This window comes from Botrimarina sp. (assembly GCF_040219535.1).
Lineage (GTDB): Bacteria > Planctomycetota > Planctomycetia > Pirellulales > Lacipirellulaceae > Botrimarina.
This window is the reverse complement of sequence record NZ_JAVJSH010000003.1, coordinates 57,263-172,605: the sequence shown is the minus strand read 5'-3', so window position 1 is coordinate 172,605 and position 115,343 is coordinate 57,263. Positions and strand designations below refer to the sequence as shown.

Here is a 115,343-nt window from a genome sequence, read left to right as displayed (position 1 = left end):
TCCGCCTGGTCGAGACCGACGACGTCGTCGCCACGCTCGGCGCGGCCAAGGGCGAACGCTGGGTCGTCGGCTTCGCCCTCGAGGCCGAGGACCACCGGCTGCGAGCGCTCGCGAAGCTCGAACGCAAGCACTGCGACCTGATGGTCTCCAACGGCATAGCCGCGATGAACGCGACCGACAACGAGGTCGAGGTGCTCACCCCCGACGGGCAGATCGTCGGCCGTTTTGTCGGCCCGAAGGAAGAAGTCGCCCGCGGCATCCTCGGCGTGATCGGCGAGCGGTTGATTGGTTAGGGACCGGCGACTCGGGATGGCGGCGATGGCTCCGCCCGGCGACCCGTCCGGCGCGGAGCCGCTCGAGCGGGGCTGTAGCTGAGCAAGGCCCGACCGATTAAGATTCGGTGAACCACAAAGGCCGCCTGGGCCTCATGGTTGGGACACCGAAGCAGGCACAAGGCAGGCCGAACGAAATCACATGGTCAGGGTCGCGGTCTACGGCGCCAGCGGGTACACGGGCCTAGAGCTGCTGCGCCTGCTCGCGCGGCACCCCGACACGCGGGTCACCGCGCTGGTCACCCGTCAGGACGAGGCGCCGCACGTCGACGAGGTCCACCCGGCGCTGCGGGGGCGGTTCGACCTGCGGCTCGAGAACCTCTCGCCGGAGCAGGTCGCCGAGCGCGCCGACGCGGTCTTCGCGTGCCTGCCACACGCGGCCAGCGCCGAGGTTTGCCGGCCGCTTCTCGACGCCGGCCTGAAGGTCGTCGACCTCAGCGCCGACTACCGCCTGACCGACCGCGCCGTGTACGAGCGGTGGTACAACATCACCCACCCGGACCCGGACCGCCTCGGCCGCACGCCCTACGGCTTGCCCGAGCTGTTCCGCGACCAGCTCCGCGGCGCGGACCTGGTCGCCAACCCGGGCTGCTACCCGACCGCCACGATCCTCGGGCTCGCGCCGCTGCTCGAAGCGGGCCTGATCTCTACCGAGGGGATCACGATCGACGCCAAGAGCGGCGTCACCGGCGCGGGCCGCAACCCCAAGCCGCACCTGCACTTCCCCGAGGCGAACGAGAATTGCTCCGCGTACGGCGTCGGCGCCCACCGCCACATGCCCGAGATCGACCAGGTCCTGACGGGCGTCGCGGGCGGGCCGGTCGAGGTGGTGTTCACGCCGCACCTGGTGCCGATGGACCGCGGCGAGCTGTGCACGTGCTACGCCGCGCCGGTCGGCGACGCGACCACCGAGCAACTCCAGGACTGCCTCCGCGCGCGATACGAGGGGGAGCCGTTCGTGCACGTCGTGCCGAACCCGCCGGGCACAAAGGATGTCGCCTACACGAACAACTGCTGCGTTTACGCGGCCCGCGTGCGGGGCAGGGTGGTGGTGATCAGCGTGATCGACAACCTGATCAAGGGCGCCAGCGGCGCCGCGGTGCAAAACTTCAACCTGATGCACGGCCTGGAAGAGACCACCGCGCTGGCCTGACGGCCGTCGACGACGGACCCAGGTCGCCACAACGAGGGAACGAACCAGCCGCCTACTCACCCCCCCCACACCAATCGCCGGAGCCTCGGGCGTCAGCCCGGGGAGCGAACCACGGATCAATTCGGGTTGAGCAACGACTCCTGAACGACTCCGCGGGGTGACGCCCGCGGCTCAGGAAGCATGTAGAAATCGCTAGTCTTCGACGCTTTTCGTTCCCTCCTTGATTCTCGCGCTGACCACAAGAATCCGCCGCCAGCAAGACGGTCGCCACCATGCCGGAGAACCAATTCACGCTCCCGAAGGGCTTCTCCGCCGGCGGCGTTTACTGCGGCGTTAAGTCCGACGCGACCAAGCTCGACCTGTCGCTCGTTGTGAGCGACCGGCCGGCGGTCGGCGTCGGCGTGTACACCAAGAATCTTGTGAAGGCCGCGCCGGTCCTGCTCGACCGCGAGCGCACCCCCGGCGAGCGGTTCCGCGCGATCGTGACCAACTCGGGGGTGGCCAACGCTTGCACCGGCGAGCGCGGCATGCAGGACGCGCTCCGCATGACGGCCCTCGTCGCGGAGAGCCTGTCGCAAGCCGCGCCGCACGAGCCGGTCGCCCCCGAGCAGGTGCTCGTGATGTCGACCGGCGTGATCGGCGAGCACCTGCCGATGGACAAGATCGCCGCGGGGATCCCGGCCGTGGTCGCCGACCTGGGCTCCGACGCGGCGGCCGTCGAGCGATCGGCCCGGGCCATCATGACGACCGACACCGTCCCCAAGGTGCGGTCGCGCACGGTCGAGATCGGCGGCCGCCGGGTGACGGTCTCCGGCGTGGCGAAGGGCGCGGCGATGATCGGCCCCAACATGGCCACGATGCTCGCCGCCGTGTTGACCGACGCGCCGGTCGCCGCGGCCGACGCCCAGCCCGCTTTGGCCGAGGCCGTCGACGAGTCGTTCCACTCGATCAGCGTCGACGGCCACACCAGCACCAACGACACCGTGCTGCTGCTGGCCAGCGGCGCCGCCGGCGGCGCGCCGCTCGCCGGGCGCGACCTGCGCGCGTGGGTCGCCACGCTGGTCGAGGTCTGCGAGGACCTGGCGGTCGCGATCCCCACCGACGGCGAGGGCGCCGACCACCTGATCACCGTCGAAGTCCACGGCTGCGCGACCGAGGCCGACGCCCGCCGCATCGGCAAAACCATCGCCGACAGCCCCCTCGTGAAGACCGCCGTGGCCGGCGCCGACCCCAACTGGGGGCGGATCGTCTCGGCCGCGGGCTACGCGGGCGTGCCGTTCGACCCGATGGAGGTCTCGCTGCTGATCAACGGCGCGCTGGTCTACGAGAAAGGCACGCCCGTCCCGTTCGACGAGGCCACGGTCTCCGACAGCATCCGCTCCTCCCGCGACACCCAGCTCTTGCTCCTGCTAGGCGAAGGCCACGCCACGGCCCGCTTCTGGACCACCGACCTCACCGCCGAGTACGTGCGGCTGAACGCCGACTACAGGACGTGAGGCCGGAGGCGGGAGGCCGGAGGAAGAGCCCATGCGCGACCACACCAAACTGCGGGCCTTCGAGTTGGCCGACGAACTCGCGCTGGCGACTTACAGGGCGACCGCGGTCTTTCCAGGGGAAGAGCGATTCGGTTTAGTGTCTCTAATGCGGCGGGCGGCCGTTTCGACCGCCTCGAACATCGTCGAAGGGTGCGCCCGCAACGGCGAGGCCGATTACATCCGATTCTTGGACATGGCCCACGGGTCGGTCCACGAGCTGGAATACCAGATCACCCTCGCACATCGGCTTGGCTTTCTGTCCGCCGATGCCTTCGAACCGCTGAAGGCGCAAGCGGCGGAGACGGCTAAGGTGCTGAACGGCTTGCTCCGAGCGCTCCGACGCGGGCGGAGCGGCGGCCCTCCCGCCTCCGGCCTCCAGCCTCCAGCCTGACTTGCTCCTCTCCCGACTCCGCCGCGGCGCGATCTTCTTCGGGGCGTTCTTCGTCCTCGTGGTGGTCGGCTACATGCTGCTGACCGAGGCCTCGCTGGTCGAGGCGGTCTACTTCTTCGTGATCACCGTTTCGACGGTTGGCTACGCCGAGAAGAGCAGCCTCGAGCCGACGATGCAGCTGTTCACGATCGCCGTCATCCTCGTCGGCGTGGCCAGCGCCGGCTACCTCGTGGGCCTCTTTGTCCAGAGCATGGTCGAGGGGAGAATCGAAGAAGCCCTAGGAGTGCTCCGCATGGAACAGAAGATCCAGAACCTCAAACGCCACGCGATCGTGTGCGGCTACGGCCGCCTCGGCCGCACGATCGCCATGGAGCTGCGGCGTCGCCAGAAGCCGTTCGTGGTGATCGACAACGACCCCGACCTCGTCGAAGCCGCACGCGACGAGGGCATCCTGGCCGTCGTCGGCGACGCGACCGTCGAGGACGCCCTCCTTGAGGCCGGCATCCTCAACGCCGAGACGATCGTCATCGCGCTGCGGTCCGACGCGGACAACGTGTTCCTCACACTCACCGCCCGCAACCTCAACGCGGGGCTCCGCATCATCGCCCGCGGAGAGCAGGTCGCCACCGAGAAGAAGCTCCGCCAGGCCGGAGCGAACCAGGTCGTGCTGCCAGCGGTCATCGGCGGCAGACGGATGGCGGCCCTGGTGACCCGCCCGAACGCCGCGGAGATGCTCGAGCACTTCACCAACCACGAGAAGATCGACGTGGAGCTCGAAGAGCTCCGCATCCCCGCCGAGAGCCCGCTGGTCGGCAAGACCGTGCGCGAGACCGCCGCGCGGCAACGCCACAACCTGCTGATCGTCGGCATCCGCCGGGCCGACGGCACGATGGTCTTCAACCCCGAGCCCGACGACCAGTTCGAGGCCGACGACACGCTCGTCGTCCTCGGCCGCGAGGAAGACGTCAAAGCCTTCGAACGCCACCAGCACCTGGACTGCCAGACCGAGTGGTCGCAGTCGTAGCCCAGCGGCCGTGAGCGTATCAGGGAGCCCCGGGCCGTAAGGCCGGGGAGTGACGCGGCATCGCCGTTCCCGCCGGCCCGTGCGGCGGCGCGGGTCTGGTAGCGACCCGTTTCGCGCTGAGGACCGTAGCAGTCCGTAATGGTCGAACCTCGCCGCGCCGCGAGGTAAGGTTGCAGGTCTCCGCAGTCGCCGTTCCACCGCCTCCCCCCGACACGCATGCCGCTCCGATACCTCGCGCTGGGCGCTCTGTTGCTCTGCGGGTCCACCGTGACCCACGCCGAGCACGTGTGCCGCTACTGCCGGTCGCCGCCGACCGCCGAGGCGCTCGCTGCGCCCAACCGCCGTTACGCGCCGCCGCGCGACGTCGACGTGCTCAACCTGCGGATCGACGTCACGCCGGACTTCGATACGAAGACCATCGCCGGCGAGACCCGCATCACCTTCACGCCGCTCGCCCGCCCCACGCGCGAGGTGCGCCTCGACGCGGTCGACCTGCGGGTCGAGTCGCTCGAATCCACGCGCCCGCTGCAGTCGCACCACGCGACCGACGAGCACCTCACGCTGCTGTTCGCCGACGAGGTCCCCCTCGGCGAGGAGGTCACCGTGACCGTGCGCTACACGGCCGAGCCCAAGAAGGGCCTCTACTTCCGCACCGCCGACATGGGCTACCCCGAAGGGGAGGACCACCTCTGGACCCAGGGCGAGACCCACGAGGCGCCCCACTGGTTCCCCTGCTTCGACTCCCCAAACGAACGCTCCAGCACCGAGGTCATCTGCCGCGTCCCCGAGGGGATGACGGTCCTGTCCAACGGCAAGAAGCTCTCCGAGAAGACCGACCCCGACACCGGGCTGAAGGCCGTGCACTGGCGGCAACAGCGGCCGCACGTGAACTACCTGGTCTGCCTCGTGGCGGGCTACTTCCACGAGCTGCGGGACGAGTCGCGCGGCGTTTCGCTCGGCTTCTACACGCAGCCCGGCTACCGCGACATCGCCGCCAACTCGTTCCAAGACACGGCCTCGATCCTCGCCTACTTCGAAGACGAAACCGGCGTGCCGTACCCGTGGGACAAGTACGACCAGGCCACGATCCGCGACTTCAACTGGGGCGGCATGGAGAACACCACCCTCACCACGCTCACCCACCAGACCCTCTACGACGACACGACCGAGAACCTCAAGTCGTCGCGCGACCTCGACGCTCACGAGCTCGCCCACCAATGGTTCGGCGACTACGTCACCTGCAAGGACTGGAGCCACCTCTGGCTCAACGAGGGCTTCGCGACCTACTACACCCACCTGTACCGCGGCCACAAGCTCGGCCCCGACCACCTGCTCTACGGCCTCTACCGCGACGCCCAGAACAGCGTGCTGCCCAACACCAACAAGAACACCCGCCCGATCGTGTTCCGCGCGTACGACGACCCCTGGGAGCAGTTCGACTGGCGCGCTTACCCCAAGGGGGGCTGGGTGCTGCACATGCTCCGCTCGCGCCTGGGCGAGGAACTCTACCGCAAGGCGATCCGCCGCTACCTCGAAGAGCACGCGCTGTCCGACGTGGTCACCGACGACCTCCGCCAAGCCTTCGAAGAGGTCAGCGGCCGCCCGCTCGACGCGTTCTTCGACCAGTGGGTCTACCACGGCGGCGCGCCGCAGCTGACGGTCTCGCACGACTGGTCCGCGAAGGACAAGCTGCTGAAGGTCACCGTCAAGCAGGGCGACCCCAAGCCGGGGGAGACGCTCTTGTTCACCTTCCCGGTGACGATCCGCGCGCACGTCGGCGACCGCTCGATCGACCGCCGCTTCGAGGTCACCCAGCAGCAGCACGACTTCTACCTGCAGCTCCCCGACGCGCCCGACGTCGTCCGCTTCGACCCCGAGTACACGCTGCTAGCCGAGGTCGAGTACTCCAAGCCGCAAGCGATGCTCGAGCGCCAGCTCCGGCTAGAGGCCGACGTCGTCGGCCGGCTCCGCGCGGCCAAGGCGCTCGGCGAGGAGGACAACAAGAAGGCCGCCGCCGCGCTCGGCGAGTCGCTCCGCTCCGACGCGTTCTACGGCGTGCGGATCGCCGCCGCCGACGCGCTCTCCAAGCTGGCCACGCCCGACGCGCTCGACGAACTGCTCCAGAGCCGCGAGCAGTCCGACGCCCGCGTCCGCGAGGCGGTCGTCAACCGCTTGGGCGATTACTTCGACGATGCGGCGCGCGACGCGCTGCTCGACACGGCCCGCGACGCCCAGAACCCCGGCGTGCGTGCGGCCGCGCTCCGCGGCCTCGCCAAGTACCCGGCCGAAGAGGCCGCCGACGCGATCACCGCCGCGATGCGTAGCGAGACGCTCAACAACGACCTGGCGATCGCCGCCGTGCAGGCCGCCGGCCGCCGCCGCGACCCGGCCCTCCGCGGGCCGCTGCTCGACGTGCTCGCCGACCGCCGCTTCGAGCTGCCGGGCCGCGCGTACGGCGAGGCCCTGCCGGCCCTCGCGCGCCTGTGGCGTGGCGCCGACGACACGGCCCCAGCGCGCGAGCTGCTCTGCGATGCGCTGGCCGACCCCGCGTTGTCGGTCCGATTGGGCGCGATCGAAGCGCTCGGCCTCCTCGGCGACCGCCAAGCCGCCGCGTTGCTAGAGGACCTCGCTGGCCAAGGGGGCCCGACCGCCGAAGCCGCCGACAAGGCCTTAAAGGCCCTCGATAAAGAACCGGCCTCGGCCCCGGCCGCCGTCCGCGACCTCCGCGACCAACTCCGAAAGCTCCGCGAGTCGCACGAGAAGCTCGAAGAGAACCTCGAAGAGCTAGCCGGCAAGCAGGACGCAGCCGACCCGGCCGAACGACCGGCAGCCGAATAACCGGCAGCCGCCCGACGCCGCACAGTCGCAGCGGGGATATCCAGCGCCGAAAAACCAGCCCCGGAGCGGCGGAACATCCCCGGCAGCAGCGAAAGCGCGTCGCCAGGGGCGCGAGCCCCTGGGTCCCGGGCCGCGGCGCTGGAAAAAGCCCCGGAGGGGCGAAAGCGCGTAGCCAGGGGCGCGAGCCCCTGGACACGCGGGTCCAACCCGCCAAAGCCCCGGCAGGGGCGACAGCAACGACGCCCGCCGTAACGGCTGGCCATGCTGCTGTCGCCCCTGCCGGGGCTTCGTCGAGCGCCGCGGCCCGGGACCAGGGGCTGGCGCCCCTGGCTACGCGCTGCCGCCCCTACGGAGCTACTACGCGCTGCCGCCCCGATCGGCGGCCCCGCCAAAACCACACGGCGCCCCCGTCAACTAGCGCCTAGCGCCGAGCGCCTCAAACGTGATTCAGCTTGTTCAGCCCGTTGTACGCGGCCACCTTGTAGCACTCGGCGAGCGTCGGGAAGTTGAACACGTTGTCGATGAAGAACTCGGCCGTGCCCCCCAGGGCCATCACGGCTTGGCCGATGTGGATCAGCTCGGTGGCCTCGGCGCCGATCACGTGCACGCCGAGGATGTGGTGCGTTTCTTGGTGGATGAGCATCTTCATCATGCCGAGCTCGTCGCCCAGGAGCTTCGCGCGGGCGATCTCTCGGTAGTGGGCGATGCCCGACTCGTAGGGGATGCCCTCGTCGGTGAGCTGCTCTTCGGTCTTGCCGACCATCGAGATCTCCGGCACCGCGTAGATGCCGTAGGGGAACAGCTCGGTGTTGTAGTTCCGCACGTCGCACACGCCCAGCGCGTGGCAGATCGCGCGGCGGCCCTGCTCCATGCTGGTGGAGGCCAGCGCGGGGAAGCCGATGACGTCGCCCGCCGCGTACACGTGCGGCACGTTGGTCTGGTAGTGGTCGTTGACCTTCAGGCGCTCGCGGTCGTCGTACTCGATGCCCACGTTCTCCAGGCCGAGCTGGCCGCACACGCCCTGCCGGCCGACGGAGTACAGCAGCACGTCCGCGCGGAGCTTCTTGCCCGACTCCAGGCGGGCCTCGACGGCTTTGTTGGAGCGGCTGCCGCGTCCCATGCCCCCTTCGGGCTCGTCGGTCTCGATCTCGGCGATCGACTCGACCTTCTCGCCCAGCCGCAGCGTGATGCCCTTCTGGCGCATGAAGAACTGGAACGCGCCGGCGATCTCTTGGTCGAGGAAGCCGAGCACCTGGTGCCGGCCTTCGACGAGCGTGACCCGCACGCCGAGCGTGGCCATGATGCAAGCGTACTCGCTGCCGATCACGCCGCCGCCGACGACGATCATCGTGCGGGGGATCTTGTCGAGCTGCACCAGCTCGTCGCTGGTGATGATCGTGTGCTCGTTGAACGGGATGTGATCGGGCCGAGCGGGGCGGGTGCCGACCGAGATCAGGAAGCTGTCGGCCGTGTACCGCTCGGGCCCCTCCTTGCCGTCGACCTCGATCTCGTGCGGGCCCACGAAGCGCGCGTGGCCCCAGATGAGGTCGATGTGGTTCCGCTCGAACTGGCTGCCGATCAGCTCCCACTCGTGGCGGATGATTTGCTGGCTGAAGCCGACCAGGTCCGCGACGGTGACGTCCTTCTTCGCCCGGTAGCTGGCGCCCAGCAGGTTGCGCTTGTCGGCGCCGGTGAGCGTGATCACCGCCTCGCGGAGCGCCTTGCTGGGGATCGTGCCGGTGTTGACCTGGGCGCCGCCGACGACCGGGTTCTTCTCGATGACCGCCACGGTCCGGCCGAGTTTCGCGGCCTGGATCGCCCCCTTCTGGCCCGCCGGGCCGGTGCCGATGCAGATGACGTCGTAGTGCTTCATGGCGGGCGGGGGAGGGCGGGCGGCGGGGCGGGAGCGGTACGTGGGGGCGGCGCGTAGCGTGTAAGCCTAGCACCCCCTGGCCTGCGCGCCAGCGCGGGGCCGGTGGGCGCAGAACGACAGGGGGAAACGGGGCGATCGGCCGGGGCGGGGCAGCAACCCGCTGCGCGACCAGTCGAGGTGCTAGCCCCGGCCGCCGCGCTGCGACTACGCTGGGAGGGCGCCGACGCCCGCCCGCCAACCTCGACAACCGGCCCGCCCGTGGGAAGCCACCCAATCAGCCGCCGCCGCTTCACGCGGCTCCTGACGCTGCTGCCCGGCGCGTCGTTCATCGGCCGGATCACGGGCGCGGCCGAGCCGCTTCAGCCGGCTTCGCCAGGCGAGCCAACAGGGCCAGGCGGCTTCGCGTTCTTGCACCTGTCGGACACGCACCTCGACCCGCGCCCCGCCGGGCAGGGGTACACGGGCGAGGGCCGCAGCGTGGGGGTGCTCGAGTGGTTCGCCCGCCGCGCCGCCGAGGCCGCCGAGCCTGGCGGCGCCGGTCCGGAGTTCGCAATCCACACCGGCGACGTCTTCGAGTACAGCATCGTCGACGACTGCTGGCGCGACTGGGACCGCGCGGTCGAGGGCGCCGGCTTGCCGATCCACCTTGTGCCTGGCAACCACGACAACACGTGGGGCTCGATCAACGCGCGGCTCCGCGAGCGGCACGGCGGCGACTCGCACGCGCTGGAGCACCGCGGCTGGCGGTTCATCTGCCTCAACTCGGCCGGCTCGCTCGACCCGCTGCCGTGCTGGGACCAGCGCACGCTCACGTGGCTCCGCGACCAGCTCCGCGAAGTCGACGCGGCCACGCCGATCGTTCTGGCGATGCACCACCCGCTCGCCGGCGGCGACGCCGGCTACGCGAGCGAGTACGACCCGCTCCGCTTCTGGGACGTCGTCCGCGGGCACAACGTGCTGCTCGTGCTCGACGGGCACTGGCACCAGGTCCACTGCGGCCTGTGGCAGAACACCCCCCGGATCAACGGCGGCGAAACGTTCCGCCTCAACCCGGGCTACGCGACCGTCGCCGTGCGGGACGGCGTGCTCACGCACCGCTACCACTTCCACGAGTCGGCCGAGGGCGGCGCGCGCGACACGCTCGTTCTACGGCGGCCGACCGACACGCCCGACCCGCGCCTGTGGGCGGACCTCCGGGCCCGCCACGAGCCCGGCGCGGGGTCGATCGAGCTGACGGGTGAGATCTCGTCGAACCGTCCCAAGCTGCTCGGCGGCGAGCTCGCCGCCACGGCGTGGCTCAACGGCGACCGCGACGCGCGGCGCCAGGCGACGATCGCCGCCGACCCCAGCGAGCCGGCCCAACGGCGCCTGCGAGTGAGCCTGCCCGCCGGCGGACTCCCGCCCGGCCGCCACTTCGCCACGGTGCGGATCGAGCGGCCGGGCGAGAGCGTTGCGGTCGAGTCGGAGGTGGGACGCGGCCCGCAGCCGCTCGCCAACGAGCAAGCCATCGAATTCGAGACCGCCGCCGACGGCCAGCCGGCCGCCACGCGCTTCGCCTGCGGGGCGGGCGTGAAGACCGCGCTGCTGGCCGTCGAGCCCCGCGATGGTTCGCGGCTTGTTGTGTTCGGCGATACGGCCGGGCGCGTGACCGCGCTCGACGCGGGCACGCTCGCCCAGCGCTGGCGGCACGAGTCCCTCGGCGAGATCCTCCACGCCCTCGCCCCCTGCGGTGAGCGCCTGGCCGTGGGCGACTCCGACGGCAATCTCCGCCTGCTCGACGCGGCCACCGGCTCGCCGCTCTGGACCGTCAACGTCGGCGCCGCGCTGTACGGCGCGCCGCTGGCGGTCGAGGGGGCGCTTTACGTGGGCGATTGCAACGGCCGCCTGCTCGCGGTCGACGCGGCCACCGGCGACACGCTTTGGGCGCACGACGCGGCCGAGTACGCGATCGAGTCGTCCGTCGCGCACGACGCGGCGCGCGACCGGCTGGTCGTCGGCGCGTGGGACGGCAAGCTCTACGCCGTCGACCGCCAGACCGGCGCCCCCGCTTGGCAGGCCTGGAGCCCTAGCTGCGAAGTGGCCACCCGCAGCCGCTACTACGGGCCGGCCGACTGCCCGCCGCTGGTCATCGGCGACGAGGTCTGGGCCACCGACCGCGGCTACCGGCTCGGCCGTTACGAAGCGGCCAGCGGCGCCTTCCTCGGCGTGGTGCGCGAGGCGGTCTCCGGCGTGTCGCTGCTGGAGCACGAGGGCGTGCCCGCCGGCGTGCTCGCGCGTGGCCTCGGCGGCGGCGTCGCGCGGCTCGACTTGTCGGGCCGGCCGGTGTGGGAAGCCGACGCCCGAGCCGGCCGCAGCCCCCGCCCGCCGGTCGACGCGCCGGGGGCCGGCGCGGTCGGCGTCGTGTCGGACGTCGGCCTGCTGACGGTCGTCGACCGAGAGACCGGCGCGGTGCTGCTGCGGCACAGCCTCACGCCGCGGCTGTTCGTCCACTCGGGGCTGACCTACTGCCCCGCCGAAGCGAGCTGGTACGCGGCCGGCATGGACGGCGTCGTGTCGCGCGTCCCTATGCCCCCCCGCCCCGACGCCTAAGACCACAACACGAAGCATGCCGCTAGCTCTCCGATCGCTTGCGATCCTCTTAGGTGCGGCCGCCGTAGTCGCCGGCGCCGCTTCCATGGGGGCCGAGCCCGCCACGCTGCTCGTCGTCGGCGGGCGGGTCTGGACCGGCGACCCGGCCCGGCCCTGGGCGGAGGCCGTCGCCGCGCGGGGCGAACAGGTCGTCGCCGTCGGGCCGCGCGCGGAGGTCGAGAAGCTCGCCGACGAGGCGACCGACGTCGTCGACGCCGCCGGCGGCCTCGTCACCCCCGGCTGGATCGACTCGCACGTGCACCTGTTCCAGGGCGGCGCGAACCTCCGCAGCGTGCAGCTCCGCGACGCCGACTCCCGCGCGGTGTTCGTCGAGCGCCTGCGCGAGCACGCGGCCACGCGCGAGCCGGGCGAGTGGATCCTCGGCGGCGACTGGGACCACACCCTGTGGGGCGGCGAGCTGCCCGACCGCGCGTGGATCGACGAGGCCACGCCCCGCAACCCGGTCTGGATCAACCGCCTCGACGGCCACATGGCCCTGGCCAACACCCTCGCGCTGGAGCGGGCCGGCGTCGAAGAGGACGTCGCCGCGCCGGCGGGCGGCGCGATCGAGCGCGACGACTCTGGCCGGCTGACCGGCCTGCTGCGCGACAACGCGATGGCGCTCGTCGAGCGGGTCGTGCCCGACGAGTCGGCCAGCGAGCGCCTGGCGGCGCTCGACGCGGCGGTCGAGTACCTGCTCGCCAACGGCGTCACCACGGTCTGCCACATGGGCACGCTCGACCAGGCCCGGCTGCTCCGCTCCGCGCGCCAGTCGGGCCGGCTCCGCGTGCGCGTGCACGCCAGCACGCCGCTGTCCGGCTGGGAACTGCTGCTGGCCGAGATCGAGCGCGCCGGGCCGGGCGACGGTTGGGTCCGGCTGGGCGGCCTGAAGGGCTTCGTCGATGGCTCGCTCGGATCGCACACCGCGGCGATGCTCGAGCCGTTCACCGACCAGCCGACCGACCGCGGCCTGCTCGTTAACAGCGAGGACGACCTCTACGCGTGGATCAAGGGCGCCGACGCGGCCGGCCTCGTGATCCGCGTGCACGCTATCGGCGATCGCGCGAACCGCCTGCTGCTAGACATCTACGAGCGCGTCGCGACCGAGAACGGCCCCCGCGACCGCCGCTTCCGCATCGAGCACGCCCAGCACCTGCACCCCGACGACCTGCCCCGCTTCGCCGGCCTCGGCGTGATCCCGAGCGTGCAGCCGTACCACGCTATCGACGACGGCCGCTGGGCCGAGGGGGTCATCGGCGCAGAGCGTTGCCGCACCACTTACGCGTTCCGATCGCTGCTCGACTCCGGCGCGCGGCTCGCTTTCGGCAGCGACTGGTTTGTGGCCCCCGCGTCGGTCCTCGAAGGGGTCCGAGCGGCCGTGTACCGCCGCACGCTCGACGGGGTGAACCCCGACGGGTGGGTCCCCGAGGAGAAGATCACGCCCGAAGAGGCCCTCCACGCTTACACGACCGGCGCCGCCCACGCGCTCTTCGAAGAGAGCCGCCTCGGCGTGTTGCGGCCCGGCGCGGCGGCCGACCTGGTGGTGAGCAACGTCGACTGGCTCGCCGACGACGCCCAGCGCTTGCCGGAGGCGGCCGTCCGCACGACGATCGTCGGAGGCCGCGTCGCGTACGACGCCGCCGCCGCCGAATAACGACCCGCAACCGAACCGCTATTCGATTTACGCGATCCCCATCGCACCGCCGCCCGAGGCTAGCGCCCTGCGGCTCAGGAATCTGACGAGCTTCTCATGGCCGAAGACCTCTCTCATCGCCACGGACCGATCACCGAACTGTTCTCGGGGGACCGGGCCACCGACGTGCTCACCGGCGACCAGACCGCCCAGTACGAGCGCGAGGGCTACGTGGGTGGCGTGCGTCTGCTCGACGATGAGCAAGTCGACGCGTTGCGCCGCGAGGTCGACGGGCTGCTCGACCCGGACCACGACGGCCGCGACCTCTGGTACGAGCACCACAGCAACGAGGCCGACAACCCGGACCAGGTCCTCTTCCACGCGCTGGGCGCGTGGCGGCTGCGGCCGGCGCTACACGACATCCTCTGGAGCCCGCGCTTCGTGGCCGCGGCCGAGCGGCTGCTCGGCGGGCCGGTCCGCTTCTGGCACGACCAGCTCTTCTGCAAGCCGGCAGGCCACGGCGGCGTGGTCGCTTGGCACCAAGACTACTCGTACTGGACCCGCACCGTGCCGATGCAGCACCTCACCTGCTGGATCGGCTTGGACGACTCGACGATCCACAACGGCTGCGTGCACTACGTGCCCGCGTCGCACCGGTGGCCCCTCTTGCCGCGGACCGACCTGGCCAACGACATGGACGCCATCCTCCAGGTCCTCACGCCCGAGCAACGCGAAGCGTTCGACCCGGTCCCCTGCGAGGTCCGCGCGGGCGAGGCCAGCTTCCACCACCCGCTGACGGTCCACGGCAGCTACCAGAACCGCAGCCCCCACCCGCGCCGCGCGATCGTGCTGAACGTGGTCCGCGACGGCGTGCGTAGCGACCAAGACGAGCCGCTGCTAGAAGGGGTCGACCCGGTCCCGAAGGGCGAGCCCCTCGGCGGGCGGTTCTTCCCGCTGCTGAGCCGCGCGGAGTAGCTTCCGAAGGCCGTTGCAGACAGAACGGCCCGCGCCGCCCCCCGGCGTTTAGCAGGTGGGCGCCCCGGTAGTTGTTCCACCGAAGTTTCGCTTCGCTGCCCCCGTCGCCGGCCCGACTCAGGGGGTCGGGCGAAGAACCGCTGATCATCGACGGTCTCTTTTGTGAGGGCATCGGAACCTTGCCCGTGTAGGATGCGGGTGGGACTGGGGCAACAAGAGGAGTGATGTCGTGAAGACGTGGCTAGTACGCGGAAGCGTCCTCTCTTTGGCGGGCGTGCTGCTCTCGCCCCTCGCGCACGCCGAATTCTTCGGGCGCGGAGAGAATCGATTCGAGATCCCGTTTGTCGAGATCGGCAGCCCCGGCAACGCCGCCGACACAACGGGCGATCCGAACCCGGCAGGCCGGGTCGATTACTCGTACCAGATCGGGAAGTTTGAGGTTCCCCAGGAAGCTATCCGAAAGGCGAACGCGCAGAGCGCGCTGGACGGCGAGCCGCTCAACCTGCCGATGCGCGTCGACCTTGGCCCGCAGAAGCCGATGGTCGGGCTGAGCTGGTTCCAGATCGCGCGGTTCGTCAACTGGCTAAACGCCGAGGCGGGCTCGCCGCCGGCTTACAAGTTCAACGAGGCCGGCGACTTTCTCAACTGGGAGCCGGGAGACCCCGGATACAACCCAGCGAATCCGTACCGGAACGCCCGAACGCTGTACGCCTTGCCGACCGCCGATGAGTGGTACAAGGCGGCCTACTACGACCCGGCGATCGACGCCTACTGGGACTACCCGACCGGCAGCGACACGCCGCCCGTTCCAGTCGCCTCGGGCGTCGATCCCGGCACAGCGGTGTGGGATCAGCCAACAGGCCCCGCCGACGTGACGCTCGCGGGCGGGCCGAGTCCGTTCGGGACGGTCGGTCAGGGGGGGAACGTTTTTGAGTGGAACGAAACCGCGGTAGGTTTGTTGAATGACGATGCAGGAGCACGTCGAATCGTTCGTGGAGGAAGCTCTAGCGTATCGATCACTCCCGAGAACATGGCGTCATTCATTCGTGTAGCCGGCACTGCCGCCGCCTTTCCGGTAAACGCTGGGTTCCGAGTGGTGAGAGTGCCCGAGCCGAGCACAGGCGTCTTGTCGGCATCTGTTCTCTGTTGCCTGTGGCGACGTGTTCGGCGCAGACACGGGGCGGCGCGTAGCTGAGGGCAGAACCGAAGGCCGTGCCCCCGGCGTTTAGCAGGTGCACGCCCCGGCAGTCGGCTGTGGTTCGCCGCGAAACGCGCCGTGCCCGCGGCTCGGCGAGTGAGGTAGTTCAGTCAGCCCCGGCAGGGGCGACAGCGCGTAGCCAGGGGCGCCAGCCCCTGGTCGTGGTGCGGTCCCCACGATCCAAGCCCCGGCAGGGGCGGCAGCGTGCTGGCCTAGGCCGTGTGCCGATCGCCGCTGTCGCCCCTGCCGGGGCTTTTGGCGGGTTGGACCCGCGTGTCCAGGGGCTGGCGCTCCTGGCTACGCGCTTTCGCCCCTGGCGGGGCTTTGGCGGGTTGGTCTTTGGCAGGTTGGGCCCTTTTTTGTTGCCGATTGGGTCGCGACACGAGTCGCCGGTTCTTCGCACTGCGGCTGGCCAATAGGGGCGAACGCCTGCCGCGGTCTGGGAGAATGGCCGGATTTGCCCGCCGCGACTCATCGCGGCAAACGGCCGATCCAGCCCCGCCCCGCGCCAACGGTAACGAAACCCGAAATGGTGACAGCCAAACGACTTCGCACGTGTTTCGTTACAGGTCGTCGCCGCGTGTAACGGATCGCTAAAGCGTCTGAGGGCAACGGCTTAAGTGCCGTTTCGGGCCCTCCAAGCGTGACACAGCGAAAAAGCGCGTGTCGCGTTTGTCCGTAACGAAAAAAGCGAACGGCACACGCACACGCAGAGAGCAATCCGGCGCCGCTTCAGGCCCGCGGCGCCGTCGGGGCGGTGAGCGACTCGACCGGCACGAGCGTGTTGAGGTTGCCCGATTCGAAGCCGGCCAGGTCGAGCGTGACGCGTTTGAAGCCGAGCTCGCGCAGGTCGCGCAGCAGCGGCTCGCGCACGTCGGCCGAGGCCAACAGGGGGATCGCGTCGGCGGGGACCTCGATCCGCGCGAGCGGCCCGTCGTGCAGGCGGACGCGGAGCTCGCGCAGGCCGAGCTCGCGGAGGCGCTGCTCGGCCCGGTCGACCATCACGAGCCGCTCCGGCGTGACCTGGACGCCGTACGCGATGCGGCTGGCCAGGCACGGCGCGGCCGGCTTGTCCCAGACCTCGAGCCGCCAGTGGCGGGCCAGCTCGCGCACCTGCTGCTTGCCCAAGCCGCACTCCAGCAGGGGGCTCCGCACGCCGTGCTCGTTGGCCGCCTGCATGCCGGGGCGGTGGTCGCCGCGGTCGTCGGCGTTGGCGCCGTTGAGCAGGGCCTCTACTCCGCGGCGGTCGGCCACGCGGCGGACGTGGGTGTACAGCTCGGTCTTGCAGTGGTAGCAGCGGTTGGGGGCGTTGGCTTGGTACTGGGGGTCGAGGATCTCTTCGGTCGGCTCTTCGATCAGCTCGATGCCGATCGCGGCGGCCACCCGGCGGGCTGCTTCGAGCTCCCCGTCGGGCAACGCGGCTCCCACGCCGATCACGGCCACGGCCCGGTCTCCCAGCGCGATGCGTGCGGCCCGGGCCACCACCGAGCTGTCGACGCCGGCCGAGAACGCGACCGCGCAAGAGCCCAGCGGCCGGATCGCGGCGGTCAGGCGGTCGGCCAGTTCGGCCGGGTTGGCGAGGGGCTCGGGCATGGGGCAATCCTACGCCGACGGGGGTGGCGGGTTCTCGAGGCGGCGGAGCTCGTCGCGCAGGTCGGCGGCTTCTTCGTACCGCTCTTCGGCGACGGCGTCGTCGAGCCGCTGGCGGATCGCCCCGACGGGGTCTTCCGGCTCCGGCTCGGGCTCCGGATCCGCGCCGGCCGGCCGGGGCAAGCGTCGCTCGGCCTTGGCGGCCGCCTCGCGGCGCCAGCGCTTGAGGAAGCTGAGCTCGTTGACCTGGTCGGCTTGGTCCTGGCGGTCGTAGTCGTCGAGGAACCGCTCGATCCGTCGGATGCCGATGTCGATGGCCTTGATCGCGGCCTCGTGCAGCCCGGCCTCGAGCATCGGGGTGGCCACCGCCCTGGCGTGCATCATCGCGACGTAGGGCCGCCATTGGTCGAACTGCAGCCGGTCTCGCTCGAGCCGCGCGTGATCGCGAACGAACAGGATCAGCCGCAGGTTCCGCTCGGTGTCGCGGGCGCAGGCCTCGTACCGCTGGAGGGCCCAGAAGCTCACGTAGCGGTGGTAGTACTGCACGCCTTCGCGGAGCAGCTCGGCGCAGTCTTCGGTTTCGAGCTGGTAGGGGAGGGCGTCGGGGTTGGCGGCGTCGTGCTCGCGTTGCCGCTGGCGGTGCAGGTCGAGCCACGAGGCGTGGCCCTGGACGGTTCGCCCGTCGGGGCGGCCGTCGAGCTCCATCTGCATCAGCCCCAGGTCGAGCCGCAGCTGGACCTTCTCCCGGCCGTCGTCGCCGCGGATGACCCGAACGGTCACGTCGTCGGGGCGGAACTGCCAATCGCGGAGGGCTGCGGTGATATCGAGCGACACGAGCTTCCGGGCGGGGGCCTGCGGCGGAACGGCGGCGCGGGCCCCGCGTCGAGGCCCTCTGGACAATCGATCCTACCCCATCGGACGGGCGAGGCGAGCCTCGCACGCCGGCGCCGACCGCGCAGAAGCCCGTTCGCGCGGCGCCCAGCCGGCCAATGCTCAGCCGACCGGCGCTCAGCCGACCGACGACTCGCGGCGGCGGGGCTCCAGCGACTTGGTATTGCGATCGACGCCGACGATGATCGTCTTTTGGTGGAGCCCGTCGGCGCTGCTGGCGACGACCGGGATCACTTGTCGGCGGTCGGGGAAGGGCAGCTTGACCGCGAAGCAGCCGTCGGGCCCCACCGAGACCGGCTCGCCCTGCACGGTCAGGTGCGTGTGCGGCGTGGCGTGGCCTTGGAGCAGCAGCTCCGCGTCGAGCTCGACCTGCAGCGAATCGGCCCCGCCCAGCCCCGCACCGTTGATCATGCGGGTCTCGCTCGGTCGGCCCAGCGGCCGGCGCAGGCGTTCTTCGAGGGCTTCGCGGAGCTCGGCGCTGGGCCCCTCGTGGGAGTACCCGCCGGACAGCGCGAAGACGCGGTCGGCGTTGCGGGCCACGTCGGACCAGCCGTCGGCGGATTGCTCGCTGAGGCCGGGCTCGGGAGTTTTGACCTCGTTGCTGCGGGCGAGCGAGTAGAAGCGGCCCTGCGAGTCGACATAGCCGATCTCGGCCCGGTAGCACGACGGGGGATCGCTCACGTCGACGTACCAATGGTCGACCCCGCCGTGGATCTTCACCTGCCGCGCCGCGAGGGTCCCGCCATCGGCCGCGGTCTTGGCGATTCGGAGCACCGGCTCGGCTCCGTGCCAGTGCTGGCCGAGGGCCGTGCGAGCACGGGCCACGCCGGAGGTGGTGATTTCCCAATTGAGCTGCAGCCAGTAAGGGTCGCGGACGAGCAGCACCAGGCGGTCTTGCTTGGCGTTGGGGTCGGCGATGTCTTGCAAACGGCGCCGCTGGGTCTGCAGCTCGGCCAGGCGGCGCTGGGCGGCCGTGGGCCGCTGCTGCCGGGGCCGGGGGATCTCGGCATCCGGCGAGCGGGATTCGCTGGCGGCGCCCCGCTGGTGCGCCGCGGCAATCGCTGCGATCAACTCGCTTTTGCGCATCGAGTGCCAGCCGGCGATGCCCTGTTGGCGGGCCATTTGGGCGAGGTCTTTCGCCGTGTGGGTGCGGAGTTTGGCGGGCGTCATCGTGACGAGACTGTCGGGCCAGAGGTCCGCAGAGGGGGCGACGCACCTTGCGTCGCGCCGAGGCGGATAAAGAGGAATCTGTCAACGGTTTAGGATAAACGCTCTGTGGGTTTTGGGCAAATTGCGGACTCGGGGATGCCGGGGGCGTCGTGTCTGGCTTCCCTGTCGTTGGCGGGGTGCCGCCAGTGGTGGGGTATCGGGGCCGGCATGGCCGCGTCCGCCACGTCGGGCGCCGGTGACGTAAGCCAAGTTCGGCTAGCAGTTTGCGCCGAACGAACGAACGGCCGAAAAGTTTGTGAAAAAATGCACGAATTGGTCACCGGGCCCGTTGACGCTCCTGCTGGCGGGGACCACGATATGCGGCTCAAGCGAGCTGCTGCCCGTCGCCGTGGCGCCCTCCGGGGGCCGCTGACATGCCAGGCTCGTCGAGCAGGTCGGCTTTCGAACCTCTCTTGTTCGACCGGCTCGCTTGTTCGACCGGCTCGCTTGGCGCCCGCTCTCCCGATCGATTCCTCGTTCCGACCACCCGCCAGCCGGCGGGTCCTATGATCCCTTCGCAGCGTATCCGCTCGGCGACCTTGACCGGCCTCGTTCCGCTCGGGTTGCTCGCCGCGCCGATGATCGTCGGCGGCTGGGCGTGGGGCGGTGAGGTTTTGGCGATCGGCGTTTCGCTAGCGGTTGTCGCCGCTGCGGCGATCGCCCTCGCCTGCGACGCGCTGGTGGGCCTGACCGGGCTGAGGGCGCCGGTCGAGCGACTGCTCGTCGCGATGGGGGTCCGCGGGACGGCCGCTGTTGCGGCCTTGCTCTTTGTCGTGCACGGCCTCGGCGTGGCGCCGAAAGTCGCGGTTGCGATCGCGATGCCGCTCTACCTGAGTTTGATCGCCGGCGAGGTGCTGACTGCTTTGGGTCTGGCGAAGCAGCCGTGCGAGTTGGGCGCCGGGCCGCTGGCCGCCTGCCGTCGCGAAGGAGTGTGTTGAGCCATGGCCGCAGGCAAGAACCCGCTGAGCCCCGACGTGCTGTTCGAGCACGTGCAGGACGCGCCGTACTTCCACCTGCCGCGGTGGTTCGCTCCGGAGGGCGCCGACGGCCACGTGTACCTGCCGCAACCGTTCGCCACGCCCAAGGCGGTCGAGCACGCGGCCGGTGAGCACACGGCCGGTGAGCACACGGCCGACACGCACGCGGCATCCGACCACGCCGCCGACGATCACAGCGACGAGGGCCACAGCGACGAGGGCCACCTGCTCGGCGGCCACGACGCGGCGCCCCACCACGGCCACGCCGAGTACGAGCCTGTCGTCGAGCTGAAGACGGGCAACGCGATCATCGACAAGTCGCTGCTGCCGATGGACTTCGTGCTGACGAAGTTCATGGTCATCGAGGCGCTGGTCGCGATCATCTGTATCCTGCTGTTCGGCTGGCTGGCGTCGAAGACCAAGCTCGGCTTCGCCGCCAAGGGGGGCCTGGCCAACCTGCTCGAGGCGTTCCTCGTGTTCATCCGCGACGAGATCGCCCGGCCGACCATCGGCGAGAAAGACGCCGACGACTACCTGCCGTTCCTGTGGACGCTGTTCTTCTTCGTGCTGGGCTGCAACCTGTTCGGCATGATCCCGTGGATGGGATCGCCGACCGGCTCGCTGGCAGTGACCGGCACGATGGCTTTCTTGACGTTTATAACCGTCTGCGCGATCGGCATCGTGAAGTACGGCCTGGCCGGCTTCCTCGAGATCCAGGTGCCGCACATGGACCTGCCCAAGCCGGTCGCCCTGATCCTGGTGCCGATGATCTTTCTGATCGAGCTGTTCGGCCTGCTGGTGAAGCACTTCGTGCTCGCGGTGCGGCTCTTGGCGAACATGCTCGCGGGGCACATCGTGCTGGCCGTGATCATCGGATTCATCGGCTACACCGCCGCGTCGGTCATCTGGTGGGGCGTCGCCCCGGCCAGCGTCATCGGCGCGACCGCGATCAGCTTCTTGGAACTGTTTGTCGCCTTCCTACAGGCTTACATCTTCGTGTTCTTGTCCTCGCTGTTCATCGGCTCGGTCGTGCACCCGCACTGACCCCGCGGCGCGTGCGAGGACGCACTTCACCAAAGTTGGAGATCAATCGTGGCTAACCTGCTTCGTATCGCCTGCTTGGCGTTGGCTGTTCTGACGCTGCCCGCGGTCGCGTCCGCGCAAGAGGAAGGCGGCGAGCTGACCTTCGACGAGCAGGTCGCGATGACCCAGGCGGAGAGCTTCGGCTACGGCCGGATCGGCCTGGGCATCGGCGCCGGCCTCGTGATCCTGGGCGCGGGCCTGGGCATCGGGCGTATCGGCGGCCAGGCGGTCGAGGGCATGAGCCGCCAGCCCGAGGTGGCCGGCAACATCCAGACCGGCATGATCATCGCCGCGGCCCTGATCGAGGGCGCCGCGTTCTTCGCGTTGATCGTGCTCGGCTTCATCATCGCCTAAAGAAGTCGCAGCGCCGCGTGGCCGGCCGAGCCCGGCCGGCCACGCCGGGCCGCGCCGACAGTCCCACCAGGAGTGGTGATGTACCTACGACGCATCTTGCTCGCCGCGCCGATGGCGCTCGCGGCTCCGTCGGCCTCGGCCGCGGAGGGCGCGCCGGACCCGCTGGCGACCGACCCGGACCTCGCGCTGTGGACGCTCGGCGTCTTCGTGCTGATGCTCGCGATCCTTACCAAGGTCGCGTGGAAGCCGATCATGGAGGGCCTGAGGGCCCGCGAGGAAGGCATCCAGGGCAACCTGCGTGCGGCCGAGGAGAAGCACGAGGAGGCCAAGGCCCTGCTCGCCAAGCACCAGGCCGAGTTGGCCGCCACGGCCGACAAGGTCCGCGGGCTGCTCGAAGAGGCCCGCCGCGACGCCGACGCGACCCTCGCCGAGGCGAAGAAAGACGCCAAGCACGAGTTCGAGCTCGAGCGCGAGCGGGCGATGCGCGACATCGACCACGCCAAGGACGCCGCCATCCGCACGCTCGCCGAGCGAACCGCGGGCCTGGCGATCGACCTGGCCGGCAAGGTGGTGAAGCAAGACATCACCGCCGAGCGGCAGAGCGAGATCGTCCGCGAGGCGCTCGGCCGCTTCGGCAACAGCGAGCCGTCGGCCAACTGATCCGCCGCTAACCGAACGGCCTACAACTGGCCCTCCGCGAATCTGGGAGCCCCCCGGGGACCCGCTATGGCAGCCGGCGCCGAAAAGCCGAAGCACGAAACGGTGCTCGACGTGACCGCCGAGCGGATCGCGCGGACCTACGCCGAGGCCCTCCTCGGCGCGGCGGGCGACTCGGACACGCAGGCGGTCGAGGACCTCGAGGCGGTCGTCGGCGAGGTTCTGGCGGAGCACCCGAAGCTCGCCGAGACGCTCCGGTCGGCGTTTGTCGATCACCCGGTGCGAATCGGCATCATCGACCGCGTGTTCGGCGGACGCGTGTCGCCCACCGTGGTCAACTTCCTCAAGGTCCTCTCGGCCCACAACCGGATGAACGTCATCCGGCTCGTCGCCCGCGAGGCCCGCGAGCTGCTCGACGACGCGCACGGCCGCGTGCGGGTGCGGGTACGTCTGGCCCACGCGGCCGACGACGCGTTGCTCGCCCAGATCGAGCAGACCGTGCGCGAGAAGACCGGCGCCGAGCCGGTGCTGCGGGTGGAGGTCGACCCCGACCTGGTGGGGGGCCTGGAGATCCGCGTCGGCGACACCGTGTACGACGGCACCGTGCGCACGGCCTTCGCCAAGGCCCACCGCGCGATCGTCGCGCAGACCGTCCTAGCGATCGAATCCAACCCGCGGCGTTTCACGCTCGCGGAGTGAAGAACTCTTAAAAGAACTCTGACAGGATCATCGGGATGAGCCCGACGCGCATTCGCTGATCCCTGTTCCTCCTGCAAATCCTGTCGAAACAAGACCAAGAGAAACGGCGATGAAGTTCAACAGCGACGAGATCGCTTCGGTGATCCAGCAAGAGATCGCCAACTACGACGCGCAGCTCGACGTGCGCGAGGTCGGCCGCGTGCTGGAGGTCGGCGACGGCATCGCCCGCGTGTACGGCCTGTCGGGCGTGATGGGGGGCGAGATGGTCGAGTTCGCCAACGGCGTGACGGGCCAGGCGTTCAACCTCGAGGAGAACTCGGTCGGCGTCATCATCCTGGGCGACTACCTGAAGATCTCCGAGGGCGAGGAGGTCAAGTCGACCGGCCAGCTGCTGAGCGTTCCGGTCGGCGACGAGCTGCTGGGCCGCGTGGTCAGCCCGCTGGGCGAGCCGCTCGACGGGAAGGGCCCGATCAACACCAGCAAGCGGCGCCCGGTCGAGGTGGTCGCCGCCGGCGTGTCGGAGCGGCAGCCCGTGCACGAGCCGATGCAGACCGGCATCAAGGCCATCGACGCGATGACCCCGATCGGCCGCGGCCAGCGCCAGCTGATCATCGGCGACCGCAAGACCGGCAAGACCGCCATCGCCGTCGACGCGATCATCAACCAACGCGACTCGGGCGTGAAGTGCTTCTACGTGGCGGTCGGCCAGAAGGAGTCGACCGTGGCCGGCGTGGTCGAGAAGCTCCGCGACACCGGCGCGATGGACTACACCACGGTCATCGTGGCCGGCGCCAGCGACCCGGCCCCGCTGCAGTACATCGCGCCGTACTCCGGCACGGCGATGGCCGAGGAGTACATGTTCAACGGCGGCCACGCGCTGGTCGTGTACGACGACCTGTCGAAGCAAGCGGTCGCGTACCGCGAGCTGTCGCTGCTCATGCGGCGCCCGCCGGGCCGCGAGGCGTTCCCCGGCGACGTGTTCTACTGCCACAGCCGCCTGCTGGAGCGATCGGCGAAGCTCTCCGACGAGCTGGGGGGCGGCTCGATCACCTCGCTGCCGATCATCGAGACGCTCGAGGGCGAGGTCTCCGCGTACATCCCGACGAACGTCATCTCGATCACCGACGGCCAGATCTACCTGCAACCGGACCTGTTCTTCTCGGGCGTGAAGCCGGCGATGAACGCGGGCATCTCGGTGAGCCGCGTGGGCGGCTCGGCCCAGATCAAGGCGATGAAGAAGGTGTCCGGCGGCCTGCGGCTCGACCTGGCGGCCTTCCGCGAGCTGGAGGCCTTCGCGCAGCTCGGCACCGAGCTCGACCCGGACACCCAGTCGAAGCTCGACCGCGGTTACCGGATGGTCGAGCTGCTCAAGCAGGGCCAGTACAGCCCGCTCGCCACCGAAGACGAGGTGCTGCTGATCTACGCGGGCACCCGCGGCCACCTGGACGACGTGGCCGTGGAGGACATCGCGGCCTTCGAAGAGCAGTTCGTGACGTTCCTGCACGACCAGAAGCCGGAGATCCGCAAAGAGATCCGTGAGAAGAAGGACCTCTCCGACGAGCTGATCGAAACGATCAACGGCGCGATCGCCGACTTCAAAGCGCAGTTCAAGGCGCCTTCGAAGCAAAACGAGGCGGCGATGACGACCGCCTGACCCCGACGGACCAACGGCAACAACTAGCGCCTCGCAACTAGCGCCTCTCTCATGGCCAATCCTCGCCAACTCGACAAGCGCCGCAAGTCGGTCAAGAACATCCGCAAGATCACGCGGACGATGGAATTGATCGCGACCGCGCGGTTCAAAAAGGCGATGGACCGCGCCAGCGCGGCGACCGCCTACACCGACCGGATCACCCGGCTGGTCGCCGACCTGATGCAGACCGGGCTGGAGGTCACCCACCCGCTGCTAGACAAGCGGGACAAGACCGAGAACGCCACGCTGCTGGTGCTGACCGCCAACCGCGGCTTGTGCGGCGGCTTCAACGGCAACCTGGTCCGCGCGGGCCTGCGGCAGTGGGACACCCTGGAGGGCGAGGCCGGCCAGTGCCGGCTGGAGGTGGCCGGCAAGCGGGGCATCGGGGGCATGCGGTACCGCGGGCTGGACGTGGACCGGGAGTTCACCCACTTCGAGGACAAGCCGCGTTTCGACGAGGTCGACGCGATCGCGTCGCGCTACCTCGAGGAGTACACCGCCGGCAAGCTCGACCGCCTGGACGTGGTCTACACCCGGTTCGTCAACCCCGCGCGGCAACAGGTCACCGTCGAGACGCTGCTGCCGCTGGGCGCGATCACGGCTGACGAGGAGATGGCCTCCGCCGGCGAGGGGGGCTCGCCCTACGAGTTCCTGCCGTCGCCCGAGAGCATCCTCGAGGAGGTCGTGCCGACGAGCTTCAAGGTGAAGCTCTTCAAGTGCTTCCTCGACTCGGCCGTCAGCGAGCAGATCGCCCGCCGCGTCGCGATGAAGGCCGCCACGGAGAACGCCGACGATCTGATCAAGTCGCTCAGCATGCAGTACAACCGCGCCCGCCAAGGCCGCATCACGAACGAGTTGATGGACCTCATCGGCGGCGTGAACGCTATTAGCTAGGTGGCAGGCGCTAGGCGCTAGGCGCTAGGCACTGCTACCGAACCGAGTCCGAACAACCAGCCACCGATCGCTAGCAAACACTAGCGCCTAACAACTAGCGCCCAGCGCCTCAATCATGTCTGTCGCCACGCAAAACATCGGCCGCATCACCCAGGTCATCGGCTCGACGTTCGACGTCGAGTTCCCCGAGGGCCAGCTCCCGGCGATCTACAACGCCGTGAAGATCGACTCGGAGCACAAGGGCGTGAAGATCGACCTCACCGGCGAGGTGCAGCAGCAGCTCGGCGGCGGGCGGGTGCGGTGCGTGGCGCTGGGGTCGACCGACGGCCTGATCCGCGGGCAGGAGGTCGTCGACACGGGCGGCCCGGTTTCGGTGCCCGTCGGCGAGGCCACGCTCGGCCGGGTGTTCAACGTCACGGGCGATCCCATCGACGGCCGCGGCCCTGTCAACGCCGAGGAGCGGTGGCCCATCCACCGCGACGCCCCTCTGTTGGCCGACCTGGCGACCGACACGCAGCTCTTCGAGACCGGCATCAAGGTGATCGACCTGCTGACCCCGTTCGTCCGCGGCGGCAAGGCGGGCCTGTTCGGCGGCGCCGGCCTCGGCAAGACGGTCATCCTCACCGAGCTGATCGCGCGGATCGCCACGCAGCACGGCGGCTACTCGGTGTTCGCCGGCGTGGGCGAGCGGACCCGCGAGGGGACCGACCTGTGGCTCGAGATGCAGGAGGCCAAGATCGGCGACACCGGCAAGAGCGTCATCGACCAGACCTGCATGGTCTTCGGCCAGATGAACGAGCCGCCGGGCTCGCGTCTGCGGGTGGCGCTGTCGGCCCTGACGATGGCCGAGTACTTCCGCGACAAGACGGGCGCCGACACGCTGCTGTTCGTCGACAACATCTTCCGCTTCTCGCAGGCCGGCTCGGAGGTCTCCGCGCTGCTGGGCCGGATGCCCTCGGCCGTGGGTTACCAGCCGACCCTCGCGAGCGAGATGGGCGCGCTGCAAGAGCGGATCGCGTCGACGAAGAACGGCGCCATCACCTCGGTGCAGGCCGTGTACGTGCCGGCGGACGACCCGACCGACCCCGCGCCGGCCACCGCGTTCGGCCAGCTCGACGCGTTCCTGTACCTGGAGCGGTCGATCTCCGAGAAGGGCATCTACCCGGCGGTCGACCCGCTGGCGTCCTCCTCGCGGATCCTCGACCCACAGTATGTGGGCAAGGAGCACTACGACTGCGCCCGCCGAGTGCAAACCACGCTGCAGCGTTACCGCGAGCTGCAAGACATCATCGCGATCCTCGGCGTCGACGAGCTGTCCGAAGACGACAAGCAGGTCGTGCACCGCGCGCGGCGGATGGAGCGGTTCCTGTCGCAGCCGTTCTACGTGGCCGAGGTCTTCACCGGGAAGCCGGGCGAGTTCACGTCGATCGCCGACACGATCCGCAGCTTCAACGAGATCTACGACGGCAAGTGGGACCACCTGCCCGAGGGCGCGTTCATGTACGTGGGCCCGATCGAGCAGGCCGAGGAGCAGTGGAAGAAGAGCCAGAAGAAGTGACGCTTCGCGTCACGGGCTGTGGGCGGGAGGCTGTAGGCCGGAGGGCCGGCCGGCGTCCCGCGACTCGAAGAGCTTCGCGGCGAATGCGCCTCAACCGAACTGGTGAAATCTGATGGCCGAACCCTCTAGCCCCCGGCCCCCGGCCTCCGGCCTCACCGTGACGGTCGTCACGCCCGAGCAGACCGTCGTCGAGACGACCGCGTCGCAGGTGGTGCTGCCGCTGTTCGACGGCGAGGTCGGCATCCTCCGCGGGCACGCGCCGATGATCGGGCGGCTCGGCTTCGGCGAGATGCGGCTGACGGTCGACGGCGAGACCGACTCGTACTACGTCGACGGCGGCTTCGTGCAGGTTGCCGACAACGCGGTCAACGTGATGACCAACCGCTCGATGGAGATCGGCGAGATCGACTTCGTCTCGGCCGACGAGGCCCTCAAGAAGGCGATCGGCCTGGCCGCCCCCGGCGACGAGGCCCTCTCCGCCCGCCAAAAGTCGATCGACCAGGCCCGGGCGCAGCTGCGGCTGGCGCGGCGCACGCAGTAGGCTCGGCAACGAACCACGAAGGCACGAAGGGCACGACGGAAGATTTCTTCCGGCGGGTCTTTTCCTTTGAGTACGCGCGACAGTTGTGAGCGAGCCGCGCAGCGAGCATTGGCGGCAAGACCGAACGACAGTCGGGGCCGCGAAGCGGCAACAGGTCAACCGCGTTGAGCCCACCGCAATGAAGAAACGCCTCCGCAAGGAGCTCCGCGTTGGCGAGTTCCGCGAAGATTGCTTCGAGCTGAACGTGGCTTTCAAACCGAACGTGTCCGCTGCCGAAGCCGAGACGCTGCTCAACGATTTTATCGACTTGATCGAGAGCCGCGACTTGCAGTTCGGCGGTGGCTGCTGTCCAGACGGGCTGCGAGGCGTCGTGCAAGGCCCCCATCGTGGCTCCGCGACAGATGAAGATCGCGACGCCGTGGCCGATTGGCTGCGGTCGCAGCCGCTAGTCGCTGGGGTCGAAGCCGGTCCCCTCCGCGACAGCTGGTACGGGTGGGACGACTGAGCGACTCAGGCGGAGTTTGCTTCCGTGGGCCGGCTTTACCTAGGCGGCGTCGCCCCCTGACAATCGCTCGGCGCCGATCGCTCGTAATTTGAGCGGAATCCTCGCGATAGTCGGGGCTACCCGGGATCGACGTTCGGAGGTGCGCGCTTTCCTTTGTGTCCTTAGTGCCTTTGTGGTTCGTCCGTTATGCCGACATTCACCGACCGCCTCGCCGCCGCGGTGCTCGAGAAACGCAGCCCGCTGATGGTCGGGCTCGACCCGCGGCTTGCTCAGCTTCCCGACCCGGTGCGGCCCGCCGGCGGGGCGACGCTCGTTGAGGCGGCCGACGCTTACCGCTTGTTCTGCTGCGGCGTGATCGATGCGGTCGCCGACTTCACGCCGATCGTGAAGCCGCAGGCCGCCTTCTTCGAGCAGCTCGGGCCGGCCGGCATGGCGGCCCTCGGGGCGGTGATCGAGCACGCGCGGGGGGCGGGCCTCTTGGTCTGTGTCGACGGCAAGCGGAACGACATCGGCAGCACGGCCCAGGCGTACGCCGATGGCTGGCTCGGCGACCAGAGCCCTTGGAAGGCCGACGCGCTGACCGTCAGCCCCTACTTGGGCGACGACTCGCTCGAGCCGTTCACCAAGGTCGCCGCCGAGCGCGACGCCGGCCTTTTCGTGCTGGTCAAGACCTCCAACCCCGGCGGCGGGCTTTTTCAAGATCGGGTCTCCGACGGACAGCCGCTATTCCGCCGGGTGGGCGAGCACATCGAGTCGCTCAACGCGGCCGCGCCGGGCGAGCACGGCTACGGCGTGGCCGGCGCGGTCGTCGGCGCGACCTATCCGGAGCAGCTCGCCCACCTCCGCGCGGCGATGCCGCACACGTGGTTCCTGATCCCGGGCTACGGCGCCCAGGGGGGCACGGCGGCCGATGTGGCCGGCGGCTTCGCCGACGGCGGACTCGGCGCGGTGGTGAACAGCTCACGCGGCGTGATCTTCGCCCACGAGAAGCGCGGCGGCGACTGGCAAGACGCCGTGCGAGCCGCCGCGGAGGAAGCGGCGGCCGAACTGGGCGAGGCGTCAGGGCTGTGAGGCGCGAGGCTTGAGGCTTGAGGCTTGAGGCGTGAGGCGTGAAAAGGGGTCGGCTAGCGCAACCCTCAGGCCTGCCGCCTCAAGCCTCAAGCCTCAAGCCTCAAGCCTCCCCCGACGCTTGCCGCCGCCGCCGTGGCGGTGACAATCTAGGCATGCTGCTGCCCCGGTTCACACTCCGCTCTTGGATCCTCGGCCTTGCGCTCGGGTCGCTCATCGCGATCGTGCTCCGCGAGGCGGTGCTGGGCCACGCTTGGGGGATCGGGATCTCTGTGGCGCTCGGGTCGCTCGCCTTGTCGTTGCTGTTGCAGGCCATCGCGTTCGGCCTCGCGCTCGCCCTCAGCCGCTCCGGCGCAGCCAGGAGCGACCAATGAGGCCGCTCGTCGTCGCGCTCGTCGCCCTCGCGGCGGCGCTGAGCCAGGCCGATGCCTCCGGCTACGGCGGCGCGGTCGTCCGTTTGCCGACGCCCGCCGCCGGCGGCGCGCCGGTCTACTCGCCGCGCAACGGGCTGGCCCTCACGATCGACGCCCGCTGGTTCGACAGCGGCGGCTACCGCCCTGTTGCGGTCGAGATCGAAGCGCAAGCGGCCTCGTCGTCGGACCGCGTCGTCGAGCTCGAGTTGAAGTTCCCAAAGCCCAACCAACGCGGCGGCGACATCGGCCTCACGGTGCGCCAGTCGTTGCTCTTGAAGGCGGGCGCCACGTCCGTGAGCGGCGTCGTGCGTGTGCCCGGCCTTAACGAGTGGATCGCCGTCTGGTGGGACGCCCGGGTCAATGGTTCGGCGGACCAGTCGCTGTCGCTCGACCCCCAGAGGGCGGTGGTTCTCGCGCAGGGCGGCCAGCCCGTCGCGCTGCGGCTGCTGCGTATCGACGCGGACGTCGGCTTGCCGATGGCCGACGCCCGCAAGGGGCAGACGAAGGTCGTCAGCTCCTACCGCGGCACGATGATCGACGACGCCTACTCGCCGGCGCCCGCCGACTGGCTCGACTACACGTCGGCCGATGTCGTGGTGGTCGACGCGCCGGTGCTCGAGGGGCTGAAGGAGTCGCACCCGGAGCGGCTGGCGGCCCTGCGGAGCTGGATCGTGGCGGGCGGCACGCTGTGGATCGAGGGGGTCGAAGAAACGCCCGAGCGGCTTTCCCAGATCGACGAGGCGCTGCGGCTACGGCGGTGGCGGTTCGCCGAGCGTCGGCCCGAAGACTCCGACGCCGAGCCGCCGGCGGCGGCCGCTCCCCCCGCGACCGACGCGCAGGGCAACGCTCCCGACGATCAGCCGCTGCGTGGGCGGGAACTCGGTGAGCCGATCGACGGCGCGGCCGGCTGGTACTACCCGGCGATCGCTCGACGCTCTCGCAACGCGCGAGAGGAAGCCGAGCGCCTGGCCGAGAGGGCGCGGGAGGAGGGGGTGTTGGCGGCGGTCGGCGAGGCACTTTCCCAGCGGAGCACGACGCGGGGCTGGTACGCGCAGCGTGATGCGGGATTCGGCGTGGTGGCGGCGTTCGCCGGCGCGCCGCTCGACGCGCCGGGCGCCGCGCCGGGCGACGCGGTCCGCTCGGTGATGCGTCAGTGGGCCGACCGGGGCTGGTCGGCCCGACACGGGGTCGCGCCGGGCGAGCGTAGCCCGTCGTTCGGCAACCTGTTGGTCGAGGGAGTCGGCGTCGCGCCGGTCGGCGCGTTCCAGGTGCTGATCACCCTGTTCGTGTTGGCGATCGGCCCGCTGAACTACTGGCTGCTGTGGCGCCGCCAGCAGCTGCACCTGCTGGTGCTGACCACGCCGGCCGCCGCGGCCGCGGTGACGCTCGCCCTGGTGGGCTACGCGTCGGTGGCCGACGGCTTCGGCGTGAAGGCGCGGGTCCGCAGCGTCACGCTCATCGACCAGGCCACCGGCGAGGCGGCGAGCTGGAGCCGCGTGTCGCACTTCGTCGCGACCACGCCCGACGCGCCGGCGCGGATGCCGGCCGACACGGCGGTGATCCCGATCCGGCCGGCGTGGGAATCGGCTATCGCCGCGGAAGACGCGCAGCGTGTGATGGCCTGGTCCGCCGGGAGCGAAACGCCCGGCGGCGGCTGGCAGGCGCTCAGCAGCGGGTGGTTGCCCGCGCGCACCGCGACCCAGCACCTTCTGGTGCGTAGCCGGATCAGCCCGGCGCGGATCGACTTCGCCGAGGGCGCCGGCGGCTGGCGAGCGACCAACCGGCTCGGCGCGCCGGTGTCGTTGCTGCTGGTGCTCGGCGACGACGGCCAGTGGCGCCACGCAACGGACCTTGCCGAGGGGGAGCGCGTCGCGCTGGAGCCGCTCGAGCGGCTCGACGCGGTCGGTTTGCTCCGCACCCAGACCGTCGCGAACACGCCGACCTACCCGATCGGCGCGGGCAAGTCCGTCGAGGAGACGCTCGAGATGCTCGGCGCGTCGCGCGACATCCGGCGCACGCAGCAAGAGATGTCGACCTACTCGCTCAGCGACAACCTGCTGAACGCACAGATCGCCGCGCTGGTCGGTCTGGACGGCGGCCGCGCGCTCGACCTGCCGCCCCGGTCGTACGTGGCGGTCGCTCCCGAAGCGGTCGAGACGCCGCTCGGCTGGCCCGGCGTCGAGGAGGTGGGCAGCTTCCACGTGGTCGCGGGGAGGTGGTAGAAGCCGTGCCCGACGCCGCCGCCAACCCGCCCGCCCCACCCACGCCCGCCGCCCCCGCCGCGGGCGACGGGCCGAGGGCCGCCTCCGGCCGGCCGCTCCGCACGGTGAAGGCCTCTACCGGCCCCCCGATCGAGCTGCGCGGCGTGCACCGCTGGTTCGGGCCGACCCACGCGGTCAACAACGTGTCGTTCCGGGTCGAGCCGGGCGAGGTGTTCGGCTACATCGGCCCGAACGGCGCGGGGAAGACTACCAGCATGCGGATCCTCTCGACGCTCGACGAGCCCTCGGCCGGCGACGCGTTGGTCGACGGCTTCAGCGTGATCGACGACCCGGACCGCGTGCGAGCCAGGCTCGGCTTCATGCCCGATTACTTCGGCACGTACCAGAACGTGAACGTGTGGGAGTACCTCGATTTCTTCGCGCGGGCGTACGGCCTGCACGCCGAGGAGCGGCGCCGCGCGATCCAGTACACGATGGACTTCACGGGCCTCGACGACCTCGCCCGCAAGCCGATCGACGGGCTCTCGAAGGGCATGAAGCAGCGGCTGTGCTTGGGCCGGACGATGATCCACGACCCGTCAGTCATGGTGCTCGACGAGCCGGCCGCCGGCCTCGACCCGAGGGCGCGGATCGAGCTGCGCGAGATGATCTCGCGCCTGGCGGACCTCGGCAAAGCGGTGCTGATCAGCTCGCACATCCTCACCGAGTTGGCGGAGATCTGCGACCGGGTGGCGATCATCGAGCACGGGGAGCTGATCGCGGTGGGCACGGTCGACGAGATCAGCGGCCACGCCGAAGAAGCCATCCGTGTGCGGGTGCGTGTGGCCGACCCGGGCGGCGAGCGCGGCGCGGAGTCGGCCCGTGCCTGGCTCGTTGCGCACCAGCACGTGGAGCAGCCGGCGGTCACCAAGGAGGGGATCACCTTCACGCTGCTGTGCGAGCACGACCAACGCGAGGCGTCGCTCGCGGGGCTGCTCGCCGAGCTCGTCGGCGCGGGCTTCGCGGTGACCGAGTTCACGTCGCGCGGCAAGTCGCTCGAGGACGTCTTCCTGCACGTCACGAAGGGGCGCATCCAGTGAGCCACGCCGCCGCTACGCCCCGTGCCGCGGGTCGCCCCGCCGGCGCGCGGGGCGTTGACGACCGCGGATCGCAGCTCCCGGGGACGCCCGCGCGGCTCTTGGAGTCGTTGGGCGACCGCGTCAACCCGATCCTGGTCAAGGAGACCCGCCAGGCGCTGAAGAGCCGGCAGTTCGTGCTGTGGTTCGTGTTGCTGCTGGTCGCTTCGTGGGTCGCGACGATCGCGGCGGTCGCCGTGATCGGGCCGAGCATCTACTACGTGTCGGCCGGCGGCTACCTGCTCAAGGTGTACTACGTGATCCTCTGTGTGCCGCTCGTCGTGGTGACGCCCTTCTCGGCCTACCGCTCGCTCGCCGCGGAGCACGAAGAGAACACCCGCGACCTGATCGAGGTCTCGACGCTCACCCCGCGGCAGGTGATCAACGGCAAGCTCGGCAGCGCGGCGTTGCAGACGCTGATCTACGGCTCGGCCCTTGCGCCGTGCATCGCGTTCACCTACTTGTTGCGCGGGGTGAGCCTGCTGCAGATCGGCGTGCTGCTGGCCGGCGCGGTGCTGGCCTCGGTGGGGCTCTCGGCGGTCGGCCTGCTGGTGGCCGCCGGCACGCGGCAGAAGTACGCCCAAGTCGTGATGTCGGTCGCGCTCGCCGGCGGGCTCTTTATGGCGCTGTGGGCGATGCTGGCTTGGGCGTGGGAGCTGCTGCGCTACGACACGCTCGACTTCCGCGGCCCGGTGTACTGGGCGGTCACCGCGGTGGTCCTGTCGCTCTACGCGACGACGCTGGCGCTGGTGTACGCGGCCGCGGTGTCGCTGACGACGTTCTCGTCCGCCAACCGCTCGACGCCCCTCCGCCTGGCGCTGCTGGCCCAGCAGACGGTGTTCGTCGCGTGGGTCGCCGGCGGCGTCGCGGTCGGAATGCCGTTTTCCGGGCTGCGGGGCGCGTTCTTCGTCGCGGCCGCGTACTGGTTCGCGGCCGGCGCGGCGTTGTGCGGTGAGCAGCCGACGCTCAGCCACCGGGTCCGGCGGAGCCTGCCGCAGAGCCTGCTGGGGAGGGCGCTGGGCTCTTGGCTGCAGCCCGGCGGCGGGTCGGGCTACGTGTTCACCGTCGCGAACCTGGCCGCCGTCGCGGTGTTGACCGTGCTGGCGGGCTGGCTCGACCCCAGGGCGGCCGGCGGCGCGGCGACCGAGCTGGCGGTCTCTGTCGGGCTGCTCGTGTCGTACATCGTGGCTTACCTCGGCTTGGGGCGGCTGGTCGTCACGGCCCTACGCAAGGTCACCGAGGTGTCGCTCTTGGGGTGCTTCCTGATCCAGGTGCTGATCGCGCTGGCCGGGTCCGGCCTGCCGTATGTGGTCGACACGCTCACCGACCGCGTGCGAGTCGAGAACCTCGTGTGGCTCAACGCGATGAGCCCCACGTGGAACCTGTCGGCGTTGGAGGAGGGCGCCATCGGGCTGGACCGCGGCTTGACGCTGCTGGTCACCGTCGGCGCGGCCGCGCTAGCGATCGGCTTGGTGAACCTCACGCTCGCCGGCCGCGAGGCGCGGCAGTTGCGAGTCGGCAAGCCGCGTCGCGTCGTCCAGGACGAGCTGGAGCAACAGCCGCCGCCAGAAGCGGCGCCCACCAACCCGTGGGGCGACCGCCCGCGGTCGGCGGGCGAAGCAGCGGGGCAGTGAGGCAGGGGAGCGACGCGGAACGAGGGTAGCGAAGCGGGAATCGGGAAGCGGGAAGCGGCTATTCGATCGACGCGGTCCAGCGGGTGCGGCCTCGCTGCAGCACGGCTCGCGGCGGGGCGATCGAGAGCACGCGGATGCCGGCCGCTTCTTCGCCCGACGAGAGGGGTTTCACGGCGCCGTTGATCGCGAGCAGCACGCGGGGCTCGTCGACCTCGGCGAACCCCAGCAGCACCACGCTGTCGGAGGCGCCCCCCTGCGCGAGTTGCGCGGTCCGCGCCGACTGCTTCGGGGGCTCGAACGGGTTGACGCGTTCCGGGAAGGGCGGGGCGTAGTCCGGTGTGCGGTTCGGTTGCGAGTTGGCGGCCTGGCCGCCGCGGCCTCGCTCGGCGGGGCCCGCCTCGACGACCTGGGCGACCGCGGCGGTCGCTGCGCGGGCTTTAGCGGCGGCGGCGTCGATCGGCGTGGGGCCGCTGTTGGCTGGGCTCGCGGCGCCGCCGCACCCGAGCACAGCGACCGCGGCCGGCGTGCAACAGGCGGCTAGCGTCCAGCGGGTGAAAGCCGTCGGGTGGCTCAATCTTGACTGGGTCACGAGCGCGAGGCGGTTCGGTCGGCAGGGGGGTTCACCCAACCGTAGCTCGCTATCACCTGGTGTGCCCCGCGCCGCGCACGAAAAACCGCTGCGACCCTCCGGACGGGCGCCGCCCGCACCGCGCGGGGGGCGCCTCAGCGCCAGAACTCCCACCAGCCGGTACGCGCCGGGGCCTCTTCGACGGGCCGACCCTCACCGGCGGGCGTCGCTTGGCGGCTGTCGGCTTCGCCGGGCCTGGGCGGGCGGTCGAACAGGCGTTGCTGGCCGGGGTACACGCCGCCGGTGGAGCGGTACCGCGCGTCGTAGGCGACACGCATCGGATCGGGCGCCGGCGGAGCCGCGGCCACTCGGGGGGCGGGCTGGCCGGCCGCATCGGGGCGGCGGGAGCCGAGCGGCTGGCCCGGCGGTAGCGGCGGGATCTCTTCGAGCCCAGGCCCCGCTTCCTGTGTGGGGGGGAGGGCCTCGGGGCTGGGGGCGCCGTCGGCCGGCGGCGCGGGGGCGGGCGCGAACGCCGGGCCGCGGCCCGCGGGCGCCGGCGCGTGCCACGAATCCGCAGGCGCGTCGACCGGGGCCTCGTCGGGGGTGGCTGGTGTGGGCGCGCCGAGCGACGTCGCGTCGACGACCACGGCGGCCTCGCAGAGGCATCCCCCTTCCAAACCGCACTCGCGGCACGGCGGCGCCCCCTCGGCGGCCGGGATAAAGTCGAGGCGGCTATTGATCGTGTCGGCCGTTCGCCGGTCGCGGCAGCCGAGCGGGTCGCTGTAGCCGACGATCTGCGGGGTGAGGAACACCACCAGCTCGGTCTCGTTGATCTCGGTGCTGCGCGAGCGGAACAGGTGGCCGAAGAAGCGGACGTCCTTGAGCAACGGGATGCCGTTGAAGTCGCCCACGTCGACGCGTTGCCGCAGCCCCGCGATGACGATCGTCTGGCGGTCGCGTACGCGGACGCGCGTGGTCGCGCGGCGGGTCTCGATGATCGGCTGGTTGTCGCCGGGCGTGAAGCCGGACAGGCGGCTGAACTCGGGGACGACCTTCAGGTCGATCGTGCGGTCGTTGGCGATCTTCGGGACGACGTCTAGCTTGATGCCGACCGGCTTGAACGCGGTGGTGCCGATGTTTCCGCCGGCCGCCGTTTGGGTGAGCTGCTGGAACGGGATCTCCGAGATGCTCTCGATGTTCGCCGGTTCGTTGTCCATCACCGTGACGTTCGGGTCGGCTAACAGCCGCGAGTCTTCCGCCTGTTGCAGCGCGACGACGAGCGCGCGCAGGTCGAGGTCGCCCTCGAGGCTGTAGAACGTGAACGCGCCGCCGGAGCCGGTTGGGTCGAGGGGGGCGGCGGTCTGGGTGAGGAAGCGGAGGCCGGAGTTCTGGCCGGTGGCGCCGCCGTCGGTGATCGAGCCGTTGGTGATGCCGTCCCAGTTGACGCCGATCTCTTCCAGGTCGCTGAGGCTGATGTCGTAGATCAGCGCCTTGATGTTGACCTGGGGCCGGGGGCGGTCGATGCGGGCGAGGACGGCGCTGGCCATCTCCACGTGCTCGGCGTAGTCGACGACCAGCAGGCGGTCCTCGTCTTCGACCGTGGCGGCGCGGCCGACCTCGCTGAGGACCACCTCGAGCGCGGCGGCGGCCTTGGCCGCCTCGACGAAGTGCGTGCGGAAGTACCGGACCTCCAGCCGCCGGGGCCCGGTCGGCACGCCGCCTCCGCCGACGGGCCCGACGCCGCGCGACGCGCTGTCCAGCTGTCGCACCAGGTCGCGGATCTTGTCGACCCGGTCGGGGAAGTCGACGACCAGCAGAGCGCCGGCCGACGGCAGCGCGCGGACCTGGCCGGCGGGGGTGCTCAGCAGGCGGGCCGCCTCGACCGCTTCGTCGACGTCGGCGGCGCCGACCGACAGCGTTTGGGTGACGAAGTAAGGGTTGACCTGGCCCAGGTCTTGCAGCCGGCTGACGACCAGGCTGTCGCCCACCGTGCGGTACGCGTAGCCGTTGGAAAGGAGGATCGAGTCGAGGATCTCCCGGAGCGGCGCGTCCTTGAACACGCCGTTGACGGACCCTTCGGCCTTGGCCGCGACGATGTTGATGCCCCAGAGCTCGCTGATGGTGAACAGCGCGCTCTCGAGCGTGGCGTCGCGCAGGGTGAGGTCGCCCGGCCGCTCCAACGACTTCATCACCGAGCCTTCGCGCTCGGCGGCCGCCGGCGGCGCGGCCCCGCCCACGGCGCCCAGCAAGAGCGTCGCGGCGGCCAGCAGCGCGGCGGCGCGGCGGCGGAGCGGGATGGTTTGCGGCATGGGTCGTCCTTGACCGTGCTTCGATTCTCAGCTCGCGTCTAAGCCGCCGACTTCTGTCGCACCAGCGCGAAGTACTGCAACCCAAGGTCGAGTTGCAAGTCGCTCGCGTCGCGGCCCGTGGGACGCAGGTCGAGGCTCTGGGTGTGCATCAGGCGGGCGTCCGAGTCGATGGCTTTCAGCAGCGCGAAGACCTCCGGCGCCGATCCGGTGACCGAGAACGTGACCGCTCGCGTCTGGAGCACGAACGGGCTCACGCCCTTCTCCTGCGCTTGTTGCTTGCTCGGGTTCTCCAACGGGTGGTCGTCGACGAGCCAGGGGCGGCTGGCGGGGTTGGCCAGATCGATACGACGCACCTGGCACCCGGCCTGGCGGGCGGCGTTGACCAGCCAGCTCCGCAAGTCGGTCACCGACTGCTCGTCGACCTGCCGCAGGCGCAGCTGACCCAGGCGCTGGGTCTCCTCTTGCAAGCGGCCCTCGTACTCCGGCAGCTTCGCGGCCATCTTTTCCGCATTCGCTAGCTGTGCCACTAGTGCCGCTCGTTCGGATCGCTCCGCAAGCAAGTGATCGACCTGCGGCAGGCTGGTCGCGAGGGCGATCGCGAGGGTAACGGCTGTAACGATTAGCCAACGGCGCCGGCTGCCGGCGAATCTCTCGGCGAGTTCTCTAACCATCGGTCGGCTCCGGCTGGTCGGCTGTTGTGAGCTGCATATCGATCTCGAAGGTGGTGGCCGGCCCGAAGGGGGTCTGCTCGGAGCCGCTGCCGCGGAGGGCCACCTCGGTGAGGTCGGGGGCTTCTTCCAGCCGGCGGACCGTGTCGTAGACGCCCGTCTCGGTGAGGCTCGTGCCGGTCAATGACAGCACGTTCTGGTCAGTCAGCCGGAAGCCGCGGACCCAGACTTCCGGCGAGAAGTGTGCCCCCAAGTACCGGACTAGTGGCTCCAGCGGGCGGTGGGTGGCCAGCTCGGCCAGCCGCCCCAGGTGGGTCGATTCGGTGGCCGCGTCGGCGATCTGGCTCGTGATCCGCTTTCCGCGGAGCAACTCGGGGCGGATGGCGTCGACTTGCGACCGCAGCGCGGAGAGCCGGATCCCCTCTTCGATGTTCACGGCCCACAGCCCCGCCGCCAGCAGCAGCGAAGCGGCGATCGGCGCCGCCGAGCGGACCAACACCGGGCGCAGCGGCGCCTTGGCTCGGGCGTGGACCTCGTCCATCAGGTTGGGGCTCACGCCGGCCTCTTCCACGCGCCCCCGGAGGGCGAGGCCGAGGGCGGCCGCCATCATCGGCGCGGGCGTGGGGCCGTCGAAGGCCCACAGCTGCTCGACGCCCTCTAGCGGCGGCGGCGACGCGTCGAGCCGGTGCTTGGTCGTGGTGTTGGCGGACTGGATGTGTGGCGTGTCGCCGACGAGCCACATGCGGCGGAGCGACACGGCCTTGGATCCGGCTTGGCGGTTGCAAAACCGGGTGAGCCGGTCGTGGTGGTCGTCGAGGATCGACCCCAGGTCGGCCGTGGTGGCGTCGCGCGCCGGGCGGTACTCCATCAGCAAACGGCCCGCTTGGCTGACGCCGAGCTCGAAACGCTCTTCGTCGATCTGTGCGAAGAGGACGGCCTCCTCGTTGCCGGGCTCGAGGCGCCCCTGGAGCCGGCTGAGGGCCACCAGCGCCGACTCGACGACGTCGACCACCAGCCCGGCCGCATCGGCCGCGTCGACGAGCAGGTCGAGCGTCTGCTGGTTGGTGACGGTCACCAGCGCGTGCTCGTGGCGTGCGTCGATCGCCTTGCGCGCCACCGCGGCGGTTTTTGGCCCCGGCCCGAGCGCAAGGTAGAGCTGGCTCCGTTCCCGCAGCGCGGCGACCTGCTGTTCGACCTCGGCCAGCGCGCCGGACGCGTCGCGGTTGACGCACAGCGTGGCGTTAATCGCGAACGACACGGCGCACCCCGCGAGGCGGTCCTCCGCCACGACGCGGCTCAGCGCGGCGGTCAGCTCCGCTCGCCCACGCGCGCTGAACAGGTCGGTCGCGTCGCGTCGCCACGGCACGGTCCGCGTCGATAGGTGGGGCGGTCCGTCGGAGTCGCTGTCGACGATCGTCGCCACGCGCAGGTCCGAGTGGCAGAGTTCGACGCACAGGCGCCGGCGTTCGGCGTGTCGCCGCCGCGCGGCGTGATTCCGACGGTCGGTTTTCTGGCGGCGGTCTTGGGCGGGTCGGGCAGCCATGGCTGGATTGGGGGAGTGAGGCTCGTGTCGGCTCGTGCGGATCGGTCGATCAGGGTTGGACGGTCGCGGCCACCGTGCGCTGGCCGCGACCGTGGTAACCGGTCGAGGTGATGACGATCAGGCCCGCCGCGTTGTCCGTGGCGGTCGCCGTGTAACCGGCGGGCGAGGCCGAAGGCGGCAGCAGGCCTTCGCTGACCGACCCGCGCCACGACGGGTCGGTCATCAGCTGCGCGCACGCGTGGTGCACGCCCGCGTTCGCCCTGTACAACGCCTGCTCGTACTCGATGGAGTTGCGAGTGGCCGCGAGTTGGAGGGTCTCGGTGCGGACGATGTTCAGCAGGAACCCGCTGACCATGACCACGAAGAACAGGCACATCATCAGCGCAGCGCCGCCGCGCTGCGCTCGGTTCGGTCGGCGGTGGCGGGCGGTCGGGTTCACCAGGATCGGAGCCAGATATGGGTCGAGAGCGTTCGTGTGGCGCCGGAGGGGCGGGCGACGGTCGCGCTCGCGCGGACCAGCCGGACCTCGCTCGGGTCGGCCGCGGGCGTGGCGCCGTCGGCGGCGAGCCCCTCGAACCGGAGGGTTTGGATCTCGTCGGCCAATGGCTGCGGCGCCGCCCCGTTGAGGGACAGCGTCACGCCCGCGGCGGCGTGGTCCCACGTGAGCGTGGCGCCGTCGGCGCGGAGGACGGTGAGCGAGCCGCTGGGATCATCGGCCCCGGAAACCGCGGTCACGCTCGGGCATTGCCGGACGTGCTGCACCAGGTGCCTCAGCAACGCGGCGGCCTGGCCGGAGGTCCGCAGCTCCGCGTCGTGGACGCGCCAAGCGGCGCCGCTGGACCGCAGCACCACGAACGACGACGTCATCACCGCTGCGCACATCGACAGCGCGAGCGTCACCTCGAGCAAGGTGACGCCCCGGCGCCGGCGTCGGGTCGCCGCGGTCGGGCTCATCTGGCGAGGGCCTCGTAGGTGGCGAACCGTCCGAGTTTCGTGCGGTACTCGCAGCGCATCTCGGAGGGGTCGAGCAGGTCGTCGCCGTCGTCGTCGAAGTAGGTCGTCGAGCGGACGCCCATCAGCAGGCCGGGGACGCCGCCGCTGGCGGCCGAGTCGTCGGCGACGGTTTCGAAGCGGATGTCGGGGTGGCCATCGGCCGCGTAGTCGCCCGACGCGGAAGCGGCCGACCACGCCGAGGCGATCAGCGCGAGCCGCTGCTCGACCTGCGCCGCCGCGTAGAGGGCGAGCACCTGGCGGCGGTCGCACTCGTCGCTGACTCGCATCGCGTCGCGTACGAAGTTCAGCGCCGGCACGAGGGTCGCGCTCATCAAGGCGATCGCGGCGACCACCTCGACAAGCGAGTACCCGGCGGTGGCACGGGGGGGCGGGTCGTTCTTGGACGGATCGCTAGCCATGCCCAAACGTAGCTCGCCACGGCCGCGCCGCCGGCGTGGCGATGGCTAGGGCGCGTCGGTCAGGCGGGCCGTGCCGGTGAGCGCGTTGACCGCGAGCGACCAGGTCTTGGCGCCGTCGGACACGGTCATCGATCCACCGCTGGCGGGCGCGGTCAGCGCGCCGGAGAAGTCGAACTCCCAGCGGTCGTGGGCGGTCGTGAGCGTGACGCCCGACGGGGTGGGGAGCGAGGCTTCGGTCGGCGTGTCGCCGCCCGCGTCGACACGGACGACGTCGACCGACACGACCTCGCCGGCGGAGCGGCTGAGCACGACGGCGGCCGGCGTGCCCTCGGTGATGGCCTGGCGGCGGGCCAGGTTGAGCGCCATCGACACGCTGCGGGCGAACCCTTCGGCGGCGACGCGGTCGATCGCGTCGCCCCCCCACCGCGCGGCGCCGACGCCGGCGATTAGGCCGATGATGGCGATCACCGCGACCAGCTCCAAAAGCGAGAACGCACGCCGGCGCGGGGCTCGGCGTGCGTTCTCGTTGATGTCGTTGGTCGGCGGCTGCCGGGGGCGGCTCATCAGTCGACGCGGTTGGTCGTGGTGTTCATCGTGTACGCGGAGCCATCGACCGGGTTGGCGGGCACGCCATCGGGGAAGTAGGCCGGCACGTCGAGCTCGGTGAGGTTGGCCGAGGGCCACGAGCCGTTCTCGATGTAGTAGCGTTCGATCGCCGAGTTGATCGTGCCGCGGTTGTGTGAGTCGACCTTCTGCTTGGCGGCGTCGCTCGAGGTGGTGACCCTCGGCACGATGATCGCGGCGATGATTCCAAGGATCGTGACAACCGCTAGCAGCTCCATGAGCGAGAACGCTGAGCGGCGGCGTTGCGAGCGGTACATGGTTGGTCAGTTCCCTTGCAGGTTCGACGCGGGGAGGGCGTGTGGGTTGGCGCCGGTCGGTCGGATGCCGATTGAGCCGTTGGTTTACTGGCGGTTTGCCCAAGCGTAGGTCGCTGTGAGTGCGCGCAGGCGGAACTTGAAAAAAATTCCGGCCGCGGCCGGCGGCCTAGTGGTCGTGCCCGACGACCTCGCCAGAGCCATCGATCGTGTAGGCCGTTCCGTCGACGGGGCACAGGGGGAGGCCCTCTGGGAAGTAGGCGGGGTCGGCCCCGACGTCCGCGAGGTCCGCCGCCGGCCACGCCCCCTGGGCCCTAAGCCAGAGCGAGGCTTGGACCTCGATCTCGCAGCGGTACACGTGGCACGCGGCCCGCAAGCCCTCGCGGCGCGTGTCGCCGGCGCGCGGCAACGCGATCAGCGCGACCACGCCGAGGATCGCCACCACGGCGAGCAGCTCGGTGAGCGAGAAGCCCGCCCGCGGGGGCGCCGGAGTTGGGAGCAGAGCGGGCATCACTGGACGGTGTTGATCATGTCGAACATCGGCAGGTAAATAGCCAGCAGGATCGTCGCGACCGCGCCGGCCATCGAGATGGTGAGGGTCGGCTCGATCACTCCGATCGCGATGTCGGTCTTGCGTTGGATCTCTTCTTCCAGCAGCAAGCGGATCTGCTGCGTGGACCGGGTCAGCCGCCCCGTCTGCTCGCCGACGATCACCAGCTGGCTGACCATCGGGGGGAAGAGCTCGGTGTGGCGCTCCACCTCGCGGCTGAATCGTTCCCCCTGCTGCACCGCACGGCGCAGCGCCACGACGCCGTGTTTCATCGCGCGGTTGTTGACCGAGTCGCCGGCCTCTTCGAGCGACTCGGCGAGCGTGAAGCCGGCCTCCATCAGGCCGCCCACCACTTCCATGAGCTGCAGCAACGCGACGTCGCGGACCCAAGGCCCGATCACGGGAGCGGTGATCAGGAAGCGGTCGATCCGCGTTGCGATCGTCTCGTTCTGGCGGAGCTGCTTGAGCACGAGCGGCGCGGCGACCGCCGCGAGTAGCGCCGCCCACCAGTACGCTTGCGCGATCGCGCCGACACGGATCAACGCCTGCGTGATGCCGGGCAGGGGCACGTTCGCCGAGTTGTAGGTCTCTTCGAAAACCGGCACCACGTAGCAAAGCAAGAACGCGACCACCCCCGCGCCGACTAGCGACAGCACGCAGGGGTAGGCGAGTTTCTTGACGACGCTCTCCTTGAGCTTCCCGGCCTTCTCCCGTTGCTCGGCGATCTGCGACAGGGTTTCGGCCAGCGTGCCGGCGCGCTCGCCCACACGGATTTGGCTGACGGTGAGCCGATCGAAAACCCCGTCGAGCTGACCGAGCGCGTGGCTGAACGTGTCGCCTGCTTCGACGCGGCGGCGGAGCGAGAGGAGCTTCTCTCGGCGGCGTTCGAGGCCCTTCTCGCCGGCCACCGCGCCGATCGCCTTGGGCAGCGACACGCCGTTGCTGGTGAGCGTGGCGAGGTTGCGCAAGATGGCCGTCGCCTCCGAAGCGGTGATGCGACCGGCCCCGCGCCAAGCGGGCAGCACGCCGCTGAGCGTGCCGAGGGCCGCTGCGCCTCCGGCGCGTGACGCGGCCCCCTTGGCGGCGTCGTGCTGCTTTTTCTTGGCGGGCCGCATGCGTTCCCCGGTCAGCTCGAGAGCTTGTAGTAGACCTCTTCGAGCGTCGTTCGGCCCGCGTAGACCTGCTCGATCCCGGCCTCTGCCAGCCCCACCAAGCCCTGCGCCCTGGCCAGCTCACGCAGGCGAGAAGCCGGCGCGCCCTTCTCGACCGCGTCGGCCAGCTCGGGTGTCATGACCATGATCTCGTAGATCGGGAGCCGGCCGGAGTACCCGGTTCCGAGGCACTTCTTGCAGCCCCGCCCCCGGTAGAAGACTTGGTTGGCTGGCGGTCGCCGCGTGCCGGCGAGCTTCTCCCAGAGCTGGCTGTTGACCTCCGTCGGCTCCTTGCAGCCGGGGCAGATCGAGCGTAGCAGGCGCTGCGCGATCGAGCCGAGCAGCGAGCCGGCGATCTTGAAGTTGTCGACGCCCAGGTCGTTCAGCCGCGCGACGGCGCCGACCGCGTCGTTGGTGTGCAGGGTGCTCAGCAGCAGGTGGCCGGTCAGCGCCGCCTGGACCGCGGTGCCGGCGGTCTCGTGGTCGCGGACCTCGCCGACCATGATGACGTCCGGGTCCTGGCGCATGATGTACTTCAGCGCGTTGGCGAAACCCAGGCCGTGGTCGTTGTCGCTCGCCACCTGGTTGACTCCGGTCAGGCGGTACTCGACCGGGTCCTCCACGGTGACGATGTTGCGGCTGATCCCGTTGAGCTTCGACAGGATCGCGTACAGGGTGGTGCTCTTGCCGGAGCCGGTCGGCCCGGTCACGACGATCATGCCGTGCGGCTTGTCGATCAGCTCGCCGACGGTCTGCAGGTCGCGCGCGGGCAGCCCCAGGCTGTCGAGTTCGAAGGCCCGGCCGCCCTCGTCCAGCAGCCGCATCACGACCTTCTCGCCGCCGACGGTGGGGATCGTGCTGACGCGGAAGTTGACCCGGCCGCCGGCCTCGTTGATGGTCAAGCGGCCGTCTTGGGGGCGGCGGTTCTCGGTGGTGTCCATGTCGGCCATGACCTTGATCCGCGCGACGACCGCCTCTTCGGTGTGGTTCGGGATCGTCATCACCGACTGCAGCTCGCCGTCGACCCGGTAGCGGACACGCATCTCGGGCACGTGGGGCTCGAGGTGGATGTCGCTGCAACCCGCGTTGATCGCGCCGGTCAGTATCGACCTCACGAGGCGCACCACCGGGGCCTGCTCTTCCTCGGCGACGCTCGCCGCGAGCGGCTCTTGCTCGCGGCCGTCGTTGGCCGCGGCCAGGTCCGCCAGCTTCATGTCGACGATCGTCTGCCGGGCGGTCAGGCGGTCGTCGAAGCCGCGGTCGAGCGCCGCTTGGACCGCGGCCTCCAACGCGACCATCGGGCAAACGTGGTAGCCGGTGATCAGCTCGGTCTCGCTGATCGTGTCGATGTCGTCCGGCGCGACCATCGCCAATTGCAGCTCGCCGCCGTGGATCGACACCGGAACGCAGTTCCGCTCGCGCGCCAGTTCCTCCGGCAGCAAGCGGGCGATCTGGGGGTTGATCGACTGCGGGTGCAGGTCGGCGTACGGCGCGCGGTACTGCTCGGCCAGCGCGTCGCCGAGCTGCTCGAGCGAAACCAGGTTGCGGCGCAGCAGGATCTGGCCGAGCATGCCCCGCTCCGAACCCTGCGCGGCGAGGGCCGACTCGAGCTGCCCCTTCGTGACGTAGCCACGCTTGATCAGGATGTCGCCGAGGCGGGCCATCGGGCGGGTCCGGTTGGGTAGTGGGCGGGCGGCGCGGCGGGCGTCGGCGGACGGGTCAGGCGCCGACGGGTTCGGTCAACCGCTTGAGCTTCCGCTCGAGCGTCAGCGGGTCGAACGGCGTCACGAGGTAGTCGTCGGCGCCGGCGTTGAAGGCCCGCTGCACGTCGTCGAGCTCCGCGTTCGGAGACACCAGCATGACGGGCGCCTCGCTGGTGCGGAGGTCGTTGCTCAAGCGGTCGACGAGCTCGTGCCCCTCCATGTCGGGCAGGTAGTGGCCCACCAAGATCGCGCTGGGCAGCTTGCCGGAGAGCCAGCCGAGGGCCGCTTCACCGCTCCCCATCGCGACGACCTCGTAGCCGAGCAGCTCCAGGCGGAACCGCGTGATCTCGCGCAGCGTGTCGTCTTCCTCGATCAGCAGGATGGTTTTTGCGGAGTCGTTCATGGCGATTCGGTAGCGGTCGCGCGGCGCCCGGCAACCAGTCGGGCGCTAGCAGAAAGTAGGTCGGCCGGCGGCGCGGTCAAATTCCCTACGCGCGACCCTTGCGGGCGTGACGACCGGGCTAACCCGCCGACGCGGCCGCGACGCCCGGTTGCGGCTGGCACAACGCACGCAGCACGTCGCGCCGTGTGACGAGTCCGACGAGCCGGCCGGACTGGGTCACCGGCACGCGTCGGACACGGTGCACCACGCACAGGTCGGCGACGCGGCTCACCGCGTCGGTCGGTTCGACGGTCAGCACGTCGCGGGTCATGTGCGAAGCGACCGACTCGTTCGCGATGGCCTGGTCGTAGGCCAGGGCGAGCAGGGCGAACTCGGTCAGGATCCCGACCAGGGCGCCGTTGCGGTCGACAACCGGCAAGCCGCTGATCCCGCGGCCGAGCAGCAGCTCGATCGCGTCGCCGATCGTGGCGTCTGGCGCGATCGTGACGGCGCCCGGGGTCATGATCTCTCGAACGGTCAGCATGGGGCCCCCAAGAGAGCGGATCGTGTCAACGCCCCGGCGGCGGGGCCTGCAATACTAGCTCTCGTTGCGTGCCCGGGGGCCGCGGGGGACGAACCTCGCGCAGCCGCGTGACGTAAACTGTGTTGTCCCGACCGCTCCGATCCCTAAGCGCCCCCCGCACCGATGGCAGAGCCGTTAGCAACGCCGGTCACGTCGGCCGTGCTGCCCACGTGCGCCCTGGCGTTCCGCGGCTACAACCAGACCAACCTCGGCCGCACGCCCGAACTCTTGGAGACGCCGGCCTACGCCGCGATCGTGCAGCGGCGCCTCGCGGAGGCTTCGTTCATGTGCGAGTCGGCGGTGGGGCGCCGCGTCGACCTGTTCCGCCACGTGCGGTCGCGCGACGAGCCGGGCCCGGACCGCTACGCGGAGTCGGTCGCGTTGGTGTTCGCGGCCGAGCTCGCCCAGCTCGACCTGCTGCGCGAGGTGCACGGCCTGGAGCCACGCGACGCGAAGATGGCCTTCGGCTACAGCCTCGGCGAGCTCACGGCCGTCGCCGAGAGCGGCCTCTACCCGCTCGAAGCCGTTATGCGGATCCCCCTGTCGCTAGCCGACGACTGCGCCCGGCTGGCCGAGGGCGTGACGATGGCGATCGTCTTCTCTCGCAAGGCGCCGCTCAGCGAAGAGTTGCTCGTGCGGCTCTGCGAAGAGGTCACCGCCCAGGGGCGGGGCGCGATCGCGATCTCCGCGGTGCTCTCTCCCAACACGCTGCTGGTGATCGGAGCGGGCGACACGGTCGACCGACTCAAGCAGAGGTTGGAAACGGCAGATGGCCCGCGCGCGTCGGTCCGCACGCACGACGGCGTTTGGCCCCCGCTGCACACGCCGCTGGTGTGCGAGAAGCACATCCCCGACCGCGCCACGCTGCTCATCCGCGAGACGCCGCGGCTCAACAACGGGCCGCGCCCGCCGGTCTGGTCGCTGGTGACCGGTCGCCGTGAGTACGAGCAGACCACCGGGCGGGAGGTGCTGCGGCGGTGGGTCGACTCGCCGCAGCGATTGTGGGACGTCGTCGAGGCGACGCTCCAGGCCGACGTGCGTACGATCCTCCACGTGGGGCCGGAGCCGAACGTCATCCCGGCCACTTTCCAGCGGCTCGCCGACAACGTCGTGCAGCAGACGCTCGCCTGGACCCTCAACGGAGTGGGCCTCCGCGCCGCACAGCAGATGGCCGGCAGCACGTGGCTGGCGCCGCTGCTGCCGCGCCGCGGCTGCTTGCTGCGGGCGCCGCGGGTTAAGCACGTGGTGCTCGAAGACTGGCTGATCGCCAACGCGCCGGCCGCCCGCGCAACGTCGCCCGGTTACGCTCCGTCGGCGCCGCTCTCGCCGGCCGACCCGCCGTCGGACACGTCGTCGGGGACCGCAGCGGTGGGCAGCCGGTAGGCGGCCGCCTCGACCGAGTTTCGCACCAGCAGCACGTCGCCGGCGACGACCGGGTTGTTCCAGTTGGTCTCGCCGTCGGCCAGCACTTGAAGCGAGGCCAGCTCGCGGTACGAGTCGGGGCTGGCCTCTACCAGCACGATTTCGCCGGAATCTTCGGTGGTGACCAGCAGGTGCTCCCCGCACAGCAGCACCTGGCCGTACTCGAACGCGGGCGAACGCCGTGCGCGCCACGCGATCTTGCCCGACTCGATCTCGACGCACTGCAGCAGCTTGTCGCTGAGCGCGAAGGCGAACCCGTCGCGGACCACGCAGTTGCTGAACTTGGTTTGCAGCACCCGCTTGATCGGCGGCGACCAGAGCGGCTCGGCCGCCCAGTTGTCGCCGTCGCGGCTGACCTGCACCAACGAGGCGCCAAATCCATAGCCCTTGCTCAACAGCAACCGGTCGCCTTCGAGCGGGATCGGCTGGCTGCAGGAGGGCATGTTGTCACTCTGCCCCCGCCAGGGGTAGCTGAACAGCAGCTCGCCATCGGCGGCGCGGCGCGCGTGGAGGTGGTCGTCGACCGTCTGCAGCACGACCAACTCACCCGCTAGCCGGGCGACCGCTGGCGAAGCGTACGAGGTCTGTCGCCAACCGGCGGACCAAACCTCCTCGCCCGTCGCGGCGTCGAGCGCGACGAGCGACGCATCGTAGGCCCCCTCGCCCGTATCGGCCGGCGCGCCGACGTTGACGATCAGCAGCGCGCGATCGACGGCGCCCTCCTCGGGCAGATAGAGCGGCGATCCGCTCTTGCCCCACACCGGCACGGCGGCGCCGTACTCCTGGGCCGTGTCGAGCCGCCAGACGACCTCACCGGTCGGCCCATCAAGGCAGTTGACCAGGCCGGTCGCGCCCTGGGTGTAAACGCGGTCGCCGACGATCGTCGGCGTGGCGCGGGGGCCGACGCGGCCCATCTGTCCGCCGAAATCCTCCGGGTCGAACCGCACAGGGTCGGCGTGCGACCAGACCGGGTCGCCGGTGTCGAGCCGGTAACAGACGACCAGCTCGTCGTCGCCCCGTTGCTCTTGAGTCACCGCGTACGCGCCCTGCACGGCGAACGCCGACCAGCCCGCCCCGACGGGCCGTCGCCACAGCTCTTTAGGTGGGCTGGCCTGCCAATCCGCATCGATCGGCGGCCCGACGGCCTCGGCCCAGGGGCCGGCGCCGAGGAACCGCGGGTAGTCGTACGGGCCCGGGCCCCAGTCCGTCAGCCGCTCACCGGACGGGCTCGCCTGCGGCTTGTCTAGCAGCTGGTCCGCCTTCGCCGCGGTGCGGCGGTGCAGCCCCGCGATCGTCCCATCGCCGGCCATCCGCAGTTCGTAAAGCGACACGACAGCCGCCACCGCCGCGAATGGCGCCGCGGCCACCGCCAAGCGGACCGGCCAAGCGGCGCGGCCCCGGAACAGGTACCACACGGCCAGGCCGATCGTCCCCAGGGCAATCAACGCGTAGTTGATGACCACCTTGATGTCGCTCGCGACGTCGGCGATCTCCACGCCCACACGGACCGCGACGAGCACGCCGACATACGCCCACGGAAAGACCGCCCGCCGGCGCGTGGTGGGCTCGGGATCGTTTCCAGTCGAATCGGAATCGTTGGTCATCGAAGCGGGTTTCACCGGGCTACTTTTGTGGTCCTTCAGCGGGGACAATAGCCCCGGCTCATTGCCCTGAGCCCGGCTGACTTCCCCCCGACTATTTTGACCGCATGCGGCGCGAACACACCACCGGCCCCGCACCCGACGTGGCGCCGCCGTTGGTGGCGGCGGCCCCTGCCGGCTTGCTCCCCGAGCAAGCGTTCGCCGCGCTGGCCGGCTTGCCGCACCGGGTTTTCTTCGACAGCGCCCGGCGCGGAGGCCGGCTTGGCCGTTACTCCTACGTGGCCGCGGACCCGTTCGATTGGCTGGCCGTCGCCGCCGACGGATCGGCGGCGCTGGGGCCCTGGGCGGAGCGGCTGGGGGGCTGGGCGGCGCCACGGATCGCGGGGCTGCCCCCCTGGCAGGGCGGCGCGGCGGGGCTTCTGGGCTACGAGATCGGCCGCAGCCTCGAGCGTCTGCCCCGCGCCGCGTGGGACGAGTTTCGCATGCCGGCGCTGGCGATGGGGCTGTACGACACGCTCATCGCGTTCGATCACGAGCTGGACAAAGCCTGGGTGATTTCGCACGGCTTCCCAGCCGCGCCGGGACCCCCTCGGCGGCGCCGGGCCGAGAGCCGGCTCGCCGACCTGGCCGAACGCCTCAGCAGACCCCACGGCGGGCAGCCGAGCCGGCCGGGCTCGGCCATCGAGCGCGATCGGCTCGCCCCGCAGTTCCCCACGCCGTACGGGCGGGGCGTGACGAGCGACTTCTCGCGCGACGCCTACCTGCGTGCGGTCGAAGGGGTGATCGGCCGCCTCCGTAAGGGCGACGCCTACCAGGTGAACCTCGCGCAGCGTCTGCTGCTCCGCGAAACGATCGACCCGGCGCGGGCCTACGAGCGACTGCGGGTGCTGAATCCGGCGCCGTTCGGCGCGTATCTGGATGGCGGCCGGTGGCAGGTGGCGAGCGCTTCGCCGGAGCGCTTTCTGCGTGTCGAGCAGGGCGGCGTCGAGACCCGTCCTATCAAGGGCACCCGGCCGCTCGGCCGAGCGGCCGGCCTCGAATTGGCCGCGAGCGAGAAAGACCGCGCCGAGAACGTGATGATCGTCGACTTGCTCCGGAACGACCTTTCGCGGGTTTGCACCGACGATTCGATTAGGGTTCCCGAGCTGTTCTCGCTGGAACAGTACGCCCACGTCCAGCACCTGGTGTCGGCGGTGACGGGCCGCTTGCGCGAGGGTCGCGGAGTCGCGGACCTGCTCGCGGCCACGCTCCCAGGCGGCTCGGTGACCGGCGCGCCGAAGATCCGCGCCCAAGAGCTGATCGCCGAGTACGAGCCGACGGCGCGGGGCGCGTATTGCGGCGCGATGGCGTGGGTCGGGTTCGCCGACGAGGAGGGCCATCAGGCGATGGACTCCAGCGTGCTGATACGCACGCTCACGTTCGCCGACGGATGGGTGCAAGCGCCGGTCGGGGGCGGGGTCACCGTGTTGTCCGACCCGGTCGCGGAATACGACGAAACCTGGCACAAGGCGGCCGGGCTGATCGACGCGGTTTCCCCCGGGTGAGGTGACTGGCGTGTTGCTGGTAATCGACAACTACGACAGCTTCGTGCACAACCTGGCTCGGCTGTTGCGCGTGGCTGGCGCGGCGACCGAGGTGGTGCGGAACGACGCCATCACGGCGGACGGGGTCGCCCGCCTCGCGCCCGGCGGGATCGTGCTGTCGCCGGGGCCGGGCGCGCCGGACGCGGCCGGCTGCTGCGTCGACGTGGTCAGCCGTTTTGCAGGCCGTGTGCCGATCCTCGGCGTGTGCTTGGGCCACCAAGCTATCGTGCGGGCATTCGGCGGGAAGGTAGTCGAGTCTGGCGCGCCGATGCACGGCCGCACGAGCCGCATCGAGCACAACGGACAGGGCCTCTTCAGCGGCGCGGCGAGCCCGATCGTGGTTTGCCGGTACCATTCGCTGGTGGCCGATCCGTCGTCGCTGCCGGCGGGATTGGTCATCGACGCGGTCGCCGAGGACGGCACGATCATGGCGGTCCGGCGTCGGGGCTGGCCGGTGTTCGGCGTGCAGTTTCACCCGGAGGCGATACTCACCGAGGGAGGCCAGCGCGTGCTCGAGAACTTCGTGACCGTCACCGGCCGGGCCGGCTCGCCAGCTCGATAAGCCGCTTCATCTCGCGCACCGCGGCTTCAAAACCAACCAGGACCGCACGCGAAACGATGCTGTGCCCGATGTTCAGCTCTTCCATCCCCGGCAGCGCAGCGACCGGCCCGACGTTCTGGTAGTTCAGGCCGTGGCCCGCGTGCAACCGCAGCCCCGCGGCACGAGCTTTCGCGCCCGCGTCAGCAAGCCGGCACAGCTCGGCCTCTGCCGACGCGCGGAGCCCTCCCGAGTCGACCCACGCGTGCGCGTACGGCCCGGTGTGGAGTTCGACCCCGTCGACGGCTTTGCCGAGCGCGGCGGCGGCTTCGATTTGGGCCGGGTCGGCGTCGATGAACAGGCTCACCAACACGCCCGCGTCCGCGAGTCTCTGGGTGGCCGACGCGACGCGGTCCCGGCCGCCGACCACATCGAGGCCCCCCTCGGTGGTGACCTCTTCGCGGCGTTCGGGGACGAGCGTCACTTGGTGCGGCCGCACGCGGCACGCGATGTCGACCATCTCGTCCGCACAGGACGACTCGAGGTTGACCGGAACGGCGGCCGTTTGCATGAGGAGCTCGACGTCGCGGTCCTGCACGTGGCGGCGGTCTTCCCGCAGGTGCACCGTGATCCCGTCGGCGCCAGCCAGCACGGCCAGCGCCGCGGCCGCGACCGGATCGGGCTCGGTGGTCCGCCGCGCCTGACGCACGGTGGCCACGTGGTCGATGTTGACGCCGAGCGAAGCCAAAGCGGGAACTCCCAGTTGAGGCGACCAGTTGGGGCGACGTTGGACCGAGTGCCGGGGGACAGGGAGTCTAGCCGCCGGCAGCCCGCGGATCGACGCCCCCGGGCGCGGCGGTTTTCTCCTCGAATCGCAAGCGGCGTTCGAAGCGGCCGTCGTGGTCGGCGTCGATCGATAGGACCCAGGCCTTGGCGGCCGGGTCGTACCGCAGTCGGCGATCGGGTTCGTTCGGCATCGGCTCGGCGACGAACTCCGCCCCGCGTGGCCCGACCGCTTGGCTCAACGCGGCTAGCGGGGTGAAGGCCGGTCGTCGCATTCCCGCGGCGCGGGGCCGGAGGGGGCCGTCGTTCCGCTCGGCGGTCCAGACCGCCCCGGCTGCGACCACCACGGCGAGGACCCCGAGCATCTTCCACGGGTTCACGGCGCCGGCGGCGGCGGCTTCCGAGGCGAGCTCTTCGGCCTGGCTGGCCGCTTCGTCGCGTAGGACCTGGGCAGCGAGTACCACGTCGTCTTCCGGCACGCTGAGCCGATACGCAGCCACCCATTCGCCGGTGGCCGCGTTGAAGCTCTCGTCGGGCCGGGACACGGCCGCCACGCCCGCTTCCTCGAGCAACGCGACGAGGTAGCCCGCCTCGGCGGCGGACGCCACGCGAGCCACATCGGTCCGCGGGCCGGCGACGCGGCTCTCGCGCGGGGCGGCGTCGTGGCCGCAATTCGGGCAGGCGTGCATGGGGCGGGTCTCCGCGGGGTGTCGAGGCCGGCAGCGAGGGCTCGTTCCCGATTATCGTTACAGGCGGCCCTTCTGGCCACGCTCCGCCACGCAAACGCGCCCTCCGGCGTATCCCTCACGCGGGGCGCGGATTGGGGGGGCGGTCTGTGAAAAATGGTACGAGCCGCCCATCGGTTGCCGAGCTACCGTTAGCTGTCGCCCCAGCGTTCCCCGAAGGAGCCGCTCTGCTTTGCGATCGACGAACCACGCCGCCGAAAACTCTGGCCCTTCACGGCTTGAAGCGATGACTTGTCGCGAACTTGCTGAGAAAATCGAAAAGCTCCAGCCGGACGCGTCGCCTCAGGACGTGGCGCGGCTGTGCCTGCTGCTGACCAACAGCCACCGCGACGTGTCCGCCCTGGGGGACCTCGTCGAGCTGCAGTCGGCTTGGCGGCAGATCGGGTTGCGGCTGCAACTCGCCACCGACCAGCACGCGGCGATGACCCACGAGCTGGAAGAACTAGCGAGCAGCGACCCGAAAGAGTTCTCGCAAGAACAGGTCTGGGTGCTGATCCGCGCGATCAAGGTGCAGAGCCAGATCCTCCAGATGTATGTGGGCCATCCGTTGCTGGATGTCTGACAGACGAGGGACGAGGGACGAGGGACGGGGGACGGGGGACGGGGGACGAGGGATGGGGGGGGCGAGGGACTCGGGGCGGACTTCGCACGGCGGATCGGATCGCCGAGGCCCGAAGCCCGAAGCCCGAAGCCCGAGGCCCGAGGCCCGAGGCCCGCGCCTCACCCCTCGCGCTCCTCACCCGATCATCGCCACCGCTACGGTCATGTAGATGACGATCCCGGCGATGTCGATGATGCCGGCTACGAAGGGGTTGCTCATCAGGGCGGGGTCGAGGCCCAGCCGCTGGAACACGAGCGGCAGTGCGCCGCCGCACAGCGTTCCGCACACGACAACCAGCAGCAGCGTGAGCGGGACCGCGGCGATCTGGAACGCGGTCGGCGAGACCTCGCCGCTCGGCGGGTTGCGGGTGAGCAACCACGCGCTGGCGTAGCCGACGGTGGCTAGCGCCGCCCCGAGGGTCAGGCCCATGACCAGCTCGCGGCGGATGACGCGCCACCAGTCGTCGAGGGTGACCTCTCCGTCGGTCAGGCCGCGGATCACGAGCGTGGCCGACTGGCTGCCCGAGTTGCCGCCGCTGGAGATCACCAGCGGGATGAACAGCACGAGCCACCAGACGCGGTCGAAGCCCTCCTCGTAGCTGAGCAGCGCCAGCGCGGTCAGCAGCGCCGCGACGAACAGCACGCCGAGCCACAGGCCGCGGCTGCACGCGAGCGAGAACCAGTGCGACCGCAGGTAACCGGCCTGCAGCGGCGCCACGCCGGCCGCCAGCAGCGCGTCCTCGGTCGCTTCGGCGCGGAGCACGTCGATGATGTCGTCGTGCGTGATGATGCCCAGCAGCCGGCGGTCGTCGTCGACGACCGGGATCGCGAGGAAGTCGTAGTCGGCCACCTTCTCGGCGACCGCCTCCTGGTCGTCCATCGCTCGGACGGTGACCACGTCGCGCTGCATCAGCTCGTTGATCGGCTGGTCGGGCCGCAGGTAGTGGGTCACCAGTTGGCGGGCCGACACGAGCCCCAGCAAGCGGTTCTCCTCGTCGACCACGTAGTTGTAGTAGACGGTCTCGACCTCCTGGGCGCGTTTGCTGATCTCGGTCAGCGCCTCGGTGACGGTCAGGTGCTCCCTCAGGCGGGCGACCTCGGTCGTCATCACGCTGCCGGCCGTGCCCTCCGGGAACCCGCGGAGGCGCAGCGTCTCGCGGCGGTCCTCTTGCGGCAGCAGGGGGAGCAGCTCCTCGACGGCAGGTTCGTCGAGGTCGTTCAGCAGGTCGACTCGGTCGTCGGCCGGCAAGTCGGCCACCAATCCGCTGACCGAGTCGGCGTCGCCCGAATCGACCAGGCGCTGCACGATCGCCGCTTGTTTGGGTGCGTCGAAGAAGCCGAACACCTCGACCCGGCGCTCCGGATCGGCCGATCGCAGGACGCGCCACGCCTCGGCCGGGTCGAGCCCCTCCATGAACTCGGCCACCCGCGCCGGCATCAACGCGTTGACGAACTCGCGCAGCTCCGCCTCGTCGTCGGCGGCGATCATCTCGCGGAGTTCGGGCAGGTAGAGCGTGTTCATGGGGGAGGCAGCGGGCGGGGGGCAGCTGGTGGCCGGCGGCGCCGAGGGAGGCGCCCCAAGCGTGGCGCCGGGCATCTTGTCGGTTAGCGACCTTGCGCGGGAGGGGACGCCGAGGCAACCCGGCCGTTGCTTTCGCCGGCGCCTCCCCCGCGGTTGGCGGCCCGTAGGGCTCTGCGACAGCACGGCTCCGCAGCCCGCTTCCGGATTGCCCCATTTCCCGCCGTTGGCTACTTTCCTGCTCGCTAGCTGGCCCGCTCCCTGCCCGCGCCGGGTCCTACAATTGAACGTGGCTGCCGACGAACCGACACCCGACGCCGTGGACTTCGACGCCTGCCAGGTGGCTATCGGGTATCGCTTTGCGGACCGGTCGCTGCTGGAGAGCGCGTTGACGCACGCCTCGGGGGCGAATCACCGGCTCGCTTCGAACGAACGGATGGAGTTCCTCGGCGACGCGATCCTCGGTGCGGTCGTGTGCCAGCGGCTCTACGACCGCTTCCCCGACTTCCTCGAAGGCGACCTGACCAAGCTGAAGAGCGTCGTGGTGAGCCGCCAGACCTGCGCAAAGCTTAGCCGGCAGCTCGGATTGGAGGACTTCCTGATCCTAGGCAAGGGGATGACGACCTCCCCCACGGTGCCCCGCAGCGTGCTGTCCGACGTGTTCGAGGCCCTTGTGGCGGCGATCCATATCGACGGCGGGCGCGAGGCGGCGGAGCAGTTCGTCGCGCGGCTGATCGAGCCGGAGATCGACCGCGTCGAGGCCGACGGCGTCGGCGGCGAGAACTTCAAGTCGCTGTTGCAGCAGCTCGTGCAGCGCGAGGAGGGGACCACCCCCTCGTATTGCCTGCTGGCCGAGCACGGCCCCGATCACAGCAAGGCGTTCCAGGTCGCCGTGCAGATCGCCGGACGGCGGTTCACCGCGGCGTGGGGGCGGACGAAGAAAGAGGCCGAGCAACGGGCGGCCGCCAACGCGCTAGCGGAGCTCCAGGACGACGAGCCGCCCTACGCCCCGCACCGCGGCGTCTGAGCCGGCCGGATTGCCGATCCGTCGACGACCGGCCGGAGGCCGGCGGCTCACCGGCCCGTGAGCATCTCTTGCCGGTAGCGGTGCATCACGTCGGACCGCAGCAGCAGGCCCACCAGGCGCCGGCTCTCGCCCACGCCGACTTCGACGGGCAGCGTCTCCACGTCGCGGGCGCCGAAGTCGCGCATCGCCTCGATGAGGTTCTCGGCCGGGTGGACCGAGATCGGGCTCCGCAGCGCGATGTCCTCGGCGTTGATCAGCTCGGGCGACATGTCGCTGTCGAGCACGCGGTGGAGGTCTTCGGCGCGGATGATGCCGACCAGCTTGCCGTCGGCGCCCATGACCGGCAGGCTCTCGATCTGCGGGTGCTCGCGGGCGATGCGGATGATCTCTGCGGCGTTGTCCTCGGGCTTGAGGGTTGGGAAGCGGCGGATCATCACGTCGCGGACCATCACGTGGTCGAGGTTGTGCAGGTCGTGGCCCCGCGCGATGTGCTCCCCGCGGCGGCTGAGCTTCTTGTAGTAGATGCTCTCCGGGTCGATCACCCGCGCCACGACGCTCGCCACGCCGGTCGCCGCCATGATCGGGAGGATGATCTCGTACTGGTCGGTCATCTCGTACACGATCAAAATCGCCGACAGAACGCCCTGCGTCGTCCCGGCCACGACGGCCGCCATGCCGACGATCGCGTACACGCCCGGCGAGTGGCTCAAGCCGGGGGCTACCAGGTTGAGCAGCAGGCCGAACGACCCGCCGAGCGTGGCGCCCAAGAACAGCGAGGGCGCGAACACGCCGCCCGACCCGCCGCCGGCCAAGGTGAGGCTCGTCAGCAGCGGCTTGAGCAGCACCAGCGGCGCGAGCCAAGCGAGCTCGGTCAGCAGGCGTTCCCGCGGCACGACAACGGCTTTGTCCGGGGCCGTGCGGAAAAAGTCTTGGAAGAACGGGAAGGAAGCGGAGGGAGAGTCCGCGTCGGGCCCGGTCTCGTCCACATCGACACGCAGGTGGAGCGAGTGCTCGACGACCTCGTAGCCGACGCCCATCACCGGCGGCAACGACGCGTGCTCCGAAGCCGCCTCGGCGGCCGAGCGGAACGGCGGCGCGGCCGGGTACACGGCGCCCACCAAGCCGACGATCGCGCCGAGCACCAAGGCCCGCCCCCGCCAGTCGGGCAGCCAGCGCTGGGTCGCCCCCTCCAGGCCGTAGAGCACCTTGATGAAGCCGGCCGCCGCGAGTCCCGCAACAAGGCCTAGCAGCAGGTAGCTGGGCAGCTGCACGTACGCGCCGGCGAACTGGTACTCCAGGTCCTGGAAGGCCGGGTTCAGTCGGTGCTCGCCGATGTGTTGTTGCACCACGTCCGCCAGAACGCTTGCCAGCACGATCGGCGTGAGCGACTCGACGGCGAACGTGCCGATGATGATCTCGCTGGCGAAGATCACGCCGGCCAGCGGCGCGTTGAACGTCGCGCTGATGCCCGCGGCGGCCCCGGCGGCGACCAGCACCTTGATGTTTTTTGCCGAGAGGCGGAGCAGCTGCCCGGCGCCGCTGCCCAGCGCCGCGCCGATCTGCACGATCGGCCCCTCGCGGCCAACCGAGCCCCCGGTGCCGATCGTCAGGCCGCTCGCGAGGATCTTCACCAGGGCGATCCGTGGCCGGATGACGCCGTCGTGCCGCGCGACGGCGGTGATCACCTCGGGCACGCCGTGGCCCTGGGCTTCGGGGGCGAAGGTGCGCGTCCCCCAAGCGACCACCAGCAAGCCGATCGGCGGGCAGGCGGCGACCGCCACGCACCAGCCCCAGTGGGGCTCCAGGGCGAGCCGCTCGGCGGCAAGCCCGTAGGTGCTGTCGGTGATGACCTCGATCAGCCACCCGAAAACCGCGGCGCCAACGCCGGCGGCCAGCCCCACAAGCCCGGCGATTACGATCGTCAGCGTGCCGCCCGGCACCGCGCCCCGCTGAGAGAGCGACCGCGACCAATCACGCAAGCGGGCGGGCACAGCGGGGCCGGTCGAAACGGGGTGGGGGAGGCGGCGGGGGCGATTCCGCGTGCGGCTGGCAGAACAGGGCGGCACACAGCCCAACGAGCCTACGGCCCTCGCGCCGCCACGGCTAGCCGGGAGCGGCCCCCGGGGTGCGACGCTTCGTCGCTCTAGGCTGGGGCGACGCGGTGGGGCCATCGCCAATCCCCGATTGCGGCATTACACTGCCGTGTCCTGCCAAGCCCGCGCGGGCGGATCACCCGAAAGACAGGCGAGCGACCGAATGGCCAACGCGACCGAAAAGCGTGTTTACAACTTCTCCCCCGGCCCGGCCATGCTCCCGGTGAGCGTGCTGCAGCGGGCGCGCGACGAGATGCTGTCGCTTCCCGGCGTGGGCGCCAGCGTGATGGAGATAAGCCACCGCAGCCAGGCGTTCCTGGACATCATCGAGGCCGCCGAGGCGAACCTCCGGAAGCTGCTGGGGATCTCCGACAACTACGCGGTGCTGTTCTTGCAGGGCGGCAGCCGGCTCCAGTTCTCGATGGTCCCGATGAACCTGTACGCGGGCAAGAAGTCGGCCGACTACGTGGTGACCGGCTCGTGGGGCAAGCAGGCCGCCGGCGAGGCGAAGAAGGTCGGCGCGGTCCACACCGCGTACACGGCCGCCGACACGAATTTCGACCGCGTGCCGGCCGAGGGCGAGATCGATTTCGACCCCGACGCCGCTTACGTGCACTACTGCTGCAACGAGACGATCCAGGGCGTACAGTTCAACGGCGAGCCGACGCCGCCCGAGGGCGTGCCCCTCGTGTGCGACGCGTCGAGCGACTTCCTGCACCGGAAGGTCGACGTCGAGAACTACGGCCTGATCTACGCGTGCGCCCAAAAGAACGCGGGGCCGGCCGGCGTGACGCTGGTGGTCATCCGCAAGGACCTGGCGGAGCTGTCTTCGGACGATCTGCCGATTTACATGAACTACAAGTGGCACGCGAGCGAGAACTCGCTCGGCAACACGCCGCCGACGTTCGCGATCTACATCAACAAGCTGGTCACCGACTGGCTGCTCGACGAGGTCGGTGGGCTCGACGCGATGTACGAGCAGAACAAAAAGAAGGCGCTCATGCTCTACGACGTGCTCGACGCGTCGCCCGACTTCTACAAGGGCCACGCGCAGGTCGAGAGCCGCAGCGTGATGAACGTGACCTTCAACCTGCCCTCGGACGAGCTGACCAAGGCGTTCATCGCCGAGGCGGAGAAGCACGACCTGACCGAGCTGAAGGGCCACCGCTCGGTCGGCGGAGTCCGCGCGTCGATCTACAACGCGATGCCCGTCGAGGGCGTCGAGGCGCTCCGCGACTTCATGAAGGACTTCCGCGACAAGCACGCCAACTGACGCGTGCGTCGACGGCCCGGTGCCACCACCAGCAATCTCCCTCCGGCCTTTAGCCTACAGCCTGCAGCCTCTCCAATGCCCAGCGTCTTAGTGCTCGACGACCTCGCTCAAGAAGGGCTCGACAAACTCGAAGCGGCCAGCGGCGTCACCTACGAGGTCCGCACCGGCCTGAAGGGCGAGCAGCTCAAGGCCGCGCTGAACGAGTTCGACGGCGCCATCTGCCGCAGCGGCGTGAAGCTCACGCCCGACGTCATCGAGGGCAACACCCGCTTGAAGGCCGTTGTCCGCGCCGGCGTCGGCACGGACAACATCGACAAGCCCTCGTGCACACGCGCGGGCATCGTGGTGATGAACACGCCGGCCGGCAACACCATCAGCACCGCGGAGCACGCCATCGCGCTGATGCTCGCGATGAGCCGCAACGTGGCGCCCGCGTACCAATCGCTGATCGAGGGACGGTGGGACCGCAAGAAGTTCATGGGGACCCAGGTCGCCGGCAAGACGCTCGGCGTGGTCGGCCTCGGGCGGATCGGCCAGGCGGTCGCGTCGCGCGCCCGTGCTCTGGAGATGGACCTCGTCGGCTACGACCCGTTCATGTCGGCCGACCACGCGAAGTCGCTCGGGATCGAGCTGGTCGAGAAGGTGGACGACATGCTGCCGCGGGTCGACTACCTGACGGTGCACACGCCGCTCACGGACGAGACCCGCGGCATGATCTCCGACGCGCAGCTGGAGGTCATCAAGCCCGGCGCCCGCCTGATCAACTGCGCGCGGGGCGGCATCTACGACGAGGCGGCCCTCGTGCGCGGCCTCGAGTCGGGCAAGCTGGCCGGCGTCGCGCTGGACGTCTACCCGGACGAGCCCTGCACCGAGAGCCCCCTGTTCGGCATGCCGGGCGTGGTTTGCACGCCGCATTTGGGCGCCAGTACCGAGGAGGCCCAGACGCAGGTCGCCGTCGAGGCGGTCGAGCTGCTCACGGCGTTCCTGACCACCGGCGCGATCAGGTGCGCGGTGAACGCCGCGGCGCTCGACCCGAAGACGATCGCCTCGCTCAAGGGGTACATCAACGTCGCCCACCGTCTCGGCTGCCTGGCCGAGGGCCTCACGCCCAGCGGCGTCGGCTCGTGCCGGATCATCTACCGCGGCGAGTTGGCCGGCCGCGACACCAAGATCCTCAACGCGGCGTTCGCCGTCGGCCTGCTCGAGCACGCCATGGGCGACGAGGTCAACCTGATCAACGCCGAGTCGCTGTTGACCGAGCGTGGGATCCAGCTCGTCACCGAGACGGCCAGCCAGCAGGGGGCGTTCCGCTCGTCGATGACCGTCGACGTGGCCACCGGCGAAGCCTCCCACTCGCTGTCCGCCACGCTGCTCGGCGAGGACATGCCCCGGCTCGTGCAGATCGACGGCTATCGGCTGGAGGCCTTCCTCGACGGCTGCCTGATCATTTTCACGCACAAGGACGTGCCCGGCATCATCGGTTCGATCGGCACCGTGCTTGGTCAGCACGGCGTGAACATCGCGCAGATGGCCGTCGGCCGCAACAAGCCCGGCGGCGACGCGATCGGCGTTCTGAACGTCGACGGCGAGGTCCCCGCCGACGGCCTCGACGCGATCCGCGGCCTCGAAGCGATCAGCAGCGCGCGCGTCGTCAAGCTGCCCGCCGCTGGGGTGATGCCGGCTTGGCTCTAAGCCGGCAAGCCCGGCGCCGAGCCCGCACTCGTCCCGCGCCCGCGACGCAACCGGCGCCGCCCGCGCGACCGGCGCCGTTTGCCGCCATTTTTCGTGGGGCGAATCGAGGCCCTGTGTGGCGTGCAGCGCGCCGCGACCGATAGTTCGGCAGTCCACCTCGCGCGCCCGCGCCTCTCGTCTGGCGGCTCGCGAGCCTCCCGCCCGACTCTCGATTCGCCTGCTCGCACCATGCCCATCGCACTCGCTCCGGCCCCAACGGCCGACTCGCCGTTGGAAAAATCCGTCCACAACGCCCTCCAGTCGAGCCCCTATGTGGCCGGCGCGCGGGTCCGAGTTGAAGCGGGCGAGGGCCGCGTCCGCCTCCACGGCGACGTCGGCACGTTCTTCGAAAAGCAGATGGCCCAAGAGGTCGTCCGCCGGATCGACGGGGTCCAGCAGGTCGAGAACCTGCTCCAAGTGGCCTGGACCTGAGCCGGGCGCGGGTGTTAACGGGCGCCTTGCGGCGGCGGTTCGTGCCTTGACGGCCGAGCCACGCAAGGGGCCTTCAAAGCCCGCGGGGAACGGCCGCTTTCGTTCGGCGACGCTGTCGTTCGCGGCCGCCTTCATCCGGGGCCGCCCTCGACGGGTTGAGGCGCACAGCTCGACCTTGACGGAGTCGACGCCGTTGCCTCCCGCTTGCAGTGCGCTGTAATCCGACGTGAGCGGATTGCCCTCGGCGAACTCGGCCGGCTCCCGGCCCGCACCACGCCGCCGCCGACTGCCGGGCGCTGGTAACGCGGGGCCTCCTCGCCGTTGACGAGGTGGACGAATCGGTCGCCGACGGCGATCGCCTCGGCGCGCACCCATCGCTTGGGATCGAGCGTCGGCCCCGACGAGGCGGGTAGTCGCCCGGTATGCAGCCGGCCATTCTGAGCTGCCGCCGGTGTGCTTCTTCCCCCCGCCGTGAAGCTCGCCGCGAAGCAGGCGAGGTGAACCAAAACGGGTCGATATCGGTTCACAAGGGCGTTCTCGGGAGGAGGCGACTGTTGGCTCGGGGCGAGCAACAGTACAGCCCCACGGCTGCGGCTGCGGCACGTTCCGCCCGATCGGGTTGACCGCACGCGCCGGAGAAAAACAATTGTCGCGTATGCAACAGCCCGCCCAGCCGACGCCACTAAAGCCGCTCTGGATCGGTCCGATCGAGATCGGCTTCCCGATCGTCCAGGCGGCTCTGTCGGGTTACAGCGACTCGCCGATGCGGACCCTCGCCCGCCGGCACGGGGCGTCGTACACGCTGTGCGAGGTGATGCTCGACAAGTTCCTCGTCGACCTGAAGATACGCCGCAAGACGCGCCACCTGCTCCACATCGGTCCCGATGAGCCGCCCGTCGGCGGCCAGCTGATGGGCGCCGAGCCGGAGCAGTTCGGCCCGGCTGCGAAGCGGCTGTCGGACGCGGGGTTTGACGTGATCGACATCAACTTCGGTTGCCCCGTGAAGAAAGTCCTCGGCCGTTGCCGCGGCGGGTACCACCTGAGCCAACCGGAAGTGGCGGCCGAGATCATCCAGCGCGTCCGCGACGCCACGCCGGCCGAGAAGCCCGTCACGGTCAAGATGCGTCGCGGCATCGACGACGCCCCCGAGAGCCGCGACAAGTTCTACGAGATCTTCGATCGCGCTTTCGAGATCGGCGTGGCGGCGGTCACCGTGCACGGGCGGACGGTTTCGCAGAAGTATGTGGGCCCGTCTCGCTGGGAGTTCCTCAGAGAGCTCAAGGCCCACGCCGGCAGCCGCACGGTGCTCGGGAGCGGCGACCTGTTCGACGCCCAGGCGTGCCTCGACATGATCCGCTACACGGGCGTCGACGGGGTGACGGTCGCTCGCGGAGCGATCGGCAACCCGTGGGTCTTCCAGCAGGCGCGCGAGCTGGCGGCCGGGCGGCCGCTGCCCGAACCGCCGTCGCTGCACCAGCAGCGCGACGTGATCGCCGAACACTACCGCATGGCCGAAGAGCTCTACGGCGCCGAGCGCTGCGTGCCGGGGATGCGCAAGTTCGCGATCAAGTACTCGCAGCTCCACCCGCGGCAGGCAGAGGTCCGCGCGGATTTCGTCCGCGTGAAGCTCCCCGGGCAATGGCGCGAGGTGCTCGACCACTGGTACGCCGAGGACCTGCCCGGCGTGCACCCCACGGTCGACGAGCCCAACCCGCTGGCGACCGCTCCGGCGCCCGCCGCGCCCGCCTTGGTCTAGCCCACACGCGGGCCGCGCCGCAAACTCGCCGCGACCCGCGCGGCCCGAGCGCCCCCGCGCTTCGGGCGCCGCTGGCGCCGGTTTCGGGCGCCGCCGCTCGCCCCGCGGGCGCCGATCCCTCTCAATGTGGCTCCGCGCGGATCGGGGGCCGACGCCGGGAGGTCACCGCCGATGCGTATCGCCACGATGTTGCTTGCCCTGGGCGCCGGCCTCGCTCCGGCGCCGCTGTGGGCGGTGGGGCACTTCAACATGCCGACCTCGCTGCAACAGTACTTGGGCGTAGGGTTCGGGCCGGGTTACCACGCGCCGATGCTGCTGGGCCCCCGCCACAAGGCGCGGGTCGCGGCGCAGCGCGTCCGCCGGCTGCCGGCCCCCCTCCTGCCGCCGCCACGCGATGCCGGGTTCTCCGCGCCGGCCTGCCTGGGCGCCGGCGCCGAATGGCCGATGTCGTCGCACAATCCGGCGGAAGGGCCGTCCGGGGTCCTGGCTTGGCCGCACGGCTACGCGGCTGAAGGCCCGCCCGCCGGCTCGCCGGCGTTCGCCCGACCGCGCAACGGCGAGGCACGCTAGGGAGGCGGTGGGGCGCGGGGCCCCCATTTCGAACCCGCGTGACCGCAAGAGGCTGAACAATTCGTCGGTCCGGAGGGCCAAAGGTCTTGCTCTGGCTGCTTTGCTGCGTTGCGATCGGCGCCACGCTCTATCGGGGAGGGCGCTGGCTCCGCCGTGGATTGGAGAGAGCCCGGCAAGGCCGGGCCGAGGTGCGGCGCGCTTCGTTGGCTTTTCGGGACGAGTTCCCTTCGCTCTCGGCCGAGCTGTCGCGGCACGGGGCCAACGCGGCGCTGCAGCCGGTGGAGCCCCTCATGGCCCTCGACGCGGCGACGGGCGAGCTCGTCGCGCTCGCGCCGGCCACCGAAGCCGACGAATCGGTAACCGCCGTGTTTGCGTGGCGGCGGAACCGGTGGCGGAGCGAAGGTCGCATCGTCGCGGGGCTCACGCCCGCCCAAACGCTCCACCATCATCGCGATCGGTTGATCGCCGCGTGATGGCCCCTGCCCGGCGGAGACTTCCCGATGGGGCCGCGATCCGCGACACTGAGCGTGTCTCCTTCTCTCGCGCCCAACCGCGATCAACCATGCTCGACTGGGACGACCTTCTCCCCCAATGCGCCTACGCGTGCCCGCCCGGCGGGTGGCGTCCTGCGGCGGTCGCGGCGGCGATCGAGTCGATCCGCAAGAACGCGGCGGTCGAGATCGATTGGACGCGGCTGGGCGAGTCGCTCCAGGGGAGGCCGATCGCGATGGTCACCGTCGGCGGCGGCCCGACTCGCGTGCTGCTCTGGTCCCAGATCCACGGCGACGAGCCGACCCACACCACCGCGCTGCTCAACCTGCTCAGGTTGCTGACCCGAGCGGACGGCTCGGGCGAGCGGCTCCGCAGGGGCCTGACCGTGGGGGTCGTCACGCCGCTCAACCCCGACGGCGCCGAGCACAAGACGCGGCACAACGCCCAAGGGATCGATGTCAACCGCGACTTCCGGCGCTTCGCCACCGCCGAGTCGCAGGCGCTGCGATCGGCGTTCGAGGGCTTCACGCCCGATTACGCTTTCAACCTGCACAACCAGCCCCCGCGCCGCGCGATGCCCGACCCGCCGCGTCGGCCGGCTTCGGCATCGCTGCAAGTGCCGCCGGTCGACGCCGACGACACCCAGACCGACTCGGTCCGTCGCGCGGTGCAAGTCGCGGCCACCTTCCGCCGCGCGATCGCACCGCACTGCGAGGGACGGGTCTCGCGCTACCCGGCCGATTGGATGCCGCGTGCTTCGGGCGACTGGTCGCAAGCTCGCGGGGTGGCGACCGTTCTGGTGGAGGCAGGCGGCTGGCCTGATCACGACTTCGCCGCGATGGAGCGCGCCCACTTTGCGGCGCTCGTGCAGACGCTCGACGCGATCGCGTCGACCGCTCTGGGCGAGCCCGGCGGGATCGATGACGCGGACGCCGCCGACTACACCGATCTGCCCCGCTCTTCGACACGCCACCTGTTTGACCGAGTGTTTGCCGTCGGCGGCGTCGCGCAGCTTGGCGCCGAGGATATCGCTGTCGTGGGCCGCGGTCATATCGGGGTCGATTTCCCGGACCGCACCGCCGGGGGCGACGAGCCAGCCGCCGGCTCTATCGCCGCGATCGGCGACCTAGAAGACGAAGGCGGCCTGAGCACCGTTGAAACACCGGCGATCGCGCTGCCCGGCCGGATCGTCCTCGCCGAGGCGCCCGAGAGCGCGTTCGATGACAGCCCCGCGGACTGGGACACGCTGGCCCGACTGGGGGTAACCACCACGCTCGTGCCCATCAACCTGGCCGATCCCGCTTTCGAGGCGGCCATCGTGCAAGCCATGCACGACGTGCCGCCGTTGCACGCGGCTCTGGTCGCCCGCTGGGACGGTCCGGAACCCGACGCCGCCGAGGCGCTCGACCGGCTGACGGTCGCCATCAGCGCCGGCGTGGTGGCCACTCTCGGCGAGATGCCCCCGTTGATCGCCGCGGCGGCCGAGCGGCTCGGGCTCTCGTCGCTCGACCCGGAGGCCGTGCCCCGCCGGGCCGACGGCGCCCCGCCAACCGTGTCGGACTGGCTGCTCGAGGTGAAGCGGGTCGCCGCCGCGTTACGCCTGGGCCGCCGCGGGCGGATACAGCTCAAGGCGGTGGCCGACATCGCGCTGGTGCGGGTCGACGGCGACCGCATCCGCGACGACTCGACCGAGGCGGTTTACGTGGGAGGCCGGCGGGTGCTCGACGCGGACGGGCTGAGCCCCAATTCTCCCGGCCGGTGGCTGCGGCGGCACGCCGACGGCGCCGCCGACGACCGCTGACCCGCGCGCTCCCGCGGCGCCGCGCGGTCGCGCGGTGTATGATGACGGGTTCCATAGCCGCTCTCGGATCCAGCTAACCCACTCCCCAATGACGAGCTCCGCCCCCGCGACGACCGCCGGCCACAACCGCGCCGACGCGGGATTGGTCGACACGCTCCGCGGGCTGGTGGGGGCCGAGAACGTCCTGACCGAGGCGGTCGACCTGGCCCCCTACGCGTTCGACGGCACCGCGGCCATCAAGCAGCGTCCCGCGTGCGTGGTCTTCGCCCGCGACCGATCGCAGGTCGCGCCGATAGTGAAGGCCGTCGCTGGAGCGCGCGTCCCGCTCGTGACGCGCGGCTCGGGCACCGGCTTGTCGGGGGGCAGCGTGCCCGTCGACGGCGGCGTGGTGCTCGGCCTCAATCACCTCGACCAGATCCTCGACGTCGACACCGCCAACCTGACGATGCGTGTCGAAGCGGGCGTCATCACGCAGCGGATCGACCAAGAGGCGGCCAAGCACGGCCTCTTCTACCCGCCCGATCCCGGATCGCAGAAGATCAGCACCATCGGGGGCAACGTCGCGGAGAACTCGGGCGGGCTGCGCGGCCTGAAGTACGGCGTCACGCGCGACTACGTGATGGGCCTCCGCGTGGTGCTCGCCGATGGGCAAGAGGTCTGGCTCGGCAACCAGTGCGTGAAGGACGTCGCGGGCTACAGCCTGAAGGACCTATTCATCGGCTCGGAGGGCACCCTCGGCGTGGTGACCGAGGTCCTCCTCAAGCTGCTGCCACGCCCGAAGGCGCGGCGCACGATGACCGCCACCTTCGCCACGATGGAGGCCGCCGCCGCCGCCGTGTCGGACATCATCGCGCGGCAGATCGTGCCTTGCACGGTCGAGTTCCTCGACCAGACGACCATCCGTTGCGTGGACGACCACGCGGGGCTCGGCCTCCCGCGCGACGCGGCCGCGCTGCTGCTGCTGGAGTCGGACGGCCACCCGGCCGTCGTCGAAGAAGAGTGCGAGGCGATGCGCCAGGCGCTGGTCGACGCGGGGGCGACCGGCGTCGAGACCGCGCGCGACGAGGCCGACGCCGAGCGGCTCCGCACCGCCCGCCGCGCGGCCTTCTCGGCGCTCGCGCGGGTCAGCCCCACGACAATCCTCGAAGACGTCACGGTCCCCCGCAGCGAGCTGGCGCCGATGGTCAAGTTCATCGCCGAGTGCGCCGAGCGGCACGACTTGCTTATCGGCGTGTTCGGCCACATGGGCGACGGCAACCTCCACCCGACCTTCCTCACCGACGAGCGGAACGAGCAAGAGATGCACCGCGTCGAGCAGGCCCTCTCGGAGATCGTCGACGAGACCCTGCGTCGGGGCGGCACGATCACGGGCGAGCACGGCGTGGGCCTCGCGAAGAAAGCCTTCCTCCACCGCCAACTCGGCGACGCCAGCTACCAACTGTTGCGCACGGTGAAGCGGTCGCTCGACCCGGCCGGCCTGCTCAACCCGGGCAAGATCTTCGAATAGCCCGCGAGCCGAGCCCGCGCCCACACACCAAGCGGCCTCGCTCGGCCCGCGGCGGCTCGCTCCCGCGATTGCAACCCATGCCGAACCCAGGCCCCACCGCGAAAAACCCTGTCACCGAGCTCGATTACTCGGTGATCCAGCAGTGCATGCACTGCGGGTTGTGCCTGCCCACCTGCCCGACATACGTCGAAACAGGACGCGAGCGGTCCAGCCCGCGGGGGCGGATTGCGCTGGCGCGGGCCGTGGCGGACGGCGAGCTCGACGTGACCCGCGAGTTCGCCGAGGAGATGGATTACTGTGTCGGTTGCCTCGCTTGCCAGACGGCCTGCCCGGCGGGAGTCGAGTACGTGTCGATCCTCGAAGCGAGCCGCGCGGCGAGCGAAGAGAAGGGGCTGCTCAACACCCCGTCGCGGAGCGTCTACCGCTGGCTCGGCTTGCGGCTGCTGATGACGCGCCCCCGGCTACTGCGCACCGTGGCCCGCGCGGTCGCGGTCCAGCAGAAGCCAGCCGTGCGGCGCGCGATGTACCGGCTCGGCGTGATGCGGCTGGCGCCCCCCGCGCTGCGGCGGCTCGAGCCCCAGGCGCCGCCGATCGACCCGCCGTTCTCGGACGAGCGGATCCGCGAAGTCGAGCGGCCGCCGGCTGATTGGTGGCCCGCTGAGCCCCGGGCGCGTGTCGCGGTGCTGACGGGCTGCGTGCAAGACATCTCGTTCGCTCGGGTGAACCGCGCCACGGTCGACGTGCTGCTCGCCGCCGGGTGCGAGGTCCACACGCCGCGGCGCCAGTCGTGCTGCGGCTCGCTCCACGCTCACAACGGCGACCTCGCCGCCGCGCGAGAGATGGCCCGCCGCACGCTCGACCCTTTCCGCCCCGGCGGGGTTTGCTCGCTCGATCGCCTCGACGCGGTCATCAGCAATTCGGGCGGCTGCGGCAGCCACCTCCGCCACTACGGCGATCTGCTGGGCGACGATCCCGTCTACGGACCGGTCGCGCACGAGTGGGACCGGAAGCTCCGCGACGTGCAAGAGTATGTGTGGGGCTTGGTGGGCAACACCGCACGTGCAGCCGATGAGCCGCGGTCACGGCTCGAGCGGGTGCTCCAGGTCGCCGCCGGACCTCATCCATCGGCGGGAGCCGACGGACCAGAGCCACCGCCCGCCACGGATCGGGAGCGCCTGACCTACGACGCGTCGTGCCACCTGTGCCACGGCCAGAAGGTGGTGTCGCAGCCGGTCGAACTGCTGCGGCGGCTGCCGGGCTATGATTTCGTTCCGCTGGCCGAGTCCGACTGGTGCTGCGGCGCGGCGGGCGTGTACACGATCACGCAGCCCGAGCAAGCGGCGAAGCTGCTCGAGCGGAAGCTCACCCACCTGCGCGCGGCGCGGCCGCACGTGGTCGCGACCGCGAATCCCGGTTGCATGCACCAGCTCAACCTCGCTTGCCGTGGCGACGACTCGCTCGCCCACACGCGGGTGGCGCACCCGATGGAGCTGCTCGCCGAGGCCTGCCACGCGTCGGATTGACCGGCGCGGCTACTCAGGAGGGCTGGGCGGGCGAGGGCTCCGCCGTGTCGGCCGGCTTCTTGCGGACCCGCTTCCGCTTCGGGGGCGGCGCGCTCCACTCCTTGGTGAGCGTCTCGAAGACCTCGGGCGACTCGTAGCGGACAATCCCCTTGCCGTCGGGCATCGGCCCAATCAGGCCGCGGACCACCGGCAGGCCGCGCAGCGACAGGTCGGTCGAACAATCGTCGATGCCGATCTGGGTGTGCATCCTCAGCAGCGAGTCGACGTGCGGGTAGTCCTTGCTGCGGATCTCGCCGTTGGCGCCGCGGGTGACGATGCGGATAGTCTTTTCGGGCATGCGGGGCTCACTCCGTGCGGGTAGCGCGGACAGCGTGTTCGGCTGCGGAGCCCTCCCTCCTGGCTCGGTCCGTAGCGGCGGGTCGCTTGCGGTCCCCTCCGCCGATGGGCCATCCAGGCGCCGCGGTCGGAAGGGGCGTGTTCGTGTTCTCGCTTGGGATCGACCAGCTCGCCGGCGCTTCGTGAGGCCCCCACTTGGCGGCGCCCCTGAGGGGCAGAGTCGTCAGAATCGCACCGCGCTCGCGACGGCCTATGACGCCCGGCCGCTTTTTGCCGGTCGGGCAGGCCGCACGGCCCCCGGTTCGGACGGGCGGCGGTTGAAGGGAAGGGGGCCGAAAGTTACCTTCGTACATCGAGCGAACCGACGACCGCCCCGGCGTGTCGTGGGCGTCGCCGGAGGGTATGCGAATGGTTAGCAGGCTGACTCGAAATCAGTTGCCGGGCAACCGGTTGAGGGTTCGAATCCCTTGCCCTCCGCTGTCTCGGGCTGACGGTGGCGCGTGTCGCGCCTCCGTCCCGCGGGGCCAGCGGTAAAGCGGCCTCGGGAAGGCCCTGGTGGCATCGCGATCGCGCCGGGGTCCAGCCGGTCGGCTGAGCCGCCGAGCCGCAGCGTCGCGCCGATGGGGGCCGCCGCGCTCAACGACCGCAGGCGCGCGGGACCTTTCGCGTATCTCCGACGCCCCAATCTGTGGCGCGGTCACCGCTAAGGGCCCGCCAGCGCCGCGGGTCGCTGCCCATCGACACGATGGCGGACCTCGACGCATTGCTCGAAGCAATCAAGAAACGCCTGGACGACGACCGGGTCGAACTGGCTCCCTGCGCCCTCCTGGATGAGTTCGCGGGCTTCCTCGGGGAGCATCGCGTCCTTGTACACGCGGTCGGAGGTCAGCGCGTCGAACACGTCGGCGACCGCCGCGATCCGCGCCGAGAGCGGGATGACCTCGCCCCGGATGCCCAGCGGGTAGCCGCCGCCGTCCCAACGCTCGTGGTGGTGCAAGGCGATCTCGGCCGCCATCGACAAGAAGGTGGTTTCCGGCGCCTTGCAGACAAGGCCCTCAAGCGCCCTGGCGCCGATCAGGGTGTGGCGCTTCATGACCTCGAACTCGCCGGTCGTCAGCCGCCCCGGCTTGAGCAAGATCGAGTCGGGGATGCCCACCTTGCCGATGTCGTGCAGCGGGGTGGCTTGGTGCAGGTCGAAGAGGAACTTGGCGGTGATCTGGTGGCCGTAGCGCTCGTCGGTCGCCAGCCGCGTCGCGATGACCTGGGCGACCTCCTGCATGCGGACCAGGTGCTCGCCGGTCTCCGGGTCCCGCGACTCGGCGAGCTGCGCTAGCGCCAGCGCCGCGGTCTCGTAGCTCTCGAGCACCTCGACCGTGCGCCGCTGCAGCTCGCAACTGAGCGCGTCGGACCGCTCGGTGAGGCTGCTGGCCTTGCTCTCGAGCATGGCGTGGGAGTCTTGCACGAGCTTGAGCACCGACTCTAGGTCGATGATCTGATCGCCCTGCGACGCGATCACGCGGCGGGCTTCTTGCGCCAGGCGCCACTTCTCGCTCAGCGCGGCGGCCAGCAGCGTGACCTCGGCGATGTCGAAGGGCTTCTTAAGGATCAGCAGCCGGTCGGTCTTGCCGAACCGCTGCACGATCTGGCCGACCGAGTAGTCGGAGTACGCGGTGCACAGCACCACCTGCAGCGCCGGGTCGGCTTCGAACATCCTGCCCGTCGTCTCGACGCCGTCCCAGCCGGGTGGCATCCGCACGTCGGTGAACGCGATCTGGTAGGGCCGCCCCTCGGCGACCGCTTCCTGCACCAGGCGGAGCGCGTCCTGCCCCTGGTAAGCGGAGTCGATCTGGACCGGCGGGCCGTCGTCGTCAGCGGCGGCGGCTTCGCCGAACAACTCGGCGGCGGCCGCGTCGAGCGCGCGCTGGGCCTTGCGGGGGGAGAGCGTCTTGCGGATGTCGTCGTGGATGGCGGGGTTGTCGTCGACGACGAGCACGCGTGTCGGCTGCGAGTCGGCGTTCATGCGAGCGCCTCTTGCGGCTGGAGTGGCAGGATCAACGAGAAAGTGGCGCCGCGGCCGGGGCCGTCGCTCTCGCCGGAGAGCGAGCCGCCCATCTCGGTCGCGGCGTTCGCGCAGCTGTGCAGGCCGAAGCCGTGGCCGTCGTGTTTGGTCGTGAAGCCGTGGTTGAAGATCTTGGCGAGGTTCTCCCTGGCGATGCCCACGCCGTTGTCGGCGACCCGGATCAGCACGTCGTCGTCGCCGTGGCGCCGGAGGGTGATCGTCATCCGCCGCCCCTCGGTCCGCCCGGCGACGAGGGCCTCTTTGCTGTTGCGGAGCAGGTTGACGACGATCTGCAAGAGCTTCTGCTTCTCGACGAGGACCTCTGGCAGGCCCGGCTCGTAGTCGCGCACGACCCGCACGCCGTGGCGGTCGAACGAACTGGAGTTCAGCGTCTCGGCTTGCTCGATCAGGGTCGGCAGGTCGACCGGCTCCTTCATGCCGGACATGCCCGCGTGGTCTTGCTGCGTGGCCACGATCGCCTTGATGTGGTCGAGCCGGTCGATCACGTCGCGGAGCTCGCGGGTCGCCTCGGTGAGATCGCTCTCGAGCCCCTCGGCCAGCTGACGCAAGAAGCCCGGCACCGCGGCGCCGCGGCCCCCTTCGGCGAAGAAGGGGCCCGGCTCGGCGACGTGCGCCGCGATCAGGTCCGCCGTCTGGGCGATCCGCTGCGCGTGCTTCGAGTCGAGCCGCTCCATGACCAGCCCCGCCGACACGTTCACGCTGTTGAGCACGTTCCCCACGTTGTGGAGCACGTCGGTCGCGATCTCCGCCTTGCCGGCGCGGTGGGCGGCGTCGACCAGTTTCGCGCTGAGGGTCTCGGTCTCCGACTTGGCGTGTTTCAGCAGCTCGGTCTCGTTGTTGAACTTCTCGAGCACGCGGTTGTAACCAGCCGCGATCTGCCCGACCTCGGTGTGCGGCTCGACGTCGACCGACCGGGAGAAATCGCCGGAGATCTCCTGCCGCTGCATCGCGGTCAGCAGGTCGAGCACCTCGGTCGACGCGCCGTGCTCGGCCACGTTCAGCCCCTGCCGTTCCGCCTCGGCCGACACCCTGAGCGGGAGCACCCGGTTCACGAGGTAGAGCACCACCAGCGCCGAGCCGAACGCCCACACGAACGCGACCCCCACCCCGGCCGCCTGAACCGCCAGCTGCGTCCACCGGTCGTGACCCGTGCCCCACGACCCCGCGGGCGCGAGCAGCGCGACGCACAGCGTGCCCCACGCGCCAGCCGCGCCGTGGGCCGACACCGCGCCGATCGTGTCGTCCAGTCGCAGGCGCTCGAGCAGGCGTATGCCGCCGTAGCACAGCGCCGAGCTGGTCGCGCCGACCAGCACGGCCGCGGCGGGCGAGAGCAGGTGGCAGCAGGCCGTGATGCCGACCAGGCCCGCGATCACGCCGTTGATGGCGTCCATCGCGTTGACGCGCTTCAGGAACGCCCAGGAGCAAGCGATGCCGAACACGCCACCGGCGGCGGCCGACAGGCAGGTGTTTACGAGGATCAGCGGCACGGCGCCGCCCACCGACAGGGTGCTGCCGCCGTTGAAGCCGAACCAGCCGAACCACAGGATCAGCGCGCCGAGCATCGCCAGCGGCAGGTTGTGACCGTTCATCGGCGCCGCGTCGTCGCCGAAGCGTCCCGTGCGCGGCCCGATGACCAGCACCGCCGCCAGCGCGACCCAGCCGCCGATCGAGTGCACCACGGTCGACCCCGCAAAGTCGATAAAGCCCAGCGATGCCAGCCACCCCGCGCCCGACCCAGGCACGACCCCGCCCCACGCCCAGTGGCCGAACAAGGGGTAGATGACGCCCGACACCAGCGTGGCGACCAGCAGGTAGCTGCTGAACCGCATCCGCTCCGCGACCGCGCCGGACACGATCGTCGTCGCGGTGCCGCAGAAGGTCGCTTGGAACAAGAAGAACGTGAGCGTCCAGGCGCTCGCGCCGGCGCCCAGGGCGAAGTGGTCGGCGCCGAACCAGCCGGCCGACGACGCGCCGAACATCAGCGCGTAGCCGAACAGCCAATACAGCGTGACGGACAGGCAAAAGTCCGCCAGGTTCTTCATCGCCACATGGATGCCGTTCTTCGCCCGCGACAGCCCGGATTCGAGGCACAGGAACCCGGCCTGCATCAGCAGCACCAACCCGGCGGCCATCAGCACCCACGACTGGTCCACCAACGAGCGGAGGTCGACGGACTCCGCCGCACCCCCCGCGGCGCCCGCCGGCTGCGCCAGGCAAGGGCAGGCCAACAGACCGAGGATGGCGATCGGCAACAGGCGCAGACGCACCATGGCGGACGGACGGAATCGTAGGGTTGGCGGATGGGCCCGCCGAGGCGGCCACGCTATCCCGCAACCTTAGCTCCCCTCCGGCTCCCGCTCGCCGCTACGATCGTCTGGACCGGGACTGCAAGGAACCCGAACGACCGGGAAGAACAAGCGTGCCGGTGGCGCCGGTTCCAACGGCCCGTGGCGAGCCTCGGACGTCGACTGCAACGGGGTCTCTCGTCAGCCGGCGATGTGGAGCGGAATGATTGACCGGGCCGCACCGGCGGATTACGGTGTTGCCGTCGATGGGCCCGAGAGAGGCCCCGTTCGAAAGCTTGCGGACCACCGCATCTGCCTAATGCTTGTTTTCTAGCTCCGCGCTCGACGCCGCCCCCGCGGGGCGGGTAGTCGCACTCTTATTAGCGCGAGAGTCTTCCGACGCAGCCGTTACCGCTGCCGGCCGCTATCGACCCTTCGTCGGTTACGCGCGTGGCGTGGGCGTCGGTAGTGAGCCAAGAGCCCGCCGGAGGACGACGTTCCGATCGGCGATGCCCCTCCCCTCGAATCACATCACACCAAGCGTTCCCCTTCGAGTCACCTCATGAACCAGTCGCGAATTTTAGATACCGCCCGCCGCTCGTGGCGCCTTGCGTTAACGCTGACCGCCACCTGCGGCCTCGCCCCCGCCGCCACGCCGGGGCTCCTCGAAGACTTCGAAGGCGTGCCCGCGTCGTGGGGCGTCGAGCAGCAGTACGCGCTGGGGCTCGCCGAGGTCGTGCCCGATGGCGGCCCGCTCGGCGCGGGGGACGGCTACCTCGTCTACGAGTCGACCGGCGTGGGGCGTGGCGGGGCGCGCATGACGCTGCCGGCCGACACCTTCGGCGCCCCCGACTGGGCCGGCGACTATGCGGGCTCGGGCGTGACCGGCGTGTCGGCGGACGTGAGGAACCCGGGCGACACGCCGTTGTCGCTCCGGCTGGCGGTCAGCTCGTCGGGGGCCTCCTACACAACGACCACTCCGGTGGTGATCCCGGCGGGCAGCGAATGGCTGAGCGTGGCGCTCGTGTTCGAAGATAGCGCGTTCACCAACCTCACCGGCAACGAAGGGGACTGGCCGCTTTCGCGCGTGCTCGGCGCGGTCGAAGACATCCGTTTCTTGTCGAGCGAAGACTTGCCCACGCTCGGCAACCCTTACCCGCGGGGCGATGTGATCGCCGCGACGATCGCCGTCGACAACGTGCTGCTCACGCCGGAGCCTTCGTCGTGTCTGCTGCTCAGTTTGGCGGCGGCAACCGCTCTGCCGCGGCGCCGGTGCTCGCGCGGTTGAACCAGCGCGCCGCGGCGCGGAATCCCTCGGGCGAATCGACCCAGCGGCTCTTTCGCTCTCGGGTTAGCAGCCCAGCGGGAGCTTCGATCAGCACCGCCAAGCCGTCGCCGAGCGGCCTGCTGTCCACTAGTTCGGCCGCCATCGCCGCCGCGACGCGGTTCGAAGGGTAGATCGGCGCGTGGGTCTCTTCGAGCATCCACTGGCCGAGGTCAACCGGACGCCACACGCCCGACTCGACCATCGGGCCCACGTGGCGGCGGAGCGTCGCGGGCAGCCGGTCGACCGCCGAATCGCGAACGAAGAGCGTCGCGCGCTCCAGCCGCGGGGCGTAGAGGGCCCAGCCGGGCCACGCGTCCCACCGCCCGAGCGGCGTCAGCGCCGGCGCCGCCACGGCGAGCGCGGTCGCGGCGAGCGTCAGCAGCGGCCATCGCCAGACCGGCCGGCGCGGGTCGGCGGCCCTGTCGGGCCGGAACAGGATAACGACTTGCAGCGCGAAGCCGGCGTTCCACAGCAGCACCCCCGCGCCGTGCCCCAGACCGATTGGGCTGAGCATCAGCACCGTCGCGGCGTGCAGCGCGACCGCCGCGCCGCACGCCCACGGCGACCAGCCGCGGCGCCAAACGGAGGCCGCCAGCAGCACGGCGACCGCCAATTCGAAAGCCGGCAGCAGCCAAGCCAGAGCAAACCGCATATCCGGTCCCGCGCCGGGCAACACGACGCCGACCAGTTGGCTGCCGAGGGTAGCGGCGAACTCCGCGTCGAGCTTGGCGAGCGCCGACCAGCCGTAGACGGCGATCGCCACCGCCCGCAGCGCCCCCCGCGCGGTGGCGCGGTCGGCGGACCAGAGCACCGCGCCGGTGATCAGCGCGTGGTACGCCCACGGCTGCCAGCGGAGCTGGTCGCCGAGCATCAACGCCGCGAGCGCGGCGGTCGCGAAGCCCACGCCCCACCGCTTGCCCTCCAGGAGCGCCGCCAACAGCGCCCCGGCGATCACGGCAAGGGCCGCCGCTTCGAGCGGCGGGGGCGACTCGACGCCGAAAGCCGGCAGCCGCGGCGGCAGCTCACGCGGCGTCCACAGCGGCCACGTGGCGCCCAGCAGCACGAGCAACGTCACGCCCCACGCCAAGAGCAGCGGGTCGCGACGCGGCGGCTGGGGGGGCTCGGTGTTGGCCGTCATGCCGACAGCCTAACGCCAAGAGAACCAGCCTCGCACCCGCTCGCTCAGCGACGGCGTCGGCTGCGCTTCTTCGCGGGCGGGCGGCGTCTCATTGACTAGCGGTCCTTGCGCCGAGGCGGGCGGCTCGGCGTCACGCCGCGGGAAGTTCCGCAGCAAGAACCGCGCCCAGTAGCCGTCGAGCAGGTCGCGGCAATCCTCTAGCCTCCCCTGCGCCAGAAGGTCTTCCGCGTTCTTGTACAACCGCACGAGCGCGAGCTTCTCCTCTCGCAGGTTGAGCTGCGCGTACCCGTCGCGGGGCAGCAGCAAGTCCTCGGCGCGTAGCTGGTCGAGCCGGACCTCGCCGGGCCCTTCCAGCGCCAGCCGCACGCGCAACGAGAGCGAGTCGCCCAGCGGCAAGTCGTCGATCGGCACAAAGATCGGCGGCAGCCAGCCGCCCTCGCCGTCGGAGGGCTCGGCCGCTGTTAGTCGCTCGCCGTCGAGCGGGGCGCCGTTGCGGTAGGGCCCGTCGGTTTGCTCCACGCCGACCCACAGCCGCGATCCCTTTTCCAGACGCACCGGCGCCGCTCGCACGAACAGCACGAGTTGCCCGGTCGACGGGCCTCGGAAGGGCGCCGACACGGCTTCCGCGGTGCGGTCGGCGCCGGCCCGCAAAACCAGCGACGACGAGCCGTCGAACGCCACGCCCGACTCCACGCTCGCCCCCGCGCCGAGCTCCCAGCCGGGCGCCACCGGGCTTCCCGGATCGGCCTCGAAGGACGGGTTCTCGATGGCCTCTAGCTCGCGGCGGCTGGTGGTGTCGCGGGCGCGGAGGTCTTCCAGGGCGACCGCCAACTCCTTCTGAGCCGCCGACTGCGGATCGATACGAAGCCCATCGACCGCGACCGGCGAGCCGCTGAACCGCCACACGCGCGTGGCGTGCGGCGCTAGCTCAACCGACAGCACGTGCCGCCCGGGAGTGAACCAAGCCTCGCCGACGGCCACCTCGCCAGGCCGGTCGGCGATCTCACCGCCGCGGGCGCGTTGTTCGGTTCGGACCGTCAGCTCTGCTTTGCGTGTCCACGGCGTGCGGTTGGTGATCGAGATCACCGATCCTTCGGGCGTGGTGTTGGCCACCGCCGCGACGTCGGCGCCGTTTGAGGCAAAGCCGGTTCCGCCTGGCGGCAGGCGGGCGAACCGGCGGCGCTGCCGGACGGCGGCCTCGTCGTACCACCCGGCGGTTGCCGCGGTGTCGAGCACGATGCGCGGCACGCCATCGGCCGCGGCCGCCGCGAGGGCCGAGGCTTCGGGCGTGTCGTCGGCGATGATCGTCGGCAGGAAGACATCGGTCGAGTCGTCTGCCTCGGCGCGGCCGAGCTGCAGCGCCGAGTTGGTCAGTCGGAGCGGGCGTCGGGCCGCGTGAACGGCGAGAGCCGCCGCCGACCGATCCGACTCGAGCGCCACGGCCAACGACGCCAGCAAGGCTCGTGAGTCGGCGCCGTGGCTGGTCAGTTGCGCCTCGCTGAGGCCGATCGGGGTGGCGACCATCGGCTTGCCAAGGCCGACGAGCAACCGCGCAGACGCCGGGTGGTCTTGGTCGTTCGGCCGGAGCCGGGGTGAGAGCCGGCGCGCGACCGACGGCCTCGCGGCGAGCTCCGCCGGGAGAATCATCAGCGGGTCGGCCGGCAGGCCCCGCTCGGCGAGCCGGTCGGCCAGCCGCGCCATCGCCGCCTGGTAGGCCGCACGGCTCGCAGCGACCGAGCCGAGGGTTTCGTCGGACGGAACCGCCCAGCCATTGGGGTCAACTCGGATCGCGATCCCGGCGAGCGGCGCGCCGGGGCCGGCGGCGTCGACGACCTCGTCGACGATCGCTTCGCGCACGGCGGCGATGGGGTCGGCCAACGCGTCGTAGTACGGAGAGCGATCGCCCAGCGGCGCCGAGTCCGCCGCCTCGATGGCTGGCGTCGGCGCGTCGAAGCGGACCGCGGGCGTGATCCGCAGGCCACGGCGGGCGAACTCCATCGCGATGATCCGCAGCAGCTCGCGCCGCGGCGCGCGGCCGATCGAGTCGCTCCACGTGGTCAGGTCGTAGCGCGGGCTGCGCCAGTAGCGGCTTGGAAAGATGGCGGCGCCGTCGCGGTTGACCGGGATCACGGCCGCGTTGGCGCCGGCCGCTTCTACCCGGTCCGCCAGGCCGCGGGCCGTTTGCCAATGGGTCACCATGTCGGCGACTTCGTAGGGCCCCACCCCGGTGGCGTGGCTGGCGCCGACGGCGTGGCCAAGGTCCGCGTCGGGCCAGTCCAGAGCGACGAGCCGCTCGCCGGCGGCCGGCGGGCGCTCCCCCCGAACGCCGCGTAGCAGCCGGACCCGCCCGATCCGTGCCGCCCGCTCGGGGTTCGGGTTGGCGATCACCAGCAGCGGCGACGAAGTCCGCGGCCGGACCCACAACCGCGTGGCGGGCGGCGGCGAGTCGCGGTTCCAACGCGGCACGACGCGGGTCACGGCGCCCCCGGCCGATCGCAGGTCGCCCAGCGCGTCCGGTTCGAGTAGGCCGATCGTGACCGTGTCGCCGGGCTCGCCGGCGGTTTGCACCTCGATCGCGTAGGGCGAGCCGGGACTCTCGATCGGCAGCGGGTACGCCCGCCAATGGGCCTCGCCCGGCGCCGGGGCAGGGGCGATCTGAACCCAGTCGCCGCCCGCGTCGGACCGCCGTGCGCCGGGCTCGCTGGCCAGCGGCCCCGCCGCGAACCAAGGCAAGCCGCGCCACTTGAGCCACGCGGGCACGCGGTCGGCCCACCTCTGGCTGCGGGGATCGAACGCGTAGACTTCTTCCCACGAAACCACGCCGGTCGGCTCGGCCCGCGCGTCGAAGACCAACAGCTGCAGCGACTGCTCGGCGAGGACGGTTGGCCCGGCGCCGGCGATCGGTATCAGCCGCGACCCCAGCCGCGCGGGCCGCGTCGTGCGGACACGCAGCGTGTACACGCCCTCTTCGGCAGGCGCCGATAGTTCGAAGTCGGCTTGGGCCGATCCATCTTCGCCGAGCTCGACACGTTGCGGCTCCGAGGTCCACACCGCGGCGCCCTCCCGGCCGCGCCCGAGAGTCGCGGTCAGGACGACCGTCTCACCCGGCGCGGCGCCCTCGGGCCGGGCCGTCGCTGCGAACGCGAGGCCCTCTTGCGGCGAGAGGATCAGCGAATCACGGCCGAGGTCGATCCGCAAGCGGTCGCTGGGCAAGCGATCGATGCGGACCGATCGCTGCGTGTCGATCGACGCGGTCTGCGGTTCGAATTGCCGCACGCCGTCGAGCGACAACCGGGCCGGCTGAAGCGGCTGGCCCGAAGGATCCTTCAGCTCGACAACCAGCTCGGCGCCCGCCTGCGCGGCGACGGTCAGGTCGACATAGTCGACGGCCTGCGGCCTGCGGTGGTGCAAAGCCAAGCGGCCCGCGTCGAGCGACGCGCCCGCCGCCGACACCGGATCGAGGCTCAGCGGCTCGACGGCGAGCACCTCGCCGTCGGTGACACGGGCGGCGCCGCGCCACGGCATCGGCTGCTGGCCGCATTGGAGCGACATCCGCAGCCGCATGAGCTGTGGCTCGTCGGCGGCGGCGCCACCGGCGAGGCCTAGCAGCGCAACCGCGAGCCACGGCACGCCGAGGCGGCTCGGGCGGCGTTCGACATTCTGGCGAGGTCGCATGGACCGCATCGGACGTCCTGTCCAAGCGGCTAGAGATTGGGGGCGTCGAACCGCGGGCGCAGCGGGGCTGGGGCTGGTCGCGGGCCGCGGAGTCTAGAGGCCGTCGCGGCCGGCCGCCACGCCGGATTCTTCCCCTGCTAGCTCCGCCAGCAAGGCGTCGACGAGGGACCGTTCGATTGAGGCCACGTCGTTCTGCTCCCAGCGGTCGTCGGGCTTCGCGTAGAGCTCCGCCGGCCCTTCCTCCTCGGGGGCCGGGCGGCGGAGCATCCAGTCCTCGCGCCGGAGCACGGCGGCGCCGCTCGCCGAGGTGAGCCGCAGCCGCCCGCTCGACGCGCGCTGGCCCCCGATCGACTCGCGCAGCGCGTCGTCGAGCCGCAGCAGCCGGGCGTCGCGCGTGAACCGCGTTTCGGGGCGGCCGTCGCGGATCAAGACAGGCGCGTGCTGACGCTCGCTGTACAGCCGCGGGTCGCTGGCGCCGATGGCGCCGTGCTCTCCGAGCGAATAACCCCCTACGCCCGCCAGCACGAGCCGCCAACGCGAGCCTTCCATCACCGCGTCGGCCAGCTCGAGCCACGAGCCGAGGCAAGCGTCGAGCACACGGACCTGCATCGCGTAGCGGCACGCGGCTGCGAACCGGGCGTCGGCGTCGTCGTCGGCTAGGCCCTCCGCGGTGGCAGGTCGCGGGTCGAGCTCGGGCGCGGGGTCCTCTTCGTCGAGCAGGCCGTCGAGCAACTCGGCCGGCGCGTCCCATGGGCCGAGCAGGCCGCGCGTGTGCAGCCACAACCCCGCGCCGTCGGCCGCCGGCGACGCGACCATCGCTTCGGCGAAGCGGAGCCAAACCGCCGACTGGCTGGCGCCGCCGAGGGTTTCGGCGACCGCGTCCGGCGCCGGCGCGGCGAACGCCTCGGCGTGTTCGACCCAGCGCTCGGCCGCGGCGGCGAGCGGTGCGTCGTCGGTGACGAGCGAGTAGCCCCCCAGCGACGGGCCCAGCGCGGCGACCAGGTCGAGCGGGTCGGGCGTCGGCGCGTAGCACCAGTCGAGCGTCGCCCCGGCCGCGGCGACCGCGTCGAAGGCCCGGGTCTCGTAGGCGGTCTGCCCGTAGGCGCCGAGCGCCGCGGCGCGGAGGCCATCGACGGTGACTAGCACCGTGGGCAGCGCGTCGGTTCCGTCGGTTCGCGGCATACGGCGAGTCTAACGCAGCGCGTCGCGGCCCGCTGCTGCCCCGGCGTCACCCGGCCTCGCCCCAGTACTCGCGCCAAACAAGTTGGGGAAAGACCCAAGCGTCGGTCGCGTATCGCTTGGCCAGCCGGCGGGGCTCGGTCGCCAGCCGGTGCAGCCACTCCAGCCCGGTCCGCTGCATCCACGCCGGCGCACGACGCTTCTCGCCGGCGAGGAAGTCGATTGTCGCGCCGGCGCAGATCGCCGCTTTCGCTTCGAGCCGCTCGTGGAAGCGGTGGACCCAGAGCTCTTGCTTTGGGGCGCCGAGGCCGATCACCAGCAAGTCGGGCCGCGCGAGCCGTACCGCTTCGAGGATTCGCTCGTTCTGCCGATCGCACTTCTCGAAGCCGACCGGCGGGCAATCGACGCCGACGACCTCCACTCCGGGCCACCGGCGGGCGATCGCGCCCGCCGCGCGTTCCGCCACGCCCGGCCCGGCGCCGAGCAAGAACACGCGCGTCCGCTGGCCCCCCGCCCGGCAAGCGGCGTCGGCCGCCGCCAGGACCGCGGGCACGAGGTCGCTGCCGGCGACGCGCTCCGGCAACCGCCTGCCGAGCAGCCGGGCGGCCGCCACCAGCGGCGCGCCGTCGGCCACCACGAGCGACGCGTCGAGGTACGCGTCGTACAGCCGCGCGTGCGTTTGCAGCATCACCGCGTGGTCGACGTTCGGCGTGACCACGTACCGGCAGCGCTCCGGCGACGCGTCGGCGGTCCAGGCGAGCACCCGCTGGGTCGCCTCGGCAAGCGTCAGCCGGTCGACCTGCATGTTGAACAAGCTGACGCGATCCGCCGGAGCGCCGGCAGGAGCGCTGGCAGGAGCGCGGGCCGGCGCGTCAGCAGCAGGCGCCGCGGGGGCCGGCGTCGCGGGGGCGGGCGTAGCTTGAGGGGCGAGCGCTGTCATGCGTGCCTCGGTGGTGAAAATCGGGTGAGCGACAACGCCGGGCGGCACGCGGCGGTCGCCGGCGCAACGGCGTCGCGGTTGAGCCAGCAACCGGCCGCCGCGCCGGCGATCGTGAACAAGAGCCACTGCTCGCTGTGCACGAGCGACAGGTCGTGGAACACGGCCGACGGCAGGTAGACCAGCACGGCCGCGATCAGCAGCAGGCCGAGCCGGCGGCAGGCGTCCGGCGCAGCGGCGTCGTGCGCGAGCCGCCAGCCGACCCAGAGGAAACCGCCGAGCACGCCCAGGTAAGCGACCAGGCCGATCGGGCCTGTCTCGACCAGGATGCTGAGCACCGTGTTGTGGTGGTGCAGCGGCCGGATCGACTCGAGCTCGAACGGCTGCCGCCGGTCCGCCAGATAGGGCAGCTTCTTGTCGTAGAAACGGCCGAAGCCGACGCCCCACAGCGGGTTGTCGCGGATCATCCGCGCACTGACATAAACGAACGCCGTGCGTTGCTGCACCGAGTGGGCCGAGACCGAACCGGAGTCCTCGCGCTCCAGCGCAACCAGCGCGTCCTTCCCGACGGCCAACGCCAACACGCCGACCAGGCAGGCCGCCGCGAACGACGGCCCACGCCACGGCTTGGGCAGTTGCAGGCAGACCACAGCGGTCCCCGCGGCCGCCATGCCGATCCACGTGCTGCGGGTGTAGCAGAGCAGCACGCCGAGCGTCATCAGCCCGACCGCGCCGAGCCAAAAAGCCTTGGCCGCGCCAGAGGCTCGCGGGATGAGCAGCCACGCCGCGCCCGCGCAGATCGCCAGGTGTGTGCCGAGGCTGACCGAGTTGAGCGCCGGCCCTCGCGCGCGGCCGAAGTGCAGGCCGAGGTCGGGGTTGGCGATGTACCGCGGGAAAACGAGCGACCAAACGCCGGCCGTCTCGAAGAGGGCGGTCGCGCCCAGGTAAACCCCAAGGCAGGCGAGCACCACGAGGACCCGCTGCGCGGCGCGGCTATCCACGACCGACACGCGCAGCACCGCGTACAAGCAGGCCGGCGCCCAGAAGCTGACGATCAGCCGGAAGAGCGGCGAGGTCGGCAGGTGCACGCCGTCGCCCGGCCGGTTGAGAACGCAGCTCACAGCGAGCCACCCACACAACAGGGCGATCGCCCAGTCCAGCACGATCGGCCGCAGCGGCGGCGCGTGGCCCAGGTAGAGCCGCCAAACGAACAACGCCATCACGCCCACCAGCGCGAGCCGGTCGAGCGTCAGCGGGATCGGCCCCGCGTCGGCGTGCCACAGGTCGTACCCAAACACGTAGCCGATCACCAGCACCGCGAGCGCCTGACTCACCGGCGACAGCCGCGGCGCGCGGGTCGCGATCAGCAGCACAGCGGCGGCCGCGAGCAACAACGCCGGGACGAGCATCAAGGCAACCGTAGCGAGCAGGCGATCGGCCAAGCGGCGCCCTCGAGGGGCGCCTGCTGCAAGCCTAGAACGCTCCGGGGGCAGCAAGCCGCCGCGCCGGCGTAGGGCGGCCGAGAGCGTCGCGCGGGTGGCGCGTCATACGCCGATGGTTTGGGTCGCTCCGCCCTGCGGCTGTTCGATCCCCCAAGCGGCGCCCCCCCACGAGTCGGCGGCCCAATCGGTGCGGGCCTCCTGCGGCGCCCCCACCGGCCAATCGGAGCGGCTCTCGGGCGCCGAATGGTGGCTCGTGACTTGGATGGGTGCGGCCGTGGCCGTCGGAACGTCGGGCCGCGGGGCGTGGAGGACAACCACCAGCACGGCGCCCAGCAGCAGGCCGGCGAGGCCGCCGGCGGCGGTCGTGGCGGTGCGTCCCGGCCCGACCGGGTGGGCGCCCGTTTCGACCAGGTCGATCGGCGAGAGCAGGCTCGCCGAGTTGGCGCCCGCGCGGGCCGCCTTCGCGTCGGCCAGCTGCCTCAGCGAACTCTCGAGCACGCCCGTCTGCCCTTCGACTCCGGCGACCAGCTCCGCATAACCCGAACGCTTCGAAGCGAGCCCCGCCGATCGGGCGCGCAACCGCTGGAGCTGCGCGGCGAGGTCCGCTTCGCGTCGCAACGCGACTTCGAGCTCCAGCTCTACCCCGGCGATCGCCGCGGGCAGTTCGCGGATCAACTCGGCTTGCACGGCCTCCTGAGCGTGGCGGGCGGCGCGGACGAACGGGTGGTTGGCGGTCCGCGCGCCCCGCGTGCGGGCCACGTTCAGCTGCGAGTCGACCAGCCCGTTCTTCAAGCGGCGCAGCGCCGGTTGGCTCTCGAGCAACGCGTCGGGGGTGGCGAGGATCCGCGCCGGGTCGTCGATCGCCGCACGCAACTCGACGAGCAACGCCTCGTTGCGTTGACGCGCTTCGGCGGACCGGCGGCGGTCGGCGTCGATCGCCAGGGCGGTCTGCCCGAGCTCGCTCGAACCGCCGTTGGGGGTCGTTAGATGGCGCAGCTCGATCAGGTCCGCGCCGACGGAGCTTTCGAATTCCGCGAGCCGCTCGATCTGCTGGTGCAGCTGCTCGCGCGCCACGTCGGCGGACCGCTGCACCTCGGCGACGAGGCTCGCGGCCTTGTGGTCGCGCAGCTCGTTGAGCCGCGCGTCGAGCCGCTCGGCGAGCGCCTCAACGATGCGCACCGCGCGGTCTCGGTCGGGGTCGAGGAAGCCCAGGTAGAAGACCTCGGTCTTGCCGAACTCGGCGCCCCCCGGCGGGTCGAACCGCAGCTTGTCGCGGAAATCGGCGATCGCTTGCCGCGAGGGCGCACGGCCGTCGATCTCTTGGAGCACCTCCGTCACGACGCTCTGGCTACGCGCCAGTTCGAGCAGCGTCTCTTGGACGGTCTTCATCTCCGAGAGGTCGGTGAACTTGCCCAGGCGCTGTTCCGCGTAGCCGGCCGCGTCGCTGCGGACGAGCAGGCCCTGCTCGGCCCGCCAGTCGCGCGGCGTCACGAGCGTGCTCGCCGCAGCGAGCACCGCGCCGATGATCGCCGGGGCGATCAGCAGCCTCGGGTGGCTCTTGAATAGCTGGAGCAGCCGGGCGGGGGTCAGGCTGGCCGGGTCGTGAGGCATGAGCGGCTGGGTCGGGCGGTGAGGGGGGCGGGCGTCGCGCTTCGCCGCGGAGGGCTGCGGGGCAGGCCCCTCGGGCAACCCTAGTGCCAAGTGGCGCGCCGCGCTGGCTTGCCACGGCCGCAAACGGTTGCGGCCGAAGGAAATCACCGTCCCAAACCGGTCGCGGCCACGCCGCGGGCCGCCGCGACGCGTGTTGCCAAATCGCAACAGATCGACTCCGCCACACCACACGGGTTGAATTCCGCCGACCGCGAGCAAGAGTTGCGAACCCCCGCCCGCCGCTTCGACAACCGCCGCCGATGCGTTCGCTCCGCGACCCCGCCCTCCGCCTGTACAGCGCCGCGACGGCGCCGATTCGTCGGCGGACGGTCCGACGCCTGGCCCAGCGAGGGCGCGCGCCGATCACGGTGCTGTTCTACCACCGTGTCGCCGACACGCACGCGAACCCGTGGAGCATGCCTTCGGCGGTTTTCGAGCGGCAGGTCGACTGGCTGCAAGCGAACGTCGAGCTGATCTCGCTCGCCGAAGCCCGCCGCCGCCTCGCCGGCGGAACGAACCCGCGTCCGGCGGCCGTGATCACCTTCGACGACGGCTACGGCGACAACTGCGAAACCGCTATCCCCTTGCTGCTCCGCCGGCGTTTGCCGTTCACCTACTTCGTGTCGACCGAAATCGTCGAACAACAGACCGCCTTCCCGCACGACCTGCAGGCGGGCGTGCGGCTCAGGCCCAACACGGTCGCCGAGCTCCGCGCTCTGGCCCGCTGCGGCGTGGAGGGCGTCGAGCTCGGCGCGCACACCCGGACGCACGCGGACCTGGGGCGGCTCGCCGATCCGGCCGCCGTGCGCGGGGAGGTCGCCGGCTCGATCGACGCGATCGAGGGTTGGACAGGCATCCGACCCCGCAGCTTCGCGTTCCCGTTCGGTCAGCCGGGGAACCTCTCGGCGCTCGCCGCGAGCCTTGCGCGCGAGGCCGGCGCCGACTGCGTGTGCAGCGCGTACGGCGCGTACAACCTCCCCACCGCCGGCGCGGAGCGCGACGGCGTCGTGCACGTGCGCCGTGTGCACGCGGACCCGGAGTGGGGGCGGTTCGTCAACTGGATGACCGTCGACCCGCGCAAGCTGCACGCCGCGGACCCTGTCGACGACCGGGCCTTGCTCGCCGCGGACCCGCGCGCCGCGGCGCCCGCACCGTCGTCAGCCACGGCTGCCGGAGCGGCCGATGGCTGAACCGGCCCCACGGGTCCGGCGCCGGGCGACGCTCGGCCCCGAGACCCTGCTCTCGAGCCTCGCGGTGGTGCTCGCGGTGAGCGTGCTGCAGCGCACGATCGGCTTCGGCCGCTCGCTGCTCTTCTGCCGCTGGCTCGACGCGGAGCAGCTCGGCCGCTGGGAGATGGCCTACGGCTTCCTGATCCTCGCCGCGCCGCTCGCGGTGCTCGGCCTGCCCGGTTCGTTCGGACGCTACCTGGAGAAGCACCGCCAGTCGGGGCAGCTGGGCGTGTTCTTGCGTCGGACGACGACTTGGACGCTGTTGTTGGCCGGGTCGACGCTGGCCGTGATGGCCTGGCGCCGGGAGACGGTCGCTGCGCTGGTGTTCGGCGACGCGTCGCGCGCCGCGCTGGCGGGCGGCGTGGTTGCTTGCTTGGGGCTGGTGATCCTGCATCACTACTTCGAAGCGGTGTTCGCCGGCCTGCGGATGTACCGCGTCGTGTCGACGATGCACTTCACGCAGAGCGTGTCGTTCGCGGTGGTGTCGCTCGCGCTGGTCGCGTTCTGGCGGCCGGCCGCGGCGAGCATCGTCATCGGCTACGCGAGCGGGTGCTTGATATCGATCTTGCTGGTCGCGGTGGCGGCCTCGATGCGGGTCGAGAGCGGCCCCCCGCGCGGCGAGGCGGTCGCCCACGCGGCTTTCTGGCCGCCGCTGATGCGGTTCGCGTTCTGGGTGTGGGTCACCAACCTGCTGACCAACGTGTTCAGCACGTGTGACCGCTACATGATCATCCACTACGGCGGCTTCGACGCCGACCGGGCGCTCGTGCAGGTGGGCAACTACCACACGAGCACGATCGTGCCGGTGCTGCTGGTGTCGATCGCCAACCTGATGGTCGGCGCGATGACGCCCCACCTGAGCCACGATTGGGAATGCGGCCGCCGCGACGAGGTCGCCGCTCGGCTGAACCTTGCGCTGAAGCTCGGCGCGCTGGCGATGCTCGCGGCCGGCGCGGCGATCCTGACCCTCGCTCCGGCCCTCTTCCAGTACGCGTTCGAGAACAAGTACGCGGCGGGCCTGGCGGTCATGCCGTGGACGATCTCCGCGTGCGTCTGGTTCGCGTTGCTGCTGGTCGCGCAGCAGTACCTGTGGTGCGCCGAAAAGTCCCGCTTGGCGACCGCGCCGCTGGCCGTCGGGCTGGTGGCCAACCTGGGGTTGAACCTGGTGCTGCTGCCGCGTTGGGGCCTTCTCGGCGCGGTGGTGGCGACTGCCGCCGCGACGCTGCTGACGCTCCTCGCGCAGCTGGTGGTCAACCGCCGCTGCGGCATGGCGATCGACCGCGGCGCGGTGCTCGTCGCGTTCTGCCCGGCGCTGCTCGCCGCGGGGGCGATGCCGGCCACGGCCGGCGCGATCGGGTTGGGCGCGCTGGCGCTGCTCCGCGGCTGGGTCTTCACCGACGCCGAACGCGCCGACATCACCGCCGCCGCGATGGCGAAGCTGACGCCGCTGGCGGCCCGCTTCCGACGCGCCGCCTGACGTCACCCCAACGCCGATCCCCCCTCATGACCCCGCCGCTCACGACCCCGCTGCCCGTCCTCTTCGTGCAGACCAGCATGCCGGTCGGCGGCGCCGAGACCCTGCTCGTCAACCTGGTCCGGCGGCTCGACCGCGACCGCTTCGCGCCGGAGGTCGTCTGCCTCAAAGAGCGCGGCCCGCTGGGCGAGCGGCTCGCGCAGGAGGGCGTGCCGGTGCACGCGGGCCTGCTCGCCGGCAAGCACGACCTGCGCGTGCTGCCGCGCCTGGTCGCGCTGATGCGCCGGCGGCGGATCGGCGCGGTGGTGACCGTCGGCGCCGGCGACAAGATGTTCTGGGGCCGGCTCGCCGCGCGGCTGGCGGGCGTGCCGGTGGTCGCCGCAGCGCTGCACAGCACCGGCTGGCCCGACGGCGTCGGGCGGCTCAACCGCCTGCTCACCCCGATCACCGACGCGGTGATCGCCGTGGCCGACTCGCACGGGCGCTTCCTCGCCGAGCACGAGCGATTCCCCGCGCAGAAAGTGCGTGTGATCCCCAACGGCGTGGACACCGAGCGGTTCGTGCCGACCGATTACTCCAGCGCGGTCCGCGAACAACTCGGCGTCGGGCCGACCGCGCCGCTCGTGGGCATCCTCGCGGCCCTGCGACCCGAGAAGAACCACTCGCTGTTCCTCCGGGCGGCCGCGCGCGTGTCGGCCGCGGCCCCCGAAACGCGCTTCCTCGTCATCGGCGACGGGCCGGAGCGGCCGAAGATCGAAGGGGAGGCCCGCCGGCTCGGCCTGCTCGGCGACACGCCGACAGCCTCCGCCGTGCGGCTGCTCGGCTCGCGCGACGACGTGCCCGCGCTGCTCGCTTCGCTCGACGTGCTCGCGCTGACTTCCCACAACGAGGCGAACCCCGTGTCGATCCTCGAAGCGATGAGCTGCGGCGTGCCGGTCGTCGCGACCGACGTGGGCAGCGTCCGCGAGTCGGTCGTCGAGGGCGAGACCGGCTTCGTCGTCCCGCCCGGCGACGACGCGCGGCTCGCCGCGCGGATCCTCGCGCTGGTGAACGAGCCGCACCACGCGGCCGATATCGGCGCCGCCGGCCGCCGCCGGGTCAAAGAGCGGGCCTCGCTCGACGTGATGGTCGGCGGCTACGAGCGCTTGCTCGCAGAACTCTACCAGCAGAAAACCGGCCGCCGGCTAGCCGGCGCGGCCGCCCGCCGCGACGAGCCGGCCGAGCAACCGCTGCTGACCTGCTGAGCCGCCGCGCGGCGCCGGTCACTATTCGAGGTCGATCCGCAGCTCCGCCACCAGCGGCAGATGATCCGAGGCCTCCCGCGCCAGCGCAATCCGGCCGGCGTATGCGTGGTCGGCGGAGCAGGGGCCGCGGAAGTAGACGTGGTCCAGCGGGCGGAGCGGCGCGCGGGCCGGGAACGTCCGCACCAGGCCCGTGGCCGACTCGAAGCCCGCCGGCCGCATGATCCGCGCCCCGATCGACGCCCACACGTCGTTGAAGTCGCCGCCGACCAGGCACGGCGTGTCGCGCCGCACGCGGCTCAAGGGCGAGTCGTGCAGCAGCCGGCGCAGCTGGATCCGCCGCTCAAAGCCGGCCAAGCCAAGGTGCAGGTTCGCCACCACCAGCGTGCGCCGATGCCCGGCGTCGCTTAGCGCGAGGCGCACGATCTGCGCGCGGCGGCGCTTCTTCGGCCGCACCGTCAGGTCGAAATCCTCCGCGTGCTCCAGCGGCAGCCGGCTGAGGACCGCGTTGCCGTACGCGCCGCGCCGCAGCCGCACGTTCTTCTGGTAGGCGCCGTGGGCGTAGCCGAGTTCTCTGGACAGCAGCTCGAACTGCGCGTCGCCCCGCGAGCGCGGCACGCCCTCGTCCACCTCTTGCAGCAGCGCGATGTGCGGGTCGTAGTGGCCGATGACCTCAGCGACGCGCCCGAGCCGGTAGCGTCGATCGACCCCGCCGATCGCCTTGTGGATGTTGTAGGTGAGCACGCGGATCAGCATCGGTCCTCCTCCGAATGACCGTCCGGGCGCGGGGCGGGCGGCGCCGCGGGCGGCGGCTACAGCAGGGGGCTCATCAGGCGGAGGGTGTTTTCTAGCAGCTTTTCGCGGAGCGGCCGCCCGGCCCACTCCGCTCGGTCGAGCTCGTGGCTCTGGCCGAGGTAGCGCTGCTGCAGCTCGCGCAGCTCGCGCCCGAACCGCTCGCCGTACACGAACAGCGAGACCTCGTAGTTCAGCCAGATGCTCCGCATGTCGAGGTTGACGGTGCCGAACATCGATATCGACCGGTCGGCGGTGACCGACTTGGTGTGCAGCAGCCCGCCGCGGAACTGGTGCACGCGCACGCCGACGTCCATCAGCTCGTCCAGGTAGGAGCGGCTCGCGTAGTGCGTGAGCACGGAGTCGATTGTTTCGGGGACCACCAGGCGCACGTCGACGCCGCGGCTCGCCGCGCCGCGAATGGCGCGCATCAGCGACTCGTCCGGCACGAAGTAGGGGGTGGTCATCACGAGCTCTTCACTGGCCGACGCGATCAGCGTGAGCAGCATCTGCAACAGCCCGTCGGCGGACTGCGCGGGGCCCGACGGGATGACCTGCACGTCGCTGTCGCCCGCGGCGCGCACGCGGATCTCGCCGACGGAGTCGAGCACCTCCTCGAGCGGTTCGCCCGACTCGAGGATCCAGTCGCCGACGACGGTCATCAGCAACGCCCCGACCGCGCCCCCCTCGACGCGGAGCATCGCGTCGACCCACGGGGCGGCGCGCGAGTTCTGCTTGAAGAAGCGCGGGTCGGCCATGTTGATACTGCCCGTCCAAGCGACACGCCCGTCGACCACGATCACCTTGCGGTGCAGGCGGAGGTCGTTGCGCGAGAACAGCGCCTGCGCGAGGCTCGGGGGCAAGGCCGGCAGCACGCGCACGCCGGCGTCGCGTAGGCGGCGCGCCTGGCTGCTGCCGAGCCACCGCGCCCCGCCGATTGCGTCGACCAGCACGCGGCACGCGACTCCCCGCCGCGCGGCCTCGGCGAGCGCCTCGGCGACGGTGTCGGCGTGGCCCCCCTCGCTCCAGATATACGACTCGAGGACCACGCTGGTGCGAGCGTTGCGGATGTCTTCGGCGATCTGCTCGAGGATCTCTGCGGAGTCCGCGAAGAGCCGCCCGCCGCTGCCCGAAACGGTCGGCGCGCCGGTCAGCTTCAGCCCGAGCCGGTGCATGCTCTCTGCGGCCGGCGCGTGCTTCGACCAGTCGATCGTGGCGATCGACTCGTCGACGATCCGATCGGCCAGCGCGGCGTAGTCCGTGCGGATCCGCGCGATCCGGTTGGCCCGGCGTTGGCCGATGCGGCGCTCGCCCGCCAGCAGGTAGAACGCGACCCCCACCAGCGGCACGGTCGCCACCAGCAGCAGCCAAGACAGAGCCACCCCGGCCGCCGGCTTCCGCATCACGAGCCGGAACGCGATCACCACGAACACGCCGACATGGGCCAGGACCGCCAGCCAGGGGTAGAGGGCGGATCCCATTGGCAGCGGCGAACAAGAGAGCGAGCGGGGGAGGGGGCGGCGCGGCGGCCCCCAAAACCTAGTGCAACAGTCATCGGAAGCAACGGCCCACGAAGAGACCGGTCGGAGCAGGCACGGCCGTGTGGGTCACCCTTCGGCGATGGCGTAGGCCGTGGCGTGGGTCCGGCAGTGGCTGATCGACAGGTGCACGCGCTCCACGCCCGCCCGCTCGAGCACGTCGCGTGCCGGGCCGTGCAGCCGCACCAGGGGGGCGCCGGCCCCGTTGCTGCGGACCTCGACGTCGCGCCACGACACGCCACGGATCCAGCCGGCGCCGAGCGCCTTGAGGACGGCCTCCTTGGCCGCCCAGCGGCCCGCGTAGTGCTGCGTGGCCGCCTTGCGGCTCGCGCAGTAATCGATCTCGTGCTCGGTGTAGACGCGGCCGATGAACAACTCGCCGTGCCGCTCGATCAGCCGCGCGATCCGCAGCACATCGACGATGTCGGTCCCGACTCCGAGGATCGCCATGGGGGAGGCTGGAGGCTTGAGGCTGCAGGCGGGAGGAAGCGCAGGCGACGGGGAGACCGCCGTGTTAGTGGCCGGACTCGCCCGGCGTCGCCAATCAAATGGCAAGCGAAGCGAAGCGCGTCCTCCGGCCTCCAGCCTGCAGCCTCCAGCCTAACTCAAGCCCGCAGGGCCTGATCCAAGTCCGCGATCAGGTCGGCGGTGTCTTCGATGCCACAAGCCAAGCGGATCATGTTGTCGGGGATGCCGTACTGGCGGCGCTCCTCGGGCGTGCGTTGGTAGTAGCTCATGACCAGCGGCTGCTCGATGAGCGACTCGACGCCGCCCAGGCTCGGCGCGATGCGGCAGAGCTGCGAGCGGTCGACGATGTCGGCCGTCGCGCGCCAGTCGGCGTCGCGGACGAGGAACGTCACCAGGCCGCCGTAGCCGCGCATGTACTTCTTGGCTTGGGCGTGGTCGCGGTGCGACTCGAGGCCCGGGTAGTAGACCTTCTCGACCCGCGGGTGGCTCTCCAGGAACCGCGCGACGGCCAGGCCGTTCTCGTTGTGCCGCTGCATACGCAGCTCGAAGGTCTTCAGGCCGCGGAGCAGCAGGTACACGCTGTGCGGCTGGTTGATGCCCCCCATCACGCCGCGCAGGTCGCGCACCGGGGCGAGCTTGTCGGCCGCGCCGGCCACCGACCCGGCGAGCAGGTCGTTGTGCCCGCCCAGGTACTTCGTGCAGCTGTGCAGCACGTAGTCGACGCCCGCGGAGATCGGCCGCAGGTTGTACGGCGTGGCGAGCGTGGCGTCGATCATCGTCTCGACGCCGTGGCGGCGGCCGATCTCGACCAGCCGGTCGAGGTCCACGCAGCTCTGGTGCGGGTTGGTCGGCGACTCGCTCACCAGCAGCCGAGTGCGGGGCGTGACGGCCGCGTCGATCGCGTCGTAGTCGCCGGTCTTGACGGTGATCGTCTCGACGCCGAACCGGGCGAGGTGCTCGCGACAGAACTGCCGGCTGCGGTGGTAACACTCGTCGGTGAAGACCACGTTGTCGCCCTGGCCGAGCTTCGCCATCAGCACGCCGACGAACGCGGCCATGCCGCTGGCGAACAGCAGGGCCGCCTCGGCGCCATCGAGCGCGGCGAGCTTCCGCTCGGCGACCCGCTCGCCCGGGTTGCCGTACCGGCCGTACTCTTCGCGGCTCTGCTCTTGCTCGATGTAGTCGATCACCGACTGCGAGTCGGGGAACGTGTAGGTCGACGCGCAGAAGATCGGGTCGGTGATCGCGTCGAGCGGCTTGCGCCGCGCCTCGCCAGCGTGCACGGCCAGCGTGCCGGGGCCGCACGCGTCCTCGCCGCCGGGGCGGCCCTCGGCGCCGCGGCCGGTGGCCGTCGCCGATGAGGGGGAGCTGTCGCGCTTCGCTGCGGTTTCGACCGATGCCATCAAACACGTCCTCGCTGCTCGCCGAGAGGGCCTTGGCGGAGGGCCCCCGCCTGGGAGGCGCACGAAAATCCGCCGACGATCTCTCCGGGGACCGTGGCGGCTGCGGCGACGCGGCGTACTAAAGATCGCTGCACCCCAACCCGCGCTCCTAGCCGCCCGCGGCAGGCGAGCGGCAACCGTCGGTTGGCAGGGACCGTGTCGGGCGAGGCGGTGCGGGCTGCCCACAAGAAGCGAGCACCCCTCCGAAACCCCACGCCAAACACGCCAGCGATGGCTCTTTAGCAGACACGGCTGCAAGCGGCCACAAATCCCGGTTCCAGCACCCTAGCAGCCCGCGATACGGCCGGCAAGGAGTGGGGAGGGACTACGGAAGGCGGATTGCGGATTGCGGATTCGGGCGCCGGCGCCTGACGCCCTCGGCGGGGTTCAGCTGGTAGGGCTCCGAGGCCCGTCGGCGCACAGGGTGCGCGTGCCGACTAAGATGAAGGGCCTACCAACGCCTTCCGGCCTCCAAGCGCGTCCCCCGTCGCTCCCACTGCATGCCCGTCGCCCGACTTGCCGCCGTGATGCTCTTCGCCGCTGGGGCGTTCGGCGGGGCGTCGGTCGCGAGCGGGGCCGAGACCGAGATGGTCGGCGTGCTGGCCGTGGCGATCGAGCCGGAAACGGCCGAGAAACTGGGACTCAGCGACGAACAAGTCGCCCAGATCGTGCGGGTTATCGACCGGCGTGAGCTGAAGGGGATCTCCGAAGCGATGCGGCTTGCGCGGCTGCCGCGCGACGAGCGGGTCGCCGAGTTCGCCCCGTTCCGCGCCGAGAGCGAGCGCCAGGGCTTGGCGTCGCTCACCGCCGAGCAGGCCGAGCGACTCCGCAAGCTAGCCGCCGAGCGCGACGACCCGGCCCTCCAGCCGACTGGGGGCCCGTCCGACGAGCGAGCCGAGCCCACGAACGCCGCCGCGGCGGCCCAGCCCGCCGACACGCCGCAAACCGAATCGCTTGCCGAACCGGCCGAACCGGCCGGGCCTGACGAGACGCCGCAAGCGCCTCAGCCCGCGGCGTCGGAGGAGGCAGCGGCGCCGGACGACGACCCAGCCGACACGCCGCCCACCACCACCGCCCCGGCCGACACGCCGCCGACGAACGAGCCGTCCGGCCCGGCCGCTTCGGACGGCAAGCTCACGTTCAGCTTCCAGCAGCAGCCCTGGGGCGAGGTGATCCGCTGGTTCGCCGAGCGGGCCGACTTGTCGCTGGTCGTCGACACGGTCCCCGAAGGCACGCTCACCTACCGCGACACCCGCCCCCACACGCCCGCCGAAGCGCTCGACGTGCTCAACGGTGTGCTGCTGACCAAGGGCTACACGCTGGTGCGGAAGGACCGCATGCTGCTGGTTATCGATCTGGAGCAAGACCTCGTGCCGCCCAACGTGGTGACCGACGTGCCGGTCGGCGAGCTCGACCAGCGTGGCGAGTACGAGCTGGTCCGCGTGCTGGTTGAGCTGGGCCAAGTCGACCCGGCCGCCGCCGCCGACTCGGTGCAGCGGCTCGCGGGGCCGCAGGGGCGGGTCGTTGTGCTGCCCGAAGCCCGGCTGCTGCAAGTCACCGAGACCGCCGGCCGCATCCGCACGATGCTCCGTGTCGTCGAGGCGATGAAGCAAGCGGCCGAGCCGGCCCTCGCCGAGGAGGCCGAACTCCGCAGCTACGCGCTCGGCGGCGCCGACGGCGAGACCGCGCTGGCGGTGCTCCAGACACTGCTCGAAGGCGCCGAGACCACGCGCCTGGCCGTCGACGACCAGACCGCTAGCCTGATCGCGCTAGCGACCCCGAAGCAGCACGCCGCGATCGAAGCGACGCTCCAGAAGCTCCGCACCGACGGGCGCCGCGTCGAGCTGATCCGCACCGACACGATCGACCCGCTCGCGGCCGCCGCGTTGGTGACCCGGATGTTCGACCCCGACGCGGCCGACGAGAAGCGCCGCGACCCGAACGCGCCGGTCATCCAGGCGGACCCGATCACCGAGTCGGTCCTCGTCCGCGGCACCGACGCCCAGATCGCCCAGGTCCGCCAGCTGATCGCCGACCTCGACACGCCGGCCGAAGCTAGGCAGGCGGCCAGCGGCGGCGCGGTGCGGACGATCCCGCTATCGGGCTTGGAGCTCGAGCAGGCCCTGCAGCGGATCGACGCCGTTTGGCCGTCGCTCCGGGAGAACCCGCTGCGGGTCACCGGCCCGAGCGGCCGCATCCCCAGCTTCCGCCCCGGCGCGGACGTCCAGAACGAGCGCGAAACCTACGACTTCGACAGCTTGTTCGACGACCGCTTCGCCCCGCCCGCCGACGACGAGCCGGGCGACACGCCCGACGGCCGCACGACGAGCGGCTTGGCGTCGCCGTTCCGGTTGGCCGGCCAAGACCAGCCGCCGCAGCGCCGCGCCGACGACCAGCAGACGACGCCCCGCCCCGACGCGCCGCCGGTCTTCATCTCGCCCGGCCTCGGCTCGACGCTGATCGCCAGCTCCGACACCGACGCGCTCGACGCGCTCGAGCAGCTGCTCGCTCAGGTGGCCAACTCGGCCGCCGCCGGCAGCCGGCAGTACGCGGTCTTCTACCTGAAGTTCGCCGACGCAAAGACCGCCGCCAGCCTGCTCGACAGCCTGTTCGGCGGCGGCGGGTCGGCCGGCGGGGGCAGCCTGCTCGGCGACCTGGCCGGCGCGGCCATCGGCGGCGAGGGGGGCGACATGATGGGCGACCTGCTCGGGCTCGCCGGCGGGAGCGACGCCGTCGGCTTCTCGAGCGTGTCGGTCGACATCACGCCCGACGTGCGCCTGAACGCCCTTTACGTGTACGCCACGCCGAGCGACTTGCAGACCGTCAACCAGATGCTGCGCCTGATCGACCAACCGCGCGGCCCCGACCGGGTCGAGTCCTACGGCGTGCCGCGCCTGATCCCGCTAGAGAACACCAGCGCTACCGACGTGGTCGAGGTCGTGCGCCAGGTCTTCACCGACCGGCTGGAGGGCTCCGGCGGCGCCGGCGGGCAGCCCTCGCCGCAAGAGATGCTCCGCGCGCTGGCCGGCGCCGAGGGGCAGCAAGAGCAAGAGCCCGAGCGGATGCAGATCGGCGTCGACGAGCGGAGCAACTCGATCGTCGTCCGCTCCAGCGAGCAGCTGTTCGACGAGGTCCGCACGCTCGTCGAGCAGCTCGACCGGGCCGGCGTCGAGCGGCCGGTCGCCACGCGCGTGGTCTCGCTCCGCAACACCGGCAGCGACGCGCTGCGGCAGACCCTCGTGTCGCTGCTGGGCGACAAGGCGGTCGTCGCCGGCGCGCCGGCCGCGGCCCCGCAAACCCCCGGCGCCCCGCCCGCCGGCGCGGGCCAACCGCCGGGCGACCGCGGCGCCGAGCAGAACGCCGAGCGGTCCCAGCGCGAGATGCAAGAACGCGTCGAACGCTTCCAGCAGATGCGCCGCGCTTTGGAGCGCATGCGCGGCGAAGGGGGCGGCGGCGGTGGTGGCCGTGGCCGAGGTGGCGGTGGGCGTGGCGGCCGCGGCGGCGGGCCCGGCCGCTAACGCTCGGCGCGCGCTTCTTCGGCCGTGATCAGGCCGTCGCCGTTCGGGTCGAGCCGCGCGAACCGCCGCGCGGCGCCGTCGTCCCAGCGGCGCTCGTACTCGTGCATCGCGACCTGGCCGTCGCCGTTGCGGTCGCGGTCGGTGAACCAGCTGGGGAGCCCCTCCGGCAGCCGCTCGCGCGGCGTCGAGAGCCGCTGCGAACGCCGCCCGTCGTTCGCCTTCTCGGTCAAGCGGACGAGCAGCTCGTAGTAGGTGAGCAAGCCGTCGCCGTTGCGGTCCGCGGCGGCCGGGTCCCCCTTCACGCCCTTCCACTCTTCTTGGTCGAGCAAGCCGTCGCCGTTCTTGTCGTGCGTGCGGAGGACCCAGATGGCCGACGTGGCGGGGCTGCTCAGACGCTTGGGCGCCGCCTCGCCCGGCTTCTCGTTGCGCGGCTTCTCGTTGTCCCGCTTCTGGTCGGCGGGCTCGCCGTCCGCCTCGCCCGGCGCGGCGGCCGGCGCGGCGGCCACGCCGAAGGCGAGCTTGCCCGGCTGGGCGCCACGAGCCAGCGACCCCCAGCCGAACGCCACGGCGATCGCCAACGCCAACGAGCAGCCGGTTGACCGGATCGAACGCGGCAGGGTCATTTCTAGCTGCGGGGATTCGCTGATAGGGGGGCGGGCGCCTACATTCTATCAACCCGCCCCCCGAGCTTCCGCCCCGTTAATTCCACGGCATGCCCACCCAGCCGAGCCCAGCGCGTGTCGTCGTCGGCGAGGTGATCGCCATCGGCGACGAACTCACCAGCGGGCAGCGGCTCGACACCAACACCCAGTGGCTCAGCCAGCGGCTCACCGAGCAGGGCGTGCTGGTCCGCTACCACACGACGGTCGCCGACGACTTCCAGGCGAACGTCGACGTGTTCCGGGCCGCCGCGCGGCGGGCCGACGTGGTCGTGGCGACCGGCGGCCTCGGGCCCACCGCCGACGACCTGACCCGCGACGCGATGGCCGCGGCCGCCGGCGTGCCACTGGTCGAGCACGCCGAGCTGGTCAGCCGCCTGGAGGCGATCTTCACGTCGAGGGGCCGCCAGATGCCCCCCCAGAACCGCCGCCAGGCGCAGCTCCCCGAGGGCGCCGCGGCGATCGACAACCCGGGCGGCACCGCTCCGGGCGTCGACCTGGCGATCGGCCGCTGCCGCCAGTTCGCGTTGCCCGGCGTGCCGGCCGAGATGCGCGAGATGTACGCGGCCACCGTCGCCCCGGCCGTGGCCCGGGTCGTCGGCGCCGCGCGGGTCACCCGGCACTGGCTGGTGAAGTGCTTCGGCGCCGGCGAGAGCCACGTCGAGTCGCTGATCCCCGAGATCATCGCGCGCGGCCGCGAGCCCCTGGTCGGCATCACCGCCAGCAAGGGGACGATCACGCTCCGGGTCACCGCCAGCGGCGCGACCGAGTCCGACTGCTGGGCGGCGATGCGCCCCACGCTCGACGAGGTCCGCGCGAAGCTGGGCGAGTTGATCTTCGCCGAACACCCCGCCTCGGCAGGCGGCGAGATGGTCCTCGAGCGTGAGCTGCACCACACGATCCTAGAGATGGCGGACGACCGGGACGCGTCGGTCTCGGTGGTCGAGTCGATGACGCGAGGCCTGCTAGGTCGCCTGCTCGCCGAAGGCGAGGCCGAACTCCAAACCGAGTTCCACGGCCGGTTCCTGTCCAGCGGCTCGATCCTGAGCGGCAGCCGCTACACGCCGTCGCTCGCCGCGGACCAACTCGAATCGCTCGCCCGCGGTATCGCCGAAGAAGGCTGGGCCCTCGTCATCGGTTCGCCAGAAGAAGGTGGCCGCGTGCCGATCGCCGTGGCGACCCAGCACGGCGTCGCGCAACGCACGGTCCAACTCGTCGGCCACCCCTCGATCCACCGCCACTTGGTCGCCAAACACGCGCTGAACCTGCTCCGCCTAGAACTATTACGATCGACGGAGTGACTCGCGCAGAGACGCAGAGTCGCAGAGAAACGGTTTAGCCCCGTCGCGTCTGTGCACGGGTCCAAAACCAGCACCCCCTCAGGCATCGACGCCAAAACGCGAAGGATTCAAGACAGCGAACCCCTCTGCGACTCTTCGCGAAACTTAAACCTCAATGCCAACGATCCGACTAGCCGCCGCCGCCGTGAACCAGACGCCCGTCGATTGGCACGGCAATCTGGCGAGGGTCGTCCGCGCCGTCGAAGCGGCGCGCGCGGCCGGCGCGGGGCTGGTCTGCCTGCCGGAGCTGTGCCTCACGGGCTACGGCTGCGAAGACCTCTACTACTCGCGCGGCCTGCGCCGGCGCGCGCTCGAGTCGCTCGAGGAGCTGCTGCCGCACACCGAGGGCGTCGCGGTCGCGGTGGGGCTGCCGCTCGAGATCGACCGCGCCCTCTACAACGCCGAGGCCATCCTCGCCGACGGCGAGCTGCTCGGCTTTGCGCTGAAGCAGCACTTGGCCAACGACGGCCTGCACTACGAGGCCCGCTGGTTCAATCCGTGGCCCGCGGGCGTGGTGGCGATGGTCGACGCGGCCGGCGCGACGGTCCCGGCGGGTGACCTCGTGTTCGATTTCGCAAGCGGCGCCGGCGGCGAGGCCGTGCGGGTCGGCGTCGAGGTGTGCCGCGACGCTTGGGTCCCCGGCCGCCCCGCGTTGTCGCTGGCCGAGCGCGGCGTGTCGCTCTTGCTCAACCCGTCGGCCAGCCACTTCGCGTTCGCCAAGCAGACGATCCGCCAAAGCCTCGCGCGGGAGGGGGCCGCCGCCGTCGACGGCGTGTTCGTCTACACGAACCTGCTCGGCAACGAGTCGGGCCGCTCGATCTACGACGGCGGCGCAATGATCGCCCGCAGCAACGCAGGCGCGGAGCCTGAGATCGTCGCCGCCCAGCGGCGGTTCTCCTACGCCGACCACACGCTGCTGCTCGCCGACCTCGGCGTGCGTGCCGCCCGGCCCCCGGCCGCCGCCGCGGCGGCGGCGCGCAGCCGCTTCGACCTGTCGCTACCCCAGGCGGAAGCCCCGCCGCTGCCCGAAAGCCAACGCGACCAGGTCGCCACGAAGTACGAAGAGTTCAGCCGCGCCGCGCCGCTCGGCCTGCTCGACTACCTGCGCAAGAGCGGCGCGCGGGGCTTCGTGCTGTCGCTCTCGGGGGGCGCCGACTCGGCCGCTTGCGCGGTGCTCGTGTGGTTGATGGCCCGCTTCGCGATCGACGAGCTCGGCCCGCAAGGCTTCGCCGACCGCCTGCAGCGGGTCGATGGCCTCGCCGGAGCGACCGACGCGCGGGCCGCGGTCGCTCGCTTGCTCACGACCGTTTACCAAGGCACGCAGAACTCGTCCGACGCCACCCGCACGGCCGCCGCGGCGATCGCCGGAGCCGTCGGCGCCGAGCACCACGAGTGGGACGTCGACCCGCTGGTCGAGGGCTACACGCGCCTCGCCGGCGAGGCCCTCGGGCGGCCGCTCACCTGGGAGACCGACGACACCGCCCTGCAGAACATCCAGTCCCGCGCCCGCGCGCCGGGCGTGTGGATGCTGGCCAACGTGAAGGACGCGCTGCTGCTCACGACCGGCAACCGCAGCGAGGCCTCGGTCGGCTACGCCACGATGGACGGCGACACCGCGGGCGGCCTGGCGCCGCTGTCGGGCGTCGACAAGGCGTTCCTGCGCGACTGGCTCGGTTGGATGGAGAAGGAAGGCCCGCGCGGCGTGGGGCCGATGCCCGCCCTGGCGGCGATCAACGCCCAGCAGCCGACCGCCGAGCTCCGCCCGCTCGCCGACCGGCAGACCGACGAGGCCGACCTGATGCCCTACGACGTGCTCGACGCGATCGAGCGCTCGGTAATCGTGCGGCTCGAAGAGCCCGAACAGACGCTCGCCGGCTTGGAGCAAGCCTTCCCCGGTCACGCGCCCGAGCAGCTCGCCGAGTGGGTCGACCGCTTCCGCCGCTTGTGGCGCGCGAGCCAGTGGAAGCGAGAGCGGATGGCCCCCGGCTTCCACCTCGACACGCACAGCGTCGACTCCCGCGGCTTCCGGCGTTGGCCGATCCTCAGCGGGTCGGGTTGAACTCACTCGACCACGAGCCGCCAGCAGCGGTGGATCCGCTTGTTGCGGAAGTCTTCCGGCACGGTCTGCTTGCTGATCTCGCGCACGGCGTAACCGGCCAGCGCGGCCTCGTCGAGCTTGAAGCGGCGGAAGTTCGTGCTGAAGTAGACGACGCCCCCCGCGCTCATCCGCTCGCGCAGCGCGGCCAGCAGCGGCGCGGCGTCGCGCTGCACGTCCCAGTCCTCGTCGAGTCGCTTGCTGTTGGAGAACGTCGGCGGGTCGACGACCGCCAGGTCGAACAGCGGCTCGCGCGGCAGCGAATCGATGAACTCACGGCTATCACCACGCACCAAGTGGTTGCCGTCCTCGGGCGGCGTGTACCCGGCGGCTCGCGCCTCGCGACTCGCAACTCGCAACTCGTTCAACCGCAGATTCTCTGCCGCCCAGTCCAGGTAATTCTGCGAGAGGTCGACCGTCGTCGTGCTCGCCGCGCCGCCGGCCGCCGCGTAGACGGTGAACGCGCCGGTGTACGCGAACAGGTTGAGGAAGCGCTTGCCCGGGGCCGCTTCGCGGACCATGCCGCGGGTCGTGCGGTGGTCGAGGAACAGGCCCGTGTCGAGGTAGTCCGACAGGTTCACCCGGAACCGCAGCCCGCCCTCCTCGACCACGCGGGTGACCGACTCCTCGCCGAGCCGGTCGTACTGCGCGTCGCCCCGCTGCCGCTCGCGCTTGCGGAGGTAGACCTCGCCGCGCGGGACCTCGAGCACCTGGGCGGTCGTGCGGACCATCAGGTCGAGCCAGTCGGCGTGCTCGGCCGGCGTGCGTTCGTGCGGCCGCTCGTACTCGGCGACGACGACCGCGTCGCCGTACCGGTCGATGGCGAAGGGCGCCTCCGGCATGTCGCGGTCGTAGACCCGGTAGCACGTGATCCCGCGCTTCGTCGGCCACTTACGCAGGTGCCGCGCTCGCTTGCGGAGCGCGCTGGCGAACTCGCTGGCTTGCCGCTCTGCCTCCGGCCGCAAGCCGCCGAACGCTTGGGCTGTCGGCTGTCGGCTGTCGGCTGTCGGCTGGAACTCGTTTGTCCTTCCCGCTTCCCTCTTCCCGCTTCCCTCCTCCCAACCCTCGCCCCTCGTCCCCCGTCCCTCGTCCCTCCGTTTCCGCGGTCCGTGGTACTGGAACAGCGTGCACTCGAGCCGCCCGTTGTAGAGCTTGCGGCGCTTGCTGGCGGTTTGGCCGACGAGCTTCTCGAAGTCGAGCCGCGCGGTGAGCACGTAGTGCGACCAGGTGGGCAGCCGGCGGAAGACCTCGGGCATCGAGTGGTACAGCCGCTCGACCTCCTCGCGCTCGCCCAGGCGCTCGCCGTACGGCGGGTTGGTGATGAGGGCGCCGTACTCGCGCTTGCTCGACAGGTCGCCGAAGTCGCGCCGCTGGAAGTGGATGTCGTCGGCCACGCCGGCCGCCTCGGCCGCGCGGCGGGCAAGGCGCAGCGCGTCCTCGTCGGCGTCGGTCGCTAGCAGCCGCTCGGGCAGCGAGGGCTTCGCGCGGCGCCGGGCCGCGTCGCGGAGCTCGCCCCACTCGCGCCCCGCGAGCCGGGGCCACGCCTCGCAAGCGAACGTGCGGCCGAGCCCCGGCGCGATCTCGCGCCCGGCCAGCGCGGCCTCGATCGCCAGCGTGCCGGTCCCGCAGAACGGGTCCCAGAACGGCTGCTCGGGCCGCCAGTGGCTGAAGCTGACGACCGCCGCGGCGAGGGTCTCCCGCAGCGGCGCGGCGCCGACGACGGGCCGGTAGCCGCGCTTGTGGAGGCCCTCGCCGGTGGTGTCGAGGTAGAGCGTTGCTTGGTCGCTGGCCAGCGCGACCTCGATCGCGTAATCGCCGGTCGTTTCCGGTAACTCGCTCGCGCCGTGCCCTTCGCGTAGCTGCTCCACGACGGCCTTCTTCACGATCCGCTGGCAGGCCGGCACGCTAGAGAGCTGCGACTTGTGCGAGCGGCCACGCACCGGGAATTGCCCGTCGGCGGGGATCCAATCGGACCACGGCGCCGCGCGGGCCAGGTCGAAGAGCTGGCCGAAGTCGGTCGCCGGGGCGGTCGCCAAGCGGACCAGCACCCGCTCGGCGTAGCGCAGCCACAGGTTCGCCTCGCGCACGGCCTGCTCGTCCCCCCGGAACAGCACGCGCCCCGGGCTGGCCACCCGCGCCGGGTAGCCGAGCGACTCGAGCTCGTGGCGGACGAGCGTCTCGACGCCGAAGGCGGCGGTCGCGATGAGGTCGTACAAATCGATCCGTGCGGGGCAGGGGGGTGTCGTGAGCCGATCGATCGTCGGGAAAAACGCTCGCCTCGGCAACCGAGCGGCGCCCGTTTGCAGGCCCGCGACGCCGCGGCTACGCTGCCCACACCGCCCGGGCGCCCCCGCTTCCGATCCGCCACTCGTGACCATGCCGCTTGACCGCTCCGGCGTGTCGCCGCCGGCCGCCAGCGACCCGCCCGCGCGACCCGCCTCGGCCGAGCGCGTCGGCGGGCTCGACGCGCTGCGGACGCTCGCGGTCGCGCTGGTGTTCGTTCATCACGCCTGGTCGCTTGCCGGCTTCGATCCGTACGTGCACGCGCTCGGCTTCCCTGTCGGCCGGGTCGGCACCGCGTTGTTTGTCGCCCTGGCGGGATCGCTCGCGGCGATCAGCACCGCTCCGAGCCCGGCAGAATGGCTCTGGCGGCGGCTGTGCCGGATCTACCCGGCGTACTGGCTGGTCATGCTGGTGGTGCTCGTCGGCGTGGCGTGGTCGGGGTACAAGCCGATCGGGCCGGCGCAGTTCATTTCGCAGATGCTGGGCCTCGGGTTGTTCACGCACCCCGACCGGCTGGTGCACGTAGCGACATGGTTCGTGTCGTTGATCCTGTTGCTCTACTGCTTGACGGCGTTGGCGAAACGGCTCGGGCCCGACCGAGAGATCGCCGCCGCGTTGGCGGCCGGCTGCGCCGCGGTCCCGCTGCTGGGAGTGGACGTCGGCTACTCGGCGCACGCTTCGACGTACTTCGCCGCTTACCTGGCGTTCCGCGCTCCGCCGAGCCGGCGCGGCGTGTGGCTGGCCGCGGTGACCGTCGCGATGGCTCTGGCGGCGATCTACGTGTGGCCGGTGTGGTCCTGCGGGGCGATCGCCGTGGGGCTGATCGGCGCCGCCGTCGCCGCCCCGATCGACGCGCCGGTCTTCCGGCAGGCGTCGCGGTACTCGTACGAATTCTATCTGACCAACGGCCCGGTGCTGGCCGCCCTGTTCGCGGCGGCGCCGCGGCGCCCGGTCCTCGTCAGCTTGATCGCTCTGTTGGCTTCCGCGGCGTTGGCGGTCGCGCTCCACCGCGCGACGATCGGCTTCTCGGCGCCCCGCCGGCAAGCGGCGCCGGCGATCGCTTGATCACAGCCGGCACGGCGGCGAGCCGGTGCAGAACCGCTTGTAACGGGTCAGCCCGCCGCCGCGGCTCACCCGCAGCTCGACCAGCGCGCCGCACCGCGGGCAGAAGTCGGGCTCGTCCGGCTCCGGCGCGCCGGACTCGGCCTTCGCCTGGCAAGCGACGCACCGCTTCGTGTCGGGGAAGACCTCGAGCCGCTCCGGGTCGATCGGCTTGCGGCAGCGGTCGCAGAGGACGGCCGCTTGCCAGTCGTCCTGGTCGTCGGCGCCGTCGTGCTCGGCGACCGCCAAGCCGATCCGCTTGCACGACGGGCACGTCATCCGCGCCGCCGCGTCGGGCATCAGGGCGGCCATGATCTGGTCGTCGGGCTCGGCGTCGCGTCGGAGCAGGCCCACGAGCCGCAAGCGGCTGGCGACCTCCGACGGCCCACACACGGTCCGCCACGAGCATTCCGGGCACGACAACACAAGCGATAGCACCCGCTGCCCTCCGTGGTTGGCGGCGGCCTCCGAAGGGCCGCTTCAGTCCGCAGGCTTCGCCGCGACGACGCGGTTGAAGTGCAGCCGGACCTCGCCGTCGACGACCCGCCGCACGCCCTCGACCAGGCACTCCGGCTCGTTGTCTTCTTGGCCGCGGCGGATGACCTCGCCCAGCGGCAGGCCCGGCGGCACGGTGAAGGTCGACTGGTTGATGATCTGGTTGCCCGCGTCGAGCTCCGGCACGATGAAGTGGCAGGTCGCGCCGTAGGTGAGCATGCGGCTCGCGTAGGCCTCGTGGTAGGGCCGCATGCCGGGGAAGCTGGGGAGCAGCCCGTGGTGCAGGTTGATGATCCTGCCGCCGGCGTACTTCCAGCAGCTCGCGGCCGGCAGCACCCGCATGTAGCGGGCCAGGACCACGTAGTCGATCGCCAGCTCGTCGCAGAGGTCGATCATGCGGTCGTCGTCGGGGGCGCCGTCGGCGTCGCCGATCAGGCGCCACGGCGCGCCGAACTGCTCGGCCAAGCCGCGGAGCTTCTGGCGGTTGCTGATGACCAGGCTCGCCTCGGCCCGGATGCGGCCGTCGCGGATCGCGCGGAGCACGGCCAGCGGGGTCTCGCTGCGGTAGGTCACGCAGATCGCCAGCCGCGGCTTGCGCCCCTCGAGCGCGGCCAGCTCGGGCGACCAGGTGCGGATCGACAGGCCGGTCGCGCGGGCCACGCCGGTCATGGCCTCGCGCAGCTCGGCGAAGCGCTGCGGGTCGATCTCGACGCGGGTCAGCATCGAGAACACGTGCACGTCGTCGCGGTCGAACATCTGGATCTCGCAGATGTTCGCGCCGAGCTCCGTGACGGAGTGGACGATCGGGTCGGCCAGGCCACGGTGGTCCGGGCCGACGGCGGTGATGACGGCTTGCATCGCGCGACAGGCGGGTGGGGGGTGGGGCCGCGGCTCGGCCCGCCCGCGTCAGTGTGCCACGGCGGCCCGGTCGGCCGAAGGGGGGCGGCGCCGCGCCGGCCCTCCGGGGCTACGCGCCGGTCAGCACCGCGACGTTCGCCACCGTTTCGGGGAGCTCTTCCCAGATCTCCCGGAACGCGTTCAGCCCGAGGCCCATCGGCTTCAGCACGCCTTCGGGAGGGGCCGGCAGGCGGCGGCCCTCGACCGAGCCGCGGCCGTAGCGGGTGGCCAGGTAGTTGGCTACCGAGACCACCCGCGTCAGCGCGGCGCCGTCGTCGGGGGCCATCAGGGGCACGTGGTGGTAGTCGATGGCGGTGACCAGCCGGTCCGGGAAGTTCGCCCGCCAGGCCACGTACGCGCCGACCTGGGCGTGGTCGAACGCCATGACCTGCCGCTCGGCCTCGGGCAGGGCCACGCCGGTCTTGCAGCGGACCAGCACCCGCGGCACCACGCTCGAGAGGTGCTCGTTGATGAACAGCAACCCGATGTCGTGCAGCAGCCCGGCCAGGTAGGCCTCTTCGGGGTTGCAGTTGTCGCCCCGCTGGGCCACGAGCCGCGCGACCGTGGCCACGCAGACCGAGTGGTCCCACAGGCGGACCGGGTCGAGCCGGCCGACGGGGGTGTCCCGGCCGAACAGGCTGCCGACCGACACCGTGAGGGCCAGGTTGCGGACCCGTTCGGTCCCCAGCAGCGTGACCGCCCCCTTGAGGTCGCCGACCGGGTTGCGGAGGCCGCAGTACGCGGAGTTCACGACCTGGATCAGCCGGCTGGCGACCGGCGCGTCTTGCTCGACGACGGCCAGCAGGTCGTCGGCGTCCGAGTCGGGGTCCTCGGCGACCTGGATCACCTGCTGGGCGATCGAGGGGAGCGAGCACAGCTCGCTGAGCTTCTGGAACAGCGGCTCGATCGAGGCGTGGATCGCCCGCTCGCCGCTGTAGGCCGAGGCCGTCGGCGGCCCGAGAGCGTTCTCGGGGGCGACGTCTGTTTTGTCGTCGATCGCTGGCATAGTCGCGGCGTGAGAACGCAGGGAGCGGGGCAACCAGACTAAGCGTAGGTCGCGTCGGCCCCGAGGCCGCCGCGCCAGCGGTGCGGGTTGGCGCCGTGGTGCGGTGCGACCCGTGTGGCCCGAACGACCCGCACGACGCTTGCGGCCGTCCGCCGAGCCCGGCCCGCGTCGCGCAGGTTCGTGCGGCGCCGCCCTCTGGCGCCGCGAGCCGGTCCTAAGCTTTTCCGGCTTGAACCAGCCTCTCCCGTTCTCTCTCCCGGCCCCATGCACGGCGCCCCGTCCGACACCGCGTACCCCGCGACCGACGGCCCCGATGCGGAGTCCCGGCCGCGGCGGTTGGACGAGCTGCTCAGCCGCATCCAGCAGCTGACCGCCGAGAGCGACGCCCCCGAGCCCAGCCGGCCGTTCGGCGCCCAGCCAGACGCCGCCGCCCAATCGGGCCAGCCCGCCGAGCGCGGCGAGTGGTTCCCGCCGGAGCCGGCCTCGCTCCCGGCGGCCGGGCTGAGCGAGTCCGAGGTCGAGAACCTCGTGCTCAAGTACCTCAACGCCCGCGCCGAGGCCTCCGGCCGCGACCTGGCCGAGCACATCAAGCTCCCCTTCCGCCTGATCGACCCGCTGATGCAGGCGATGAAGGACGACCAGATGGTCGCCCACAAGGCGGCGGCCATGATGAACGACTACGTGTACACGCTGACCGGCGCGGGCCGGGAGCGGGCCAAGAAGCTGGCCGAGTACTGCTCGTACTACGGCGCCGCGCCGGTGCCGCTCGACGAGTACGTCCGCAGCGTCAGCGCCCAAACCATCGCGGACCAGCACCCCACCGAAGAGGACCTGGCCCGCGCTTTCTCCGACCTGCTGATCGACCCGGGGATGCTCGCGCGGCTGGGCCCCGCGATCAACTCCGGCCGCGGCCTGTTCCTGTTCGGCGCGCCGGGCAACGGCAAGACCTCGATCGCCGAGCGGGTCACCAAGGCGTTCGGCCAGTTCGTGTGGATCCCGCGTTCGTTGGGGATCGACGGCGAGCTGATCCGCTTGTTCGACCCCAGCATGCACGAGGAGGCGCCCATCTCGTCGGCCGGCGGGCTGCTCGACGACCGCGCGGTCGACTCCCGCTGGGTGCGGATCCGCCGGCCGACGATCGTCGTCGGCGGCGAGCTCACGATGGACTCGCTCGAGGTCACCCTCAACACCGCGACCAACGTCAGCGAGGCGCCCGTCCAGCTCAAGAGCAACTGCGGCACGCTGGTGATCGACGACTTCGGCCGCCAACGCATGACCACCGACGAGCTCCTCAACCGCTGGATCGTGCCGCTAGAGAAGCGCTACGACTTCCTCAACCTGTCCAGCGGCAAAAAGATCCAGGTGCCGTTCGACCAGCTGATCGTGTTCTCCACGAACCTGGAGCCGAAGGACCTGGTCGACGACGCGTTCCTCCGCCGGATCCCGTACAAGATCGAGGTCGTCGACCCCAGCGAGGCCGCGTTCCGCAAGCTGCTGAGCATCATGGGCAAGAGCCTCGGCGTGCCCTACGACGAGGCGGCCGTCAACCACCTGATCGACACCCACTACCGGGCCCCCGGCCGGCCCTTCCGCGCGTGCCAGCCCCGCGACCTGCTGCTGCAGATCATCAATTTCTGCCACTACAAGAAGCAAACCCCCGCGATGACGCCGGCCAATTTCGACTTCGCCGTGGAGAACTACTTCGCGATCATGTAAGCCCCGCGGGGGGTCGGGCGTAACGTCTCTTGACGGGCGACGCTGCTTCATTCATTCGAATGCCCCCGTCCGCCCCGCCCCGTAGGAACCCTCCGATGACCCGCCCCGAAGCCGAACTGGTCCGCGATAGCTGGCGCCGCGCCGAGCCGATCGCCGACACCGTGACCCGGCTGTTCTACCTGCGGCTGTTCGAACTCACCCCCGAAGTCCGCGGCCGCCTGGGTTGCTCGCTCTGCGAGCAGTGCGACCGGCTGGCCGAGGCCGTCGACCAGCTCGTCGAGTCTTACCGCTTCGGCGCCGGCGCCGGCGTGCCGGTGGCCGAACCGGCGGCCGCCGCCGGCGAGTCCGCCGCCGTGGTCGACGCGTGGCTGTGGGCGATCACCAACCAGCTCGGCGGCGCCGACTCGGACCGCGTGGGCCGCGCCTGGAGCGAGGCCATCCGCGGCGAGGCCGGCCGGCCGTTCCGCTCGGTCGCCCTCGGCGGCGCGGCCCCGGCCCTCGTTTGAGCGGCCCTCGTTTGAGCGGCCCCCGCCAGCGGTCGCGCTAAGTTGGCCGCAAGAAGCGGCAAGCCGCCGGTCAAACGAGACAAACGCGACACGCGCAGGAACGTCGTGTAACGCTAAAACGGTCGCGAATCGCAGCTAAGCCCTTCCGCCGCAAGGGCTTCGCGAAGCGTTACAGGTCGGTCGGTGTAAAGCGTTCTTGGCGTCAGAAAACGCCGCCCAGCCGCCGAGCCAAACCCGGCAATTGTCGCCGAAGTCGCCGGCCGAGGTGCGCGAATTAGCCAAACAAGCGTGCCGCGCGGGCCTACTGGGCGCCGGTGACCGCCAATCCGCTAGAGCCGCCGCGCTCGCCCGGCTTGAGCTGGATGACGAACAGGACGGTCGTCGTGAACCGGGCAAGGTCCGGGACTCCGTCGCGGGTGACCCACGCGTACCGGTCGCCCCAGTGGCCGACGTAGCAAGCGTTCTTCGGCACGTCCTGCTTGCGTCCGATGCGGTACCACCCGGGCGGCGGGACGTCGCTCAGCAAGACGTCCAGCGGCACCCTTCGGCCGTTATCCCCCGAGGCGCCGTTGCCGCCCGACAAGGTGGAGCCACCCCCGCCGGCCGACGCCGGACTGGGGGCGCCGCTGGACGACTCGGCCGAGTCTTCGCTGTCGTCGGCCGCCGAATCGGTCCGCCGGAGGTAGGTGATCGCGTTGGGCACGGGCAGCGGCGGCAGGCCCAGCGCCGAGCGGTAGAGCGACTGCAAGTCATAGAGCCGTCCGGGGTCGGTCGTCGCGTCGGTCCCCCATTGCTCGGTGACCTGCCGCTGGCCGGCGGGCCCGAACTGGTCGATCCCGAACATCGTGCCGCCGAACGTTGTGAATCCTCCGGCGGTTCCGAGGCCGGCCCGGTCGTTCACCTGGACGACGCCATCGGCCAGGTGCACGTGGTTCGGCAGGGCCTCGGGCTGGCACGACAGCATCGCCAGGTTGGCCAGCACGCTGTTGTACTGGATGTCCATCACCGTGCTGGTTGTCAGCACCGTGTGCCGCTGCAGGCTGTGGTGCGTGCAGCCAGCCACGGCGGCGAGCCCGGCAACGACGAGGAGTCCGCCAAGGAACCGCATAGGAGGCTGCGAGCTGGGCCGGGTGCTGGTAAGGCGTATCGGTTGTATCGGTTGGTCGGCCGCCGGGGTTTAGCCGGAAAGACCGCCGCGCGGACCGCCGCGCGTCGGCTGGCGACGCCAACAGGGCGCCGCGCCCCCCAGGGCGTTCCCCGGCGCTGCAGCGATGAGCGTGTCGCGCGCTGTCGATCGCCGCGTCGGCAGCCGCGCGCGGCGGAACGGGTGTCGCCTCGGGCGCTCTCCGCGGTCCCCTGGCGCCCCGGGGATGACCCGCCCGCGCCAGCGGCGGGCGACCGGTGTTCGGGCCCCCGCGCTTCGATCGCCGGTGGCTCGCGCGGTCGGCAAGAATGCGGGCCCAAGGCGCCGCGGTGATGTCCACCGACCTCAGTTTCGGCATGACCGGCTGGACCCCGGCGCAGTCTCGGAAACCTGCTGAGGTGTCCTCATCACCGAGAGACCTCAGCGAGTTCGAGTCAGTCGCAACTGCCAACGGCTGGTCCTACCGACCGCAGTTCAAACGGGACCGGATCCGCGTCGCGCGGTCCGGCCGACATCGCCGCGGCGGACGAGCGACTCGGCGTCCACCTCACATTCCCGCCAGTTCGTGGCCTTGTAAACCAGCTTCTTCTATCCGCTAGCAGCCTTCGCCATCGCTTCGCTCCTCCCTCGCTCTATCCTGCGACTCAGTCTGGAGCCCATCAAAGCGGGGACTTGGGGAGGTCGTTCGACAAAGCCGTGGAGACCGCAGACTGCGTGAGATGGTCGCCGTGCGGCGACCCAGCCAAGTCAGTCCGCACCCGGTGAACATTGAGAGACCCGCCGAAGGCTCGGGAACGCTTGCAGACCGAGACGTAGCTCTCACGCCGAAGTTGTTCACCCACACGTCGTAGCCGGCTTGGCTGCTATCGGGTGAATCGCCGTCACGCCAAACCGTGTAGTCCGCGGCATCGACGTAGCCATCGCCGTTAAAGTCCCCAGGGAGCGCCGTCGGCAAAAGTGGCATGAAGAACTCTTCCCATAACCTCTCTGCGGCGCCCGGTTGATAAACGTGGTTGGAACGCGTCACTTCCGTGAAACGCACCTCAGCGTCACCGTCAGGATAGTACGAGGTGGTGTGCACCCCGCTCCAAGCCAAGTCACCGAACGGATAGCTCAGCGTCGCATCGACGTTGACTTGCTGCGTGTCTGCAGCAATTCCATTCGAAGCATTCGCCTCAAGCCAAAAAGCCAACTGCAAGTCGTCCTGCTCGTTGCGCGGCAGCTTGTTGCCCGGCGTACCGGTAATGGGGTCTTCTTCAGACCCACGCCATATCCATATTGGCAAACCATCTGGCCTAGGAAGGTCTTCGCTTGGGACGCCGTAAGCGTCGGCCCAGCCCCCCGACACCGGTGCGATCGCCGCCGGCAGGTAGTCGCCGACGAGCGCGTAAACATTCACCATCTGGGCGCCTGACGAGAATCCCGTCATGAAAAGAGAGCTGTCATCTGCGTCGTAAGCCGAAAAGACGCTCTCGGCGACGAAGTTGAGATATTCGACATCGCTCCGCTCTGTCAACGCATCGACTTCTGCCCAGGCCGACCACGTCCCTCTGGTGGTCGCTTCCGCGCCGACCTGTGGGTAGACGACTATGAATCCGTACTCGTCCGCCACGGTGTTCCACCCAGAAGTTCGCTCGAAGTCCGCCGCGCTTGATACGCCGGGGTGCAGTGCGAATACGACCGCGACAGGGTCTATGAGACCGTCCGGAACATACTCCACCCAATATCGATCGTAGCCATTGATTTCGGCGGTCCTCTCGACGGTCCCTGCGCGCGACGTAGTGACAGCGACGCAAGCCGTGAGCAAGACAAAAGATCGGTAAAAACTGGCCATTTGTTTATGCTTCCCGAGGTCCACGCCTTAATCGAGCAAGAAGCGTATATCTATCAATCTAGTGTGGCGGTTGTCGTCTAACAATCGAATCGTTGATCTAGTCAGGAGAGACCGCTAGTGACGATTGCAGCGTAGGCTCTGAGGGTATGAGGCTGCTGGACGAGCCGCGAACCCGACGACGGCGACCCCCAGCAGCAAGGCGGTGGTCGGTTCAGGAACAGCGACGCCGGTCAGAACACGCAATTGGTCGCCGGGGGAGTTGGCGCCGAACTCCACGAGCAGCCGGTTCGGCATGTTCAATGCGACCCGGAAAGTATCCATCTGCGGGTCGGGGCCGATCCCGGGGGCGATGCTATAGCTGGTGAGTGGTGCGCCTAACAATCCGGCAGTCGCGTCTAGCGACACCGGATTGATGAGCAAGCCGATGATGGGTTCGTCGAAGTCGATGTAGCCGGCGATCGTGCTTAGTTCCCCCGGGTCAAACGATACGTAGTGGCTCGAAACGAATGAGCCCACGCCCAACACGCGACCGGGCCCGACAGGGAGCGGCGCCAGCAGCACGAGGTCTTGTTCTTCGTTGAAGGCGATAAGGTCGGGGGACTCGAACACATCCGGACCCGCCGCAGGTGGAGGAATCACCAGTTCTACGAACGTTCCTCCGGAGGTGCCGCCGTTTACCATGCCGCCGACAATCTCGGCCTGGGCTTTGCCGCCGGCGGCGGCGCACAGCGTAACCAGGGCGCAGGCCGAGCCCGCTTGCCACCAACTCATGAGACTCCTCCGTTCCGAGGGAAACGACGTACGCCGTCGCACGCGGCGGTTCCCAGGATGAACCCCGATCTAGGCCGCGCGGGCTCGCAGGATCCGTCAAAATTTGGCGAGAAAGAATCGCAACAGCCCGGTCATCTCGGTCCGCCGGGCCGATGTAGTCGATGCCCAGGACTTTCCGCTGTCTCAGCTAGAGTCCTCCTAAGTTGGTGTAATCCTCGGCGCCGGTACCGGCTAGAGGGGTTTCACTTCGAGAAGAGACGCCCGCCCGGCCCGTGAGAAGGAATGACGAAAATGCGTTTCCGTGTCGCCAGCGTGCTCGCACCGACGCTCGTCCTGGTCGGTAGTCCCGTAGCCGATGCCGCGCATGAAACGCGGTTCGTCTGGCCTGGATCGACCGATCCGGCGATCCGGCCGGTCGACTTACCCAACGCCGAAGGCGTCGCACTCCCAACCCACTTCGTGGCGACGGATCCGAACGCAGCCCCCCATGGATCGCCTATTTCTCTGGCTCCCGGGCACCGGCGGTGCACCGACCCAGTACCGATCGCTGCTTGGGCTGGCAGCTAGGCTCGGCTACGACGCCGCGGGGTTGGTTTACGATAGTTGGCCGCCCGTCAATCTGATCATTACCAACAACCCCGACCCCGACCTGCCCGAGGCGATTCGCCGGGAGTGACTCTTCGGTGAAGACGAAGCTCCCGAACCGGTGTCGGTCGATACGAGCAATAGCGTCCTTGACCGCGCTGTGCGTCTTCTCGAACACCAGATCCCTAGGCATCCGACCGAGCGATCGGCGAACTCCCTCACTTCCGTGGGGAAGCTCGTCTGGAGCCGTGTGGTTGTTGGAGGCCATTCCCAAGGGGCAGACCACGCCGCCTGCTTGAAGCAAGCAGTATCTGCGGTCGGTTGCCTCAGCCGCGGCGAGTTTGGCATTCGGCTGCGGCGCGTCGGTCGCGAAGACCTCCGAAGATATCCAGAAGCCGACCGGCCGGCTTCCGCGAGCCGCCAAGTCTCCTAAGTGCGACCCACCGCGGCGAGTTCGCAGCTGGGCGTGGGGGCGTGATGAGACGCACGGGCTGAACGCGCTCACGTCGGGCGATCGGGGCGAGGGATGCGGCGCTTCGATCGCCCGCGGCTAGCGCCGTCGGCTCAGGGGGGGCTCACTCTAGCGGGATGCCGGCGGCGGTGAGCTGTTCTTGCAGCCGCGCGACGTCGATCTCTTGGACCGCTGCGCCGGCGCCTGCGGCCGTGGCGGCGGCGATCCCGGCCGCTTCGCCCAGGTGCATCCAGGTCGGCTCCAGGCGGATCGCGCAGAAGGCCACGTGGCTGGCCGACACGCAGACCGGGACCAGCAGGTTGTCGCACTCTTGCCGCTTCGGCGTGAGCGCCCGGTAGGGGATGTCGAACCGCTCGCCCGCTTGCCAGATGCGGCCCTCGTTGACGAAGTGGCCCTCGTCGACCGCGTAGCGGGCCGCGTGGTGGCAGTCGATGAAGTGCGAGCCGACGTGCACCGTGTCGGGCTTGTCGCGGTTGTCGGTGATGTCGGCCTGGGTGAGCACGCACTCGCCGCGCAGGCGGCGCGCCTCGCGCACGTAGAGCTGCCACGGCCAGCCGCCGTTGTCGGTCCACTCGTCGGCGCAGAGCCCGAGGGGCTGCATCTTGTCCCGCACACGGGGCGGCACGCGCGGGTCGGTCTTGAGGAACCACAGCAGGCCGTGCGTGTAGCTCTTGAAGGTGTCGTGGATCGCGTCGCGGGTGGCGGGGTCGGCCTCGGCCCAAGGCTGGTGCGCGGTCGGCAGGCCCATCGACACCACGCCCCGCTGCGTGTTGTTGAGCTCGACCTTGCTCGAGTTGGAGATCGGGTAAAGGCCGATCACCTCGCGCAGGCTCTTGACGACGCCGCTCTCGAGGCAGCGGGCGAGCAGCTCGTAGCGCGACGCGTCGTAGTCGGAGGGCTCTTCGATCGGCTTCTGGGTCGAGCGGTCGCTCGTCAGGTTCAGGCGGATGTTGTAGCCGACGGGGATCGGCGTGGCCGCGTGCTCGATCGGCGGCTCGCCGGGCAGAACGCCGTACAACAACGCGCCGCCCTCGCCGTAGGGCGACACGGGGACCGGCGCGTCGAGGTAGCGCACGCCGGCGAGCGGCTCGCCGAACTCGCTCCGCGCCTCGCGCCCGAGCGCGTACGACACCCCGGCCGCGGCCACCAGGTCCCCCTCGTAGGAGGCGTCGACGAACACCTTGCCGGCGTGGGTGGCGCGGCTGGGGGCGTCGACGTTGCGGGTGCGGACGCTGCGGATCGTCGGCCCCGACTTGTCGAC

At 70.9% G+C, this 115,343-nt stretch carries 95 protein-coding genes and 1 tRNA gene (2 of these 96 running past the window's edge); 51 read left to right on the top strand and 45 right to left on the bottom strand.

What is annotated here, in order from left to right:
- The 6 genes from RIC11_RS01365 to RIC11_RS01340 form a co-directional block, all read left to right on the top strand.
- Positions 1-293, top strand: partial view of a phosphopantothenoylcysteine decarboxylase domain-containing protein gene (locus RIC11_RS01365; protein WP_350208028.1) — the end only. It extends 334 nt beyond the left edge of the window; 293 of the gene's 627 nt are visible here — the last part of the coding sequence; its start codon lies beyond the left edge, outside the window; the stop codon is at positions 291-293.
- Positions 294-474: 181 nt separating this feature from the next.
- Positions 475-1,485 carry an N-acetyl-gamma-glutamyl-phosphate reductase gene (gene argC / locus RIC11_RS01360; RefSeq protein WP_350208027.1) on the top strand — a complete coding sequence of 337 codons (1,011 nt, stop codon included), beginning with the start codon at positions 475-477 and terminating at the stop codon, positions 1,483-1,485.
- 272 nt (positions 1,486-1,757) lie between these two features.
- Positions 1,758-2,981: a bifunctional glutamate N-acetyltransferase/amino-acid acetyltransferase ArgJ gene (gene argJ / locus RIC11_RS01355; protein WP_350208026.1), complete on the top strand. Its 1,224-nt coding sequence runs from the start codon at positions 1,758-1,760 to the stop codon at positions 2,979-2,981.
- 31 nt (positions 2,982-3,012) lie between these two features.
- On the top strand, positions 3,013-3,411 hold the full coding sequence (locus RIC11_RS01350) for a four helix bundle protein (RefSeq protein WP_350208025.1): 399 nt from the start codon (positions 3,013-3,015) through the stop codon (positions 3,409-3,411).
- Between the two features lies 1 nt (position 3,412).
- Positions 3,413-4,435 (top strand): potassium channel family protein, encoded by a 1,023-nt coding sequence (locus RIC11_RS01345; RefSeq protein WP_350208024.1) that lies wholly within the window; start codon positions 3,413-3,415, stop codon positions 4,433-4,435.
- A 216-nt stretch (positions 4,436-4,651) separates the two neighbouring features.
- On the top strand, positions 4,652-7,273 hold the full coding sequence (locus tag RIC11_RS01340) for a M1 family aminopeptidase (RefSeq protein WP_350208023.1): 2,622 nt from the start codon (positions 4,652-4,654) through the stop codon (positions 7,271-7,273).
- A gap of 436 nt (positions 7,274-7,709) precedes the next feature.
- Here the strand turns inward: RIC11_RS01340 and sthA are convergent, their stop codons facing one another.
- Positions 7,710-9,146: a Si-specific NAD(P)(+) transhydrogenase gene (gene sthA, locus RIC11_RS01335; RefSeq protein ID WP_350208022.1), complete on the bottom strand. Its 1,437-nt coding sequence runs from the start codon at positions 9,144-9,146 to the stop codon at positions 7,710-7,712.
- Between the two features lie 258 nt (positions 9,147-9,404).
- Between sthA and RIC11_RS01330 the strand changes: the two genes are divergently transcribed.
- From RIC11_RS01330 to RIC11_RS01315, 4 genes are all read left to right on the top strand, one after another.
- A complete protein-coding gene (locus RIC11_RS01330) occupies positions 9,405-11,735 on the top strand; it encodes an outer membrane protein assembly factor BamB family protein (protein WP_350208021.1) in 2,331 nt (776 codons plus the stop codon).
- A 16-nt stretch (positions 11,736-11,751) separates the two neighbouring features.
- Positions 11,752-13,428 (top strand): amidohydrolase, encoded by a 1,677-nt coding sequence (locus tag RIC11_RS01325; protein WP_350208020.1) that lies wholly within the window; start codon positions 11,752-11,754, stop codon positions 13,426-13,428.
- A 96-nt stretch (positions 13,429-13,524) separates the two neighbouring features.
- Positions 13,525-14,382 carry a phytanoyl-CoA dioxygenase family protein gene (locus RIC11_RS01320; protein WP_350208019.1) on the top strand — a complete coding sequence of 286 codons (858 nt, stop codon included), beginning with the start codon at positions 13,525-13,527 and terminating at the stop codon, positions 14,380-14,382.
- 229 nt (positions 14,383-14,611) lie between these two features.
- On the top strand, positions 14,612-15,577 hold the full coding sequence (locus RIC11_RS01315) for a formylglycine-generating enzyme family protein (RefSeq protein ID WP_350208018.1): 966 nt from the start codon (positions 14,612-14,614) through the stop codon (positions 15,575-15,577).
- Between the two features lie 735 nt (positions 15,578-16,312).
- Here the strand turns inward: RIC11_RS01315 and larE are convergent.
- The 3 genes from larE to RIC11_RS01300 form a co-directional block, all read right to left on the bottom strand.
- Positions 16,313-17,173 (bottom strand): ATP-dependent sacrificial sulfur transferase LarE, encoded by an 861-nt coding sequence (gene larE, locus RIC11_RS01310; protein WP_350208017.1) that lies wholly within the window; start codon positions 17,171-17,173, stop codon positions 16,313-16,315.
- A gap of 9 nt (positions 17,174-17,182) precedes the next feature.
- Complete coding sequence (locus tag RIC11_RS01305) at positions 17,183-18,004, bottom strand: UvrB/UvrC motif-containing protein (RefSeq protein WP_350208016.1); 822 nt, start codon at positions 18,002-18,004, stop codon at positions 17,183-17,185.
- A gap of 174 nt (positions 18,005-18,178) precedes the next feature.
- A complete protein-coding gene (locus RIC11_RS01300) occupies positions 18,179-19,231 on the bottom strand; it encodes a DUF4912 domain-containing protein (RefSeq protein ID WP_350208015.1) in 1,053 nt (350 codons plus the stop codon).
- A gap of 545 nt (positions 19,232-19,776) precedes the next feature.
- Between RIC11_RS01300 and RIC11_RS01295 the strand changes: the two genes are divergently transcribed.
- The 15 genes from RIC11_RS01295 (at position 19,777) to RIC11_RS01225 (ending at position 34,683) form a co-directional block, all read left to right on the top strand.
- Positions 19,777-20,208, top strand: coding sequence for a hypothetical protein (locus RIC11_RS01295; RefSeq protein ID WP_350208014.1), 432 nt, complete (start codon positions 19,777-19,779; stop codon positions 20,206-20,208).
- Positions 20,209-20,211: 3 nt separating this feature from the next.
- On the top strand, positions 20,212-21,291 hold the full coding sequence (gene atpB, locus RIC11_RS01290; RefSeq protein WP_350208013.1) for a F0F1 ATP synthase subunit A: 1,080 nt from the start codon (positions 20,212-20,214) through the stop codon (positions 21,289-21,291).
- 48 nt (positions 21,292-21,339) lie between these two features.
- Positions 21,340-21,684, top strand: coding sequence for an ATP synthase F0 subunit C (gene atpE, locus RIC11_RS01285; RefSeq protein WP_350208012.1), 345 nt, complete (start codon positions 21,340-21,342; stop codon positions 21,682-21,684).
- A 78-nt stretch (positions 21,685-21,762) separates the two neighbouring features.
- Positions 21,763-22,344, top strand: coding sequence for a F0F1 ATP synthase subunit B (gene atpF, locus RIC11_RS01280; RefSeq protein WP_350208011.1), 582 nt, complete (start codon positions 21,763-21,765; stop codon positions 22,342-22,344).
- Between the two features lie 66 nt (positions 22,345-22,410).
- Positions 22,411-23,040 (top strand): ATP synthase F1 subunit delta, encoded by a 630-nt coding sequence (gene atpH / locus RIC11_RS01275; RefSeq protein WP_350208010.1) that lies wholly within the window; start codon positions 22,411-22,413, stop codon positions 23,038-23,040.
- Positions 23,041-23,149: 109 nt separating this feature from the next.
- Positions 23,150-24,694 (top strand): F0F1 ATP synthase subunit alpha, encoded by a 1,545-nt coding sequence (atpA, locus tag RIC11_RS01270; RefSeq protein WP_350208009.1) that lies wholly within the window; start codon positions 23,150-23,152, stop codon positions 24,692-24,694.
- 51 nt (positions 24,695-24,745) lie between these two features.
- Positions 24,746-25,627 carry an ATP synthase F1 subunit gamma gene (atpG, locus tag RIC11_RS01265; RefSeq protein ID WP_350208008.1) on the top strand — a complete coding sequence of 294 codons (882 nt, stop codon included), beginning with the start codon at positions 24,746-24,748 and terminating at the stop codon, positions 25,625-25,627.
- A 115-nt stretch (positions 25,628-25,742) separates the two neighbouring features.
- A complete protein-coding gene (gene atpD, locus RIC11_RS01260) occupies positions 25,743-27,185 on the top strand; it encodes a F0F1 ATP synthase subunit beta (RefSeq protein ID WP_350208007.1) in 1,443 nt (480 codons plus the stop codon).
- Between the two features lie 112 nt (positions 27,186-27,297).
- The gene (gene atpC, locus RIC11_RS01255; protein ID WP_350208006.1) at positions 27,298-27,726 is read left to right on the top strand and encodes an ATP synthase F1 subunit epsilon; all 429 of its coding nucleotides are present in this window, start codon (positions 27,298-27,300) and stop codon (positions 27,724-27,726) included.
- 178 nt (positions 27,727-27,904) lie between these two features.
- Positions 27,905-28,231, top strand: coding sequence for a 50S ribosome-binding protein YggL (locus RIC11_RS01250; protein WP_350208005.1), 327 nt, complete (start codon positions 27,905-27,907; stop codon positions 28,229-28,231).
- A gap of 186 nt (positions 28,232-28,417) precedes the next feature.
- Positions 28,418-29,302: an orotidine-5'-phosphate decarboxylase gene (gene pyrF, locus RIC11_RS01245; protein ID WP_350208004.1), complete on the top strand. Its 885-nt coding sequence runs from the start codon at positions 28,418-28,420 to the stop codon at positions 29,300-29,302.
- Positions 29,303-29,454: 152 nt separating this feature from the next.
- Positions 29,455-29,673, top strand: coding sequence for a hypothetical protein (locus RIC11_RS01240; RefSeq protein ID WP_350208003.1), 219 nt, complete (start codon positions 29,455-29,457; stop codon positions 29,671-29,673).
- Positions 29,670-31,934 carry a hypothetical protein gene (locus tag RIC11_RS01235; RefSeq protein ID WP_350208002.1) on the top strand — a complete coding sequence of 755 codons (2,265 nt, stop codon included), beginning with the start codon at positions 29,670-29,672 and terminating at the stop codon, positions 31,932-31,934. The genes RIC11_RS01240 and RIC11_RS01235 overlap by 4 nt, the downstream gene beginning before the upstream one ends.
- Before the next feature lie 104 nt (positions 31,935-32,038).
- Positions 32,039-33,013, top strand: a complete 975-nt coding sequence (locus RIC11_RS01230) for an ABC transporter ATP-binding protein (protein WP_350208129.1) — start codon at positions 32,039-32,041, stop codon at positions 33,011-33,013.
- Complete coding sequence (locus RIC11_RS01225) at positions 33,010-34,683, top strand: hypothetical protein (RefSeq protein WP_350208001.1); 1,674 nt, start codon at positions 33,010-33,012, stop codon at positions 34,681-34,683. Before RIC11_RS01230 ends, RIC11_RS01225 begins: the two co-directional genes overlap by 4 nt.
- A 58-nt stretch (positions 34,684-34,741) precedes the next feature.
- Here the strand turns inward: RIC11_RS01225 and RIC11_RS01220 are convergent, their stop codons facing one another.
- The 14 genes from RIC11_RS01220 to RIC11_RS01155 all read right to left on the bottom strand — a co-directional run bounded on the left by RIC11_RS01220 (position 34,742) and on the right by RIC11_RS01155 (position 46,391).
- Positions 34,742-35,257, bottom strand: coding sequence for a hypothetical protein (locus RIC11_RS01220; RefSeq protein ID WP_350208000.1), 516 nt, complete (start codon positions 35,255-35,257; stop codon positions 34,742-34,744).
- 149 nt (positions 35,258-35,406) lie between these two features.
- A complete protein-coding gene (locus tag RIC11_RS01215) occupies positions 35,407-37,560 on the bottom strand; it encodes a secretin GspD/PilQ domain-containing protein (RefSeq protein ID WP_350207999.1) in 2,154 nt (717 codons plus the stop codon).
- A 38-nt stretch (positions 37,561-37,598) separates the two neighbouring features.
- The gene (locus RIC11_RS01210) at positions 37,599-38,060 is read right to left on the bottom strand and encodes a hypothetical protein (protein ID WP_350207998.1); all 462 of its coding nucleotides are present in this window, start codon (positions 38,058-38,060) and stop codon (positions 37,599-37,601) included.
- 163 nt (positions 38,061-38,223) lie between these two features.
- Positions 38,224-39,771 carry a hypothetical protein gene (locus tag RIC11_RS01205; RefSeq protein ID WP_350207997.1) on the bottom strand — a complete coding sequence of 516 codons (1,548 nt, stop codon included), beginning with the start codon at positions 39,769-39,771 and terminating at the stop codon, positions 38,224-38,226.
- A gap of 49 nt (positions 39,772-39,820) precedes the next feature.
- The gene (locus tag RIC11_RS01200) at positions 39,821-40,210 is read right to left on the bottom strand and encodes a hypothetical protein (RefSeq protein ID WP_350207996.1); all 390 of its coding nucleotides are present in this window, start codon (positions 40,208-40,210) and stop codon (positions 39,821-39,823) included.
- The gene (locus RIC11_RS01195; protein WP_350207995.1) at positions 40,207-40,725 is read right to left on the bottom strand and encodes a hypothetical protein; all 519 of its coding nucleotides are present in this window, start codon (positions 40,723-40,725) and stop codon (positions 40,207-40,209) included. The genes RIC11_RS01200 and RIC11_RS01195 overlap by 4 nt, the downstream gene beginning before the upstream one ends.
- Entirely contained in the window at positions 40,722-41,183 is a 462-nt protein-coding gene (locus RIC11_RS01190) for a type IV pilus modification PilV family protein (protein ID WP_350207994.1), read from the bottom strand. Before RIC11_RS01190 ends, RIC11_RS01195 begins: the two co-directional genes overlap by 4 nt.
- 45 nt (positions 41,184-41,228) lie before the next feature.
- Positions 41,229-41,747: a GspH/FimT family pseudopilin gene (locus tag RIC11_RS01185; protein WP_350207993.1), complete on the bottom strand. Its 519-nt coding sequence runs from the start codon at positions 41,745-41,747 to the stop codon at positions 41,229-41,231.
- Positions 41,747-42,064 carry a type II secretion system protein gene (locus RIC11_RS01180; RefSeq protein WP_350207992.1) on the bottom strand — a complete coding sequence of 106 codons (318 nt, stop codon included), beginning with the start codon at positions 42,062-42,064 and terminating at the stop codon, positions 41,747-41,749. The genes RIC11_RS01185 and RIC11_RS01180 overlap by 1 nt, the downstream gene beginning before the upstream one ends.
- Positions 42,065-42,230: 166 nt before the next feature.
- Positions 42,231-42,572, bottom strand: coding sequence for a type II secretion system protein (locus RIC11_RS01175; protein WP_350207991.1), 342 nt, complete (start codon positions 42,570-42,572; stop codon positions 42,231-42,233).
- Complete coding sequence (locus RIC11_RS01170) at positions 42,572-43,726, bottom strand: type II secretion system F family protein (protein ID WP_350207990.1); 1,155 nt, start codon at positions 43,724-43,726, stop codon at positions 42,572-42,574. The genes RIC11_RS01175 and RIC11_RS01170 overlap by 1 nt, the downstream gene beginning before the upstream one ends.
- 11 nt (positions 43,727-43,737) lie before the next feature.
- The gene (locus RIC11_RS01165; protein WP_350207989.1) at positions 43,738-45,426 is read right to left on the bottom strand and encodes a GspE/PulE family protein; all 1,689 of its coding nucleotides are present in this window, start codon (positions 45,424-45,426) and stop codon (positions 43,738-43,740) included.
- 55 nt (positions 45,427-45,481) lie between these two features.
- Positions 45,482-45,868: a response regulator gene (locus RIC11_RS01160; protein ID WP_350207988.1), complete on the bottom strand. Its 387-nt coding sequence runs from the start codon at positions 45,866-45,868 to the stop codon at positions 45,482-45,484.
- Between the two features lie 118 nt (positions 45,869-45,986).
- A complete protein-coding gene (locus tag RIC11_RS01155) occupies positions 45,987-46,391 on the bottom strand; it encodes a CBS domain-containing protein (RefSeq protein ID WP_350207987.1) in 405 nt (134 codons plus the stop codon).
- A gap of 162 nt (positions 46,392-46,553) precedes the next feature.
- Here RIC11_RS01155 and RIC11_RS01150 point away from each other — a divergent pair, with 162 nt between their 5' ends.
- Positions 46,554-47,813 carry a hypothetical protein gene (locus RIC11_RS01150; protein WP_350207986.1) on the top strand — a complete coding sequence of 420 codons (1,260 nt, stop codon included), beginning with the start codon at positions 46,554-46,556 and terminating at the stop codon, positions 47,811-47,813.
- Here the strand turns inward: RIC11_RS01150 and RIC11_RS01145 are convergent.
- Positions 47,732-49,456, bottom strand: coding sequence for an outer membrane protein assembly factor BamB family protein (locus RIC11_RS01145; RefSeq protein WP_350207985.1), 1,725 nt, complete (start codon positions 49,454-49,456; stop codon positions 47,732-47,734). The two genes, RIC11_RS01150 and RIC11_RS01145, sit on opposite strands and share 82 nt — an antisense overlap.
- 104 nt (positions 49,457-49,560) lie before the next feature.
- Between RIC11_RS01145 and RIC11_RS01140 the strand changes: the two genes are divergently transcribed.
- Together RIC11_RS01140 and RIC11_RS01135 are read left to right on the top strand one after the other, a co-directional pair.
- The gene (locus RIC11_RS01140) at positions 49,561-50,997 is read left to right on the top strand and encodes an anthranilate synthase component I family protein (RefSeq protein WP_350207984.1); all 1,437 of its coding nucleotides are present in this window, start codon (positions 49,561-49,563) and stop codon (positions 50,995-50,997) included.
- A gap of 10 nt (positions 50,998-51,007) precedes the next feature.
- Positions 51,008-51,598, top strand: coding sequence for an anthranilate synthase component II (locus RIC11_RS01135; protein WP_350207983.1), 591 nt, complete (start codon positions 51,008-51,010; stop codon positions 51,596-51,598).
- Here RIC11_RS01135 and RIC11_RS01130 read toward each other — a convergent pair.
- Together RIC11_RS01130 and RIC11_RS01125 are read right to left on the bottom strand one after the other, a co-directional pair.
- Positions 51,567-52,322 (bottom strand): pyridoxine 5'-phosphate synthase, encoded by a 756-nt coding sequence (locus tag RIC11_RS01130; protein WP_350207982.1) that lies wholly within the window; start codon positions 52,320-52,322, stop codon positions 51,567-51,569. The two genes, RIC11_RS01135 and RIC11_RS01130, sit on opposite strands and share 32 nt — an antisense overlap.
- A 67-nt stretch (positions 52,323-52,389) precedes the next feature.
- On the bottom strand, positions 52,390-53,046 hold the full coding sequence (locus RIC11_RS01125) for a putative signal transducing protein (protein WP_350207981.1): 657 nt from the start codon (positions 53,044-53,046) through the stop codon (positions 52,390-52,392).
- A 283-nt stretch (positions 53,047-53,329) separates the two neighbouring features.
- Here RIC11_RS01125 and RIC11_RS01120 point away from each other — a divergent pair, with 283 nt between their 5' ends.
- Complete coding sequence (locus tag RIC11_RS01120) at positions 53,330-53,665, top strand: hypothetical protein (protein WP_350207980.1); 336 nt, start codon at positions 53,330-53,332, stop codon at positions 53,663-53,665.
- A 174-nt stretch (positions 53,666-53,839) separates the two neighbouring features.
- Here RIC11_RS01120 and mgtE read toward each other — a convergent pair whose 3' ends face one another.
- Positions 53,840-55,225 carry a magnesium transporter gene (mgtE, locus tag RIC11_RS01115; protein ID WP_350207979.1) on the bottom strand — a complete coding sequence of 462 codons (1,386 nt, stop codon included), beginning with the start codon at positions 55,223-55,225 and terminating at the stop codon, positions 53,840-53,842.
- 316 nt (positions 55,226-55,541) lie between these two features.
- Here mgtE and rnc point away from each other — a divergent pair, with 316 nt between their 5' ends.
- Positions 55,542-56,249: a ribonuclease III gene (gene rnc, locus RIC11_RS01110; protein ID WP_350207978.1), complete on the top strand. Its 708-nt coding sequence runs from the start codon at positions 55,542-55,544 to the stop codon at positions 56,247-56,249.
- Positions 56,250-56,296: 47 nt separating this feature from the next.
- Here rnc and RIC11_RS01105 read toward each other — a convergent pair whose 3' ends face one another.
- A complete protein-coding gene (locus RIC11_RS01105; RefSeq protein WP_350207977.1) occupies positions 56,297-58,240 on the bottom strand; it encodes a chloride channel protein in 1,944 nt (647 codons plus the stop codon).
- Between the two features lie 265 nt (positions 58,241-58,505).
- Here RIC11_RS01105 and serC point away from each other — a divergent pair, with 265 nt between their 5' ends.
- The 9 genes from serC to RIC11_RS01060 all read left to right on the top strand — a co-directional run bounded on the left by serC (position 58,506) and on the right by RIC11_RS01060 (position 69,427).
- On the top strand, positions 58,506-59,615 hold the full coding sequence (gene serC, locus RIC11_RS01100; protein WP_350207976.1) for a 3-phosphoserine/phosphohydroxythreonine transaminase: 1,110 nt from the start codon (positions 58,506-58,508) through the stop codon (positions 59,613-59,615).
- A gap of 75 nt (positions 59,616-59,690) precedes the next feature.
- Positions 59,691-61,307, top strand: a complete 1,617-nt coding sequence (gene serA, locus RIC11_RS01095) for a phosphoglycerate dehydrogenase (RefSeq protein WP_350207975.1) — start codon at positions 59,691-59,693, stop codon at positions 61,305-61,307.
- Between the two features lie 228 nt (positions 61,308-61,535).
- Positions 61,536-61,778, top strand: a complete 243-nt coding sequence (locus RIC11_RS01090; protein WP_350207974.1) for a BON domain-containing protein — start codon at positions 61,536-61,538, stop codon at positions 61,776-61,778.
- Between the two features lie 655 nt (positions 61,779-62,433).
- Entirely contained in the window at positions 62,434-63,534 is a 1,101-nt protein-coding gene (locus RIC11_RS01085; RefSeq protein WP_350207973.1) for a tRNA dihydrouridine synthase, read from the top strand.
- A gap of 171 nt (positions 63,535-63,705) precedes the next feature.
- Positions 63,706-64,104 carry a hypothetical protein gene (locus RIC11_RS01080; RefSeq protein ID WP_350207972.1) on the top strand — a complete coding sequence of 133 codons (399 nt, stop codon included), beginning with the start codon at positions 63,706-63,708 and terminating at the stop codon, positions 64,102-64,104.
- A 203-nt stretch (positions 64,105-64,307) separates the two neighbouring features.
- A complete protein-coding gene (locus RIC11_RS01075; RefSeq protein WP_350207971.1) occupies positions 64,308-64,577 on the top strand; it encodes a hypothetical protein in 270 nt (89 codons plus the stop codon).
- Between the two features lie 89 nt (positions 64,578-64,666).
- Positions 64,667-66,397 (top strand): M14 family zinc carboxypeptidase, encoded by a 1,731-nt coding sequence (locus RIC11_RS01070; RefSeq protein WP_350207970.1) that lies wholly within the window; start codon positions 64,667-64,669, stop codon positions 66,395-66,397.
- 88 nt (positions 66,398-66,485) lie between these two features.
- Positions 66,486-67,904 (top strand): FAD-binding oxidoreductase, encoded by a 1,419-nt coding sequence (locus RIC11_RS01065; protein WP_350207969.1) that lies wholly within the window; start codon positions 66,486-66,488, stop codon positions 67,902-67,904.
- Positions 67,905-67,981: 77 nt separating this feature from the next.
- Positions 67,982-69,427, top strand: a complete 1,446-nt coding sequence (locus RIC11_RS01060) for a (Fe-S)-binding protein (protein ID WP_350207968.1) — start codon at positions 67,982-67,984, stop codon at positions 69,425-69,427.
- A gap of 13 nt (positions 69,428-69,440) precedes the next feature.
- Here the strand turns inward: RIC11_RS01060 and RIC11_RS01055 are convergent, their stop codons facing one another.
- The gene (locus tag RIC11_RS01055) at positions 69,441-69,764 is read right to left on the bottom strand and encodes a hypothetical protein (RefSeq protein WP_350207967.1); all 324 of its coding nucleotides are present in this window, start codon (positions 69,762-69,764) and stop codon (positions 69,441-69,443) included.
- Between the two features lie 394 nt (positions 69,765-70,158).
- Between RIC11_RS01055 and RIC11_RS01050 the strand changes: the two genes are divergently transcribed.
- Positions 70,159-70,240, top strand: a tRNA-Ser gene (locus RIC11_RS01050).
- A gap of 226 nt (positions 70,241-70,466) precedes the next feature.
- Here the strand turns inward: RIC11_RS01050 and RIC11_RS01045 are convergent.
- Together RIC11_RS01045 and amt are read right to left on the bottom strand one after the other, a co-directional pair.
- Complete coding sequence (locus RIC11_RS01045; protein WP_350207966.1) at positions 70,467-71,783, bottom strand: HD domain-containing phosphohydrolase; 1,317 nt, start codon at positions 71,781-71,783, stop codon at positions 70,467-70,469.
- A complete protein-coding gene (gene amt, locus RIC11_RS01040) occupies positions 71,780-74,113 on the bottom strand; it encodes an ammonium transporter (RefSeq protein ID WP_350207965.1) in 2,334 nt (777 codons plus the stop codon). Before amt ends, RIC11_RS01045 begins: the two co-directional genes overlap by 4 nt.
- Before the next feature lie 577 nt (positions 74,114-74,690).
- Between amt and RIC11_RS01035 the strand changes: the two genes are divergently transcribed.
- Complete coding sequence (locus tag RIC11_RS01035; RefSeq protein ID WP_350207964.1) at positions 74,691-75,416, top strand: hypothetical protein; 726 nt, start codon at positions 74,691-74,693, stop codon at positions 75,414-75,416.
- Here RIC11_RS01035 and RIC11_RS01030 read toward each other — a convergent pair.
- The 6 genes from RIC11_RS01030 to RIC11_RS01005 form a co-directional block, all read right to left on the bottom strand.
- Complete coding sequence (locus RIC11_RS01030) at positions 75,364-76,593, bottom strand: hypothetical protein (protein ID WP_350207963.1); 1,230 nt, start codon at positions 76,591-76,593, stop codon at positions 75,364-75,366. The genes RIC11_RS01035 and RIC11_RS01030 overlap by 53 nt on opposite strands.
- Positions 76,594-76,602: 9 nt before the next feature.
- Complete coding sequence (locus RIC11_RS01025; RefSeq protein ID WP_350207962.1) at positions 76,603-80,268, bottom strand: hypothetical protein; 3,666 nt, start codon at positions 80,266-80,268, stop codon at positions 76,603-76,605.
- A 93-nt stretch (positions 80,269-80,361) separates the two neighbouring features.
- Positions 80,362-81,450, bottom strand: a complete 1,089-nt coding sequence (locus RIC11_RS01020; protein ID WP_350207961.1) for a hypothetical protein — start codon at positions 81,448-81,450, stop codon at positions 80,362-80,364.
- 46 nt (positions 81,451-81,496) lie between these two features.
- Positions 81,497-82,261, bottom strand: coding sequence for a WecB/TagA/CpsF family glycosyltransferase (locus RIC11_RS01015; protein ID WP_502879363.1), 765 nt, complete (start codon positions 82,259-82,261; stop codon positions 81,497-81,499).
- A gap of 122 nt (positions 82,262-82,383) precedes the next feature.
- Positions 82,384-83,826: an O-antigen ligase family protein gene (locus RIC11_RS01010; protein WP_350207960.1), complete on the bottom strand. Its 1,443-nt coding sequence runs from the start codon at positions 83,824-83,826 to the stop codon at positions 82,384-82,386.
- A 102-nt stretch (positions 83,827-83,928) separates the two neighbouring features.
- The gene (locus RIC11_RS01005) at positions 83,929-85,437 is read right to left on the bottom strand and encodes a GumC domain-containing protein (protein ID WP_350207959.1); all 1,509 of its coding nucleotides are present in this window, start codon (positions 85,435-85,437) and stop codon (positions 83,929-83,931) included.
- A 299-nt stretch (positions 85,438-85,736) separates the two neighbouring features.
- On the opposite strand from RIC11_RS01005, the gene RIC11_RS01000 reads away from it, so the two are divergent.
- Genes RIC11_RS01000 through RIC11_RS00990 form a run of 3 tightly spaced genes read left to right on the top strand, consistent with a single transcriptional unit; the run spans position 85,737 to position 89,423 of the window.
- Positions 85,737-86,666, top strand: a complete 930-nt coding sequence (locus tag RIC11_RS01000) for a polysaccharide deacetylase family protein (protein WP_350207958.1) — start codon at positions 85,737-85,739, stop codon at positions 86,664-86,666.
- Entirely contained in the window at positions 86,659-88,182 is a 1,524-nt protein-coding gene (locus RIC11_RS00995) for a lipopolysaccharide biosynthesis protein (protein WP_350207957.1), read from the top strand. Before RIC11_RS01000 ends, RIC11_RS00995 begins: the two co-directional genes overlap by 8 nt.
- A gap of 26 nt (positions 88,183-88,208) precedes the next feature.
- A complete protein-coding gene (locus RIC11_RS00990) occupies positions 88,209-89,423 on the top strand; it encodes a glycosyltransferase (RefSeq protein ID WP_350207956.1) in 1,215 nt (404 codons plus the stop codon).
- Between the two features lie 21 nt (positions 89,424-89,444).
- Here the strand turns inward: RIC11_RS00990 and RIC11_RS00985 are convergent, their stop codons facing one another.
- From RIC11_RS00985 to RIC11_RS00970, 4 genes are all read right to left on the bottom strand, one after another.
- Positions 89,445-90,176, bottom strand: coding sequence for an endonuclease/exonuclease/phosphatase family protein (locus tag RIC11_RS00985; protein WP_350207955.1), 732 nt, complete (start codon positions 90,174-90,176; stop codon positions 89,445-89,447).
- A 56-nt stretch (positions 90,177-90,232) separates the two neighbouring features.
- Positions 90,233-91,693, bottom strand: a complete 1,461-nt coding sequence (gene cls / locus RIC11_RS00980; RefSeq protein ID WP_350207954.1) for a cardiolipin synthase — start codon at positions 91,691-91,693, stop codon at positions 90,233-90,235.
- Between the two features lie 126 nt (positions 91,694-91,819).
- Positions 91,820-92,200 carry a holo-ACP synthase gene (gene acpS / locus RIC11_RS00975; protein ID WP_350207953.1) on the bottom strand — a complete coding sequence of 127 codons (381 nt, stop codon included), beginning with the start codon at positions 92,198-92,200 and terminating at the stop codon, positions 91,820-91,822.
- Between the two features lie 155 nt (positions 92,201-92,355).
- Complete coding sequence (locus RIC11_RS00970; RefSeq protein ID WP_350207952.1) at positions 92,356-93,621, bottom strand: trans-sulfuration enzyme family protein; 1,266 nt, start codon at positions 93,619-93,621, stop codon at positions 92,356-92,358.
- A 539-nt stretch (positions 93,622-94,160) separates the two neighbouring features.
- Between RIC11_RS00970 and RIC11_RS00965 the strand changes: the two genes are divergently transcribed.
- Positions 94,161-97,178 (top strand): secretin N-terminal domain-containing protein, encoded by a 3,018-nt coding sequence (locus RIC11_RS00965; protein ID WP_350207951.1) that lies wholly within the window; start codon positions 94,161-94,163, stop codon positions 97,176-97,178.
- Here the strand turns inward: RIC11_RS00965 and RIC11_RS00960 are convergent.
- On the bottom strand, positions 97,175-97,801 hold the full coding sequence (locus RIC11_RS00960; protein WP_350207950.1) for an EF-hand domain-containing protein: 627 nt from the start codon (positions 97,799-97,801) through the stop codon (positions 97,175-97,177). The genes RIC11_RS00965 and RIC11_RS00960 overlap by 4 nt on opposite strands.
- Before the next feature lie 89 nt (positions 97,802-97,890).
- Here RIC11_RS00960 and RIC11_RS00955 point away from each other — a divergent pair, with 89 nt between their 5' ends.
- Positions 97,891-99,138, top strand: a complete 1,248-nt coding sequence (locus RIC11_RS00955) for a competence/damage-inducible protein A (protein ID WP_350207949.1) — start codon at positions 97,891-97,893, stop codon at positions 99,136-99,138.
- Positions 99,139-99,292: 154 nt separating this feature from the next.
- Positions 99,293-101,236 (top strand): NAD(+) synthase, encoded by a 1,944-nt coding sequence (gene nadE, locus RIC11_RS00950; RefSeq protein WP_350207948.1) that lies wholly within the window; start codon positions 99,293-99,295, stop codon positions 101,234-101,236.
- Positions 101,237-101,238: 2 nt separating this feature from the next.
- On the opposite strand, the gene rlmKL is transcribed toward nadE, so the two are convergent.
- Positions 101,239-103,488, bottom strand: a complete 2,250-nt coding sequence (gene rlmKL, locus RIC11_RS00945; RefSeq protein ID WP_350207947.1) for a bifunctional 23S rRNA (guanine(2069)-N(7))-methyltransferase RlmK/23S rRNA (guanine(2445)-N(2))-methyltransferase RlmL — start codon at positions 103,486-103,488, stop codon at positions 101,239-101,241.
- 160 nt (positions 103,489-103,648) lie between these two features.
- On the opposite strand from rlmKL, the gene RIC11_RS00940 reads away from it, so the two are divergent.
- Complete coding sequence (locus tag RIC11_RS00940) at positions 103,649-104,620, top strand: acyltransferase family protein (protein WP_350207946.1); 972 nt, start codon at positions 103,649-103,651, stop codon at positions 104,618-104,620.
- Here RIC11_RS00940 and RIC11_RS00935 read toward each other — a convergent pair whose 3' ends face one another.
- From RIC11_RS00935 to RIC11_RS00925, 3 genes are all read right to left on the bottom strand, one after another.
- Positions 104,621-105,094: a TraR/DksA family transcriptional regulator gene (locus tag RIC11_RS00935; RefSeq protein WP_350207945.1), complete on the bottom strand. Its 474-nt coding sequence runs from the start codon at positions 105,092-105,094 to the stop codon at positions 104,621-104,623.
- Between the two features lie 42 nt (positions 105,095-105,136).
- Positions 105,137-106,009, bottom strand: coding sequence for a formyltetrahydrofolate deformylase (locus tag RIC11_RS00930; protein WP_350207944.1), 873 nt, complete (start codon positions 106,007-106,009; stop codon positions 105,137-105,139).
- A gap of 109 nt (positions 106,010-106,118) precedes the next feature.
- Entirely contained in the window at positions 106,119-107,054 is a 936-nt protein-coding gene (locus tag RIC11_RS00925; RefSeq protein ID WP_350207943.1) for an HDOD domain-containing protein, read from the bottom strand.
- Between the two features lie 264 nt (positions 107,055-107,318).
- On the opposite strand from RIC11_RS00925, the gene RIC11_RS00920 reads away from it, so the two are divergent.
- Together RIC11_RS00920 and RIC11_RS00915 are read left to right on the top strand one after the other, a co-directional pair.
- Positions 107,319-108,770: a DUF8689 domain-containing protein gene (locus RIC11_RS00920; protein WP_350207942.1), complete on the top strand. Its 1,452-nt coding sequence runs from the start codon at positions 107,319-107,321 to the stop codon at positions 108,768-108,770.
- 95 nt (positions 108,771-108,865) lie between these two features.
- The gene (locus RIC11_RS00915) at positions 108,866-109,276 is read left to right on the top strand and encodes a hypothetical protein (RefSeq protein WP_350207941.1); all 411 of its coding nucleotides are present in this window, start codon (positions 108,866-108,868) and stop codon (positions 109,274-109,276) included.
- Between the two features lie 301 nt (positions 109,277-109,577).
- Here the strand turns inward: RIC11_RS00915 and RIC11_RS00910 are convergent, their stop codons facing one another.
- From RIC11_RS00910 to RIC11_RS00900, 3 genes are all read right to left on the bottom strand, one after another.
- Entirely contained in the window at positions 109,578-110,384 is an 807-nt protein-coding gene (locus RIC11_RS00910; protein ID WP_350207940.1) for a hypothetical protein, read from the bottom strand.
- Between the two features lie 631 nt (positions 110,385-111,015).
- Entirely contained in the window at positions 111,016-112,254 is a 1,239-nt protein-coding gene (locus RIC11_RS00905) for a CE1 family esterase (protein ID WP_350207939.1), read from the bottom strand.
- Between the two features lie 114 nt (positions 112,255-112,368).
- The gene (locus RIC11_RS00900; protein WP_350207938.1) at positions 112,369-113,025 is read right to left on the bottom strand and encodes a PEP-CTERM sorting domain-containing protein; all 657 of its coding nucleotides are present in this window, start codon (positions 113,023-113,025) and stop codon (positions 112,369-112,371) included.
- A gap of 487 nt (positions 113,026-113,512) precedes the next feature.
- Between RIC11_RS00900 and RIC11_RS00895 the strand changes: the two genes are divergently transcribed.
- A complete protein-coding gene (locus RIC11_RS00895; RefSeq protein WP_350207937.1) occupies positions 113,513-113,701 on the top strand; it encodes a hypothetical protein in 189 nt (62 codons plus the stop codon).
- A 484-nt stretch (positions 113,702-114,185) separates the two neighbouring features.
- Here RIC11_RS00895 and RIC11_RS00890 read toward each other — a convergent pair whose 3' ends face one another.
- Positions 114,186-115,343: the 3' portion of an FAD-dependent oxidoreductase gene (locus RIC11_RS00890; protein ID WP_350207936.1), read on the bottom strand. Its footprint extends 474 nt past the window's final position; only the last 1,158 of its 1,632 coding nucleotides appear in the window; the start codon falls outside the window, past its right edge; the stop codon is at positions 114,186-114,188.

Excerpts from the sequence above, each read along its gene's own strand:
- argC (WP_350208027.1), top strand. The coding sequence starts at position 475 with ATGGTCAGGGTCGCGGTCTACGGCGCCAGCGGGTACACGGGCCTAGAG.
- argJ (WP_350208026.1), top strand. The coding sequence starts at position 1,758 with ATGCCGGAGAACCAATTCACGCTCCCGAAGGGCTTCTCCGCCGGCGGC.
- RIC11_RS01350 (WP_350208025.1), top strand. The coding sequence starts at position 3,013 with ATGCGCGACCACACCAAACTGCGGGCCTTCGAGTTGGCCGACGAACTC.
- RIC11_RS01340 (WP_350208023.1), top strand. The coding sequence starts at position 4,652 with ATGCCGCTCCGATACCTCGCGCTGGGCGCTCTGTTGCTCTGCGGGTCC.
- sthA (WP_350208022.1), bottom strand. The coding sequence starts at position 9,146 with ATGAAGCACTACGACGTCATCTGCATCGGCACCGGCCCGGCGGGCCAG.
- RIC11_RS01325 (WP_350208020.1), top strand. The coding sequence starts at position 11,752 with ATGCCGCTAGCTCTCCGATCGCTTGCGATCCTCTTAGGTGCGGCCGCC.
- RIC11_RS01320 (WP_350208019.1), top strand. The coding sequence starts at position 13,525 with ATGGCCGAAGACCTCTCTCATCGCCACGGACCGATCACCGAACTGTTC.
- larE (WP_350208017.1), bottom strand. The coding sequence starts at position 17,173 with ATGCCCGAGCCCCTCGCCAACCCGGCCGAACTGGCCGACCGCCTGACC.
- RIC11_RS01300 (WP_350208015.1), bottom strand. The coding sequence starts at position 19,231 with ATGACGCCCGCCAAACTCCGCACCCACACGGCGAAAGACCTCGCCCAA.
- RIC11_RS01295 (WP_350208014.1), top strand. The coding sequence starts at position 19,777 with ATGATCCCTTCGCAGCGTATCCGCTCGGCGACCTTGACCGGCCTCGTT.
- atpB (WP_350208013.1), top strand. The coding sequence starts at position 20,212 with ATGGCCGCAGGCAAGAACCCGCTGAGCCCCGACGTGCTGTTCGAGCAC.
- atpF (WP_350208011.1), top strand. The coding sequence starts at position 21,763 with ATGTACCTACGACGCATCTTGCTCGCCGCGCCGATGGCGCTCGCGGCT.
- atpH (WP_350208010.1), top strand. The coding sequence starts at position 22,411 with ATGGCAGCCGGCGCCGAAAAGCCGAAGCACGAAACGGTGCTCGACGTG.
- atpA (WP_350208009.1), top strand. The coding sequence starts at position 23,150 with ATGAAGTTCAACAGCGACGAGATCGCTTCGGTGATCCAGCAAGAGATC.
- atpG (WP_350208008.1), top strand. The coding sequence starts at position 24,746 with ATGGCCAATCCTCGCCAACTCGACAAGCGCCGCAAGTCGGTCAAGAAC.
- atpD (WP_350208007.1), top strand. The coding sequence starts at position 25,743 with ATGTCTGTCGCCACGCAAAACATCGGCCGCATCACCCAGGTCATCGGC.
- atpC (WP_350208006.1), top strand. The coding sequence starts at position 27,298 with ATGGCCGAACCCTCTAGCCCCCGGCCCCCGGCCTCCGGCCTCACCGTG.
- RIC11_RS01250 (WP_350208005.1), top strand. The coding sequence starts at position 27,905 with ATGAAGAAACGCCTCCGCAAGGAGCTCCGCGTTGGCGAGTTCCGCGAA.
- pyrF (WP_350208004.1), top strand. The coding sequence starts at position 28,418 with ATGCCGACATTCACCGACCGCCTCGCCGCCGCGGTGCTCGAGAAACGC.
- RIC11_RS01240 (WP_350208003.1), top strand. The coding sequence starts at position 29,455 with ATGCTGCTGCCCCGGTTCACACTCCGCTCTTGGATCCTCGGCCTTGCG.
- RIC11_RS01235 (WP_350208002.1), top strand. The coding sequence starts at position 29,670 with ATGAGGCCGCTCGTCGTCGCGCTCGTCGCCCTCGCGGCGGCGCTGAGC.
- RIC11_RS01215 (WP_350207999.1), bottom strand. The coding sequence starts at position 37,560 with ATGCCGCAAACCATCCCGCTCCGCCGCCGCGCCGCCGCGCTGCTGGCC.
- RIC11_RS01210 (WP_350207998.1), bottom strand. The coding sequence starts at position 38,060 with ATGGCCGCGAAGCTGCCGGAGTACGAGGGCCGCTTGCAAGAGGAGACC.
- RIC11_RS01205 (WP_350207997.1), bottom strand. The coding sequence starts at position 39,771 with ATGGCTGCCCGACCCGCCCAAGACCGCCGCCAGAAAACCGACCGTCGG.
- RIC11_RS01195 (WP_350207995.1), bottom strand. The coding sequence starts at position 40,725 with ATGAGCCCGACCGCGGCGACCCGACGCCGGCGCCGGGGCGTCACCTTG.
- RIC11_RS01190 (WP_350207994.1), bottom strand. The coding sequence starts at position 41,183 with ATGGCTAGCGATCCGTCCAAGAACGACCCGCCCCCCCGTGCCACCGCC.
- RIC11_RS01185 (WP_350207993.1), bottom strand. The coding sequence starts at position 41,747 with ATGAGCCGCCCCCGGCAGCCGCCGACCAACGACATCAACGAGAACGCA.
- RIC11_RS01180 (WP_350207992.1), bottom strand. The coding sequence starts at position 42,064 with ATGTACCGCTCGCAACGCCGCCGCTCAGCGTTCTCGCTCATGGAGCTG.
- RIC11_RS01175 (WP_350207991.1), bottom strand. The coding sequence starts at position 42,572 with ATGCCCGCTCTGCTCCCAACTCCGGCGCCCCCGCGGGCGGGCTTCTCG.
- RIC11_RS01170 (WP_350207990.1), bottom strand. The coding sequence starts at position 43,726 with ATGCGGCCCGCCAAGAAAAAGCAGCACGACGCCGCCAAGGGGGCCGCG.
- RIC11_RS01165 (WP_350207989.1), bottom strand. The coding sequence starts at position 45,426 with ATGGCCCGCCTCGGCGACATCCTGATCAAGCGTGGCTACGTCACGAAG.
- RIC11_RS01160 (WP_350207988.1), bottom strand. The coding sequence starts at position 45,868 with ATGAACGACTCCGCAAAAACCATCCTGCTGATCGAGGAAGACGACACG.
- RIC11_RS01155 (WP_350207987.1), bottom strand. The coding sequence starts at position 46,391 with ATGCTGACCGTTCGAGAGATCATGACCCCGGGCGCCGTCACGATCGCG.
- RIC11_RS01150 (WP_350207986.1), top strand. The coding sequence starts at position 46,554 with ATGGCAGAGCCGTTAGCAACGCCGGTCACGTCGGCCGTGCTGCCCACG.
- RIC11_RS01145 (WP_350207985.1), bottom strand. The coding sequence starts at position 49,456 with ATGACCAACGATTCCGATTCGACTGGAAACGATCCCGAGCCCACCACG.
- RIC11_RS01140 (WP_350207984.1), top strand. The coding sequence starts at position 49,561 with ATGCGGCGCGAACACACCACCGGCCCCGCACCCGACGTGGCGCCGCCG.
- RIC11_RS01125 (WP_350207981.1), bottom strand. The coding sequence starts at position 53,046 with ATGCACGCCTGCCCGAATTGCGGCCACGACGCCGCCCCGCGCGAGAGC.
- RIC11_RS01120 (WP_350207980.1), top strand. The coding sequence starts at position 53,330 with ATGACTTGTCGCGAACTTGCTGAGAAAATCGAAAAGCTCCAGCCGGAC.
- mgtE (WP_350207979.1), bottom strand. The coding sequence starts at position 55,225 with ATGAACACGCTCTACCTGCCCGAACTCCGCGAGATGATCGCCGCCGAC.
- serC (WP_350207976.1), top strand. The coding sequence starts at position 58,506 with ATGGCCAACGCGACCGAAAAGCGTGTTTACAACTTCTCCCCCGGCCCG.
- serA (WP_350207975.1), top strand. The coding sequence starts at position 59,691 with ATGCCCAGCGTCTTAGTGCTCGACGACCTCGCTCAAGAAGGGCTCGAC.
- RIC11_RS01090 (WP_350207974.1), top strand. The coding sequence starts at position 61,536 with ATGCCCATCGCACTCGCTCCGGCCCCAACGGCCGACTCGCCGTTGGAA.
- RIC11_RS01085 (WP_350207973.1), top strand. The coding sequence starts at position 62,434 with ATGCAACAGCCCGCCCAGCCGACGCCACTAAAGCCGCTCTGGATCGGT.
- RIC11_RS01080 (WP_350207972.1), top strand. The coding sequence starts at position 63,706 with ATGCGTATCGCCACGATGTTGCTTGCCCTGGGCGCCGGCCTCGCTCCG.
- RIC11_RS01070 (WP_350207970.1), top strand. The coding sequence starts at position 64,667 with ATGCTCGACTGGGACGACCTTCTCCCCCAATGCGCCTACGCGTGCCCG.
- RIC11_RS01065 (WP_350207969.1), top strand. The coding sequence starts at position 66,486 with ATGACGAGCTCCGCCCCCGCGACGACCGCCGGCCACAACCGCGCCGAC.
- RIC11_RS01060 (WP_350207968.1), top strand. The coding sequence starts at position 67,982 with ATGCCGAACCCAGGCCCCACCGCGAAAAACCCTGTCACCGAGCTCGAT.
- RIC11_RS01055 (WP_350207967.1), bottom strand. The coding sequence starts at position 69,764 with ATGCCCGAAAAGACTATCCGCATCGTCACCCGCGGCGCCAACGGCGAG.
- RIC11_RS01045 (WP_350207966.1), bottom strand. The coding sequence starts at position 71,783 with ATGAACGCCGACTCGCAGCCGACACGCGTGCTCGTCGTCGACGACAAC.
- amt (WP_350207965.1), bottom strand. The coding sequence starts at position 74,113 with ATGGTGCGTCTGCGCCTGTTGCCGATCGCCATCCTCGGTCTGTTGGCC.
- RIC11_RS01035 (WP_350207964.1), top strand. The coding sequence starts at position 74,691 with ATGAACCAGTCGCGAATTTTAGATACCGCCCGCCGCTCGTGGCGCCTT.
- RIC11_RS01030 (WP_350207963.1), bottom strand. The coding sequence starts at position 76,593 with ATGACGGCCAACACCGAGCCCCCCCAGCCGCCGCGTCGCGACCCGCTG.
- RIC11_RS01025 (WP_350207962.1), bottom strand. The coding sequence starts at position 80,268 with ATGCGACCTCGCCAGAATGTCGAACGCCGCCCGAGCCGCCTCGGCGTG.
- RIC11_RS01020 (WP_350207961.1), bottom strand. The coding sequence starts at position 81,450 with ATGCCGCGAACCGACGGAACCGACGCGCTGCCCACGGTGCTAGTCACC.
- RIC11_RS01005 (WP_350207959.1), bottom strand. The coding sequence starts at position 85,437 with ATGCCTCACGACCCGGCCAGCCTGACCCCCGCCCGGCTGCTCCAGCTA.
- RIC11_RS01000 (WP_350207958.1), top strand. The coding sequence starts at position 85,737 with ATGCGTTCGCTCCGCGACCCCGCCCTCCGCCTGTACAGCGCCGCGACG.
- RIC11_RS00995 (WP_350207957.1), top strand. The coding sequence starts at position 86,659 with ATGGCTGAACCGGCCCCACGGGTCCGGCGCCGGGCGACGCTCGGCCCC.
- RIC11_RS00990 (WP_350207956.1), top strand. The coding sequence starts at position 88,209 with ATGACCCCGCCGCTCACGACCCCGCTGCCCGTCCTCTTCGTGCAGACC.
- RIC11_RS00985 (WP_350207955.1), bottom strand. The coding sequence starts at position 90,176 with ATGCTGATCCGCGTGCTCACCTACAACATCCACAAGGCGATCGGCGGG.
- cls (WP_350207954.1), bottom strand. The coding sequence starts at position 91,693 with ATGGGATCCGCCCTCTACCCCTGGCTGGCGGTCCTGGCCCATGTCGGC.
- acpS (WP_350207953.1), bottom strand. The coding sequence starts at position 92,200 with ATGGCGATCCTCGGAGTCGGGACCGACATCGTCGATGTGCTGCGGATC.
- RIC11_RS00970 (WP_350207952.1), bottom strand. The coding sequence starts at position 93,621 with ATGGCATCGGTCGAAACCGCAGCGAAGCGCGACAGCTCCCCCTCATCG.
- RIC11_RS00965 (WP_350207951.1), top strand. The coding sequence starts at position 94,161 with ATGCCCGTCGCCCGACTTGCCGCCGTGATGCTCTTCGCCGCTGGGGCG.
- RIC11_RS00960 (WP_350207950.1), bottom strand. The coding sequence starts at position 97,801 with ATGACCCTGCCGCGTTCGATCCGGTCAACCGGCTGCTCGTTGGCGTTG.
- RIC11_RS00955 (WP_350207949.1), top strand. The coding sequence starts at position 97,891 with ATGCCCACCCAGCCGAGCCCAGCGCGTGTCGTCGTCGGCGAGGTGATC.
- nadE (WP_350207948.1), top strand. The coding sequence starts at position 99,293 with ATGCCAACGATCCGACTAGCCGCCGCCGCCGTGAACCAGACGCCCGTC.
- RIC11_RS00940 (WP_350207946.1), top strand. The coding sequence starts at position 103,649 with ATGCCGCTTGACCGCTCCGGCGTGTCGCCGCCGGCCGCCAGCGACCCG.
- RIC11_RS00930 (WP_350207944.1), bottom strand. The coding sequence starts at position 106,009 with ATGCAAGCCGTCATCACCGCCGTCGGCCCGGACCACCGTGGCCTGGCC.
- RIC11_RS00925 (WP_350207943.1), bottom strand. The coding sequence starts at position 107,054 with ATGCCAGCGATCGACGACAAAACAGACGTCGCCCCCGAGAACGCTCTC.
- RIC11_RS00920 (WP_350207942.1), top strand. The coding sequence starts at position 107,319 with ATGCACGGCGCCCCGTCCGACACCGCGTACCCCGCGACCGACGGCCCC.
- RIC11_RS00915 (WP_350207941.1), top strand. The coding sequence starts at position 108,866 with ATGACCCGCCCCGAAGCCGAACTGGTCCGCGATAGCTGGCGCCGCGCC.
- RIC11_RS00910 (WP_350207940.1), bottom strand. The coding sequence starts at position 110,384 with ATGCGGTTCCTTGGCGGACTCCTCGTCGTTGCCGGGCTCGCCGCCGTG.
- RIC11_RS00905 (WP_350207939.1), bottom strand. The coding sequence starts at position 112,254 with ATGGCCAGTTTTTACCGATCTTTTGTCTTGCTCACGGCTTGCGTCGCT.
- RIC11_RS00900 (WP_350207938.1), bottom strand. The coding sequence starts at position 113,025 with ATGAGTTGGTGGCAAGCGGGCTCGGCCTGCGCCCTGGTTACGCTGTGC.
- RIC11_RS00895 (WP_350207937.1), top strand. The coding sequence starts at position 113,513 with ATGGATCGCCTATTTCTCTGGCTCCCGGGCACCGGCGGTGCACCGACC.